This is a genomic window from Desulfoferrobacter suflitae (assembly GCF_022603395.1).
GTDB lineage: Bacteria > Desulfobacterota > Syntrophobacteria > Syntrophobacterales > Syntrophobacteraceae > Desulfoferrobacter > Desulfoferrobacter suflitae.
The window spans coordinates 230,386-345,728 of the sequence record NZ_JAIBKA010000002.1 but is presented as its reverse complement, the minus strand read 5'-3'; the positions used below and the strand labels follow the sequence as shown (position 1 = coordinate 345,728).

At 54.6% G+C, this 115,343-nt stretch carries 98 protein-coding genes and 1 pseudogene (2 of these 99 only partly in view); 61 read left to right on the top strand and 38 right to left on the bottom strand.

Annotated features, from left to right (window positions below):
- The 10 genes and pseudogenes from K1V27_RS04385 to K1V27_RS04335 all read right to left on the bottom strand — a co-directional run.
- Window positions 1–248 carry the beginning of a methylenetetrahydrofolate reductase C-terminal domain-containing protein gene (locus K1V27_RS04385; RefSeq protein ID WP_258928316.1) on the bottom strand. It extends 421 nt beyond the left edge of the window, so only the first 248 of its 669 coding nucleotides appear in the window; it begins with the start codon at window positions 246–248; its stop codon lies off the left edge, out of view.
- A complete protein-coding gene (locus K1V27_RS04380) occupies window positions 245–700 on the bottom strand; it encodes a hydrogenase iron-sulfur subunit (RefSeq protein WP_258928315.1) in 456 nt (151 codons plus the stop codon). The genes K1V27_RS04385 and K1V27_RS04380 overlap by 4 nt, the downstream gene beginning before the upstream one ends.
- On the bottom strand, window positions 700–3,735 hold the full coding sequence (locus K1V27_RS04375; protein ID WP_258928313.1) for a CoB--CoM heterodisulfide reductase iron-sulfur subunit A family protein: 3,036 nt from the start codon (window positions 3,733–3,735) through the stop codon (window positions 700–702). The genes K1V27_RS04380 and K1V27_RS04375 overlap by 1 nt, the downstream gene beginning before the upstream one ends.
- Window positions 3,736–3,841: 106 nt before the next feature.
- Entirely contained in the window at window positions 3,842–4,054 is a 213-nt protein-coding gene (locus K1V27_RS22665; RefSeq protein WP_258928572.1) for a MarR family transcriptional regulator, read from the bottom strand.
- Window positions 4,055–4,204: 150 nt separating this feature from the next.
- A pseudogene (locus K1V27_RS04365) lies at window positions 4,205–4,600 on the bottom strand (hydrogenase iron-sulfur subunit); the annotation flags it as partial.
- Window positions 4,601–4,681: 81 nt separating this feature from the next.
- Window positions 4,682–9,172 (bottom strand): NAD(P)-binding protein, encoded by a 4,491-nt coding sequence (locus tag K1V27_RS04360; protein WP_353740528.1) that lies wholly within the window; start codon window positions 9,170–9,172, stop codon window positions 4,682–4,684.
- Between the two features lie 674 nt (window positions 9,173–9,846).
- The gene (locus K1V27_RS04350; RefSeq protein ID WP_258928311.1) at window positions 9,847–10,776 is read right to left on the bottom strand and encodes a glycine cleavage system protein H; all 930 of its coding nucleotides are present in this window, start codon (window positions 10,774–10,776) and stop codon (window positions 9,847–9,849) included.
- A 381-nt stretch (window positions 10,777–11,157) separates the two neighbouring features.
- Window positions 11,158–11,727, bottom strand: a complete 570-nt coding sequence (locus K1V27_RS04345) for an archaemetzincin family Zn-dependent metalloprotease (RefSeq protein ID WP_258928309.1) — start codon at window positions 11,725–11,727, stop codon at window positions 11,158–11,160.
- Window positions 11,728–11,736: 9 nt separating this feature from the next.
- Window positions 11,737–13,080, bottom strand: a complete 1,344-nt coding sequence (locus tag K1V27_RS04340; protein ID WP_258928308.1) for a sigma-54-dependent transcriptional regulator — start codon at window positions 13,078–13,080, stop codon at window positions 11,737–11,739.
- The gene (locus K1V27_RS04335) at window positions 13,073–15,019 is read right to left on the bottom strand and encodes a PAS domain-containing sensor histidine kinase (protein ID WP_258928307.1); all 1,947 of its coding nucleotides are present in this window, start codon (window positions 15,017–15,019) and stop codon (window positions 13,073–13,075) included. Before K1V27_RS04335 ends, K1V27_RS04340 begins: the two co-directional genes overlap by 8 nt.
- Before the next feature lie 316 nt (window positions 15,020–15,335).
- Here K1V27_RS04335 and K1V27_RS04330 point away from each other — a divergent pair, with 316 nt between their 5' ends.
- Window positions 15,336–15,629: a hypothetical protein gene (locus K1V27_RS04330; protein WP_258928306.1), complete on the top strand. Its 294-nt coding sequence runs from the start codon at window positions 15,336–15,338 to the stop codon at window positions 15,627–15,629.
- Window positions 15,630–15,736: 107 nt separating this feature from the next.
- Here K1V27_RS04330 and pgm read toward each other — a convergent pair whose 3' ends face one another.
- Window positions 15,737–17,383: a phosphoglucomutase (alpha-D-glucose-1,6-bisphosphate-dependent) gene (pgm, locus tag K1V27_RS04325; RefSeq protein ID WP_258928305.1), complete on the bottom strand. Its 1,647-nt coding sequence runs from the start codon at window positions 17,381–17,383 to the stop codon at window positions 15,737–15,739.
- A 363-nt stretch (window positions 17,384–17,746) separates the two neighbouring features.
- Between pgm and K1V27_RS04320 the strand changes: the two genes are divergently transcribed.
- Window positions 17,747–18,265 (top strand): lytic transglycosylase domain-containing protein, encoded by a 519-nt coding sequence (locus K1V27_RS04320; RefSeq protein ID WP_258928304.1) that lies wholly within the window; start codon window positions 17,747–17,749, stop codon window positions 18,263–18,265.
- A 10-nt stretch (window positions 18,266–18,275) separates the two neighbouring features.
- Here K1V27_RS04320 and K1V27_RS04315 read toward each other — a convergent pair whose 3' ends face one another.
- Window positions 18,276–18,635: a hypothetical protein gene (locus K1V27_RS04315; protein WP_258928303.1), complete on the bottom strand. Its 360-nt coding sequence runs from the start codon at window positions 18,633–18,635 to the stop codon at window positions 18,276–18,278.
- Window positions 18,636–18,837: 202 nt separating this feature from the next.
- On the opposite strand from K1V27_RS04315, the gene K1V27_RS04310 reads away from it, so the two are divergent.
- From K1V27_RS04310 to rtpA, 6 genes are all read left to right on the top strand, one after another.
- Window positions 18,838–19,188 (top strand): YajD family HNH nuclease, encoded by a 351-nt coding sequence (locus tag K1V27_RS04310; RefSeq protein WP_258928302.1) that lies wholly within the window; start codon window positions 18,838–18,840, stop codon window positions 19,186–19,188.
- Window positions 19,189–19,367: 179 nt separating this feature from the next.
- Window positions 19,368–19,910, top strand: coding sequence for a bacterioferritin (locus K1V27_RS04305; protein WP_258928301.1), 543 nt, complete (start codon window positions 19,368–19,370; stop codon window positions 19,908–19,910).
- A gap of 400 nt (window positions 19,911–20,310) precedes the next feature.
- Entirely contained in the window at window positions 20,311–21,429 is a 1,119-nt protein-coding gene (ald, locus tag K1V27_RS04300; RefSeq protein ID WP_258928300.1) for an alanine dehydrogenase, read from the top strand.
- Window positions 21,430–21,636: 207 nt separating this feature from the next.
- On the top strand, window positions 21,637–21,975 hold the full coding sequence (locus K1V27_RS04295) for a hypothetical protein (protein WP_258928299.1): 339 nt from the start codon (window positions 21,637–21,639) through the stop codon (window positions 21,973–21,975).
- A gap of 23 nt (window positions 21,976–21,998) precedes the next feature.
- The gene (locus tag K1V27_RS04290; RefSeq protein WP_258928298.1) at window positions 21,999–22,517 is read left to right on the top strand and encodes a hypothetical protein; all 519 of its coding nucleotides are present in this window, start codon (window positions 21,999–22,001) and stop codon (window positions 22,515–22,517) included.
- A gap of 397 nt (window positions 22,518–22,914) precedes the next feature.
- A complete protein-coding gene (gene rtpA, locus K1V27_RS04285; protein WP_258928297.1) occupies window positions 22,915–23,097 on the top strand; it encodes an anti-TRAP protein in 183 nt (60 codons plus the stop codon).
- A gap of 47 nt (window positions 23,098–23,144) precedes the next feature.
- Here the strand turns inward: rtpA and thpR are convergent, their stop codons facing one another.
- Window positions 23,145–23,750 (bottom strand): RNA 2',3'-cyclic phosphodiesterase, encoded by a 606-nt coding sequence (gene thpR, locus K1V27_RS04280; protein WP_258928296.1) that lies wholly within the window; start codon window positions 23,748–23,750, stop codon window positions 23,145–23,147.
- A complete protein-coding gene (locus K1V27_RS04275; RefSeq protein WP_258928295.1) occupies window positions 23,747–25,000 on the bottom strand; it encodes a CinA family nicotinamide mononucleotide deamidase-related protein in 1,254 nt (417 codons plus the stop codon). The genes thpR and K1V27_RS04275 overlap by 4 nt, the downstream gene beginning before the upstream one ends.
- Window positions 25,001–25,279: 279 nt before the next feature.
- Between K1V27_RS04275 and hisI the strand changes: the two genes are divergently transcribed.
- From hisI to K1V27_RS04225, 10 genes are all read left to right on the top strand, one after another.
- On the top strand, window positions 25,280–25,660 hold the full coding sequence (gene hisI, locus K1V27_RS04270; protein ID WP_353740516.1) for a phosphoribosyl-AMP cyclohydrolase: 381 nt from the start codon (window positions 25,280–25,282) through the stop codon (window positions 25,658–25,660).
- On the top strand, window positions 25,657–26,529 hold the full coding sequence (hisG, locus tag K1V27_RS04265) for an ATP phosphoribosyltransferase (protein WP_258928293.1): 873 nt from the start codon (window positions 25,657–25,659) through the stop codon (window positions 26,527–26,529). Before hisI ends, hisG begins: the two co-directional genes overlap by 4 nt.
- Before the next feature lie 20 nt (window positions 26,530–26,549).
- On the top strand, window positions 26,550–27,302 hold the full coding sequence (locus K1V27_RS04260) for a tetratricopeptide repeat protein (protein ID WP_258928292.1): 753 nt from the start codon (window positions 26,550–26,552) through the stop codon (window positions 27,300–27,302).
- Window positions 27,303–27,326: 24 nt separating this feature from the next.
- A complete protein-coding gene (locus tag K1V27_RS04255) occupies window positions 27,327–28,490 on the top strand; it encodes a pyridoxal phosphate-dependent aminotransferase (RefSeq protein WP_258928291.1) in 1,164 nt (387 codons plus the stop codon).
- On the top strand, window positions 28,487–29,089 hold the full coding sequence (gene yihA, locus K1V27_RS04250; protein ID WP_258928289.1) for a ribosome biogenesis GTP-binding protein YihA/YsxC: 603 nt from the start codon (window positions 28,487–28,489) through the stop codon (window positions 29,087–29,089). Before K1V27_RS04255 ends, yihA begins: the two co-directional genes overlap by 4 nt.
- 153 nt (window positions 29,090–29,242) lie before the next feature.
- Window positions 29,243–29,833, top strand: coding sequence for a TetR/AcrR family transcriptional regulator (locus K1V27_RS04245; RefSeq protein ID WP_258928288.1), 591 nt, complete (start codon window positions 29,243–29,245; stop codon window positions 29,831–29,833).
- Between the two features lie 91 nt (window positions 29,834–29,924).
- A complete protein-coding gene (locus tag K1V27_RS04240) occupies window positions 29,925–30,782 on the top strand; it encodes a 3-hydroxybutyryl-CoA dehydrogenase (RefSeq protein WP_258928287.1) in 858 nt (285 codons plus the stop codon).
- Between the two features lie 131 nt (window positions 30,783–30,913).
- On the top strand, window positions 30,914–32,071 hold the full coding sequence (locus K1V27_RS04235) for an acyl-CoA dehydrogenase family protein (RefSeq protein WP_258928286.1): 1,158 nt from the start codon (window positions 30,914–30,916) through the stop codon (window positions 32,069–32,071).
- Window positions 32,072–32,149: 78 nt separating this feature from the next.
- On the top strand, window positions 32,150–33,328 hold the full coding sequence (locus K1V27_RS04230; RefSeq protein WP_353740526.1) for a thiolase family protein: 1,179 nt from the start codon (window positions 32,150–32,152) through the stop codon (window positions 33,326–33,328).
- Between the two features lie 39 nt (window positions 33,329–33,367).
- The gene (locus K1V27_RS04225; RefSeq protein WP_258928284.1) at window positions 33,368–35,026 is read left to right on the top strand and encodes a fatty acid--CoA ligase; all 1,659 of its coding nucleotides are present in this window, start codon (window positions 33,368–33,370) and stop codon (window positions 35,024–35,026) included.
- Between the two features lie 270 nt (window positions 35,027–35,296).
- Here the strand turns inward: K1V27_RS04225 and K1V27_RS04220 are convergent, their stop codons facing one another.
- Together K1V27_RS04220 and K1V27_RS04215 are read right to left on the bottom strand one after the other, a co-directional pair.
- A complete protein-coding gene (locus tag K1V27_RS04220) occupies window positions 35,297–36,292 on the bottom strand; it encodes a hypothetical protein (protein WP_258928283.1) in 996 nt (331 codons plus the stop codon).
- 49 nt (window positions 36,293–36,341) lie between these two features.
- Entirely contained in the window at window positions 36,342–37,562 is a 1,221-nt protein-coding gene (locus tag K1V27_RS04215) for an ISAzo13 family transposase (protein ID WP_258928282.1), read from the bottom strand.
- A 139-nt stretch (window positions 37,563–37,701) separates the two neighbouring features.
- Between K1V27_RS04215 and K1V27_RS22725 the strand changes: the two genes are divergently transcribed.
- On the top strand, window positions 37,702–38,016 hold the full coding sequence (locus K1V27_RS22725; protein WP_353740515.1) for a zinc ribbon domain-containing protein: 315 nt from the start codon (window positions 37,702–37,704) through the stop codon (window positions 38,014–38,016).
- A 43-nt stretch (window positions 38,017–38,059) separates the two neighbouring features.
- Window positions 38,060–38,788: a hypothetical protein gene (locus K1V27_RS04210; RefSeq protein WP_258928281.1), complete on the top strand. Its 729-nt coding sequence runs from the start codon at window positions 38,060–38,062 to the stop codon at window positions 38,786–38,788.
- Between the two features lie 83 nt (window positions 38,789–38,871).
- On the opposite strand, the gene K1V27_RS04205 is transcribed toward K1V27_RS04210, so the two are convergent.
- Window positions 38,872–39,960 carry a 4Fe-4S dicluster-binding protein gene (locus K1V27_RS04205; protein ID WP_258928280.1) on the bottom strand — a complete coding sequence of 363 codons (1,089 nt, stop codon included), beginning with the start codon at window positions 39,958–39,960 and terminating at the stop codon, window positions 38,872–38,874.
- A gap of 234 nt (window positions 39,961–40,194) precedes the next feature.
- Between K1V27_RS04205 and mgtE the strand changes: the two genes are divergently transcribed.
- The 3 genes from mgtE to K1V27_RS04190 all read left to right on the top strand — a co-directional run bounded on the left by mgtE (window position 40,195) and on the right by K1V27_RS04190 (window position 44,975).
- Window positions 40,195–41,547 (top strand): magnesium transporter, encoded by a 1,353-nt coding sequence (gene mgtE / locus K1V27_RS04200; RefSeq protein ID WP_258928279.1) that lies wholly within the window; start codon window positions 40,195–40,197, stop codon window positions 41,545–41,547.
- Window positions 41,548–41,651: 104 nt separating this feature from the next.
- Complete coding sequence (gene ispG / locus K1V27_RS04195) at window positions 41,652–42,734, top strand: flavodoxin-dependent (E)-4-hydroxy-3-methylbut-2-enyl-diphosphate synthase (RefSeq protein ID WP_258928278.1); 1,083 nt, start codon at window positions 41,652–41,654, stop codon at window positions 42,732–42,734.
- 93 nt (window positions 42,735–42,827) lie between these two features.
- Window positions 42,828–44,975 carry a RelA/SpoT family protein gene (locus K1V27_RS04190; RefSeq protein ID WP_258928277.1) on the top strand — a complete coding sequence of 716 codons (2,148 nt, stop codon included), beginning with the start codon at window positions 42,828–42,830 and terminating at the stop codon, window positions 44,973–44,975.
- Window positions 44,976–45,052: 77 nt separating this feature from the next.
- On the opposite strand, the gene K1V27_RS04185 is transcribed toward K1V27_RS04190, so the two are convergent.
- Window positions 45,053–45,340 carry an antibiotic biosynthesis monooxygenase family protein gene (locus tag K1V27_RS04185; RefSeq protein WP_258928276.1) on the bottom strand — a complete coding sequence of 96 codons (288 nt, stop codon included), beginning with the start codon at window positions 45,338–45,340 and terminating at the stop codon, window positions 45,053–45,055.
- A 457-nt stretch (window positions 45,341–45,797) separates the two neighbouring features.
- Between K1V27_RS04185 and K1V27_RS04180 the strand changes: the two genes are divergently transcribed.
- The 9 genes from K1V27_RS04180 (at window position 45,798) to K1V27_RS04140 (ending at window position 57,799) form a co-directional block, all read left to right on the top strand.
- Entirely contained in the window at window positions 45,798–47,729 is a 1,932-nt protein-coding gene (locus tag K1V27_RS04180) for an aconitate hydratase (RefSeq protein WP_258928275.1), read from the top strand.
- A 205-nt stretch (window positions 47,730–47,934) separates the two neighbouring features.
- Complete coding sequence (locus tag K1V27_RS04175; RefSeq protein WP_258928274.1) at window positions 47,935–49,116, top strand: citrate synthase; 1,182 nt, start codon at window positions 47,935–47,937, stop codon at window positions 49,114–49,116.
- A 20-nt stretch (window positions 49,117–49,136) separates the two neighbouring features.
- Complete coding sequence (gene sdhA, locus K1V27_RS04170; RefSeq protein WP_258928273.1) at window positions 49,137–50,858, top strand: succinate dehydrogenase flavoprotein subunit; 1,722 nt, start codon at window positions 49,137–49,139, stop codon at window positions 50,856–50,858.
- Window position 50,859: 1 nt separating this feature from the next.
- Window positions 50,860–51,564, top strand: a complete 705-nt coding sequence (locus K1V27_RS04165) for a succinate dehydrogenase/fumarate reductase iron-sulfur subunit (RefSeq protein ID WP_258928272.1) — start codon at window positions 50,860–50,862, stop codon at window positions 51,562–51,564.
- Between the two features lie 10 nt (window positions 51,565–51,574).
- Window positions 51,575–52,954 carry a class II fumarate hydratase gene (locus K1V27_RS04160; protein ID WP_258928271.1) on the top strand — a complete coding sequence of 460 codons (1,380 nt, stop codon included), beginning with the start codon at window positions 51,575–51,577 and terminating at the stop codon, window positions 52,952–52,954.
- A gap of 245 nt (window positions 52,955–53,199) precedes the next feature.
- The gene (locus tag K1V27_RS04155; protein WP_258928270.1) at window positions 53,200–54,144 is read left to right on the top strand and encodes a UbiA family prenyltransferase; all 945 of its coding nucleotides are present in this window, start codon (window positions 53,200–53,202) and stop codon (window positions 54,142–54,144) included.
- Window positions 54,145–54,282: 138 nt separating this feature from the next.
- A complete protein-coding gene (locus K1V27_RS04150; protein WP_258928269.1) occupies window positions 54,283–55,623 on the top strand; it encodes a YihY/virulence factor BrkB family protein in 1,341 nt (446 codons plus the stop codon).
- Between the two features lie 81 nt (window positions 55,624–55,704).
- A complete protein-coding gene (locus K1V27_RS04145; RefSeq protein ID WP_258928268.1) occupies window positions 55,705–57,198 on the top strand; it encodes a glycosyltransferase in 1,494 nt (497 codons plus the stop codon).
- A gap of 190 nt (window positions 57,199–57,388) precedes the next feature.
- Window positions 57,389–57,799, top strand: coding sequence for a hypothetical protein (locus tag K1V27_RS04140; protein ID WP_258928267.1), 411 nt, complete (start codon window positions 57,389–57,391; stop codon window positions 57,797–57,799).
- 108 nt (window positions 57,800–57,907) lie between these two features.
- On the opposite strand, the gene K1V27_RS04135 is transcribed toward K1V27_RS04140, so the two are convergent.
- Window positions 57,908–58,810 (bottom strand): lysophospholipid acyltransferase family protein, encoded by a 903-nt coding sequence (locus K1V27_RS04135; protein WP_258928266.1) that lies wholly within the window; start codon window positions 58,808–58,810, stop codon window positions 57,908–57,910.
- A gap of 20 nt (window positions 58,811–58,830) precedes the next feature.
- On the bottom strand, window positions 58,831–60,591 hold the full coding sequence (locus K1V27_RS04130; protein WP_258928265.1) for an FG-GAP-like repeat-containing protein: 1,761 nt from the start codon (window positions 60,589–60,591) through the stop codon (window positions 58,831–58,833).
- A 385-nt stretch (window positions 60,592–60,976) separates the two neighbouring features.
- On the opposite strand from K1V27_RS04130, the gene K1V27_RS04125 reads away from it, so the two are divergent.
- Both K1V27_RS04125 and K1V27_RS04120 read left to right on the top strand, forming a co-directional pair.
- Entirely contained in the window at window positions 60,977–62,353 is a 1,377-nt protein-coding gene (locus K1V27_RS04125; protein ID WP_258928264.1) for an alginate export family protein, read from the top strand.
- Between the two features lie 297 nt (window positions 62,354–62,650).
- Window positions 62,651–63,568 (top strand): J domain-containing protein, encoded by a 918-nt coding sequence (locus tag K1V27_RS04120; protein WP_258928263.1) that lies wholly within the window; start codon window positions 62,651–62,653, stop codon window positions 63,566–63,568.
- Window positions 63,569–63,605: 37 nt separating this feature from the next.
- Here K1V27_RS04120 and meaB read toward each other — a convergent pair whose 3' ends face one another.
- The 3 genes from meaB to K1V27_RS04105 form a co-directional block, all read right to left on the bottom strand.
- Window positions 63,606–64,562: a methylmalonyl Co-A mutase-associated GTPase MeaB gene (meaB, locus tag K1V27_RS04115; RefSeq protein WP_258928262.1), complete on the bottom strand. Its 957-nt coding sequence runs from the start codon at window positions 64,560–64,562 to the stop codon at window positions 63,606–63,608.
- A gap of 108 nt (window positions 64,563–64,670) precedes the next feature.
- On the bottom strand, window positions 64,671–65,090 hold the full coding sequence (locus tag K1V27_RS04110; protein WP_258928260.1) for a cobalamin B12-binding domain-containing protein: 420 nt from the start codon (window positions 65,088–65,090) through the stop codon (window positions 64,671–64,673).
- 139 nt (window positions 65,091–65,229) lie between these two features.
- Window positions 65,230–66,930, bottom strand: coding sequence for an acyl-CoA mutase large subunit family protein (locus K1V27_RS04105; RefSeq protein WP_258928258.1), 1,701 nt, complete (start codon window positions 66,928–66,930; stop codon window positions 65,230–65,232).
- A 766-nt stretch (window positions 66,931–67,696) separates the two neighbouring features.
- On the opposite strand from K1V27_RS04105, the gene K1V27_RS04100 reads away from it, so the two are divergent.
- The gene (locus tag K1V27_RS04100; protein ID WP_258928257.1) at window positions 67,697–69,046 is read left to right on the top strand and encodes a hypothetical protein; all 1,350 of its coding nucleotides are present in this window, start codon (window positions 67,697–67,699) and stop codon (window positions 69,044–69,046) included.
- A gap of 156 nt (window positions 69,047–69,202) precedes the next feature.
- Here K1V27_RS04100 and K1V27_RS04095 read toward each other — a convergent pair whose 3' ends face one another.
- The 3 genes from K1V27_RS04095 to K1V27_RS04085 all read right to left on the bottom strand — a co-directional run bounded on the left by K1V27_RS04095 (window position 69,203) and on the right by K1V27_RS04085 (window position 73,980).
- Window positions 69,203–70,624: a CoA transferase gene (locus K1V27_RS04095; RefSeq protein WP_258928256.1), complete on the bottom strand. Its 1,422-nt coding sequence runs from the start codon at window positions 70,622–70,624 to the stop codon at window positions 69,203–69,205.
- Between the two features lie 29 nt (window positions 70,625–70,653).
- Complete coding sequence (locus K1V27_RS04090) at window positions 70,654–71,988, bottom strand: CoA transferase (protein ID WP_258928255.1); 1,335 nt, start codon at window positions 71,986–71,988, stop codon at window positions 70,654–70,656.
- A gap of 231 nt (window positions 71,989–72,219) precedes the next feature.
- The gene (locus K1V27_RS04085) at window positions 72,220–73,980 is read right to left on the bottom strand and encodes an acetate--CoA ligase (RefSeq protein ID WP_258928254.1); all 1,761 of its coding nucleotides are present in this window, start codon (window positions 73,978–73,980) and stop codon (window positions 72,220–72,222) included.
- Between the two features lie 500 nt (window positions 73,981–74,480).
- On the opposite strand from K1V27_RS04085, the gene K1V27_RS04080 reads away from it, so the two are divergent.
- The 3 genes from K1V27_RS04080 (at window position 74,481) to K1V27_RS04070 (ending at window position 76,868) form a co-directional block, all read left to right on the top strand.
- A complete protein-coding gene (locus K1V27_RS04080) occupies window positions 74,481–75,215 on the top strand; it encodes a basic amino acid ABC transporter substrate-binding protein (RefSeq protein ID WP_258928253.1) in 735 nt (244 codons plus the stop codon).
- Window positions 75,216–75,355: 140 nt separating this feature from the next.
- Window positions 75,356–76,141 (top strand): amino acid ABC transporter permease, encoded by a 786-nt coding sequence (locus tag K1V27_RS04075; RefSeq protein WP_258928251.1) that lies wholly within the window; start codon window positions 75,356–75,358, stop codon window positions 76,139–76,141.
- A complete protein-coding gene (locus tag K1V27_RS04070) occupies window positions 76,128–76,868 on the top strand; it encodes an amino acid ABC transporter ATP-binding protein (RefSeq protein ID WP_309573996.1) in 741 nt (246 codons plus the stop codon). The genes K1V27_RS04075 and K1V27_RS04070 overlap by 14 nt, the downstream gene beginning before the upstream one ends.
- Window positions 76,869–76,875: 7 nt before the next feature.
- On the opposite strand, the gene K1V27_RS04065 is transcribed toward K1V27_RS04070, so the two are convergent.
- Window positions 76,876–78,015 (bottom strand): radical SAM protein, encoded by a 1,140-nt coding sequence (locus K1V27_RS04065; protein ID WP_258928250.1) that lies wholly within the window; start codon window positions 78,013–78,015, stop codon window positions 76,876–76,878.
- A gap of 214 nt (window positions 78,016–78,229) precedes the next feature.
- Here K1V27_RS04065 and K1V27_RS04060 point away from each other — a divergent pair, with 214 nt between their 5' ends.
- From K1V27_RS04060 to K1V27_RS04020, 9 genes are all read left to right on the top strand, one after another.
- Window positions 78,230–78,553 carry a recombinase family protein gene (locus K1V27_RS04060; RefSeq protein WP_258928249.1) on the top strand — a complete coding sequence of 108 codons (324 nt, stop codon included), beginning with the start codon at window positions 78,230–78,232 and terminating at the stop codon, window positions 78,551–78,553.
- A 314-nt stretch (window positions 78,554–78,867) separates the two neighbouring features.
- Complete coding sequence (locus K1V27_RS04055; RefSeq protein WP_258928248.1) at window positions 78,868–79,731, top strand: MBL fold metallo-hydrolase; 864 nt, start codon at window positions 78,868–78,870, stop codon at window positions 79,729–79,731.
- 3 nt (window positions 79,732–79,734) lie between these two features.
- Window positions 79,735–81,189: a cobyrinic acid a,c-diamide synthase CobB gene (locus K1V27_RS04050; RefSeq protein WP_258928247.1), complete on the top strand. Its 1,455-nt coding sequence runs from the start codon at window positions 79,735–79,737 to the stop codon at window positions 81,187–81,189.
- Complete coding sequence (locus K1V27_RS04045) at window positions 81,190–82,797, top strand: cobyric acid synthase (protein ID WP_258928246.1); 1,608 nt, start codon at window positions 81,190–81,192, stop codon at window positions 82,795–82,797.
- 167 nt (window positions 82,798–82,964) lie between these two features.
- Window positions 82,965–84,008, top strand: coding sequence for an adenosylcobinamide-phosphate synthase CbiB (gene cbiB / locus K1V27_RS04040; protein WP_258928245.1), 1,044 nt, complete (start codon window positions 82,965–82,967; stop codon window positions 84,006–84,008).
- Window positions 84,009–84,426: 418 nt separating this feature from the next.
- Window positions 84,427–85,518 (top strand): threonine-phosphate decarboxylase CobD, encoded by a 1,092-nt coding sequence (cobD, locus tag K1V27_RS04035; protein ID WP_258928243.1) that lies wholly within the window; start codon window positions 84,427–84,429, stop codon window positions 85,516–85,518.
- A gap of 52 nt (window positions 85,519–85,570) precedes the next feature.
- Window positions 85,571–86,560 carry a DUF6599 family protein gene (locus K1V27_RS04030; protein WP_258928242.1) on the top strand — a complete coding sequence of 330 codons (990 nt, stop codon included), beginning with the start codon at window positions 85,571–85,573 and terminating at the stop codon, window positions 86,558–86,560.
- Window positions 86,557–87,555, top strand: coding sequence for a DUF362 domain-containing protein (locus tag K1V27_RS04025; protein ID WP_258928241.1), 999 nt, complete (start codon window positions 86,557–86,559; stop codon window positions 87,553–87,555). The genes K1V27_RS04030 and K1V27_RS04025 overlap by 4 nt, the downstream gene beginning before the upstream one ends.
- Window positions 87,556–87,677: 122 nt before the next feature.
- Complete coding sequence (locus K1V27_RS04020; RefSeq protein WP_258928240.1) at window positions 87,678–89,615, top strand: 4Fe-4S binding protein; 1,938 nt, start codon at window positions 87,678–87,680, stop codon at window positions 89,613–89,615.
- A gap of 156 nt (window positions 89,616–89,771) precedes the next feature.
- Here K1V27_RS04020 and K1V27_RS04015 read toward each other — a convergent pair whose 3' ends face one another.
- Window positions 89,772–92,120, bottom strand: a complete 2,349-nt coding sequence (locus K1V27_RS04015) for an SLC13 family permease (RefSeq protein WP_258928239.1) — start codon at window positions 92,118–92,120, stop codon at window positions 89,772–89,774.
- Between the two features lie 448 nt (window positions 92,121–92,568).
- Here K1V27_RS04015 and K1V27_RS04010 point away from each other — a divergent pair, with 448 nt between their 5' ends.
- From K1V27_RS04010 to K1V27_RS03995, 4 genes are all read left to right on the top strand, one after another.
- The gene (locus tag K1V27_RS04010) at window positions 92,569–95,343 is read left to right on the top strand and encodes an MMPL family transporter (protein WP_258928238.1); all 2,775 of its coding nucleotides are present in this window, start codon (window positions 92,569–92,571) and stop codon (window positions 95,341–95,343) included.
- An 86-nt stretch (window positions 95,344–95,429) separates the two neighbouring features.
- On the top strand, window positions 95,430–96,653 hold the full coding sequence (locus K1V27_RS04005; RefSeq protein ID WP_258928237.1) for an aldo/keto reductase: 1,224 nt from the start codon (window positions 95,430–95,432) through the stop codon (window positions 96,651–96,653).
- Window positions 96,654–96,659: 6 nt separating this feature from the next.
- Window positions 96,660–97,601: an AAA family ATPase gene (locus K1V27_RS04000; protein ID WP_258928236.1), complete on the top strand. Its 942-nt coding sequence runs from the start codon at window positions 96,660–96,662 to the stop codon at window positions 97,599–97,601.
- A gap of 1 nt (window position 97,602) precedes the next feature.
- Window positions 97,603–98,943: a vWA domain-containing protein gene (locus K1V27_RS03995; protein WP_258928235.1), complete on the top strand. Its 1,341-nt coding sequence runs from the start codon at window positions 97,603–97,605 to the stop codon at window positions 98,941–98,943.
- A gap of 27 nt (window positions 98,944–98,970) precedes the next feature.
- On the opposite strand, the gene K1V27_RS03990 is transcribed toward K1V27_RS03995, so the two are convergent.
- Genes K1V27_RS03990 through K1V27_RS03980 form a run of 3 tightly spaced genes read right to left on the bottom strand, consistent with a single transcriptional unit; the run spans window position 98,971 to window position 102,755 of the window.
- Complete coding sequence (locus tag K1V27_RS03990) at window positions 98,971–99,408, bottom strand: hypothetical protein (protein WP_258928234.1); 438 nt, start codon at window positions 99,406–99,408, stop codon at window positions 98,971–98,973.
- Between the two features lie 32 nt (window positions 99,409–99,440).
- Complete coding sequence (locus K1V27_RS03985) at window positions 99,441–100,232, bottom strand: hypothetical protein (RefSeq protein WP_258928233.1); 792 nt, start codon at window positions 100,230–100,232, stop codon at window positions 99,441–99,443.
- Between the two features lie 33 nt (window positions 100,233–100,265).
- Window positions 100,266–102,755 carry a PAS domain S-box protein gene (locus K1V27_RS03980; RefSeq protein WP_258928232.1) on the bottom strand — a complete coding sequence of 830 codons (2,490 nt, stop codon included), beginning with the start codon at window positions 102,753–102,755 and terminating at the stop codon, window positions 100,266–100,268.
- 239 nt (window positions 102,756–102,994) lie between these two features.
- On the opposite strand from K1V27_RS03980, the gene nth reads away from it, so the two are divergent.
- The gene (nth, locus tag K1V27_RS03975) at window positions 102,995–103,657 is read left to right on the top strand and encodes an endonuclease III (protein WP_258928231.1); all 663 of its coding nucleotides are present in this window, start codon (window positions 102,995–102,997) and stop codon (window positions 103,655–103,657) included.
- Here nth and K1V27_RS03970 read toward each other — a convergent pair.
- On the bottom strand, window positions 103,652–104,914 hold the full coding sequence (locus K1V27_RS03970) for a SpoIIE family protein phosphatase (protein WP_258928230.1): 1,263 nt from the start codon (window positions 104,912–104,914) through the stop codon (window positions 103,652–103,654). The two genes, nth and K1V27_RS03970, sit on opposite strands and share 6 nt — an antisense overlap.
- Before the next feature lie 211 nt (window positions 104,915–105,125).
- Here K1V27_RS03970 and K1V27_RS03965 point away from each other — a divergent pair, with 211 nt between their 5' ends.
- A complete protein-coding gene (locus K1V27_RS03965; protein WP_258928229.1) occupies window positions 105,126–105,692 on the top strand; it encodes a cysteine hydrolase family protein in 567 nt (188 codons plus the stop codon).
- A 55-nt stretch (window positions 105,693–105,747) separates the two neighbouring features.
- On the opposite strand, the gene K1V27_RS03960 is transcribed toward K1V27_RS03965, so the two are convergent.
- From K1V27_RS03960 to K1V27_RS03945, 4 genes are all read right to left on the bottom strand, one after another.
- Window positions 105,748–106,209, bottom strand: a complete 462-nt coding sequence (locus K1V27_RS03960; protein ID WP_258928228.1) for a YbaK/EbsC family protein — start codon at window positions 106,207–106,209, stop codon at window positions 105,748–105,750.
- The gene (locus K1V27_RS03955) at window positions 106,193–107,134 is read right to left on the bottom strand and encodes a DMT family transporter (protein ID WP_258928227.1); all 942 of its coding nucleotides are present in this window, start codon (window positions 107,132–107,134) and stop codon (window positions 106,193–106,195) included. The genes K1V27_RS03960 and K1V27_RS03955 overlap by 17 nt, the downstream gene beginning before the upstream one ends.
- Before the next feature lie 147 nt (window positions 107,135–107,281).
- Complete coding sequence (locus tag K1V27_RS03950; RefSeq protein WP_353740514.1) at window positions 107,282–107,962, bottom strand: ISAs1 family transposase; 681 nt, start codon at window positions 107,960–107,962, stop codon at window positions 107,282–107,284.
- 53 nt (window positions 107,963–108,015) lie between these two features.
- Complete coding sequence (locus K1V27_RS03945) at window positions 108,016–109,068, bottom strand: Druantia anti-phage system protein DruA (RefSeq protein WP_258928225.1); 1,053 nt, start codon at window positions 109,066–109,068, stop codon at window positions 108,016–108,018.
- A gap of 309 nt (window positions 109,069–109,377) precedes the next feature.
- Between K1V27_RS03945 and K1V27_RS03940 the strand changes: the two genes are divergently transcribed.
- Complete coding sequence (locus K1V27_RS03940) at window positions 109,378–109,581, top strand: cold-shock protein (RefSeq protein ID WP_258928224.1); 204 nt, start codon at window positions 109,378–109,380, stop codon at window positions 109,579–109,581.
- A 68-nt stretch (window positions 109,582–109,649) separates the two neighbouring features.
- Here the strand turns inward: K1V27_RS03940 and K1V27_RS03935 are convergent, their stop codons facing one another.
- Window positions 109,650–110,504 carry a proteasome assembly chaperone family protein gene (locus tag K1V27_RS03935; protein ID WP_258928223.1) on the bottom strand — a complete coding sequence of 285 codons (855 nt, stop codon included), beginning with the start codon at window positions 110,502–110,504 and terminating at the stop codon, window positions 109,650–109,652.
- Between the two features lie 46 nt (window positions 110,505–110,550).
- Window positions 110,551–111,231, bottom strand: coding sequence for an HAD family hydrolase (locus K1V27_RS03930; RefSeq protein WP_258928222.1), 681 nt, complete (start codon window positions 111,229–111,231; stop codon window positions 110,551–110,553).
- A 327-nt stretch (window positions 111,232–111,558) separates the two neighbouring features.
- Here K1V27_RS03930 and K1V27_RS03925 point away from each other — a divergent pair, with 327 nt between their 5' ends.
- The 7 genes from K1V27_RS03925 to hemC all read left to right on the top strand — a co-directional run.
- Window positions 111,559–112,542 (top strand): aminotransferase class IV, encoded by a 984-nt coding sequence (locus K1V27_RS03925; protein WP_258928221.1) that lies wholly within the window; start codon window positions 111,559–111,561, stop codon window positions 112,540–112,542.
- Between the two features lie 3 nt (window positions 112,543–112,545).
- Window positions 112,546–113,169: a D-sedoheptulose-7-phosphate isomerase gene (locus tag K1V27_RS03920; protein WP_258928220.1), complete on the top strand. Its 624-nt coding sequence runs from the start codon at window positions 112,546–112,548 to the stop codon at window positions 113,167–113,169.
- Window positions 113,166–114,140 carry a GSU2086 family protein gene (locus K1V27_RS03915; RefSeq protein WP_258928219.1) on the top strand — a complete coding sequence of 325 codons (975 nt, stop codon included), beginning with the start codon at window positions 113,166–113,168 and terminating at the stop codon, window positions 114,138–114,140. Before K1V27_RS03920 ends, K1V27_RS03915 begins: the two co-directional genes overlap by 4 nt.
- 212 nt (window positions 114,141–114,352) lie before the next feature.
- Window positions 114,353–114,478 (top strand): hypothetical protein, encoded by a 126-nt coding sequence (locus K1V27_RS03910; RefSeq protein ID WP_258928218.1) that lies wholly within the window; start codon window positions 114,353–114,355, stop codon window positions 114,476–114,478.
- On the top strand, window positions 114,459–114,728 hold the full coding sequence (locus tag K1V27_RS03905; protein ID WP_258928217.1) for a cyclophilin-like family protein: 270 nt from the start codon (window positions 114,459–114,461) through the stop codon (window positions 114,726–114,728). The genes K1V27_RS03910 and K1V27_RS03905 overlap by 20 nt, the downstream gene beginning before the upstream one ends.
- 169 nt (window positions 114,729–114,897) lie before the next feature.
- Window positions 114,898–115,131, top strand: a complete 234-nt coding sequence (locus K1V27_RS03900; RefSeq protein WP_258928216.1) for an FmdB family zinc ribbon protein — start codon at window positions 114,898–114,900, stop codon at window positions 115,129–115,131.
- Between the two features lie 30 nt (window positions 115,132–115,161).
- Window positions 115,162–115,343: the 5' portion of a hydroxymethylbilane synthase gene (gene hemC / locus K1V27_RS03895; RefSeq protein WP_258928215.1), read on the top strand. It continues 757 nt past the right edge of the window; 182 of the gene's 939 nt are visible here — the first part of the coding sequence; its start codon is at window positions 115,162–115,164; its stop codon lies off the right edge, out of view.

Below are 115,343 nucleotides of genomic sequence, written 5' to 3'. Positions count from 1 at the left end.
ATCTGATCATCGAGCTGAGCGATGTAAGGGCGATCGCACTGACGGGTAAGGCTGGTTTCGTCCACTCTGGCATCTTTGCCCTGTTGTCTGAAGTACATGCGCAACGCCGATGCGAGCACCTGAGCTTCTTTCATGCCGCCGGCTTCACAAACGGTCACACAACCGTCGCAGCCGGCTACGAGTACGCTTTTGAGATCCTTGACCAGTTCGATGATCTCTTCGATGGGTTTCGGTTTGGCGATAATCATGCAGCTTCCTCCGTCGTAGGCCTTCCCGCGGCCTTCCTTTTGGCAATCCTGATAGGGCTGGGCCCCAGGGCTTTTATCTTTTCGGTCATCTCCCGGGCAATTTCAGCGAATCTGGGACCCTGACCTGCGGACAGATTATACATGGCGACACGTTCTCCCCCTACACCAATCTTATCCAGGATTTCCTTAACGTACGCCACCCGCTTTTTGGCTCTCAAATTCCCCGCCTGATAGTGGCAATCACCCTCCAGACAACCGGCAACGAAAACTCCGTCGGCTCCCTCTTCCATGGCTTTCATCAGGTGAAGGATGTCCACCCGCCCGCTGCAAGGGAGCTTTACGATTTTGATATTCGTTGGGTAATTCAATCTCATGGAACCTGCCAGGTCCGCTGCAGAATACGCTCAGTAACTGCAGCAAAAAGCAACAATAACCGGTTCAAACTGTTCCATTACATGACTCCTTCCAATAAAGCATGCACATTTTCGAGGACCTGATCATCCTCATAATGACTTAGCTGAATCGTTTTTGCAGGACACTCGGAAACACAAACCCCGCATCCCTGACACAGGGCTTCGTTGATCTCGGAGACGTTTTCTTCGTTGATCCGCGGAACGCCGTAGGGGCAGCTCATAACGCACACCAGACAGGCTGCACAGTGAGTCTTGTCCACATGCGCTACGGCTCCACCGACACTCAGGGTCTTGCCGGCCAGAAAGGTGCCGGCGCGGGAAGCGGCGGCCAAAGCCTGGGTGATGCTCTCACTGATGAGCTTGGGACTGTGGGCGGTGCCGCACAAATAAATCCCCTCCGAGGAAAAATCCACCGGTCGAAGCTTTGCGTGAGCCTCAATGAAGAAGCCGTAAGCATTGCGGGGAACCTTCAAGTGGGTGGCCAGTCTATCGGTTTCATTGGCAAGGGTGGCCGCACTCAACACCACGGCATCCACCGGAACCTTAACCGGCCGCTGCAGCACGTGGTCATGGAACGTCACCTCTACGCCTTCTCCGTTACGGTTCACCACGGGTGGATTGTCCAGTTCAAACCGGGAAAAGATGATACCTTTCTTGCGCGCTTCAGTATAGTAGTCCTCGAGCAAACCGTACATTCTCATGTCGCGATAGAGAATGTAAATATTCATTTCCGGATTGAGTTCCTTGAGCTGCAGGGCATGTTTCACCGCGCTCTGGCAGCAGATGCGGCTGCAATTGGGGTTTTCTTCGTTGCGCGAGCCAACGCACTGGATCATTACGACATTGCTCCATGTGGCGGGATCACTGCCGTTGGTCCGCTCGTGCAGAAGTTTGTCGAGCTCCAGCTGGGTCATGACCCGGTCGCTTTCACCGTACATGAATTCCTTGGGCTGGTATTCGTGCGCCCCGGTAGCGACAATGGCCACTCCATGTTCGACGGTTTGTTCGGTTTTGTCCGGGCCGTGCTGCACGGTGGTGGTGAAGTTGCCCTTGTATCCCTTGAACCCGACCACCTCGGCTTCGGTGAGGACGGTAACGTTGTCATCGGATTTTACTTGGGTGATGAGACGGTCCAGGTATGTCTGCACATCGAGGTTCTCTATGGTGTGGGAGACTCTGCGGGCGAGGCCGCCAAGCTCTTTGTCCTTTTCCACCAGCACAGCCTGGAATCCCTGTCTGGCCAGGTTGAGAGCCGCGTTCATGCCGGCCACCCCGCCGCCGATCACGAGCCCGCTCTGCTTGATCTCGACCTTTTTCTCGTGCAGTTCTTTGAGCAGGCCGGCTCTGGCCACAGACATCCTGACCAGGTCTTTGGCCTTGTCGGTAGCCTTCTGCTTATCGTTCATGTGCACCCAGGAATCCTGGTTGCGAATGTTGGCCATGTCAAACAGGTACTTGTTGATGCCCGCTTCCAGCAGCGTCTCCCGGAACAGCGCTTCGTGGGTGAGGGGGGTGCAGGCGGCGACCACCATGCGGTTGATGCCCTTTTCCTTGATCACCTCCGCCATTCTCACCTGAGTGTCCTGGGAGCAGGTGAACAGGTTGTCTTCCACGTGAACCACATTGGGGAGTGTACGGGCATATTCACGCACGGCAGGGACATCGACGATGCCGCCGATGTTGATGCCGCAATTGCAGACAAAGACACCAATGCGCGGCGGCTCTTCACTCACGTCTCTTTCCGGGGGAAGTTCCCGGGTGCGTGTCTCGGTCCAGCGCATTTCGCTGAGCATGGCGCTGGTGCCCGCGGCGGCACCGGAAGCCTCCATAACGGACTGAGGGATGTCCTTGGGCGCCTGCAGGGTTCCGCATACATAAATGCCGGGTCTGGAGGTGGCCACCGGCATAAACCCGTCGGTCACCGCAAAGTGATGCTCATTGAGCTCGACCCCCAGCCGCTCGGCCAATTCGATAGTGCCTTGGCCCACTTCAAAGCCCACCGACAGGACCACCATGTCAAAGACTTCTTCTTTTTGCTCGCCCTTTTCATTGGTGTAACTGAGCCTCAGGTCACATTCGCCTGCGGGCTCGATGGAATGGACGCGCGAGCGAATGAAGCGCACGCCATGTTCCTTGGCGCGGTTGTAGTACTGCTCGAATTCTTTGCCGTAGGTGCGCATGTCCATATAAAAGATGGCGGTATCCAGATCGGCGTGAGCGTGTTCCTTGGCGATCACCGCCTCCTTGATGGCATACATGCAGCAGACGGCCGAGCAGTAGGAATTATCGCAGGCGTTGATATTGCGCGAACCGACACACTGCAGCCAGGCAATTTTATGTGGCTCTTCCCGGTCATAGGGGCGCATCAGGTGACCCCGATAGGGTCCTGAGGCGCTCAATATTCTTTCGAATTCGAGGCTTGTGACGACATTTGGAAAGTTCAGGTAGTTGTAGGTGTCAAACCGCGATGGGTCGAATACCTCATTGCCCGGTGCCAGGATGACCGATCCCACTTCGAGCACCTTTTGACGCGCCTGATCGTCGTAGTGGATGGCTTCGGCCAGGCACACCTTTTCGCACAGCCCGCAGCCGATGCACACCTCGCGGTCAATGGTGAAGCCGCGCGGGATCGCCTGCGGATAGCGCATGTAGGTTGCTTCCCTCAGATCGAGGGCCTGGTTGAATTCATTCACTGCGGTGGCCGGACAGACCTGTCGGCACTGGCCGCACGCCGTGCACGCGGCAAGATCGATATAGCGGGGCTGAGTCTGAACGGTCACTGCGAAGTTGCCCGCTTCCCCTTCAATGGAAGCCACTTCCGTATTGGGGTGAATATCGATGTTGAGGTGACGTCCCACTTCCACCAGTTTGGGAGAAATGATGCACATGGCACAGTCGTTGGTCGGAAAGGTCTTGTCCAACTGGGACATGATGCCGCCGATGGTCGGGGACTTGTCGAGCAGGTGCACCAGATAACCCGAACTCGCCAAATCGAGCGATGCCTGCATGCCGGCTACTCCTGCTCCGACAACCAGCACGGCCCCTTTTTTCTGATCATTATTTGTATTAGCCATAATCACCCTCTTCGCGTTCGTATATTGCGAGTTGTCCGGCCCTTGATGCGGGGAGTGCCCGAGGGCTGCCGTCCCGCGGCGGCCCGCAACTCGAACTGCGACGCAGCTACGCCGCCAGTCTTATGAATTTGGGAGTAGATCCTTCGAAACCCTTGAGATCAGCCAACCCGCGTCGTTCCAGGTCGTTCAGCTTAAGCGACACCGTGTATACGGGCAATCCGGTTCTGGCAGCCATCTCTCGCACCGACAGCGGCCCCTCCCGGAGCGCTTCCAACAGCAGGGCTTTCTGGTATTCGTCTTCAGCCACCTCTCGTTCCATTTTCTGAAAGGTTTCCAGATCAATCTTCTCGTTGTAGACGTTGCCGCGTTCTGTCAGATGCCGATCCATGCCGGTCAGCCAGCGGATGCGCGGAGACTTCAGGGCGCCTTCAATGGCTGCCAGCTGCAGCCGGTGCTCCTGCGCGTCGAAAGGTCCCAGTTCTTGAGTGGATTTAGTCAGTTCCTTGACGGTATCAGCAAACAGCTGCCCTTCCGCGGCACTGACCCAGCGCAGGGCCATGCGCCGCCTGCCGATTCCGCAGATATCCAGCAATGTTTCCACCATTTTCATGCGCTTGGATGCGTATACATTACCTTCCAGGTAATGGCAGTCACCAATGTGTCACCCAAACACCGCAACTTGATCGTATCCGCTTTTCAATCCTTCTATGACATAGAGAGGATCGACGCGGCCGGAGCACATAGTGCGGATGACCCGCAGGCTGGACGGGTACTGAAATCGGGAAACGCCCGCCAGGTCGGCTCCGGCATAGGCACACCAATTGCACAGAAAGGCCAGGATTTTGGCTTCAAAGGCATCACTCATTTGTTTTCTCTCCCTCAATGATTACTGTCGGCAGGCTGCGGGAACCGCCAGCGGTTCAGCTCCCGCAGCCTGAATCTTTGGCTAGCCTCGTCCTCCGGCGTAAATCGCAGCCAGAATCTGACGGTCGCGGAAGTGTTTCATGTCGATGGCTTTCTGCGGGCAGGCTGCGGCGCAAATGCCGCATCCCTTGCAGGAGGCCGAGATATTTTCGGCGCGATAGCCCTTGCCGTGTACCTTGACCAGCCGAATGGCGCCAAACGGGCAGGAGGCTTCGCACAATCCGCAACCGATACAGAGTTCCTGGTCCACCGCCGATACGATGGGCTCCACCTCGACGTAAGGCTTGCTCAACACGGTTGCCGCCCTGGCGGCGGCAGCCTGGGCCTGGGCGATGGATTCTTCCAGGGGCTTGGGATAGTGGGCCAGACCCGCGACGAACACGCCGTCTGTGGCAAAGTCCACCGGGCGCAGTTTCATGTGCGCTTCCAGGAAAAAGCCGTCCTCGGTGAGTGGAACCTTGAAGTAGTTGCCAAGAGTCTGCAGGTCCCTGGGGATGATGGCCGTAGCCAAATTCAAGTGATCAACGTACAGGGAAATGGGTCTGCCGAGGATGTGGTCGGTGACGGTGATTTTCAATTTCTCCCTGCCGTCCACGGCAGCCTTCTCGACCACCGGCTTGTTGTTCAAGGTGTAGCGGATAAACAGCACACCGAGCTCACGCGCCTTACGATAGAGCTCCTCGCGCTGACCGTAGGTCCTGAGGTCTCGATAGAGAACATAAACATCCAGGTCCGGTTTGCGGGTTTTCAGCTCAATTGCCTGCTGGACCGACGCGGTGCAGCAGATTTTGGAGCAGTATGGGCGCTGCGGCTCACGCGAGCCGACGCACTGGATGAAGGCAACGGCGTCGGCCTGTTCCAGGCGCTCCGGTTCGCGGGCATAGAGATCCTCAAGATCGTGCCACTTGGTCACGCGTTCCGTCTGGCCGTAGAGGTATTCTTCAGGATTGAATGAATGAGCTCCCGTGGCCAGGATGGCGACTCCGTGATGCAGTTCGCGAGCTGCCCCGCCGGCTTCCACGGTGGTGAAGAAATTGCCCACAAATCCGCCCACTTCCTTGATCTGGGCACCGGTGATGATCTCTATCTTTGGGTGGCTCACCACGCGCTCGCCGAGATCTTTGACGTACCCGGCAATGTCCTCGCCCTTCCAGGTCTGTTTGACCTTGAGGGCATGTCCGCCCAGCTGATCTTTCTGTTCGAGCAGGTATGTGTGGTATCCCTGATCGGCCAGATTGATCGCTGCGCTCATACCGGCGACGCCGCCGCCTATGACCAGTGCATTGTGATTGAGCTCCACCTGCAGCCGGTCGATGGGTTCCAGCAATGCCACCTTGGCCACCGCCATGCGAACCAGGTCCTTTGCCTTTTCCGTGGCCTTTTCGGGCTCCGCCTGATGGACCCAGGAATCCTGATCCCTGATGTTGGCAAATTCAAACAGGTAGCGATTCAGGCCGGCTTCTCGAATGGTTTCCTGGAACAAAGGTTCGTGGGTGCGGGGCGTGCAGGCGGCCACCACAATGCGATTCAGTCGATGCTCGTCGATGGCTTCGCGCATCAACTGCTGGGTGTCCTGACTGCAGGTGAACAGGTTGTTGGCCACGAACACGACGTTGGGCAGCGTTTTGGCGTAATCTCGCACGGCGGGAACATCCACCACGCTGCCAATGTTGATGCCGCAATGGCACACAAAGACCCCGATGCGCGGTTCTTCACCGCCCACCTGCAATTCGTCCGGGTAGGTCTTTGAATGCACCAGGGTATTGCGGGAATCCGCAAGGGAAGCCGCTGAAGCCGCGGAGGCGGCGGAAGCTTCCATCACCGAGTAGGGGATGTCTTTGGGGCCGGCGAAGGCGCCGCAGGCAAAAATGCCGGGGCGTGAAGTGGCAACGGGAGAAAAACTGCTGGTTTGTGCAAAGCCGTCCGGGTCGACGGCGATGCCCAGCCGTGCGGCAAGTTCTTTGCCCTCGTTGGAAATTTCCAGGCCGATGGAAAGAACTACCATATCAAACGTTTCGCTCTGCATGGCGCCGTTTTCATCGGTATAAGCGATGGCCAGATCGTCCGACCCCGGTTCGACGGGCTCGATGCTGTGGACTCTCGAGCGAATGAAGCGCACGCCGTTTTCGTTTTCCGCGCGGTTGTAGTAGCGCTCGAATTCTTTTCCGTAAGTGCGCATGTCCATGAAGAAAATAGCAGTATCAAGGGGGTAGTCGGAATGCTCCTTGGCGATCACCGCTTCCTTGATGGCATACATGCAGCAGACGCCCGAGCAATAGCCATGAGCGGCATGGTGAATGTCACGCGAGCCCACGCATTGCAGCCACGCGATTTTCTTGGGAGGCTGGTGGTCGGACGGCCGCACCAGATGCCCCTCGAAGGGACCGGAGGCACTCAGGATCCTCTCAAATTCAGTGCTGGTGACCACGTTCGGGTACCTGCCGTAGCCGTAGTCATAGACCTGCGGGTCGAAGGGTTTGAAGCCGGGTGCGGCAATGACCGATCCAACCTGCAGGGTGACCACTTCTTCCTGCATGGTGTGATCGACGGCGCCGGCCTTACACGCGGTGACACACTGCATGCACTCGGAACAGGCCATGCAGTTGAGGCATCTGGCGGCTTCCGCCAGTGCCTGTTCTTCGGTCAAGCCCTGTTCCACCTCGGCAAATCCGCTTTTTCTTTGAGCCATTGGCAAAATGGGCATCTCCACCCGAGCCCGCTTTTCGATCTTGTCAGGGATGGGAACAAAATTTTCCTGGGGAAGCTCGAGACGCTTCCGCCCGGTCGCCATGTCTTGGCCTTTGAGGTAGCGCGATATGGAGATGGCCGCCTCTCTGCCGTGGGCCACTGCACCAATAGCCACCCAGGGGCCGGTCTGCAGATCACCGCCGGCAAATACGCCCTCCCTGCCGGTGGCGTAAGTGACCTCATCCACTTCTATGGTTCCCCAGCGGGTCAGGCACACTCCCGGCGTTTTCGCGAGGCATATGGAATCAGGAGTCTGGCCGATAGCCGGGATCAGCAAATCGCTCTCCACGCTGAATTCGCTGCCGGGAACCGGGATGGGTCGACGACGGCCGGAAGAATCAGGTTCGCCCAGTTCCATCCTGACACATTGCACCCCGATGACGCGGTTGTCTTTAGTGAGGATTTGTTGCGGGGCGGTGAGATAGTGAATGTCGATGCCTTCGGCGAGAGCGTCTTCGATTTCGTTTTCGCGTGCCGGCATTTCTTTGGACGAGCGCCGGTAGAGAATACTGACCTGGCTGGCTCCCAGACGTTGGGCGGCGCGCGCGGCATCGATGGCGACATCGCCGCCGCCGACAATGACCACCCGACCGTCCACGCGGGTCAGCCGGCCCTGATTGACCCGGCGCAGAAAGTCAACACCGTGCATGACCCCTTCAGCGTCTTCGCCGGGGATGTTGAGCTTCAGACTGCGGTGGGCTCCAATGGCGACGTAAACCGCCTTGTACCCTTCCGCAAGCAGGCTCTCTACGGTGAAGTCTTTGCCCAGAGCCTGATTGTATTTGATATCGACACCCAACCGGGTGATGGCTCTGATCTCCTTGTCGAGCACTTCCGGAGGCAGGCGATAATCCGGTATGCCGACTCGCAGCATGCCGCCGGCTACCGGCAATGCTTCAAAAATGGTCGGCCGATAGCCTTCCAGCGCCAGAAAATGAGCTGCGCTAAGCCCTGCCGGACCGGAACCGATGATGGCGACCTTCTCATCTCGCTTATCAATTTCGGGGATGGGCAGGTCTTCAATGTCCACCTTGTCGGCAACAAAACGTTTGAGGGCGCAAATGGCCACCGGTGAATCGACCTGGCCGCGCCGACATGCGGTTTCGCAGGGGTGCGGGCAGATGCGGCCGATCACCCCGGGCAGCGGCAGCGTCTTCAGAATGACTTCCATGGCTTCCCGGTATTTGCCCTGCGCGATGAGCGCTACGTAGGCGTGGGCGTTCACCTGGTTGGGGCAGGCATTGGTGCAGGGAGAGCGGTCGCGCTTGTCAATCATGTAACCGCTCGGAATAGCTTGAGCATAAGGTTTGTAGGTGGCCTTGCGGATGGACAGCCCCTGCTCAAATTCGTTGGTCAGGGTGACCGGGCACACCTCGGCGCAGTCGCCGCAGGCGGTGCACTTTTCCAAGTCGATGTAGCGCGGCCTCTTGCGCACAGTGACCTGAAAATTGCCCTGCTCCCCCGCCACCCTCTCGATTTCGCTGGCCGTCAGCAGGTTGATGTTGATGTGACGGCCGATTTCGACCAACTTGGGTGACAGGATACACATCGAACAGTCGTTGGTTGGAAAGGTCTTGTCGAGTTGAGCCATAACGCCGCCGATGGCCGGTGATTTTTCGACCAGATGGACATAATAGCCGGAATTGGCGAGGTCCAAAGCAGACTGTACTCCTGCAATGCCGCCTCCAACCACCATGACCGAACCGACGGTATGACCGTTCCCTCCGGGTTGTGCTTTCAGTTGCTCGTCTTTTCTTTTTTCCATCATTCCCATTCCTGTATGTATCTCATTTTGTTGATTTATTCTCACCTGACCGGGGTGTTCGAATGGCAGGCATGGAGAAAGTGTGTAACTATAACACTGTCTCATATCTCCTTTCAAGGCTGAAACAACTCTTTTGTTTAAACATAAAATCAAGACATCTCAAAATGTTAGAATATTTTTAATAGGCACTATCGAGCTTCATCCCCACTGCCGGAACCGGCATGCACCTGCCTGGCGCCCTCGGAGTGCACTGCATGAAGAGGAATAGGGGAGCGGCGAAAGAGAGTAAGTGACTAAGTTACACTTTTCACATCGGGGGCGCCAACAAACCGCCACGATAAAAACAAAATATTTCCCTTCCGTCAAGAATATATAGTTAAATTAAGACAATCTTTGACAATGGGACTGATACTTAACGGTTTTTTTAGCAGCTTTGGGGTGGAAGGAACTGCGGCATGCGGTATGCACCGCCTGGAAGATTGTTTCAAACCTTCATGAATCGGGCGAGGAGAGGGATTTTAGCAATTTTTGAGGCTTTTTTCCACATACAAAAATGCGTCAACGGGGGGAGAAAATGGTGCGGCTCTGCCACCCGCCCCGGCATTGCATTGCGAGTTTGGCAGAGCCACTTCCTGCAGCGGGTCATTGAGCCCACGCTGTCGTGGGGTGCGCCGTCAGGTGCGCAGAAATGAGCGGGTCAGACGGTTCCAGTCCAGATCCGGCAGACTGCCGACCACATCTTCGATCACACCGCCGTCCGCATAGGTCACGCCCACTTCACTGACCATCTCCACCAGCTTTTGATGCTCTGCGTGGAGCCATTCGGTGCTCTCCTTTCCATAGAGGAGGTCTTGCAGGTTCTTTTTCATGTCCACCGGATCGAGAACCATGAGCCAGCCGTCATTGTAGGGTTCTTGCTTGACGATGGTCGGGTCCTTGACGGTCTCATAATTGACCGCCGTCACTACGCCGGAGATGGGCGCGAGCACGGAAGCCGTTTTGCCGCCTCGCTTAAAAGCCATGCCGACTTCACTGAATTTGATCTGTTCACCGGTCAGCGGCAATTCCAGGTTGTCGGCCGGTCCAAACAGTTTCATGCTGAAATCATCGAGGCCGATGCGGATGCGGCCGCCGGCTTCGACTCTTGCCCAGGAGTGACCCAGGTGGAAAAAATGGCTTTCGGGCAACCGGTACCCGTCGACTTGGGGGATATTGCTGACGTGATAGGGAAGCTGAAGTTCCATGCCGTCTTCCAGCACCTGATCGAACTGGCAACTGTGGCATTCAAAATCGTATGGACAGAGCCTGTCCGGTGCTCGGCCGGTGAGCGTATGACGGCACTTGCGCTCCACCCCCTGGCGCTTTTTCATCTTTTCCTGCCAGGGAACAATGCTTGCCTTCTTGCCGCTCGGCGGCAACCCCTGCAGCCGGGCCAGAGCGTTCTTGTCGGCGGTCTCTTTCATGGCTCTGTCAAAGGAGCAGGTGTGGCAGTTATAGTAATGGTTGCACAGCTTATAATCGATGACTCCGGCTTCCATCCAGATACACTTTTCCTCGCCGTTTGGCACCGCTTTGAATCGATTCACCTTGATTTTTTCTCCCATCTCACATCCTCCCTGGCGTTGACTGGTATGCTTCCAAGTTTCTTGCTTGCGTGGCTCCAATCGGTATCGCCCGTCTCTTGAGCAAGTCCTGTGCCACTCCTGTTGTGACGAGCCAAGTAGCTTAAATGGCTATATAAATTCTTAGTTTTGTCGGAAGTTGATCGGAATAGCCGGGCGTGCATGTGTGGCAATCTGCCACCTTGGCAAACCATCAGTCCCTGCACCTTACATATAACCCATGGCTTTTACTCGATTAAATGTTTCTCGCTGGAAAACGCTACAGGGTGTTGCAATATGCCACATAAGGAGTCTCGTTTTGATGAGCGGGGCAGCAATCGGGGAGGGTATCGGAAGGGTCCAGGGGGGAGGAGGAGAGTTGGCTCAGGCTTTCAGAAACAGGTCGGCGGCCATGTGCCACAGCATCAGTTCACGGCAGGCGCGGCAGAAGAAGGCGAACTTGCGGTCCGCGCACTGTACACCCACCGAATAGTGCATCACGCAGTCGGGGTCGGCGCAGTGGCGCAGACCGAAGGTATGCCCCAATTCGTGAATGGCCTCTTTTTCCACTCTGTCGCACAGCGGCGGACATCCCGGGAGCACTCTGCCGTCGGTGTCCCCGCGCAGTCTGAAGGTTGAAATGACGGCTCCTTTGCCGCCGAACTGCGCTTCCCCAAAGACGTAGGAGAAAATCGGGCTGAACAGGTCGAAGTTAGTGATCCCAAGGATCTTAAGTGCGTCAGCGGGGCATATTTGGAGGAGTTTTTTGAGAATCAGGTTGGAATTGTATTGGTTGCGGGCGTGATCCAGCGTGCAGGGGAGGATCTCCTGGTTTTCCATGACCCTGCTCTCTAGCGCAAAGTGCTCCTGAATGCTCTCCGAAACGGCCACGAGGTGCTCCGCTTCAACTTCGCCAAGGCGCACCACATAAATGATTCTGGGACGGATGATCATGTTGCTCAGCTATTGCCGTTTCAACCCGAACTTCTTGATTTTTTTATGCAGGGTGCTGCGGTCGATGTTCAGTACACGAGCCGTCTGTGCAACATTCCAGTCGTTTTGTTGGAGCATTCTGGCAATGTGCCTTTGCTCCACCTCTGCGAGGCTTTCAGGTTCCCGCGCGACCCTTTGCTCGGGATTGCAGAAAGGCAGATGGCGCACCTGCAATTCCGGACCTTGATCGATTACCGTGGCCCGTTCAATCACGTTTTCCAATTCGCGAACGTTGCCCGGCCACGAGTAGTTGAGCATCCAATCCAGGGCGGCCGGTTCGACGCGGTCGAATTTCTTGTTGAACTCGACGTTGTATTTCTCCATAAAATGGCTGATTAATAGGGGAATATCGTCTTTCCTCTCGCGCACAGGCGGCAGGTGGATGTTGACTACGTTCAGGCGATAAAACAGGTCGCTGCGGAACTGTCCGGCCTGGACCGCTTCGGCCAGGTTGCGATTGGTGGCGGAGATGAGGCGCACGTCCACGTCGATGCGCTCGGTGCCCCCCAGACGCTGAAAATTTTTTTCCTGCAGCACTCGCAGCAGCTTGATCTGAGTTTTCATGCTGATGTCTCCGATCTCGTCCAGAAACAGGGTGCCCGCGTGGGCCAGCTCGAAACGGCCTTTTTTGATGCGATCCGCACCCGTGAAAGCACCCTTTTCGTAGCCAAACAGCTCGCTTTCCAGCAGGGTATCGGGCAGGGCGGCGCAGCTCACCGCGATGAACGGGCTGTAACGGCGTGAACTGTTGGTGTGAATGGCACGGGCGACCAGTTCTTTGCCCGTTCCCGTCTCCCCTGTGATGAGCACCGTGGCGTTGGTATCGGCTACCGTTTCAATGAGCTCGAATACCTTGAGCATTTGCGGACTCTTGCCGATGATGTCGCCGAAGCGGTAACGCTTGGTCAGCCGTTTGCGCAGCAGAATATTCTCCGTGACCAACTGCTGGTGCTCGACGATCTTCTTGAGCATCAGGGTGAGCTCTTCGACGTCCAGAGGTTTGACGATGTAGTCGTAAGCCCCTTCCTTCATGGCCTGGACGGAGCTGGGTACCGAGGCATAGGCGGTCATCATGATGATGACGGTTTGTGGCGCGATCTCTTTGATTCGCCGCAGGACTTCCAGCCCGTCCATGCCCGGCATCTTAAGGTCCAGCAGCACGATGTCCCAATTTTCTTGGCCAATGGCCTCAATGGCGCTCTGACCATCGTGCACGGCTCGTGCCAGGTAATTTTCTTCCTGGAGCCAATTGGTTAAAGAGAGACAGACGATTGGTTCGTCATCAACTACCAGAATTTTTGCATCCTCATGCATGGCTACACCCGTTTGGTTGCAAGTCCTGATTGTGGTCGGTCCAGTTCCCCTTGGACGGTTGGAATGTGATGGTGAAATGCGTGCCTCTGTGCAAAGCGCTTTCCGCCTGAATCTGGCCCTGGTGGCGGCGGATGATTCCGTAAGCCACCGAAAGTCCTAATCCAACGCCTTTGCCTTCGGCCTTGGTGGTGAAAAAGGGTTCGAAAATTTCTTCCAGATGCTCCTCGGGAATGCCCACTCCCGTGTCTTCAATGTCGATTTTGATGACGTCCCGGTCTCGATCATAGGCTGCGGATACGCTCAACCTTCCGCCCTCCGGCATCGCCTCGATGGCATTCCAGAAGATATTCATGAAAGCCTGCTGCAATCGTTTGGAGTCACACAGGATGGGGGGGATCTCGGGTTCGTAGGATGTGACCACTGCAATTTTATTCAACTGCGTCCGATGCTTGATGATATCGAGAGTTCGAGTCAAGATGGTGACAACGTCCGTTTGGCTGAAGACAATTTCTGATTGCCGGGAGAAGTCCAGAAGATTTCTGGCAATCTCGCTGCAGCGACTCGCTTCGGAATTCAGCAGGTTCACGAAATTGCGAAGATCAGCCAAGCGATTCTCGGGGAAAGGCTCCCGCTGCAGGATCCGGTTGACCAGCTTGGCAAAAGTCAACACACTGGTCAGTGGATTGTTGATCTCGTGAGCCACTTCCGCCGCCAATTTGCCGATGGAGGCCAGGCGCTGGGAGATCTCCAGTGATTTTTGCAGGCGTTTGATTTCAGTGATGTCCCGCACGAATCCGATTGTGGCGACTCGGCCTTCGTGGGAGGAAAGGGCCACACTGAAGAGAGCGCTGATGGTTGTCCGATCCTTCTTGACCAACTTGAGCTCGTAGGCATGGGTAATGCTCTCGCCCCGCTGCCGGTCCCGGTAGCGCTTTAAAATTTCCGCTGCATGGTGTTGAGGAACCAGGTCGGCAATGGTCTTGTTCAGCAGTTCTTGTTCCGTGTAGCCGGTCATGCGACACAACGCTTCATTGGCATAGCGGAATTTGGCCTCGGTTTGGCCTTGATTCTGGATAATGAATATTCCCAGGTCGGCCACGTTGGCTGCCTGGACAATGGCTTGATGACGTTCGGTGAATTCCGCCACCTCATATCTTAGTTTTTTCGTTTCCGTGATGTCCTTGAGCTGCCCGAGTTTTCCGATGGATCCGTCCCGAGTCTTGAGGGGAAAGCTCCTGACCTGGTAGGTCCTTCCCAGGTTCGGCAGGTGATATTCCTGGAACCCGCACTTTTCTTTCCTGATGGTGTCCATCACGCTCCATGGGCACACTGAATCCCTACCGAATAGTGCTTTGTAGCATACTTCCCCGGTGTGATCCCCGATCAGGCGGATGAGGGCGTCATTCATGAAGAGGATGCGGTAATTATGCGAGACAATGTAGATTCCATCCTCCAGACAGTTGGCAACCCATATAAAGATCTCGTGCTCTGACTCCAGAGCCATTTCCATGTTTTTCTGAGTGGTGATGTCATTCAGTATACCTTGTATGAACAGGAGTCTGCCGTCATGCTGTGAAAAAATGGGGCCCCGCATCTTGACCCATTTCAATTCTCCCTGTTTGGTTATGATGCGGCACTCGGCAAGGTAATACGATTCATTTTGCAGCCCCTTTTCGCGGGCATCCATGACCATTTGACGGTCATCCGGGTGGACCATGTCCAACCAGCTGATAGCCCGGTTGAGTAAGTCCTCGCGCGCATATCCGGTCAACTCGCATACCCGTTTATGGAACAATTCGAAATGCCAGTCGCCGTCCAACCGAAAGTAAAGCAAGTCCCTGGTTTCAAACTGGATTTCCTGGGGGTAGACTTTCATATTGACGATCTTCTGCAATTCTTTCACTTGACGCTGAAGATCGGTATAGCTTGGCCGTTCCATAAAACTCCCTAGTATGCTTCGCTCTACCGCGTTTCTATTTAAGATTCATGCTAATTGTAACTGCTGCGGGCAACCTCAAATGGTAAAGGCAACGACACATGCAATCCGCCGTGGTTGGCAACTGCATCCTTATCACCCCGGCTGTTCTTGAATTTTGTGCTGATGCCACGAGGTATCATCCAGGCCCTTGCACAGCTTCATTATATGAAATAATTCCATAATGTTGACAGCTCACTCGAGGATGCTCAGAATAAAGAAGAAACCACAAAAAGAGACGGGGTCCAATCTTTCAACTTACAATGCGGGAGGTAAGGCCATGAAAGCCGGAATCGTTTTTACAGGAACCGGTCCCATCTTGATTTTGACGTCCTACGATTCTTTTGGCGACAAAAAATTTGTGGATAAATTGAATGCCAAAGGGATCAAAAAATTCATTGCACATGAAGTACCCATCGATAAAGTGAAAGAAAAGTATGGGATGCACTACACGGTAGTGATGGGTGACCTCGATGAATCCGACGACTTGCGTGTTCTAGACTACGATGGCCACCACATTTTCCTCAGTTTTTCTTTCAACGATATGGGGGAACCAGTTCGCTACGAACCGTAGGCTACCGCTTCGAGTGCGATCTACCACGGGGTGCAAAGGTGCAATTGGAGCACGGTCGGAGGTTTAAACCGCGCTCCAGGCCCCAGAGAAAACGCCAAGGGTTAGGCTCATGCCGAGGCGAGCGCAGCCCGAACGATATTTTCGGCCTCTTCTTGAATCTCCCGCAAATGTTCTTTGCTCCTGAAGCTCTCTGCATAAATTTTGTAGACATCTTCCGTGCCTGACGGACGGACGGCAAACCAGCCATTTTTTGCGACCACCTTCAAACCGCCAATGGATGCACCGTTGCCCGGCGCCGTTGTCAATTTGGCTGTTATGGGCTCCCCGGCGAGAGCATCGGCAGTGATTTGGCGGGGGGAGAGGTGTTTGAGAATGGCTTTTTGCTCACGCGTGGCGGGCTTATCCAGGCGTTCATAGATGGGACGGCCGAATTTTTCAGTAAGCAGTTGATAATGTTCGCCCGGGTCTCGCCCGGTCTTGGCGGTTATCTCAGCGGCTAACAGATCCATGATGATGCCGTCCTTGTCGGTGGTCCACACGCTGCCGTCGTGGCGCAAAAAGGATGCGCCCGCGCTTTCTTCGCCGGCAAAACCGTAGGAACCGTCAATGAGGCCCTCCACGAACCATTTGAAACCGACCGGCACTTCTGAAAGTTTCCTGCCAAGGTGTTCAGCTATCCGGTCGATCATGCTGCTGCTCACAAGCGTCTTGCCGACGGTTGCCCGTTTTCCCCAATCAGGGCGGTGTTGAAAGAGGTACCAGATGGCCACGGAAAGATAGTGGTTCGGGTTCATCAATCCCACACTCGGGGCCACGATGCCGTGCCGGTCACCGTCTGGATCGTTGCCGCAGGCGATGTCGTAATTGTTCCGCATGCCGATGAGATTGGCCATGGCATAGGGCGAGGAGCAATCCATGCGGATTTTGCCATCTTTGTCTACGGTCATGAAAGCGAAGGTGGGGTCCACCACCTCATTGACTATATCAATGTTCAAACCGTACGCGTCTGCGATCGGCTGCCAGAATCCCTCAACAGAACCACCCAGGGGGTCAACCCCGATCTTGATATGCGCGGACCTGACGGCATCCAGGTCAACCACGTTCCGCAGGTCACTGACATAAGGCTGAACGTAGTCGTGATCGTGGGTTGTCCGGGCTTTGACGGCCCTGTGAAAATCCACCCGCTTGACCGACCTGTTGTTTTGCTCGAGATATTCATTGGCTCGATTTTCAATGATTCTGGTCACCTCTGTGTCAGCCGGGCCGCCATTGGGGGGGTTGTACTTGAAGCCGCCATCTTCCGGCGGGTTGTGCGACGGCGTGACCACAATGCCGTCGGCCAGTGCCGATTTGCGGCCGCGGTTGTAGGACAGAATTGCGTGGGAAATGACGGGGGTGGGTGTATACCCGCCATTTGCCTGGATCATGACATCCACTCTGTTGGCCGCAAGGACCTCCAGGGCGGTGGCGAAGCTCGGTTCGGACAAAGCATGTGTGTCCATGCCGAGATACAGGGGGCCGCCAATATCTTGCTGTTGTCTGTAGTCGCAAATTGCTTGAGTGGTCGCCAGGATGTGCGCTTCGTTGAAGCTGCCCTGGAGGGCAGATCCGCGGTGCCCGGACGTGCCAAATGCGACCCTCTGAGCGGGATCAGTGACATCGGGGCGAATGGTGTAATAGGCGGTCACGAGCTTGGCCACGTTGACCAGCATTGACCTGGGTGCGGGCTTACCTGCCAGCGGATGTAACGGCATAGGATGCATCTCCCTCATCAATTGACGGTTTAGCCATTCAGCGATACCTCCACAGGAGCCGTCGCAATCGATGCTCCGCAACCACCGCAACCTGAGATCGGCCCTTCGCCTGACGCGGTTGAACCGCCGCTGAAGCCCTGCAGGTTAACGTGGCGCAGGCATCATGCGGGCTGCCCCTGGAGTCGCCGAACGGCGTTTCGATCACGATAACCACAATCGTAAACATGGTAACTCTTGTTGTCCACGTTTTCCGCTGGGGCAAAGGTCAATTCCTGACTCCCGTCGGTTCGAGCGGTTTCAAGCACAAAAAAAATCTTGAAAAACGGGCCGCAACATGTTTTGCTCGAAATTGGAGAATTCCCTATGAATCGTGAGCGCAGAATAATCATTGCCCTGGCTATTGGACTTCCGCTTTGCTTTGCGGTCTTTGCATATTTGGTGCAACCGCGTTTGATCAGGGACGTAGCGCATTATTTGCGGCTGACGGACACGTCTTATTACGATCCCTATATTCTGGCTGTCAGTAAGCGCCATGGCGTTGACTTTCATCTGGTTAAAGCAGTAATCAGGGCGGAATCGAAATTCAACAGCCGCGCCGTTTCTCCCAAAGGAGCAATGGGGCTCATGCAGATGATGCCGGATACCGCCGACCATATGGGCGTGTCGGACCCTTTTAACCCGCAAGAAAACATCGAAGGCGGCGTGCGTTATCTGAAGCGTCTCCTGAAGATCTTCGACAATGACCTCGAACTTGCGCTCGCCGCCTATAACGCCGGCCCTACAACGGTGAAGCGCTATGGTGGGGTTCCTCCTTACAGGGAAACCCGCGCCTATCTCAAGAAAGTCCTGCGATTCTATTCGGAATACAAAAACAATACCTGATTGCCGTCAATCACCAAAGCCGGATCACTTTCCTGCCTTCCTGGAGGGCCCCTCTGACCTTTTCCATGTGTCGCAGGGAAGCGATCTGTCGTTCGAGCTCCACCGGTTTTACATTCAGTCGTGCGGCCAGAACGGCAGGTTCCATGCCGCCGCTTTCTGCCAGAATTGCGAGAATTTTTGCCTGCAGCTCATTGATTTCGGGCTCCCCCCCGCCCAGTTCTTTCAACGTCTTGGCGCTGTGCACCGCCCATGGATCGCAGGTACGAGCCGGGGAAAGGCTATCCATATAACAGTCTTCACATAAGACCTGCCCTCCGAATTCGCGGTCGTCACCGGGATCGATCGAGGTCCCGCATTTGTCGCATTGCATTGGGTTCTCTCCTTAGCTTTCTCTGATTTCAAATCTTCCCTGAATGTCAGCATTTATTGGTTGCATTATCTTGTTTATATCCCCAGTGCCGGTATATTAATTTAGTACACCATGTCGGAAATTCAACACCCTTGACATCAGGGCAAGCATTGAACGAGCCCTCGGAGGTTTTTTTATGGCACCGCAGGATAAAGGGAAACCAATGGACAAGACGGATCAAATCATTGCCGAAACCCGTCGCAACCGGGAAAAGACATACCGCGAACGAGCCCTAAAGCTGTTTCCCTGGGTATGTGCGCGATGCGGCCGCGAGTTTTCGGGCAAGCGACTGCGTGAGCTCACCGTTCACCATAAAGACCATGATCATGACAATAATCCTCCCGACGGAAGCAACTGGGAGCTGTTGTGCCTGTTCTGCCACGATAATGAGCATTCCCGCTATGCGGATGCTGAATGGAGCGCCGCGACCCCTGCGCGTCGGGATAACGAACCGCCCTCCACAACGCATCAGCCGTTTGCTGCGCTGGGGGATTTGCTGAAAGGTAACAGGTAGGGCGAGCCGTCATGGGCTCCGGGCCTGCACCTTTCAGGTTGAAGCAGGGAACGGTGCGGATGCCTTCAACATTGTTTTTCTCTTGTCACACAGACAGCCGTATTTTAAATAATAATGGATTGTGTCGGTGAGATGTTTACGCTGCAAAGGATCGCCCAACAGAACTGCGGGAGTGAATCATGGCTCAAGAATCGAGACAAGAGATCAAGAGTAAAGTCATTGAAGTGCTCAACCAGGCGCGGGCCATGGAATTGCATGCCATCGGCCAGTACATGAACCAGCATTACAATTTGGATGATCTGGACTACGGTGAATTAGCCGCCAAAGTCAAGCTGATAGCCATTGACGAAATGCGTCATGCCGAAATGTTTGCGGAAAGAATCAAAGAATTGGGGGGAGAACCGACCACGGACATGGCAAGGAAAGTGGAAAGGGGCCAACCGGTGGAGGTGGTTTTTCCTGCCGATGCGGATCAGGAAGATGACACCATTGCCGCATACAACAAATTTCTGCAGGTGTGCCGTGAAAATGGTGACAGCACCAGTGTGAAACTGTTTGAAGCCATCATCGACGAAGAGCAGCTGCATTTCAATTACTTCGACAGCATCGCCGGGCACATCGAAAAACTTGGGGCAGCCTACCTGGCCAAGATTGCCGGAACTCCCTCTGCTACGGGATTGCAGACCCAGGGGTTTGCCGCACGACAAGGTGGTGCAGCATAAATGTTCTTCATGGGCGGGTTGGTTGCTCAACCCGCCTTTCCCCGATCGATCCCCTTCCCTTGCTGTGGTCGTCCGTTTCCCTCAAGATTTGTCCGCAATCTGATGATTCCTGCCGAGTAGACCAGCACGCATCATTCCGAAGGGCCTGGTGGTTTATCGCCCGTTGTCGTTGATTCATGCATTCCAATCACGACTCAATCTCCTGGAAAACAGCTTTGTTTTTTCCTCAAAGTCTTGCATAGTATATCCGGCGTTGAATCCAGACGTATTCTCGCTTGGTGGTGACTGGCCTGGAAGGCATTGCATGTGCTGAGGAGCACCGCCGGCGTAAGGGCTGAGAAGCTTCAGCGGGTCTGGGAGCCTGTGGGAGTGTGCTGCGCAAAGGCAAAAGGGAGAGAAGATGATCGTTGGGGTTTTGAAGGAAATCAAGGCGGAAGAAAACAGAATCGCCATGACTCCTGCGGGAGTCGAAGTGATGAAGCATAACGGGCACACCGTCTTGGTGGAAAAGTGCGCTGGGGTCGGCAGTGGCTTTGGAGACGGAGACTATGCCGCAGTGGGGGCGCAGCTTGTCGCCACCCCGCAGGAAATTTATGACCGTGCTGAAATGATCATGCATGTGAAAGAGCCTTTGCCTTCCGAATACGGTCTCATTCGGGAAGATCAGATCATTTTCACCTATCTGCATTTGGCTGCCGACGAAGAGCTGACCCTGGAGCTGATCAAGAGGAAATCGGTCAGCATAGCCTACGAAACCATCCAGAAGTCCGATCGCTCGTTGCCGCTGCTCACCCCCATGAGTGAGGTGGCCGGCAGGATGGCCATTCAACAGGGGGCGAAATACCTGGAAATGGCGCAGGGGGGGCATGGCATTTTGCTGGGTGGTGTTCCCGGAGTTGACCCTGGCCATGTGGTGATCATTGGTGGCGGTGTGGTCGGAACCAATGCGGCCAAAATGGCCTGTGGCCTCGGTGCCAAAGTGTATGTGCTCGACATGAATCTTGACCGTCTAAGATATCTGAGCGATGTGATGCCGAAAAATTGTTTTCTTCTCTACTCGAGCCCTGCAGCCATCCGGGATCTGATCCCAAGGGCCGATGTCGTGGTCGGTGCGGTTTTGATTCCGGGTGCCAAGGCCCCTCGGCTCATCACACGTGAGATGTTGAAGACCATGAAGAAGGGTGCAGTGTTGGTCGATGTGGCCATCGATCAGGGGGGGTGCTTTGAAACGTCCCGGCCGACCACGCACAAAGATCCGACTTACGTGGTAGAAGGCGTTATCCACTATTGCGTTGCCAACATGCCGGGCGCGGTTCCCAAGACCTCAACCCTGGCCTTGACCAACGCCACTTTGCCCTATGCCGTAGAGATTGCCAATAAGGGTTGGAAACAAGCCATGCTGGAAAATCCCGAAATCAAACTGGGAGCCAATGTGGTGCGAGGCAGCATAACTTTCAAGGCTGTAGCCGAAGCTTTTGGCTTAGACTACCGGCCTATTGATGATCTGCTTGCCGATTGATCCTTGGAATATCCCGGATGCTGCCCCAGTCCCTCGCATCAATAACGGCTTTCGCGGCCGCAGGAGCAGGAGGTTTCGCCTCTGAAACGAAAAGTGCTGGACCTGCCGGGCAGCACCTTGAAAGACGGCGAATAACAGTTTAATTTAGTAAAAATATGCGGAATAAATTATAAACCTTATCATGCGTAGTCAGAGGACATGCACGCTATGGAATTAGTCAATCATGACAGTTTCTTCCAAGGGCAGTTGGGAAAGATGTTTTATGTGGGCTTTCTCAAGTCAGCACAGGCGTGGTTTCCGTTGTGTGTAGTGGGAGATTCAGACGATGGCAAACTGGACACTCTGGTTCTGGCAAGCTCACTGAAACTTATGGACGAAACCGTGAAATCCTTCGCCCAGCGGATCTCGCACATACACGAAACGTTTGTGCAATATCTCACCATGGAAGAGATTCAAAACATCATGGGCAAGTATTCGCTGGAGAAGATCGCGATGGTACAGGAAGATTTCGGATCAGGCTGCGGCTGCGGTTGTGGTTGCAGCTGACGGAAACTTTCCAGGGAGAAGCCATGGCCAGAATCATTTACGCTCACCCGAGTCAAACCAAGTATGCCTACCACATCTACACGGATTTGGATTTTTGGGATGCCAGGCGGTTGCTGAAAGACCTTGCCACGGTTCGCAGAAATTTCGGCAGCAGCCCCAGCGGCGACGAGTTCCCAACGCAGGTGGTCGTCAGCAATTCGATCCCGTCTGTGGTGAGGAAGATTGAATCACGCCTGCGCAGGGCTGTCATTTCACCGCCTCGCCACGTGGTAGTGCGCTCCATGGTATACGATGGAAAATTCACATTCAATCCCCTCGACTACTATCCGCAGCGCTGGTCGAGGAGCCGCATGATGCATTTCACTTACCATCGGTTACCGCTGCAGCAGGGATCGCTGTGCAATCCGTATCAGACCGTCAAACTCTCCTGGCGTGGTGATGAAATACTGGTGCAGCGAGTGCAGCGGCAAGAAAAATATGACCCCATCATCCGCAATCTGAAGGAAGCCAAAGCGCATGCCATAGTACCAAGCTGTTTTTAGGCTACATGCGTGGGGTTGAGGTAGGCTCTGATATATAGACAACCGGAAGGATAACCAGCGTGGAGAGCATTGACCGGCCTATCTTGACATTGTCTGGACATGGGTCTTTGCCGGTTCTGTACGCCGGTATGAAGATGGCTTCGGGCGGCGGAAGGCCGCCCGTATCCCCATAACCGCACACCACCGGCTGCCTGCCTCAAACACCGACTTCTCCTCCTTCATACGCCAAGACAATTGGGCTGCTGACCAGGATCATTGAACTGGGGTTGGTGGAAAGACGGCGCACACTGAGGATATCCATCAAGGCGCATTAGAATATGACATGAGTGACGACGTGCCTGGCAGAGGGTGAGGCAGGTTTAAACGCCGGTTCAAGACAGACAATGACGGGGATGTTATGGGACTGCCGGAACTTGAGGTGAAATGCTGGAGATGCTGGGGCACGGGAGTCGTTTATGGCGAAGACCATGCTGAGACCATCGATTGCCCGGAATGTGGGGGAACCGGCTGGATTGTTACGGAGGATGGTCAACGCCTGCTCGATTTTTTTGAGCGGCACTTTGTCATCGATTCGGATTAGCCGGCAGGCCGTGACACTCGCCCCCCATCAAGGTCTGTGCGATACCGTCAGGGAGGCTCCGTTACAAGACCGTCCCCGAATCCATCTGTCCCAGTGCCTAAGGGCACCCGCAACAATGGTTGATAAATTGGGCCCGTTGGTCTCAAATCGCTTCTATACAGTGTGAGTTCTGTCACTGCAAAGGCTCCCGCCGTAAATTGCCGGTGGGCCAGAAGGGCCTCCTGGAGCAGATTCAGGTGTTTCTTGCCCTTAACTCGACCGAGTGTCAAATGCGCCTTGAAGGGCCTCTCCTCGGCTGCAAATCCAAGCGTGGTTAGAGCCGTTTCAACTCGTTTGTGCAGTGTTTGCAGCAGATCCACATCACCTCGCAATCCCACCCAAACAACCCGCATTTGCTTGAGGGAAGGAAACGCGCCGCATCCGGCAGGCTGCAGGTGTACGGGATGGATACCGGTGGCCGCCTGCTGCAGCGCCTGCCCGATCGGTTCGATTTGTTCGGGGGAAACATCGCCCAGGAACTTTAAGGTAAGATGCATGCGCTCAGGCTTGACCCAGGTGACCAGCGCTCCGCTCATTTTCAGTTCCCCGGCAAATTTTTCCAGTTCACGTTTGACCAAAAACGGCACATCGACGGCAATGAAGGTTCGAATCATTGTAATAAAATCCTCCAAAGAAGAACCAGTGCGGCCTGGGCCGCCTGCTCGCGGACCACTTCGCGCGGCCCTGCAAATAGATGCTTTTGAACTGTGGTGTGGGAGTTCGTGGAGCAGGCGATGAAAACCGTTCCGACGGGCTTGCCCGGCATTCCTCCCGCAGGTCCGGCTATGCCGGTGACAGCCAGAGCCACATCGGCTCTTGCCTGCTGCCGTGCTCCTTCGGCCATTGCCCGGGCGGTGGGTTCACTCACCGCTCCATGCTGATTCAGTAGGTCCGGCGGCACTCCAAGCATCTCCATCTTGGCTTGATTGCCGTAGGTGATGAAAGCCCGTTCAAAGTAGTCGGAGGCTCCGGCAACGCTGGTAATCCTTTGGCAAATAAGGCCTCCGGTGCAGGATTCGGCGACGGCCACCTTCCAGCTCCTTGCTCGCAGTTGCCGGCCCACTACGGTTTCGAGTGTATCATCGTTGAGCCCGCTGATATGCTGCGCACCCAGGCGATCGACAATGTGTGCCTGCACCTGCTGCAGCCGGGCGGTCGCCGACGCCTGGTCTTTGCCTGTTACCAGTATGGTCACCCAGTTTTCATAAAGCTGCGGCAGATAACCCACTTGAACGGCTTCATCGTGCCATGACAGGCTTTTCAAGCGATGGCCAATGACCGATTCCCTGAGCCCCTGTACCCGCATAATCTGTTTGACGTAGACCGGCCGTTCAGGAAACCGCCGCTTGAGGTCGGGGAGAACCTGGTCACTCATCAATTGCTGCATTTCCGCAGGCACTCCCGGCAGGAAGTAGCACACCACGTGGTCATGTTCCAGGATGAATCCCGCCATGTCTCGTCCTATCTTGACAGCACCCTGGGGGAGTTCGGTCAATTTGTCCAATTCCTCGGACCAGCTCAGTCCTCGCCGGGTGCATGCCTCCTTGAGACCTTGACGGTAGCGGTCGTTGACGACTAATGGAAGGTTAAAGGCCTTGGCCGCGGCGGCGCTGGTTCGATCATCCTCGGTGGGACCGAGGCCGCCGGTTATTATGACAAAACTCGAATCTTCCAGGCGGGTATGAAGTGCCTGGATGATTTCGTGTTCCGCGTCGCCGACAGTCACCATGGAGCGCAGACGAAAACCGTTTGAGCGCAGACATGCAGCAATATAGTGGGCGTTGTCGTTGGGTATGTCTCCCAGAAGAATCTCATCGCCAACGGTGATGAGACTGCCCATGATCTGTTTTTGCTCTTGCGTCATGAAACCCTTCCCAGACGTCCACCCGGACGTGCGCGTTTGAAGTGATCCCAATGGACGGCACCTTGCCACAGCACCTTGCGTTCACTGAATATAGGGTGTGGGCGCCCATATTTCAAATCAATTGGTAAACACTCTGCATGCGGCGACACAACGGGATGCGACCGGTTCTCGGGGGAGCCTGGGCGCGCCTGACATGCATTATCAGCATGACAGATAAACAGGATATTGATATAGATTTTAGGCAAATGAGGCTTAACCGACGACAGTGACCTGGGAGAGTTGACAGTGAAACCTGATTTTAGTAAGCAACATGGCCTGCTTCCGGCCATCGTTCAGGATGCCGAAAGCGGCAGCGTTTTGATGCTGGCCTATATGAATGAACTGGCCTGGAGTAAAACCGTTGAAACCGGCAAAGCTCACTATTGGAGTCGATCCCGCCGGAAGCTGTGGCTGAAAGGGGAAGAGTCCGGACATGTACAACTGGTTCGGGAAATCTATTTGGACTGCGATCGGGATACCATCCTCCTGAAGGTGGTTCAGTTGGGCGGTGCGGCCTGCCACACAGGCTACCAAAGCTGCTTTTATCAACGCTTTGTGAACGGAGCAATGGAAATAATAGGGGAGCGAGTATTCGATCCCGAGGAGGTGTACAAGAAGTGAATCAACTTAAATTGGGCATCCCCAAAGGAAGCCTGCAGGAATCTACCATTCGACTATTTCGCCAATCGGGCTGGCGGATATCTCTTTCCGACCGCAATTATTTTCCGGAAATCAATGATGTCGATATTCATTGCGCCATATGCCGGGCTCAGGAAATGTCCCGTTATGTCGAGAACGGAACGTTCGACGTCGGACTGACGGGCAAAGATTGGATCATGGAAAATGATTCCGATGTCATGGTGATAACCGATCTGATCTATTCCAAGGTGAGCCAGCGGCCGGCCAGATGGGTTTTGGCGGTGCCGCTTGATTCCCCGGTCCGGGATGTGAAGGATTTGGCGGGGAAAAAGATTGCCACGGAGTTGGTGAACTTCACCAAGCGCTATTTTGCCGCGGCGGGAGTCGAGGTGAATGTTGAATTTTCCTGGGGCGCCACCGAAGCGAAAGTGATTTCAGGACTGTGTGACGCCATTGTCGAGGTAACCGAGACCGGCACCACCATGCGTGCCAACGGACTGCGCATAGTCACCGAACTGATGCAGTCCAACACCCAGCTGATCGCCAATAAAACGGCCTGGGACGATCCCTGGAAGCGGGAAAAAATCGAACAGATTGCGCTGTTGCTGCAGGGTGCGTTACGCGCTGACGATTTGGTCTGCCTCAAGATGAACGTGTCGGAAGCCAACATTAACGGAGTCATCGAACTCCTTCCCAGCTTGAATGCTCCAACGATTGCCCATCTGTATCAGAGCAACTGGCTCTCGGTGGAGACCGTGGTGGCAAAGCAGGTGGTCAGAGAGCTGATTCCCAAACTGATTAAGCGGGGAGCGGAGGGCATCATTGAATATTCTCTCAACAAGGTGATCTGATGTTAAGGATCCGCACTTTGATGGTGTCGGTTGTGTGCCTGTTGATGCTTGCGGCGTGCAACGGGCTGGCGGGGAAAAACGGAAAAAAGCTGAACGCGGAACAGCTGCAGCAAATCGGTGAAAATTATCTTTCGGCCGGCGACACCGGGCTGGCTCTGCAGTACCTCACCCAGGCTGAGAAATTGAAGCCCAACGATCCGGCTATTCACTATGATCTTGGTCTGGCCTATGGGGCGAGAGGCCTCCCCGATTTGGCCGCCGATCACTTCAATAAGTCCCTTGCTCTGAAGCCGGACTACGCCGAAGCATCGAATGCTCTGGGTGTCCTCTACGCGGAACGGGGCCGGTATGCCGAAGCGGAGGCTGCTTTCCAAAAGGCCCTGGCCAATCCTTTTTATCAGACGCCACACTATGTGCTGTACAATTTGGGGCAACTCTATGAAAAACGTGGAGACCTTGCGGCGGCACTGGAAAAATATCAACAGGCGGTGCGCGTGCAGCCGGCTTACGCTCCAGCATACCTGCAGATAGGGATCATCGAAGAAAAGCAGGGCAACCTGGAGGGGGCCGTGCAAAACTACCAAAAGGCGCTGCAGCACAGTCCCAACATGGCCGAAGCTCTGTTGCGCATCGGTTTGCTGAGTTACCGGGAGGGAAATTTCCCGGAGGCCTACAACTCTCTTGCCAGGGTGGTGCGCATGAGTCCTGATTCCGAATCGGCTGCGGAAGCCAGGAGGTATTTGGAAAAATTACCCGCTGGCAGCGGTTCGTGATGGAGCATCTCAAGGGGAAAAAAATTGATCTGCAGAAGAATCGAAGGGATCAAGCCCTTCATCGTAATGGACGTTCTGGAGCGGGCTCAGAAGATGGAGTGCGCGGGCGAATCGATCATTCATCTGGAGATCGGCGAACCCGATTTCGAGACTCCTGAAGCGATCAAATCTGCCGCCATAGACGCGCTGCACAGGGGGGAAACCCGTTACACCCACAGTCTGGGCAATGCCAAATTGAGGGAAGCGGTGTGCGCATACTATTCCCAGACTTATGGAATCACTCGCCTGGAGCCTGATCAGGTGTTGATCACTTCCGGGACGTCGCCCGCCTTTCTGATTGCCATGAGCACGCTGCTGGAATGCGGGGAGGAGGTGATTCTGTCCAATCCGCACTATGCCTGTTATCCCAACTTCATCACCTTCCTCGAGGGGGTTCCGAGGACGGTTGCGGTGTACGAGGAAGATGGATTTCAGTACCGGCCCGAGGTCATCAAGGCCGCTTTGAGTCCACGCACCAGGGCAATATTGGTCAACTCGCCCGCCAACCCCACCGGCAACCAGTTGGAACCGCAGCGCATGGCGGAGATTGCCGATTTGGGGAAATGGGTATTGAGTGATGAGATCTACCACGGGCTGGTCTATGCAGGGCGCGCACGGTCGATGCTGGAATTCACCGATAAGTGTATTGTTTTCAATGGCTTTTCCAAGCTTTTTGCCATGACCGGATGGAGACTGGGCTATCTGATTGTTCCCAAGAACCTGGTGCGCCCCATGCAGAAAATGCTGCAAAATTTTTTCATTTCAGCCAATTCAGTGGCCCAGGCGGCGGCTTGTGTCGCCCTGACGGATGCCAGTGTCAAGGCAGACGTGGAGCATATGCGATCAACCTTCGATAAACGCCGCCGTTTCATGATTCGACGACTGCGGGAAATGGGCTTCGGCATCACCGTGGAGCCGACCGGGGCGTTCTATGTTTTTGCCAATGCGGCAAAATTCACCAACGATTCCTATGCCTTTGCCTTTGATGTTCTGGAAAAAGCCAAGGTCGGCATCACCCCCGGGATTGATTTCGGCAGCAACGGTGAGGGCTACGTTCGCTTCAGTTATGCCAATTCGCTGGAGAACATAGCCCAAGGGCTGGATCGCATTGAACAATACCTGGCTTCCATCAAACCTGGAAAACCATGAGCCGTGATCTGATCATCAAATCGGCGGATTATGTCGCTTCGGCCGTCACACCTGAGCAGTGCCCCGCCGAAGCCCTGCCGGAGGTGGCCTTTGCCGGGCGCTCCAATGTCGGTAAGTCTTCACTCATCAACTGCCTGGTCAGGCGCAAGAAACTGGTGCGCACCAGCCGCACTCCCGGAAGAACCCAGACCATCAATTTTTTCATCATAAACGCTGCCTTCTACTTTGTGGACCTGCCCGGATATGGATTTGCCCGGGTGCCGGAGAGTGTTCGTGCCCAGTGGGGTCCCATGGTGGAGAGCTACCTGGGAGGGCGCCGCTCCCTGCGCGGGGTTGTGCAAATCATGGATGCCAGGAGAGCACCCACGGCTGACGATCTGCAGTTATGGAACTGGCTGCGTGTTAAAGGTATCGCTGCCCTCGGGGTGTTGACCAAAAGCGACAAACTGCCCCGTGGAAAGCATAAGACGTGTGTCATGCGTGCCGCTCAGAGCCTGACGGTTGCCGGTGACGATCTTATCCTTTTTTCAGCGGTGAACCATCAGGGAAGAAACGAATTGCTCGAGCGCCTGGCTTCCTGGCTCCTCCCTCATGAATAATTGAGCTCGTCATTCTGCCCGAGAGTCTGTTGGCGACCTCCCTTTGCCTTGCGCAAGGGGGGGCAGAGGGTGTGATCGTGCCGTTGGCGGGATGGTTTCGGGGGCGAAAATTTTGTTTTGACATAGCACATAGTATGTAATATGGTTTCCGCCATGGCCACAAGACACAATGCAACCAAAGAGGCGCAAGCCAAACAGACCCGAAGCCGAATCCTCAAAGCGGCGGTCAGACTGTTCGCCCGCCAGGGATATCACAAGACCACCATCGCGGATTTGGCGCAGGCCATCCAGTTGACCTCGGGAGCCATCTTCCATCACTTCGCGTCCAAAGAAATGCTGCTCGAAACCGTGGTCGACTGGTTGGCGCGCGGCATGAAAGTCTATTCGGATTTCGCTGAACAGGTGGAAAGCGGGTCCAGCAAAGCCGTGCAACACATTCTGGTCATCATGTGCGACCATTTTAAACGCAACCCCGAAGCCACCATCTGTCTGGCGGCTCTGGCAACGGAATTCGCCGGCAGCAATCAGCCCATGGAAATGCGCCTGAAGCAGACCTATGAGGTTTTCGTCAATGCATTTGCCCGGCTGCTCGCGAACCATCCCAAAGTGCATAACCCACGAGCAGCCGCCATCGCTTTTGTGGGGGCGGTACAGGGGATTGCCGTTCAGGGTTTGTTGCGCGAGCAGGAAGAATCCATTGATGGGCTCGCTGACGGCCTACTCGAGTTGATGGCGGATTGGTAGAAGGCGTGTTGCATTACAGGAGTGAGTTGTTCCCCGTTGTCTGGTCTAAATTTCGGGGGATTTCATTTCAGCACGAAAACAGGAGGTGCCAATGGAAATCAAAAAGGTGTGTGTACTTGGAGCCGGCATCATGGGGGCGGGTATTGCCCAGGTTGCGGCGGAGGTTGGTTTTTCTGTGACCATGCGGGACATTGAAGAGCGTTTTGTCGAGAAGGGCCTGAACACCATCAGGAAGAATCTGGACCGGGCCGTTTCCAAGGGCAGGATGGAAGGCCCCGCGGTCGATGCCGTAATGGGCCGTATCCAGGGAACCGTCGACATGAAGGAGGCGGTGAGCGGCGCCGACCTGGTTGTCGAAGCCGTCATTGAAATCATGGACCTGAAGAAGGATGTCTTCAAGGAGCTGGATGGTTTGTGCGGATCCGATACCATCCTCGCTTCCAACACATCGGGCCTTTCCATCACGGAGATGGCGTCGGTCACCGGACGGCCGGATAAGGTGATCGGCATGCACTTCTTCAATCCGGTTCCGATCATGCAGCTGGTAGAACTCACCAGGGGCTTTCTGACCTCTGGCGTCACCTTTGCCGCCGCGAAGGTATTTACCGAGAAAATTGGCAAGACTCCCATCGAAGTGCTGGAAGCCCCGGGTTTTGCCGTCAACCGGATCCTTTGCCCGATGATCAATGAAGCCATCTTCGTCTATTCCGAAAAGATCGCTTCTGCGGAGGACATCGACCGGGCCATGGTCCTGGGTGCCAACCACCCGATCGGCCCGCTGGCTCTGGCGGATATGGTCGGCCTCGATACGCTGCTGCACGTGCTGGACGGGTTGCACAAGGAATTGGGTGAAGACAAATACCGTCCGGCGCCGCTTCTGCGAAAGATGGTGCGGGCGGGTTACCTGGGGCGTAAGAGCGGTAAAGGATTTTACGATTATACCCGGTAGATTCAAAGTATCGTCGCTGCAGGGGGAAGGAAGCGCAAAGCGGCAGGGGATAGCTGAGGGACAGGACATGCTGAAATGTGGGCAAAGCATTTTTTTGAAAGAATTGAAATCGTAGGAAAAGGGAGAAGACCATGCAGTACGATCTGACGGAGGAACAAATACTGTTGCAGAATATGGTGCGTCGGTTGGCCAAAGAAAAGGTGGCGCCGGGTGCGGGCAAGCGCGATGAAGACGCCGAATTCGATTGGGAAATGGTTGAATTGATGAGAGAAAACGGCCTCTACGGGATTGACTTCCCTGAGGCATACGGGGGATCCGGTGCAGGGTTGCTGGCGCTTGCCATCACTGTCGAAGAGCTGTCCAAGGTCGATGCCGCCTGTGGTCTTCTGGTGGCCGATCACGAACTGGGTTCCCTGCCCATTTTGCTCGCGGCCAATGAGGAGCAGAGAAAGCGATTCTTGCCGCAACTTGCCAGTGGGGAACATCTGGCCGCCTTTGCCTTGACCGAGCCGGCCGCCGGCTCCGATGTGGCCAGGTTGCGCTGTCGGGCCAAAAAGGACGGCGATTCCTATATCCTCAACGGGACCAAGAATTTTATCACCAATGGAGGGGTGGCGGACATCGTAACGGTCTATGCGGTCACTGACCCGGAAAAACCGACCCACAAGAATGCGGCAGTGTTCGTCGTGGAGAAAGGCACGCCGGGTTTTACCGTGGGCAAGAAAGAAAACAAAATGGGAATTCGCTGGTCGGATACCGTGGAGCTTGTTTTTGAAGACTGCCGGGTTCCGGCTGAAAACATGCTGGGCCAGGAAGGGGACGGCTTCCATGTGATGATGAAAACCCTCGATTTCTCGCGCCCCGGCGTTGCAGCTCAGGCCCTGGGCATCGCTGCCGGAGCCTTGGAATATGCGATCGCCTATGCCAAGGAGCGGGAGAGCTTCGGCAAAGCGATCATCGAACACCAGGGAATCGGCTTCAAGCTGGCGGACATGGCCATGCGCACAGAGGCGGCCCGGCAGCTGCTGTATAAAACCTGCGCCATGATGCAGCAACTTCCCAAGGATCTGAGTCGCATCAGTCCGGAGATCATTCGCATGAGCTCCATGTCCAAGTGTGTGTGTGGAGATGTGGCCATGTGGGTGACTACCGAGGCCGTGCAGGTGCTTGGGGGCTATGGCTATATTAAGGAATACCCGGTTGAGCGGATGATGCGCGATGCCAAGATCACTCAAATTTACGAAGGCACCAATGAAATCCAGCGCATGGTCATTGCCAAAACCTTATAAATGGACAGTTGCAGGGGACTTGCCTGTGCAACCCAGTCTACGGGAGAAACAGACGTGAGTAGAGACAACGATGTCGTCATGGTTGCGGCGGCGCGGACTGCCATTGGCAAATTTGGCGGGGCGCTCAAAGACGTCCGAGCATCGCAGCTGGCCGCCCATGTGATGAAAGAGGCGCTGCGGCGGGCCAACAACCTGGACGCAAATACCATCAGTGACATCATTGCCGGGGATTGTGTGCAGTGCTTCGATGAAGCCAACACGGCACGGACGGCAGCCCTGATGGCGAACATCCCCGACCATGTGCCGGCCTTTACGGTTCAGCGGCAATGTTCATCGTCCATGCAGGCGCTCAATTCAGGGGTTCAACAAATCCGCTGCGGAGATTCCGCCATCGTGCTTGTGGTCGGGGTTGAGTCCATGAGCTCTGCGCCGTATTATCTGGCCAACGCGCGCTGGGGGATGCGTTTGATGAATCACGAAATTACCGATGCGGTATGGGAGATGTTGCATTCGGGGAGCCGCCTGCTGGGGGACCCTATGATCATGGGAGTCACGGCGGAAAACCTCGCCGAAAAATACGGCATCTCCCGTGCCGACCAGGACCAGGTGGCGCTGGAAAGTCACAACAAAGCCGAAGCTGCGATCAACTCGGGGCGGTTCAAGGATGAGACAGTGCCCTTTGAAATCGCTGGAAAAAAGGGACAGAAGACGGTGTTCGAGCAGGATGAGCACCCCCGCTTCGGCTTGACCATGGATGATCTGGCAAAGCTCAAACCGGTCTTCAAGAAAGACGGCACCGTGACTGCGGGAAATTCTTCCGGATTGAATGATGCCGCCGCCGCCGCCGTTCTAATGACGCGCAGCAAAGCTCGGGAGCTCGGTCTGACTCCGCTGGCCCGCATTGTGACGCACGCCGTCGCAGGGGTGGAACCCCACCTCATGGGGTATGGGCCGGTGCCGGCCACGGAGAAAGCCTTGCAGAAGGCTGGGATGAAGCTCAAGGATATTGAGCTGATCGAGGTCAATGAAGCTTTCGCCGCTCAGTATCTTGCCTGTGAACGGGGTCTCGGTCTGGACCGGTCCATCACCAACGTCAACGGCAGTGGCATAGGCCTGGGCCATCCCGTGGGATGCACAGGGCTGCGCATTGTCGTTTCATTGGTTTTTGAAATGGCGCGACGCAATCTCGAGCTCGGTCTTGCAACGCTTTGTGTCGGAGGCGGCATGGGCATGACAACCATAGTGGCAAGAGATTAGTCGCAGAGGGGCAGTACTTCAATCTGGGAGGGAAAGGTTATGCCGGAAGAATTGATCGACAGGACTCCGTCAGCGTACAATTATCAGCTGATCATCAAACAACTCTTGAGGACGCCTCTGATCTACTCGCCACATCAGGAAATCGTCTATCGAGACCTCAAGCGCTACGATTATGTGACCTTGAATAAACGCATCGGGCAGCTGTCCAACGCGTTGCAGGCGCAGGGCGTGCGGCCGGGGGATACCATAGGTGTAATGGACTGGGACAGCCACAGGTATCTCGAGTGTTTTTTCGCCATTCCCATGATGGGCGCCATTCTGCATATGGTGAACATCAGGCTGTCACCCGAGCAGATTGCCTATACCATCAACCATGCAGAAGACGATGTTATTCTGGTCCATTCTGATTTTCTCTCTGTTCTGGAGGGGATCCGGGGTGAACTCAGGACGGTTAAGAAAATCATTGTCATGTCGGACACGCTGCCGGCCCCGGATACCAGCCTTGAAACCGTCGGCGAATATGAGACGCTGCTTGGCAACTCTCCAGCGGAATTTGAGTTTGCGGATTTCGACGAGAACACCAAAGCAACCACCTTCTATACGACAGGCACCACGGGCGCTCCCAAGGGGGTGTACTTCAGTCACCGTCAGCTGGTGCTGCACACGCTTGGAGTGTTGACCGCTCTGGGCAGCTTCAAGTCCCAGGCGTCATTTGATTCCACCGATGTCTACATGCCGCTGACCCCGATGTTTCACGTGCACGCCTGGGGATTGCCCTATGCCGCCACCCTGATAGGTGCCAAGCAGGTTTATCCCGGTCGCTATGAGCCCGAGACCATCCTCAAGCTGGTAGCTACGGAAAAGGTCACCTTTTCGCACTGTGTTCCGACCATTTTGCATATGCTGCTCAACAGTCCCTCGGCTCAAACGGTTGACCTTTCCAAGTGGACCCTTATCATTGGCGGCTCGGCGCTATCCAGGGCCTTGTGCAGGAGGGCTCTGGAAAAGGGCATCAATGTGTTTACCGGCTACGGCATGTCGGAAACCTGCCCAATTTTGACCTTGGGTAAATTGAAGCCGCACATGTTCGACTGGGAGCCGGACGTACAGATCACGGTGCGGTGCCGTACCGGAGCGCCTATTCCTCTGGTGGATCTACAGGTGGCAGATCCCCAGGGAAAGAGTCTGCCGCACGATGGGGTGAGCACCGGGGAAGTGGTGGTGCGATCTCCCTGGCTCACTCAGGGCTATTTCAAAGAACCGGAAAAATCGGAAGACCTTTGGGTGGACGGCTGGCTGCATACTTCCGACATCGGATATATCGACAGCGAAGGATATTTGCAGGTGACCGACCGCATTAAAGACGTGATCAAAACCGGGGGTGAATGGATTTCCTCGTTGGAGCTGGAAGACATCCTCACCCAGCATGAAGCGGTCAGCGAAGCGGCCGTCATTGCAGTGCCCGATGAAAAATGGGGAGAGCGCCCGCTGGCTCTGGTGGTTTTGAAGGAAGACTATCGCGGCAAAGTAACCGACGACGACATCAGGAAGTTTTTTATGGGTTACGTTGCAAAAGGGGTCATTTCCAAGTGGGGAGTTCCCGATAAGACCGTCTTCGTTGACAGCCTGGCCAAGACCAGCGTCGGCAAGCTCAATAAAAGGGCGATGCGCGAGCAGTATGTGGGGCGCAGCCACTAGGCTTTTGGCTCCTGCCCGGCTTCGTTCGCGTCAAAGATTCAGCATGGGGCAGTGGGACGCTGATTGGTGTCAATCCTGCCGGCTTAAACCCATGGGATTCACCGATCATCGATGAGATAGCCGTGTATTCTCACCCCGCAGCGGAGGGAGGAGCCGTCCCCGGCATTTTCAATTTTCAAGGCACTGCCTGAGCCTATCAGTATACCCGGGGAATACTGAAAGACCCTCATATCCGCAGTTGAGGTACGGAAATATTCGCGTCTCCTACTGTCAACCAGAGAGCTTCTCGAGGCACTCGTTGAACAGCTCTGCTGCGTTGTGTTCTGGTCCACGGCACCGGCCGTATTGGCTCATGGTGCGCTTCTCCAGCATGGAGACCGTCTGCTCCAGCAAGCAGAAGGCAAAAACCAGGTGGTGCTCCTGGAAGAATGCCTTGCTGCTGTTTTCCGCCAGATAGCCTCGATAGAAAGGTTTCGCATCCTCCCGCCTGGAATGCGTGAAGCTCCATGCCAGGTAGGTGTAGAACATATAGAAGCGCGGTCGGGGCTGAATGTGCCAGCCGACTATGGCGAAATTGTGGTCGGGGCATAGTACCAGATGTTCCGGGGTGAGTGCCGCATGGGATAGATTATTTCCTGTGATCGGCATATGGATGCAGAACTTGCTGCGCATTTTATTTCGGAAAGCCTCCAGTGCGGCTCCAGACCACAAAGGTCGCGTTCCAAGCTGCCTGACACAGGTTTCCAGCCGTTTTTCAGCCCACTGATAGGATTGCGCCATTTCTTTGTGGCGTGTAGATTTTTGCTGATCGTCCATTCTTTGCACTCTTTCCAGAGCAAAACGATTCAGCCCACCGGCCACATCCATCATTGATACTTTGGATTTTAAGGTTTCCTGGTAAAACGGAACCAGGACAAGTGAGCGAAAAAGCGCCTGGAGTCTCGCGGTTAGTTCGGTGACCCGTTCAATGGTGGCGGCGTCCTCGAATGGCCTATCGGCCAGCCTCTCTCCCTCCAGGTACGGGTACAGGTAGAATTCTTCGCTATCTTCCGATACGGGCTGTGGATAGTGAAAGCAGGGGTGCAGCAGTGCAAAGTTCTTGAGCAGTTGGACGGTTTGATCGCGGGGCGTTTGCTCTTTTGCCACCCATTTTTTCCCCTCCACATCGTGGATGATCCAGGCGCGGGATGGAGATGCAAGCATCCGCGGTTCACCGTCATAGACTACCCGGCAACGTCGGCAAAAGTTTTGCAAATTGCGGTTCACGGGGGTCTCCTCCTGCATTTAGTGCGTGTCACAAAATAACATTTACAGTTTATGCGGATTGTGGGCGTATAGCATAGTTCCACTCGCCATGGAATTCGTCACGGACGATGTTGACCTGGCGCAACTCCTTGTCCGAAACCTTAATTCCTTTGGGATACTTATTGGTATCGAGCTCGCACTTGACTGTCAGGCCTGTGCGGGTCTTCGTTGAAGCAATGAGGTTGACGATCACTTCATGACTCACAAGAGGTTTACCCCGCCAATTCTGACTGATGAAGGAAAAGAGTCGATGCTCGATCTTGTTCCACTTGCTGGTGCCCGGTGGGAAATGGCAAACCGATATGACAAGACCAGTTTCGTTGGCGAACTTCTGCAACTCGATCTTCCAGAGTCGAACTCTCGCCCCGTTGCTGCCGCCACCATCAGCGGTAATCAGAAGGCGAGCCGCCTTCGGATAAGCTTCCCGTCCCATGGTAATCCACCACTTGCGGATGCTTTCCACGGCAAACGTTGCAGTGTCATGGTCGGTTCCGACATTGACCCATCCGGTATTGCGGGTCTGGTCGTAAATCCCGTAGGGGGCCACTTTTCCAAGTTCGGGGATCTCAAAATCGTAGACGCGGACTTTTTCCGGGTTGCCCTTTGGTCGGAGCTCCCGTCCACCGTTCTTGAAGTCACCCACACGTTCCTTCTTCTTTGTGTCCACCGAAATAACAGGCTGGTTACAAGACTGAAACTCCTTGACCTTCCCGTGAATGTGCTCAAACTGGGCATTCCGGTCCGGATGCTTGCCTCCTTCAGCGGTCTTTCGGTTCGCCTGCAGACTATAGTCCATCGCGGGAAGGAGCTCGGCAACCATCCGGTGACTGGTCTTATGTCCCATTTTCTTCAATTCATCGGAAAGATTACGCACACTCTTAGCCGTCCATCGCAATGGCGATTCGGGATCTCCTCTTGTGACGGGTTCAATGAGTCCTTCCAAGTCACTTCGAAGTGTCTCGTCAACTTCGATGGTACGCTTTCGTCCTCCGCCTTTCTTGCGCACACGCACCGCAGAGGACTTCGCAGAAGCCTCCTTTGTCGTTTCATCAAGAAGCTCTTTGCACCCCATAGTGATCGTTGGCCGCGAGATCCCTGTCGCTTGAGACGTCACGGAGATGCCTCCACGGCCAAGAACCAGCGCCTCGGCAGCCACGTAGAGTCGCAGCTGCCTCTCGTTGAGCAGTGGAGCCAGAAATTCAAATCGTTTTTTGATCAGTTCTTTCTCCATGACAGCAGTATATCATGGCAAGAAAGAGTGTAAAGTTTATTTCGTGACAGGCACTTACTGCACTACCGATCGTAGCCAATGTTTCAGGATTATGCTAAGATTTTTTTAATTTCGCAGGACGCCAGGTGAGGATTGAGCGATGTTCTTTTTTATTGGCGGAGTTCAGCCCAAGACCGTTATTCTTGATGAAACTCCCGGACTTTGCCCCGTTTGTGGTTTGGCTCAGGCCCGCTTGAAAAGAACGGACCATTATATCAGCCTATTTTTCATACCCCTGATTCGTGTAAAGAGAGGAGACCCGGTTCTCATGTGCGAGCGCTGTGGCGCGGCTGTTTCCGCGGATCAATCGCGCGAGTCGCCCGGCGTGCTGCCCCACGCTGCTCGGTGTCGTGCATGCGGCGCTTCGCTCGACCCAGCATTTCGCTATTGCCCGCAATGCGGAAGCCGGATATAAGGGGTCTTAAATTTTTTTAGAAGAACCGCGCAGGTGATGAAAGATGAAAAGCAGAAGCAATGTGCTGAATTTCCCGACGATAGCTACGCCCAATCTTGAGGATGTTTTCGCACGATTTCTAAGGGACCAACAGAGGCGGTTGAAGCCCCGGACATATCGCCACTATGAAGAAGTGATCGATCTACTTCGACATTGCTTGAATGGCTATGGGTACCATGAACTGGATAATTCTTCGGACGTGGCCCTATATGAGAAACTGTATTTCCACAAGAACTTGGAATTTTGTGTCATCTTTGGCCCGGACAAGATTTTACCGTCACTTTCCAATTTTTTGAATTACTTTATGATTCGTAAGGTTATGGCGTCCGAAGCGCTGCTGCAGGCGGCCGGCACCGTCACCAAAAAATTTATAAAATGGCTGGAGGAATCTCACCTCATCGACAGAGAACAGGCCGTCAAAGGCACCCGGATCGCCGCCGAAGCCGCGCGGGAACTGCCTGCGGCGGAGCGGCTGGCGCGACTCCTGTATGATTACGCGCAGAACCACGCGCCGCGCTATTGGACCTCGGAACTGGATGATTATTTCACCGTGGAAGAGATCCAGCCGGGAGTATTGATCCTTTCGGGAACTGCCACTACGGAGATGGTCGAAGTAAAAGTCCCCAAGGATATCACCGATCACTGCAGAGTGGGCTGGCAGCTCAATTTTCTGCTGGGTAAAACGCGCAACGGCTGGTGCATCATCGAGACCGGAAACGTTTATCCCAATTAGCTCCTGCCCGCAACCGGCCGACGGGCAGGGAGCGCGTGTTTCCCAAGGCCTTCAACGGTATCGAACAAAAATCGTCACGGTCCTCATTGGGTGCCGGATGTTTCTTGCAGTTTTGCCAGGCGTTCCCTGGCAATGCGCGTGTAGGTCTCCATTACATGTCGCGGGGGTTCGCGGCGCATATCCTCAGGTTTTTCCACGAGCTTTATTGCGGTGTCCGGACAAGTGGGTACACAGAGGCCACACCCGATGCATCTTTCCCGGCTGATTACGGCGCTGCCCTGCTGCATCGAAATGGCATCCATTTGGCAACGTTCCAGGCAGGTTTCACAGCCCGCACAGCGTTCCGCATTGACCACGGCGAAGAAGTTGCTTGCAACGAATTCGGCCGGTCTGGGCAATCTCTTGAGATTCTTCAGTATCTGACAGCAGCAGCCGCAACAGGTGCAGATATTCACGGCTTTCTGGGCATTGGATGGTTGCAGCACCAAGCCCGCCTGCTCAGCGCGCTGCAGAATGCGCAGGGCTTCGTCGTGATCGATGGGGCGGCCCAATTGGTTTTCTTCATAGTAAGCGGCACCCGCCCCAAACACCAGACAGCTCTCCAGGGGCTTGTCGCAGCCGTTTCCGGCCATCTGATGCTCTTTGCGGCAGATACAGGGGGCGACCACGATTTTGTCCTGGTCCCTGATGATTTGCCGCGCCGCTTCATAGGGCATGACTGTCTGCTCGACGGCTATGGCGGCGGGAATAGGAATGGTGCGCAGTTGCGGAGTGCGCACATGATAGGCTTGATCAAAGAAATGGGGGATGTATTCATTCATATCCCTGATCAGTTCTGCATCGAGGTCATTCACATGGTATTCCCAGATGCCGATCACGAACTGAGCGGCCATATACCTGGTTTCAGAGCCCTTGCGAAGCCTGAAAATGAGTCCCTTGCGGGCCATTTCCTCGAGTAGCCCGGCGACGTGCTCGGCCGTTTTGGCCGTCCGGGATGCGATGTCCTCAGGGGCTTCCGGCTTCATGGACAGGAAAACGGCCAGAGCGGCTTCCTGCGGTGTGAACAGACGACGCAAAATGCGCATTTCCACTCCCGAAGCAGTGCGCGGAAAACCGGCCGGTAGACGATTCAAATGATCTGCAAGCTTCTCATAGACATCCTTGTATTCCATATGGTGACCTCTTTCCTTTGATGGTTGCAGCCGAGTAACGACCCATTCTGCCTGTTTTCCAGTTTTTTTTCGATTTCCTGAGGCAGTTCTGCCTGTGCCTTTGCATCTCGCAGGTTAGCAACATCCCGGGAAAACATAAAGTCCATTGCATTGAAATGGTTGAGGCGATCTGATAGAAGAAGGACATTTGCTGGATCGACAGGGTTGGGAGCGTATTGCTTTGGGAGCATATCGATGGCTGAAAGGTACGAGATTAATCGACTGCGTGAGTGGATTACGCTGGGAGATCGGGATGCTCTATTGCAGATTTTTACTGACCTTCATCCGGCTGATTCGGCGGAGCTCCTGGCGGGTCTCAGCCCCCAAGAGGTAGCCAAATTTATAGAACTGGTCGGAGTTGCTGACGCGTTGACCGTGTTCGAATTTGTGCCCTTCGAAATCCAAAAGGAGACCCTGCTGCAGCTGCCTCGATCGACCGTGGCGGAGCTCATCAGTTTGATGAGCCCGGACGATCGTGCTGATCTGGTCGAAGAGCTTGATGAGAAGACCCAGGAAAAGCTCCTGGCGCTCATTATCAAAGCCGAGAGGCAGAATATCCTCAAGCTCATTACCTATCCGGAGGACAGTGCCGGCGCGTACATGACGACCGACTATGCATTGCTCCGGCCGGATGCCACCATACGGGCCGCGTTGGATCAGCTCCGTTTTCAGGCGACGACGAAGGAGACCATCTACTATGTTTATGTAGTGGATCAGGCCCGTCGGTTGATCGGTTTTGTGTCACTGCGGGATCTGATCATGGCCCGCCCCGACATCCAGGTGAGAGACATCATGAATCGCAACGTGATTTCCGTACGTTTCGATGAGGATATCGAGGATGTGGCCAAAGAGATGTCTCACTACGATTTTCTCGCCATGCCCGTGGTGGACGCCGATGACCGCCTGATCGGTATCATCACCTACGATGATGTCTTTGACATCATGAACGAGGAAGCGACCGAAGACATGTATCTGCTGGCAAACCTGGACACCGATGAAAAGGTTTTTTCCCCTTTGCCCCGTTCGGTTAAACTGCGTGTTCCCTGGTTACTGGTCAACTTATGCACCGCTCTGGTGGCTTCCTACACGGTCAGCCTTTTTTCCGAAACCATCAGCAGCTTCGTAGTATTGGCGTCCTTGATGCCCATTGTGGCGGGTATCGGCGGTAACGCGGGGACGCAGTCATTGACGGTGGTGGTGAGGGCCTTGGCACTGGGAGAGATCAAAGTTGAGGGGAACTGGCCGGTGTTGTTGAAACAGGTTGGAGTAGGGTTGTTCAGTGGGCTTATTTGTGGACTGGTGCTGGCGGCTATCGCCTATTACTGGCATAAAAATCTGTGGCTTTCGGTGATCTTGTGGATGGCCATGACGTCAAATCTCATCATTGCCGGACTGGTTGGGTCCATGGTGCCGATAGCTCTGCGCAAACTCAAGTTGGATCCGGCGCTGGGATCGAGCATTTTTGTCACCATGGCCACGGATACCGGTGGATTTTTCATATTCTTGGGTCTCTCAACCCTGCTTCTGCATCATCTTGTGGGAGGTTAAGCAACCCGTTTGTTGTGCTTCGTCCGAAATATTTCTGCGCAGTTCGTCAACGGAAGGCGCGACATCATGCATGATCTTTTCTACAGGAATTTCAAGGAGACCATTTGATCGCCGTTAATCAAACACGTGTAACGAAACAGATTCACCTGGGCAATGTCCCCATCGGCGGAGGAGCGCCGGTGGTGGTGCAGTCCATGACCAACACCGATACCCGGGATTGGCAGGCCACAGTAGCGCAGATCATTCGCCTGCAGGAGGTGGGGTGTGAAATGGTGCGGGTTGCAGTGTTGGACCAGCAGGCCGTCCAGCAGCTCTCCAGAATCAAACAGGCCATTGACATTCCGCTCATTGCCGACATCCATTTCGATCATCGTCTGGCACTGGGAGCTCTAGCAGCCGGGGTGGATGGCCTGCGGTTAAACCCGGGCAATATCGGCGGTGGACAAAGTGTGGCCAAGGTGGTTAAGAGCGCCCTGGAAAGGCAGGTACCCATTCGCATCGGCGTCAACAGCGGTTCGGTGGAAAAAGAATTACTGTCCAGATACGGTCGCCCGAGTCCTGAGGCTATGGTGGAAAGTGCACTGCGACACATCAGGATGTTGGAGGATGAAGGATTTGACCTGATCAAGGTTTCGCTCAAGTCATCCGACGTGTTGGACACTATTCGGGCCTATCAATTGCTGGCCGATCGAGTCGACTATCCGCTGCACCTGGGCGTTACGGAAGCCGGAACTCTGGTTGACGGTGCCATCAAGTCGTCCCTCGGCATCGGCGTGCTGCTCTATCAAGGCATCGGGGACACCATTCGAGTCTCCTTAACGCGCCCTCCGGAAGATGAAATTCCTGTAGCTTACAGTATCCTCAGAGCTTTGAAGTTGCGCCGGAGAGGAGTAGAATTGATCAGCTGTCCCACCTGCGGAAGGACTGAATTGGATTTGATTCCGCTGGTCGAGAAGGCGGAGCGGTTACTCAGAAAGGTGCGCAGCCCGTTGAAAGTGGCCATTATGGGATGTGTGGTGAACGGACCGGGTGAGGCGCGCGAGGCCGATGTCGGTATTGCTGGAGGGCGCGGCAAAGGGATTTTGTTTAAAAAAGGGGTACGCACGCAAACCGTAGCGGAGGAAGAGCTGCTTCAAAGGCTGCTGATGGAAGTCCAGGAGATCACTGGAGAGGTGATTATAGATTAAGCCGGAAGAAGTTGATTCGGGCATCCGCACGAAGATTTGCGGCAGCATCCTATGCCATCAAGAAGTTGATTCCTTATTGCGGAAATAGATTCAGTGCGATTCTTCGAGATCATCGATCAAATACTCAGCTATTATCCCAAAGCCGATATATCCTTTATCGAAAAGGCATATGTTTTTGCCGCCAAATTTCACAAAGGGCAAGTCCGGCTCAAGGGTGAACCCTATTTAAACCACCCGCTGGAGGTAGCGAGCATTCTCGCAGGGATGCGCCTGGATGAGGCCAGCATTGCGGCTGGACTGTTGCACGATTGCCTGGAAGAAAAGCTCCTCACTGCGCGTGATTTGGAGGAAGGCTTCGGCCCATCAACGGCTCGAATCGTTGAGGGAGTGACCAAGCTGGGTCAGCTCGACTTCAGCCAGCGGGAAGAGCGGCAAGCGGAATACATGCGCAAAATGGTCCTCACCATGTCGGAGGACATCCGCGTTGTGCTGGTCAAGTTGGCCGATCGACTTCAGGAAATGCGCGGCTTCAGGCGACACCCCTCGATGATGCAGGAGGTGCTGGCTGAAGAGACCCTGCACATCTATGCCCCGCTCGCCGCGCGACTGGGCATCGACTGGATGAAGCAGGAACTGGAAGACCTGAGCTTCCAATGCCTTTATCCGGACGCCTACCGGGAGATCTTTCAGGGCCTTGCCAAGACCGAAGAGGACCGTAAGCGCTATGTGGAAGAAGTCAAGCAGATCATCCTGGCGAAGCTTCGCGAAAATAACTTGACGGGACGTATCAGTGGTCGATCCAAGCACTTATACAGCATTTACCAAAAAATGATGCGGCAAAATCTGGATCTGCAGAAAGTCTATGATGTCATCGCTTTCCGCATCATCGTTGACTCGATTAAGTCCTGCTATGAGACTCTCGGTATCGTGCATTCGGTTTGGGAGCCGGTCGAGGGGCGTTACAAGGACTACATTGTTAAGCCTAAAGCCAACATGTATCAATCGCTGCACACAACGGTCATCGGTCCCTATGGAGAGCGGATGGAGGTCCAGATTCGAACCGAGGAAATGGACATGGTGGCCAACGAAGGCATTGCCGCTCACTGGCTTTACAAGGAGGGGAAACCGACTGCAGGTCAGACGGAGGAAGAGACCCGCCGATTTTCATGGCTGCGTGAGCTGCTCGAATGGAACCGGGAATGGCGCGACCCTAAAGGGATCTTTGAAGCCGTCAAGGTCAACCTGTATCCGGACGAGGTCTATGTATTCACTCCGCAGGGGGAAGTGAAGGCCCTCCCCAAAGGGTCAACGCCCGTCGACTTCGCCTATGAAGTGCACAGCGAAGTGGGCCATCGCTGTGTCGGGGCAAGAGTCAACGGCAAACTGGTGCCTTTGCGCTATGAGCTGCAAAATGGCGACACCATTGAAATTTTGACTGCGGCCAATCATCATCCCAGTAAAGATTGGTTGAAGTTCATCAAGTCGACCAAGGCGCGCAACCGTATTCGCCATTGGATTAAAGCCCAGGAACGGGAGAACAGCATCGCCGTTGGAAGGGAGCTTTGTGAGAAGGAATTCCGTAAGAGGGGACTGAGCTTTAACAATTACATCAATTCCCTGGAACTGCAGGAAGTGGCCAAGAGTTTTTCCCTGCGTAGCATAGACGATCTACTGGCGAGCGTCGGGTACTACAAAGTTTCCGCGGCTCAGGTTTTCGGCAAAATGCCCGTTGCCCTCGTCGAAGAACAGCCAGCCAAAGAAGAGACGATCCCCATCGAAAAACGCAAGCCGAGCAGAAGCGATGAGGGGGTCCGCGTTCGCGGAGTGGATGACGTGCTCATGCGCATGGCTAAATGCTGCAATCCAATTCCCGGGGAGCCCATTGTGGGATTCATCACGCGCGGAAGGGGAATTACCGTTCACAGAGAATCGTGCAAGAACATTGAAGACATCGAACCGGAACGAAAAATAGAGGTGCAGTGGGATTCCGGGGAGGACAATGTGTATCCGGTGGATATCAAGGTGGCATATTTAAATAATAAAGGCATGCTGGCGGCTTTGAGCGGAGTCCTGGGGCAGCTTGACGCCAGTGTTGTGGATGTCCATGTGGAATCCGAGAGCGCCGGATCCAGTGTATGCCGCATGAAAATCGAAGTGCGAGATACCGGGCACCTGCACAGGGTACTGTCAGCCCTGCGGGCGGAAAAAGGGGTGTATTCCGTACAGCGCGGTGCCGATTGAGCACGGCTCCCACTCTCAACCTTCCAGAGGGACGCAGCGCCGACGGGCGGCCTTCAATGAGAATCGCCATAGTCAGGTTAAATATAGCTGTAGATGGCTGTTTTCTCCGGGGCACGCAAGAGTCTGCTGATTTGCTCCTCAATGCGCTTTCGGTCTGAATTGCTTTCCCAGTTTTTCCATTCATCCAAACTGCTCCACGTGCTGATGACCAGGAACTTGTTGGGATCTTCCAGAGCCCGAAGGGTCTCCCCCGATATGTAGCCTTTCACCTGCATTGCCTTGGCTCGCAATTGCAGAAGCAATTGATGGAGCTGCAACTCATGACCCGGTTCAATCTCTCTTTCTATCAGTACGCGAACAGCCATGATCCACCTCCGTGTCTGTTGTCTGGGTCAAATGTCAGAAAGTGCTGTTATTTTAGAAAAATGTAGCACGCCGCTGGCTCTGCGTCAACGAAAATACCCTGTACCCAGGGGCCGGCGTGGTACGACGCGCACCGCCCGGCATTTCAATCACGCCACGGCAAGTGCCAGTGCCGGTCGAATGGGTGCTTCAGGTTACCGCCAAACCCGCCCAAAAGCCCACAACCTGATTGACAGTTTCCCGCAAAGATCTTACGTTCAAACCAGCTCAAAATTAAATAGCCGTTAAGGGTTGCATACAAGCGAGCGTCCTGCAAAACTCAAACAATCGGTTGCCCGGTCGAAATGCAGCCGGCCACGGCGGCAAGAGTTCAGAAAGGCCCGAGAAGCTTGGATTCCGGCAATGGCCGGCAGGACGCGGAAGGACTTTGACAAAGGACCAGATGAGAAGGGGGTTTATTTGGCTAAGAATCTCACGTGCAAGATCCTGCAAGCCCATTTGGTGGAAGGTGAACTGGTGGCTGGTCAGGAGATCGGTATAAAGATAGATCATACACTGTTGCAGGATGCGACGGGAACCATGGCGATGCTCGAATTTGAAACGCTTGGCCTGGATTCAGTTAAGGTTGAGCTTGCAGCACAGTATGTTGACCACAATATCCTCCAGACCGATTTCAAGAATGCGGATGATCACAAGTACCTGCAAACGGCGGCTGCGCGTTACGGCATTTATTTCAGCCCGGCAGGCAATGGTGTGTCTCACCAGGTACATATGGAGCGCTTCGGAGTGCCCGGCAAAATCATTCTTGGCGCCGACAGCCACACGCCGGGTGCGGCAGGTATTTCGATGTTGGGTATCGGGGCGGGAGGCCTCGATATTGCCATGGCCATGGCAGGGCATCCCTATTACATGCCATGCCCCAAAGTGCTGGGTGTTCGGCTCACGGGCGAGCTTCCCGACTGGGTCAGCGCGAAGGACGTCATCCTGGAAATGCTGCGTCGCTACGATGTCAAAGGATGCGTTGGGAAAGTGGTGGAATATTACGGGCCGGGTGTCAGGAGCCTCTCCGCTACGGATCGTGAGACCATCGGCAATATGGGCACCGAGTTGGGGGCCACCAGCTCTATTTTCCCTTCCGACGACAACACCAGGGCCTACTTGAAAGCTCAAGGGCGCGCCGCTTCGTGGATCCCTCTGGCGGCCGACGAGGGTGCGCAATACGACGAGTACACTGAAATTGACCTGTCGACCCTGCAGCCTCTCATTGCGTGCCCTTCATCGCCGGGAAATGTGGTTCCGGTGAGAGAAGTTGCCGGCATTAAGGCGCACCAGGTGATCGTCGGCAGCAGTGTGAATTCTTCTTTCCGAGATCTCATGGTGGTGGCCAAGATTGTTGAAGGGCGTCACCGTCATCCGGAAACCAGTCTGCACGTCAATCCCGGCAGTCGCCAGGTACTGGAAAACGTTGCCGCGCAGGGAGGCCTTATGGCACTGCTGATGGCCGGAGCGCGCATCCACGAGCCGGGGTGCCTGGGGTGCATTGGTATGGGGCAGGCCCCCGGTACGGGTGAAGTCAGCTTACGCACCATGCCGCGTAATTTTCCCGGCCGTTCGGGAACCAAGGGCGACCAGGTCTATCTGTGTTCTCCCGAGACCGTAGCTGCGGCCGCTCTGAAAGGGGTTATCACGGATCCTCGGGATCTGGGCAAGGAAATGCCCTACCCCCGCATCAAAGATCCGGAACAATACCTGATCGATGAGGGTTCCTTCATTGCGCCCTCGCCGCAATCGCGGACAACCGAGGTGATTCGTGGTCCCAATATAAAACCTCTCCCGGATATGGACGAACTTCCCGCTACTCTGGAAGCCGAGGTGGTTCTGAAGGTCAAAGACAACATTTCAACGGATGAGATCATGCCCGCGGGCAACAAGATCCTTCCGTTACGTTCCAATATAGAGGCCATCAGTGAATTTGTTTTCTCCCCTATCGACCCCAATTTTCACAGAGAATGTAAGGAAAGGGGGACGGTTGCCGTTATCGGGGGAGAAAACTATGGCCAGGGATCGAGTCGGGAACATGCTTCCCTGGCTCCTCGGTACCTGGGTGTGAGGGTCAAGATTGCTAAGAGTTTTGCCCGGATACACAAGGCAAACCTGTGCAATTTCGGAATTCTTCCGTTGGTTTTTGAAAATCAGGGAGACTACGACGCCATCCAGAAAGGCTCGAAGCTCGTTCTGCGGGATGTGAAGAAGCGCATCGCGGAGGGTGCCGTCGAAATTCCAGTGGAAGTGGACGGACGGGCAATCACAACACGACTGGAAGTGTCCGATCGCCAGCGCCAGCACCTGCTGGCCGGCGGAGCCTTGAATTATGTGAGGCGTACCTGTTGATGGCTTTGTGTCGAATGGTCCGCATTTCCCAGAGAAGCGCGGGATGATTCACCCGAACGGCCCCGGACCTCTTGCCCAAAGGTGTTCGAGAAAGCGCTCCGTTTGTTCGAGTATCGGCTGTCTTGTTGTTGTTTGGTGGTGATCGTGATGCCGTGGTTATGTGACAATTCAGGGTATATCACGAGAATAGACTGGAGGACGGAAAATGGCGGAAGAGGTGCGCATTAAGAATACCGGACTGCGCGGAGTGGCTGTCGCGGACACCAAGATCAGCTTCATTGACGGTGAAAAGGGCATTCTATTATACCGCGGATTTCGCATTGAGGATTTGGCTCAAAAGTCATCTTTTGTCGAAACGGCGTATTTGCTGCTCAATGGTTCGCTGCCCGATGAGAAGCAGCTTGCGGAGTTCAGCGCAGAGCTCGTGAAAGCGAGGCGGTTGCCTGATTTTATTAACGAGAGCTACAAGCGTTGGCCCGCGCAAGCGGATCCCATGGATGTGCTGCAGGCTTCCGTTCCCCTGTTGGCTATGGCGGATGAAGAGCTCGAGGATGAATCCAGGGAGGCTAACGTTCGCAAAGCGATTCGCCTCATCGCGCGCATACCCGCTCTGGTGGCTGCCTGGCACCGTATCAGAAACGGCCTGGAGCCTGTGGCGCCCGATGACAAACTTTCGCATGCAGAAAATTTCCTCTGGCAGTTGCTCGGTCACAAGCCCGCTCCGGAATTCGCTCGGGAGCTGGATATATGCCTGCTGCTGCATGCCGACCATACCTTCAACGCTTCCACCTTTGCCTGTCGTGAAGTGGTTTCCACCAGGGCGCATATGTATGCCGGTGTTGCTGCGGGCGTGGGTGCCCTGTCGGGAAGTTTGCACGGCGGCGCCAATGCGCGAGTGGTGAAGATGATCCAGGACATTGCCGGAGAGCGGGATTTGGCGGGCTGGATCAGGAATCGTATCGACCAGGGTGAACGAATCATGGGTATGGGGCATGCTGTTTACAAGACCACTGATCCGAGAGCCGTCATATTGAAGCAAACCTCTGAGAAGCTTGGGAAGAAAGCCGGCAACGAAAGTTGGTTCAAACTTTTGACCCAAATCGAGGCATTGGCCGTAAAGGAGTTCGAAGCCAGAGGCAAGCCCACCATTAAGCCGAACGTGGACTTCTACAGCGGTTCAGTGTATCACATGCTGAACATCCCCAACGATTTGATGACGCCCATGTTTGCCATAGCGAGAATCACCGGCTGGTGCTCCCATATTATCGAAGAAAAATTCGCCGAAGCTCAGGGCAAGCCAGCCTTGTACCGCCCCAAGGCGGAGTATGTGGGCGACTATTGCGGTCCCGTTGGCTGCGAGTATCGACCACCGGAAGCCAGAAAATAACGACGGAAGGATACGCGCCGATGGCTTTCAAATTTGACGTTGTCATTGTGGGGTCCGGTTTGGCCGGGCTGAGAGCGGCTATTGAAATGGCCGACCAGGGGAAAGTGGCCCTGATCAGCAAGGTATACCCGACCAGGTCGCATTCCGGCGCTGCTCAGGGGGGCGTTGCTGCAGCCTTGGGAAATGAAGAGGAAGATTCCTGGGAATGGCATATGTACGACACCGTTAAGGGTGGTGACTACCTGACCGATCAAGACGTTGCAGAAATCCTTGCCCAGGATGCTCCACGCGCCGTTTACGAATTGGAGCACATGGGGGTGCCTTTCAATCGAACGGCCCGGGGCAAGATAGCTCAGCGTGCCTTCGGCGGCCATACCAGCCACTTTGGAAAACATTCGGTCAAGCGGGCCTGTTATGCTTCCGACCATACGGGCCGCGTGATTCTCGACACTTTGTATGCACAGGCGGTGCAGCAGGGGGTGAAGGTTTTCCCCGAGTTTCAAATGTTGGACCTGGTACTCGAGAACAAGAAACTGGCAGGGCTCGTCGCTTATGAACTGGCAACCGGTGCGGTCCACTTTTTCCAAAGCCGGGTGGTGCTGCTGGCCACCGGCGGATTTGGCAAAATCTTCAAGACCACCTCCAACTGTTTTGCCAATACCGGCGACGGGGTTTATTTCGCGTACCGTCGGGGAGTGCCCCTCGAGGACATGGAATTTGTTCAGTTTCATCCCACCGGCATCTATGGTTTGGGAGTGCTGATCAGCGAAGCGGCTCGAGGAGAAGGAGGGATACTAAAAAATTCCACGGGGGAGCGGTTCATGGCAAAGTACGCTCCCACCATCAAGGATTTGGCCCCAAGAGATATGGTCGCCCGGGCGATCCTCGAGGAAATCAAACAGGGTCGTGGAATAAACGGCAAAGATTATGTGCATCTGGACCTGACCCATCTCGGGGCGGACGTCTTGGCGGATAAACTCAATGAGATCACCTCATTTGCCAAAATTTATCTGGGGGTTGATGCGGCAAAGCAGCCCATCCCGGTGCACCCAACCTGCCATTATATGATGGGAGGCATTCCGGTCAATGTCGATGGTCAGGTGCTGGATAAAAACCACCAAGTGATCCCGGGCTTGTTTGCCGCCGGCGAATGTTCCTGTTTGTCGGTGCACGGGGCCAATCGGCTGGGGTGCAATTCACTGCTCGATCTGGTCATTTTTGGGCGTCGTTCGGGAATGCAGATTAAGCGGGATATGGCAGAGTTGCCCTGGAATGATCCCGGCGCCGGACCGGGCAAGGCAATGGAAGCAAAGATTCAGGAGCTGAAAGACAGGAGGAAGGGTGAAAAAGCGGGAGAGCTCAGGCAGGAGTTGCAGACGACCATGATGAGGCACTGTGCCTCCTTCCGGAATGCGGAGGAGCTTTCGCAGGCTCTGAGCACCATTGAATCGTTGCAGGAACGCTACCGGCAAGTGACCATCGACAACAAGAGTCCCAGGTTCAATTCGGATCTGTTGGAGGCACTCGAACTGGAATGCCTGTTGAGCTTGTCCGAAGCCGTCGTGGTTTCGGCGAAGGCCAGAGAGGAGAGTCGCGGAGCGCATTACCGGGAGGATTTTCCCGACCGTGACGATGACAACTTCCTGCAGCACACGCTTGTCCAGATGACGCAACAAGGACCTCGCGTGTTCTACAAACCGGTGACCATCACGCGATTCGAACCTAAACCGAGGACTTATTGATATGGAGCTGCATTTTAAGATTTATCGATATGATCCACAGGTCGATAAGGGCCCGTATTGGAAACATTATAAAGTGGCGGCGGAACCGGAAGAGCGCATCCTGGACTGCTTGAATCGGATCAAATGGGAACAGGACGGAACTCTCGCTTACAGGCTGTCGTGCGGTCACGGAGTGTGTGGTTCGGATGGCATGAGGATCAATGGAACTTGCGGGCTGGCCTGCCAGAAACTGGTGCAGGACTATCAATGCCCGGAGATCGTGTTGGAGCCCCTGCCGGTATTCAAAGTGCGCAAGGATTTGATTGTGGATATGGATTCCTTTCTGGAAGGTATCCATGCGGTCAAGCCGTACTTGATCTCTTCACACCGTGGGGATAAAGAGATTCCTCAGACTGTGGAAGAGAGGAAAAAGGTCGATGCTGTCATTCGGTGTATCATGTGCGCCTGCTGTACCGCTTCCTGTCCAGTGATGCACTACAACAACAAATATATTGGACCTGCCGCCCTGGTTTGGGCATATCGCTACATTTTCGATTCACGTGACGAACACGTTGCGGAACGGTTGCGGCAGGTGGATGACCCCAACGGGGCGCACGCCTGTGTCAATCATTTTGAGTGCACCCGGGTCTGCCCAAAAGGGATTCCCGTCACCAAATCCATCAACCTCACGAAAAAGCTCATCCGGGACACCTTCCACAAAGACTAGGCTTCGACCCATGAAAATGCGACAGGAGCAGGATTCCTTTGGACTCGTGTCGGTGCCTGAAAGCGCCTACTATGGGGCGCAGACCCAGCGGGCGGCGGAAAATTTTCCGGTCAGCGGACTCCGGTTTCCTTCTCCCTTTATCATGGCTCTGGGCCTGATCAAAAAGTGTGCGGCGAAGGCCAACCTGCAGCTTGAGCTGCTTGACCGCATGCGGGCTGAGGCCATCTGCCAGGCTGCTCAGGAGGTTGTGGAGGGGAAATTGGACGATCAATTTATAGTGGATGTCTTCCAAACCGGATCGGGCACTTCCACCAACATGAATGCCAATGAAGTCATTGCAGGCCGCGCCAATGAAATTGTGACGGGCAGGAGAGGCGGCCGCTCGCCGGTTCACCCCAACGATCATGTCAATCTGGGACAGTCGAGCAATGATGTCATTCCCTCGGCCATTCACATCGCTGCACTGTTGGAAACGCAGGATCGGCTGATCCCGGCGCTGAACAGGCTGAGACAGGATCTACATGAAAAATCCTTGGAATTCTCGGATATTATCAAAATCGGGAGAACCCATCTGCAGGATGCCGTACCGATTACCCTGGGTCAGGAGTTCAGCGGCTATTGCCGCCAGGTGACCTTGGCGACGGACCGCTTGCAGTCAACCAAACAAAGGCTTGCCGAATTGGCTCTGGGCGGCACCGCGGTCGGCACCGGTCTGAATGCCCATCCGCAATTTGCTGCCACGACCATTGATCTCATCAATGCGGAAACTCGCTGTTCTTTTCGTGAGGCGGTAAACCACTTTGAAGCGCAGGCGGCCCAGGACGCATCGGTTGAAATCAGTGGCGCCCTAAAAACTGCCGCTGTGAGCCTGAGCAAGATTGCCAACGATATTCGTTGGCTGGCATCGGGTCCTCGATGCGGGCTTGGTGAGATCAATCTGCCATCGCTGCAGCCCGGTTCCTCCATCATGCCGGGCAAAGTCAATCCCGTGATCCCTGAGGCCGCCATGCAGGTAGCTGCACAGATCATCGGCAATGATGCGGTCATTACCCTGGCGGGGCAGGGGGGTTACTTCGAACTGAATCTAATGCTCCCGGTGATTGCTCACAATCTCTTGCAATCCATCCGTTTGCTGACCTCGGCTGCCGCGCTCCTGTCGGGAAAATGCATAACGGGCATTACCGCCAACCGGGAGAAGTGTGCCGCCAATGTGGAACAGAGCTTGGCCCTGGCTACTTTTCTTGTGCCCATAATAGGATACGACAAGGCGGCCGAGGTCGCCAAGGAAGCTCACGCCAAAAATAAGACGATCAGACAGGTTGTCCTGGAACAACACTTTATGTCTGAACAGGAATTTGATAAGTTAATCACCGAACTTCATTCCTCCTGATTGAGCAGGTGCTGAGTCTTGGTGCATTCCGCACGGGCGCTGAGCCGGCTTCAGCAACCTGGATCCAGGTTGCTGCTCAGGAGGCGGCCCGAGCATGTCTGCTCAACGTCATGCCGGTCAACGTCGGAACCGCTAAGCCGGCTCATTCCCGGATTCCCGGCGCCGGGGCGGTACTGCCCCGAAAGGACGTAACGACCACATCTGCAGATAAACTCCCGGAGCTTTAATTCGGAGGGAATAGACTGTTGAACACCTCATCGGTTTTGAATCGCTCTACCCTGTCCAGGCTGAAGCTCTTCTGGGCTCTTTCCCGCATGACTCACGGTTTTCTCGATATGGCGACCCCGGCGGCGGCGGCATTGCTGTGCCTGGGCGGCATACCCTCTGCCCGGGTGATTTTTCTGGGTTTTGTCACGGCTTTCGCCGGCTACACTGCGGTCTATGCACTCAATGATGTGGTGGATTACCGGGTTGACAAGGAAAAAATCAAGTCGGGCAAACTGCGTCATGCCGCCGGTGATCTGGACGCAGTCTACGTGCGCCATCCCATGGCGCAGGGACTGCTCAGTTACAGGGAAGGCATTGCGTGGTCGCTGAGTTGGGCGCTTATCGCCTTGGCGGGAGCTTATGCACTCAATCCGCTATGCGCACTCATCTTTGTCCTGGGGTCCTTATTGGAAATCATCTATTGCCTGCTGCTTAAGATCACTCACCTGCGCACTTATGTCAGTGGCGCGGTGAAAACCTCAGGGGCCATGGCTGCTGTCTTTGCTGTGGACCCCGATCCGTCCTGGGTTTTTTTGCTGTTTCTGTTTCTATGGCTGTTCTCCTGGGAAATCGGTGGGCAAAACATACCCAACGATTGGACCGACCTGGAAGAAGATATGGAGTTGCGGGCCAAAACCATTCCTGTGCGCTTCGGCAGCGACAAATCGTTGCAGATCATCCTGATCAGTTTGACCGTTGCTGTGGTGCTGAGCCTGGCCCTCTATTGGGCGACGCCGGCGCAACTGCATCCCGTTTACCTCTTTGGGGCTCTGCTTGCAGGCCTGGTACTGCTGCTGATTCCGGCTTACAGCCTCTATACCGGGAGAACATCACTGCTTGCTTCAGCCCTTTTCAATCGATCCAGCTATTACCCTGTCACCATGCTGCTCGTTGTTCTGCTGAGCTCACTGGCGGGCAGATAGGCGAATTGCGGTCAAATGCTTGGACCACAAGAGTGAGGAGATCATCATGACAGTCAGCCAGGAGCGCGCGTCTTCGGTCGTCAATGCCCGCTTCGAGAGTGTGTCTGAAGCTTCCGATAATCCAATCAGGTATCTGCAATGATTTCGAAATTACTTCGGTTCGTCAAGCAGGACGTCTGGAGGATGCGCCTCGGTGAGCTGAAAGGAAAACAATTCTATTTCGTCAAGGCAGCGCGGATAGTGGTCTTATCCTTTCGTGAATTCAGCAATGACATCGCTTCATTGAGAGCTTCTGCCCTGACCTTCTACACCCTCCTTTCAATTATCCCTTTTTTTGCCCTGGCGTTTGGTATTGCCAAAGGTTTCGGCCTGGAAAATCTCATTGAACATCAGATCATGATCCAGCTCGAGGGCCAGGAAGAAGTGGCCAAATGGATCATCAGCTTTGCCTATTCTTTTCTCGAAAATACTCAGGGAGGGGTCATAGCCGGGATCGGCGTCGTGGTGCTCTTTTGGACGGTCATAAAGGTATTGAACAACATAGAAAACTCCTTCAACGCCATATGGAAAACCGACAACCAAAGGAGCATTATCAGAAAAATAACCGACTATCTCTCCATCATGTTGATCGCACCCATACTTTTTGTGGTGGCCAGCAGCATGACCGTTTTTATTGCCAGGGAAGTCAACACGGTGATAGGTAGGGTTTCCATACTGAGTCAATTTGGCTTTGTCATTCAATTCAGCCTCAGGCTGCTCCCCTATGTCATGACCTGGCTGCTGTTTTGCTTTATCTACATGGTCATGCCCAATACCAGGGTGAGCCTTGCGGCAGGAATGCTGGCCGGAATCATCGCAGGCACTTTCTACCAGGCGTTTCAGTACGTCTATATTAATTTCCAGATTGGAGTTTCCAAGTACAATGCCATTTATGGAAGCTTCGCGGCGTTGCCGTTATTCCTGGTCTGGCTTCAGACAAGCTGGCTCATTCTGCTCTATGGCGCGGAAGTTTCCTACGCCTATCAAAATGTGGAAGCATACGAGTTCGAACCGGATTGTGCCAACCTGAGCTATGCACAGAGAAAGCTGATGCTTTTGAGCTTAGCGACGCTCATAGCAAAAAGATTTGATTGTGGAGGCAGCAGTTGCTCGGCCGCGAAAATGTCTGAGGAACTGGATATTCCAATAATTCTGGTACACCGGTTGGTGCAGGAACTGCTCGATTCGGGTGTCGTCTCCGAGACCACAATGCACAGCAATGGTCAATCATCCAGGAATGATTCGGCCGGCTGCTATCAGCCCGCCTTTGATATCGCCAAGATGACCATAAGCCGGGTTGTGCGTATGTGGGAAGAACACGGCAGACACGAAGTGGAATTCGGCAATTCAGAGCAGGTACAGAAAATTTCAGAAAAAATGCAGGATCTTTTTGCTCTGATCGAAAAATCTCCAGAGAACAGTCTGCTGAAAAACATCTGAGGCCGGCTCATCGGGGGTATCCGGACTGGATCACATAAGCCGGGTGCATGCTATGGGTGCCGGAGGGGAAACGCGTCATACATGATGACAGGCAACCATGACCTGGCAGGATTTGTGACTCCCTGCAATCGATCGATCAACATCCTGGAGGAATTCTTTGAGCACGTTGATAGCGGGGCTCTTTTTGCCTGCAGGCAGGAGGAATTCCATCGCAAGCTTCGCCACGACCTGCGTTCGGCACTGGTCAGGCTACTGATTTGGGAGCGACCGGGGCTGGAGGCATCCAGGGGCCTGAGCTGGCCTTATCAGGGGTTCGCAGAGCGGTATCGTGTATTCTGCGATCGGGCTGTGCAATCGGCCGACCCTTTCGGGGGAAAACAGGCACTGTTGTTCCTGGCGCTGCTTCCCTTTCCGCAACAGTGGAAGTGGCTGCTGAAAGCCGAACGGCTGCTTCGTGACGATCCCGAGATGAGTGCATTTTTGGCCGAGGAACGGCATCAAGTGGTGCGCAAAATAGCGGGGAAGCCTCAGCGAACCTACAAATTGCGTCATTTCTGCCAGGTATTAAAAAAGCCGGAAGCGGGTGCAAAGGGAGTGCTGAGGATATTTTCTCTGCCGTATTTATTCGTCTTTGAGATGCAGCTGCTGAAGACGCTGAGCAGGAGGTACGTGTTGTATGTGGAGCCGCCCATGGGAGTTGTCTTCCGCCATGCCTGGTGGCGCTATTTTTCTAATCTGGAAGATCCCTGCATCCTGGGAGTCGGTTCACGCGAAGACCGCAAGTTTTGTCGAACGCAGGCGGGCGTGGAGGTTGTACCGCTGGCTCACGGGGATTACATGGAGGATTTGGATGGGCGGGAATGGCCACTGGACGGAGTGCCGAAGGAGTATGATGTTGTTTTCAATGCAACCTTTGATGATATGCCGCGCAAGCGTCATCAAAAGATGCTCGAGCTGCTGCGCCATCCGCTGTTGCAAGACACTCGAGCGCTGTTTCTTGGGAGAGGCGAAAAAATGCATGTGAGGCAGTTTGCCCGGAGTGTGTCCGAGCTGGGGCTGGCTTCCCGAGTGACTCTCAAGGCCAATCTAATGCGCTCCGAAATCCCGGCACAATTGGCTCTTTGCAGGATTGGCGTCCATCTGTCCCTGTATGAAAACGCCTGCCGCAGTATCTATGAGTTTTTTCGCTCTGGTCTGCCTTGCGTTATTCCCTCTTCCATGGGGGGAATGAATCTGTCTCTGTTCCAGGGGGATACAGGATTGGCGGTGCTGGAAGAGGATCTGCCGCATGCAATTGCCTTCACACTAAACAATCGGCGACAATTCAAGCCGCGTCAATGGTTTTTGAATAATTCCGGAAGTCGGCATTCCAGTGCCAGGTTGAACCTGCTCCTGAAGAAAATTTTCAGTACATGGGGCTACGCGTGGCGGCAGGATATCGTTCCTTTGGGCAGCAGCGGAGCGAGCCGCTATGTCCACACGTCTGATTATGAGAAATTTCGCTCTGAATTCGAGTGGATTTTGCAGGCTTTCAAGGTAGTGAGCCACAGGGAACTGGTATTTTCTTTAGAATGATGCCCTCCTCCCAATAGGACGTGGAAATCCAGCCTCCCCATTGCTGACGGTTGTTTTTTGATCAGGCGAAAATTCGTTTGCTGCAAAACTTCAGCGCTTCGTATAATCTTGTAGCGATCAGTGGGCTGGCTGTGCTATACCATGACAACACCAGCAGAGTCGAAATCAATTCTAGCAAAAGGAGGCAATGATGAAGCGCAAAGCAAGTTATCGTTTGATGGTTACCCGTCGGGAAATGCTCTACGTCCACGATGAATTCGATCATTCTCTCATGTTGGTTGAAATGGAAGGAGAGCCCATTGAATATCAGGCTGGGGTCGCCGGTGATTTTGTGGCCCGGCGCAGCGTGACCTATCATGATCGCACCAAGGGTTCCGGCAAGATGGAAGGCTACGCCACCACCATCTTTCAGGATGGCGCGATTTGCAGCAAGTTTGAAGGTCATCGGGACGGAGCAACCAAGCTCACCAAGGGCACCTGGAAGGTCTATAAAGGCATGGGTAAATTGAGCTCCATCACGGGAAGCGGCGAATTTACGGTGAAATCAGGTGAGAAGGACAGAGAATACATTCTTGATATCACCGGTGACTATGAGCTTTAATCGTTTCTTGCTATAGGCAGCAGTCGCGATCACAATCGGTGGTGTGGGTGCAAGCTCATCCGCCCCACCGACAGACCAGCCTATCTCCCTCCTCAGCTCCAAATTCCCTCAGACCTCTGTGAAATGGTGTACATGGCGTTTGAAGCGCCGATGAATCCAGTACCATTGAGCAGGGTCCCTGCGTATTTGCTGTTCAATGGAGCGGTTGAACAAGGTAGTGGCTTGATAAACTCGATCTTTCACAGGACCTTTTGTGGGAATTTCGATAGCCGGCCCGATTTCAACCGCATATTTGCCATCGGTGCGGCGCTGAATGAACACGGGGTGAACGGGTGAACCGCTTTTGACGGCCAGAGACGCGAGGCCTCGGTGGGTCAGCACATAGACTCCGAAAAAAGGCGCGTAGATGCCCTCGCCGCGACTCGCCGCCTGGTCAAGCAGAATGCCGACCATTTCATTGTTCTGCAGGGCCTTGAAAACGGTTTTGGTGACTCTTTTCTTGTCGATGATTCGATTGCCGGATCTTTCCCGCAGGTATACCAGCACCTTGTTCAACCAGGGTGAGCTCAGCGGGCGCACGATCACGTTGAGTCGATTGCTGATGTAGAAGGGTGTAAGATAGGCCAGCCACTCCCAGTTGCCAAGGTGACCGGTGAGGAGAAAAAGGCCGTTGCCTTTACCGAGGGACTCCTCAAGCAACTCCAGTCCGCTGACCGACACAAAGCGATGGGCGTTCTCGTTATTGAGTCGCCCGACGTACAGAGTTTCCAAAAAGACTGTGGCAAGGTGGATAAAATTCGCTCTGGCGAGTGCTCTGATCTCCTGTTCCGATGCATGTCCAAGAGCGAGGCGTATGTTGGATTCGGCCACTCTGCGGTGCCTGCCATCCAGCTTGTACCACAACGATCCGCCCCACCTTGCCGCCCGGTGAAAAAAATGGGGAGGCAGGCCTCCCCAGAGCTTTAAAAATGTTTCTATGACTGGGTTAATGGAATTGTTGCGGGATGCCACGGCGCTGATCACTGCGCTGATCACTGCGCTTTGGCGGTTTTTGGTCTGGCAACATTCAGGTCATAACTGAAAATGGTGCTCTTGGATTCCCAGAGCTTCAGAAAGTCCTTCGCCATGATCAATGAGGCGATCAGCTCAGGGGTTCCGTCGCCGTTTAGATCGCCTTCCCGAATCGAGGTCACCATGCCGCCGAGCTCACGCGTTTTCCAGTTTTCCACCATGCCCATTTGATCCCAGGAAAAAGAGACGATTTCTCCACTCTCATAGAATTTCAACTGGGAAGGTAGGAATCTTCCGTAATCGGGACTGCGGTTGACAACGATTTCTGGAATGTTGTCGCTGTTGAGATCCATAACCACGATGGGAGATGGAAGGAAGAAATAGTCTATCTGGTTGAAGCTGATATCAGTGACTTTTCCCGAAAAGCCATTGCTGGTGGCGGCGAATCGCTGCCTGCTCTTCCACATTTGGTTGCCGGCGGAGTCTAACACATAGAAGCGGTTATCCTGGTCGACGACCATATATTCGACGGAGTTATCATTGTTGATATCGGCCACGGCAAAATTGAAGACATTGCAGCGGCTGGGAATCGAAGCACGTCCTGCGGTAGCCAGCTTTCCGCCTTTCAGCTGCATCTCATAGACATCGGGATCGAGGGTCTTGGAGGTCTGGACCGTTAAGGCGTTGGGTACGTTGTGACCCATGCGTTGGCCGAGTAATACTTTGCCTCGCTTAGGGAAGGTCACTGCATTCAACAAATAAGGCTCGTCGCTGAAAAGCACCTGCAATTTGCCGCCGGTCATTGTCAGACCCAGGGAGACCGGTATCCAAACGACATCTCGGCCGTAGGATACGCGGCTGCTGGTGTTCCCCTTGGGATCGTTGCGCCGCAACAGTTTGGTGACATAAATCTCGTCTATTCCGTCTCTGTTGGTATCGGCCAAAGCCACCCATATGAATTGATCCATGTTGGTTCCGTTGAAGGAGGCAATGGTTCTTAAGGCCTGCCCTTCTCGCCGGTGCACGGTCACGCGGTTGTAGCTGGCCGTCACGATTTCCTGATGACCGTCTCCATCCAGGTCGCCGACATCCATCCCGACAATCCCCTCGCGAAAAGTCTGACTCCTCCACAATCCGCTGTTGTGGAGGGAATCCTCAGGAGTCACCTCGATGAAGTTGGGATTGAGATAGGAAATGCGGTCGTTCTTTATCATGCTGTCGGGCACCAGCAATTCCGGATTGCTGGTCGGAGAAACCTCACCGGCGGCAGGGGCCTGAGCATATTCCCCCGAGCGCCCGAATACCTTCTGGTTGATTTGCTGGGCAAACATGTTGATCTGCGGGATAACGCCATCGAGATTGGTCTGAGTAGCGAGTGTCATGGGCTCGGTTTTTTCAGCGAGCGGTGTCATTTTGGCATCGATACTGACATTCTGACCAATGGCCGTCAAGCTTCCAAACAGAACGTAATCGGCTCCCAGGGATCGGCCAATGCTTGCAGCTTCGGCGGAAGACAGATCGTCCTTAGTTCCCTTGAGAGCCTGCTGTGCGGCGGCCTTATCGATGATCTGGACCTTGCCTTGCTGAGCCAGCCGGGACGCGAGCATGTCGCGGATACCGTCCTGCAGGTAGTTCAGGTCGGCCGGGGCATGCATGCTGAAGGGAAGGATGGCGATTTTAACCGGCGTTTGTGCGCTGCTCTGAACAGGGGAAAATGCGCCGAAGAACGTCACAACCAGGGCCAAAATGAAAAACTTTTTAACAAAGGGTAATTTCCTCATCGAGATTGTCTCCCTCAATCCTCACGGACTCGTGAGGTTTTTGTTGCATGTAAAAATCAATTTCATTATGCTGATCAAGCATACTAAATTTACCGTTGCTTGCAAATGGCAAAATAATGTGATCGAGGCACGCCACTGCACGTAGAACCAGGCCGGATTATTGCGGACGGATAAAAAGATGAACAATCATTGAGTTTTGACTTGACACTTTATTTCATCTTATTGTATGTGCAATCTGTAAGCTATGTATGCAGGGGCAAGACGTCCATTTTGGTTATCATATTTGCCGAAAGGAGGTGAGGGAAGCGTTCATTGGGTGAGGTAGTTTGGGGCTAAAACATATGGCAACGCTAAGCAAATTGGTTAGCTTTTGAGGAGGAAAGAGATGAAAAAAGTTCTCGTGACTATGGTGGTTGTGCTGGCAGCCCTAGCAATTGCACTGCCGGCTTCTGCATTCGAAGTAAAATATGGCGGATTGTTCCGGGTTCGCTATCAAGGCAACAACAACATCACCGGTACCCCTGCCAATGACAATCAAAACTACATCGATCAACGTTTAAGAATTTTCTTCCAATTCATCGCCAGTGAGAACCTGAAAGTGGTCACCGGCCTGGAGTTTGATACTCTGTGGGGTGGTCAGGGCGATAAGGTTCGATACGGTCATCGGGATACCATCAACGCTGAATTGAAGCATGCCTACGCCGATTTCATGATCCCCTGCACACCGGTGCGCGCCAAAGTCGGTTTGCAGCCCATCGCTTTCATGCAGGGCTGGATCGTGGACGAAGATTTCACCGGTGTAGATGTCTCGGCGAGTTTCGATCCGATTACCGTAACCGTTGGTTACCTCTCCGAAGTGAACGGTATCCGGACTTCCAGTGTTGAGGACAGAGTGCCGGTAACCGAGTGGGGCCAGAGAGTGGATGACTGGTATGTGGCGGTTCAGTATGCCCAGGGTCCTTTCACGGCAGGCATTATGGGCTTCTACCAGGATGGTCATAACGCAGGCGATTTCCACCAGGGCCTGAGCTACACCGAAATTGCCGATGCGCCCCTTGGCACCGCGGACAACCTGTTCGATCTGGGTGTTAACCTGGGCTACAAGATGGATTGGATGAACCTGTTCTTGAATTATGTACAGAACCTGGGAAGCTACGATTCAGTAGTTAGCGGCGAAAACATTGACTACAACGGCTTCATGATTGAAGGTGGCGCCAACTTCTTCTACGGTCCCTTCACCTTCAACCTGGGCGGTTTTGTAGCTTCGGGCGATGACGAAGAATCCAAAATCAACGGCCAATACTCGGGCTTTGTTTATCCCCAGGGAAGATCCCATTACTGGTCTGAAATCATGGGTCTGGGTACTCTGGACGACAGCACCGGCTTTCCTGGAACCCGTGACCGGGTAAGCGGAGCGCACACGGGTGCCTATCAGGCGGGTGACGGTCCGAGCAACCTGTGGACTGTAACTGCCGGCGCAGCCTGGCAGGCTCTTGAAACCACCAAGCTGACCTTCAACTACTACTATATCGGGACCGAGAAGTCGGTTACCTCCAATATCTTTTTTGTAGATGGTCAACTCGTCACCGATACCTCCAACAGCATCGGTCACGAATTTGACTTCTACCTGGATCAGAAGGTGGTTGACGGTCTGATGCTTCGCCTGGTCGGCGCATACATGATTGCCAACGACGGATACACCATTTATGATGATGATCCCAATCCTTGGGAGCTGGGTGCCCGTCTGCAATGGTCCTTCTAAATCCAGGAGTGCCGCTAAGCTAGCCTGGAATAGCGAGTTCCGAGCCCGGATGATTTTCATCCGGGCTTTTTTTATGGAGTCATTCCGCTTGGCCCCACCTTTTCAGGTTCTTGGCTTTTGGTGATCCAGTGTTATGCTTTAAGATGTCGCTGTTTTCGAGAGGCTCTTCGGGCGGATGTTCGCAGAATACAGGGGAGGTGCTGGTTGTATCTGAGACGCATAAGAACTGGAGACGGGCTGCATTATGTGTTGCGGGAGTCGAGGTGGACTGATGGCTGTTGGAGGCATCATGATGTGATGGACCTGGGCAGTGATCCTGGTCGTTTTGTTCATTATCCCGGGGGCAGTGGCTTTTACTTCAGCCCTGAACTGGAAGAGACCCTGCAAAAGGAGGCCATGCAGTATTCACCCGATGATTTGGAGGATGTTTTCTTCCCCTTCCTGAAACCGGAAGCCCGCAGGCTGGTGAAGAATTTCAGACGTCGGGGGCGGAGTAGCCGGTGGCGGGATTATCCACCTGAAAAGCTGTTGGAGCTGCAAAATGGATTGCATTCTTTTGATAAACGGCGGCTGCATTTTTTACGATGCGGGCGCGTGGATATAGGCGTATTACATGGACGTCCATGGAAATTCTTGAACGTCCTGCTGGATAAGAGCCGTGATGAAATTGAGCACACCCTGGAATCGATGGAGTTACAGCTTCGACCGCACGAGTATCGGTCATATGTTTACACAGCTTTGCATCTGCAAAGGCATTTTGCCGGGCAATTCACCAAGAACACCCCGGCCGCCTTGGACGCTGAGAAGGTCGACGAAGCCTTCGTGTTCGAGCTTTGCCGCCTAAACCGTGACGGAGAATTTTTTAAGGGCGTGGAACCGGGAAATGATGTGGGTCTCAGTCCCTACCTGATGAAGTACGCCATTCTCTATTTTGATCATGAATTTGAGAGGCCGAGCGTTTGGGCGGAATTTGCCGGAGAATTCGAGCGGCGCCGCCATTTTCCACCCGCCGGGGGGAAGACACCCGGAATGGCAACGGATGAAGCGTGCAAATGTCTTGGGATTTGCCCGAGTGAATTTAGCAAGATGAATCGGGAAGAGCTAATCCGATGCTATCGCCGCCGGGCCAAAAGGATGCATCCGGACGGCGGCGGAGAGCACGAGGAATTCATCCGCATGACGCAGGCCTATGAAAGTCTGCTGGCGAAGAAATGAGGGAGCGGGCAGATTACCCGACGTTTACGGGACCGGTTCAGGGCAATTCATTATTGAGCAGATCTTGCACAACAGAGTAGGGATCTGTGGATTTTTCGACGATCTGATCGACAAGCGTGTCAAGAGCGATCCCGCGGGTTTCGATGCGCTTCATAAGGGTGCGCAGCGCCTCTTCTTTCAAGACCTCGAGGAGTTGTGTCCTGGCCCGCTTGACCAGGACATCGCGCAGATTGGACTTGTCATTGGCGAGAAGAAAATCACGGTGTTTCTGGATGGCTTCGCCCAGCTCTTCAATGCCGCGCGACTTGATGGCTTCGGTTTGAATAATAGGCGGCTCCCAGCCATTCTGCCCCTGGTGGCGAAGACCCAGTTCGATAAGGTTCATCAGTTCGCGGATGGTTTTGCGAGAACCTTCGCGGTCGGCCTTGTTGACGACAAAAATATTGCCAATTTCCATGATGCCGGCTTTGATGGCCTGGACCTCGTCCCCCATGCCGGGGATAGTGACGAGAACCGTTGTATGTGCGCTGTTGGCAATTTCCACTTCATCCTGGCCAACCCCGACGGTCTCAACCAGAATGATGTCCTTGCCCATGGCATCCAGCACATTGATCATGTCGTTGGTGGATTTGGTCAACCCGCCAAAATGTCCGCGGGTGGCGAGGCTGCGGATAAACACGCCGTCGTCCAGAAAGTGCCTCTGCATGCGGATGCGGTCCCCAAGGATGGCGCCGCCGGTAAAAGGACTGGTGGGATCTACGGCCAGTATGCCGACGGTTAGTCCTTGCTTTCGATAGTGGATGGTCAATTGATCCACCAGGGTGCTCTTACCCACACCGGGTGATCCTGTGAATCCAATGATGAAGGCTTTTCCCGTATGTGGGTAAAGTTGTTTGAGGATTGGATGAATGGTGGGGACTTGATCGTCGATATCGCGCAAAACCCGAGCCGTAGCTCTCACATCGCCGGCAAGAATTTGATCCACAATGCCCATAACTTAAACCTTTTCACTGAGAACGAGTCAGCTGTGTTGTCTTCCACTTGGTGCGCCCGCGGCATCCCGCGGGGGCAGGGCTCGGTTCCCCGCCCCGGGCTTTATTTCTCAGGCCACCATGGCTTGCCGCGGTTTGACGTTTTGATCCACCCAGGCGCAAATTTCGTGAAGTTTGGTTCCGGGTTCAAAAATCTCCTTTATTCCGGCTTCCTTCAGAACTGGAATATCCTCCAGCGGAAAGATGCCCCCACCTATAACGGTTATATCCTCCGCGTTGTTTTCCTTGAGAAGCTCAATGACCCGCGGAAAGGAATACGCATGCGCTCCGGAGAGGATGCTCAATCCAATCAGATCGACATCCTCCTGGATGGCGGTGCTCACAATCTGCTCCGGAGTCTGGTGGCAACCGGTGTAAACAACTTCGAACCCGGCGTCACGAAACGCCCTTGCAATCACACGCGCGCCGCGATCGTGGCCGTCTAGGCCGGGCTTGGCAATCAATATGCGCAGTTTCCTGCTCTTGTTCATGGAAACTTACCTCCTCATATCCTGGTTAGACTTTATCCGGCCGATGGCATGCGCCATAGAGGGCGGCAACATCGGCACAGCGCTCGTGGGGGCGGCTCACGAACCGCCCGTCATGTATCCCTCTAGTGCACCCACCCCATCAAAAGGTTCCGGGATCGGTATACACACCAAATACGTCCCGATAAAGATCGCAGCACTCTTGTTCGGTAGCGCCGGCTCGAACCGCGTCAATCAGTGCGGGCATGACATTGTTTTCCCAGCACGGGGGCCCCTCACAGCGTCTACGCAGTTCATCCATGGCCCGTTGAAACTTCACTTGGTCTCGCTTTTGCTTGAACTGCTGGGTGCGCTCGACTTGCCGCCGCTCCAATTCGGGATCGATTCTCAGGATAAACTCCAGTTCAGGCCTGGTTGAAGGGTATTTGTTGACCCCTATGATCACTTTCTCACCCTTTTCCACCTGCTGCTGGAAGTGATACGCGGCATCCGCGATCTCCATCTGCGGGTAGTCTTTCTCGATGGCGGCTACCATACCGCCCATTTCATCCAGCTTCCGGATATAAGCGGTGGCCTCTTCTTCCATCTTGTCGGTGAGTGCCTCCACAAAGTAAGACCCGGCCAGTGGGTCGATCACATTGGTCACTCCCACCTCTTCGGCCAGAATCTGTTGCGTTCTCAGGGCGATCAATACGGCGTGTTCGCTTGGGATCATGTACACTTCATCGAGCGAATTGGTGTGCAGGGATTGCGTCCCTCCAAAGATGGCCGCCAGAGCCTCCGTGGTAGTTCGCACAACATTATTGTAAGGTTCCTGGGCAGTGAGGGAGCAACCGGCCGTTTGTGTGTGGAAACGCATCAACATGGAGCGGGGATTCTTAGCCTTGAAACGCTCTTTCATGATGCGCGCCCACATTCTCCGCCCGGCCCTCATCTTGGCTATCTCCTCAAAGAAGTCAATGTGGGAATTCCAGAAATATGACAACCTGCCGGCAAAGTCATCCACATTGAGGCCGCGTTTGAGGCATTCCTCAACATAGGTTATCCCGTCGTAGACGGTGAAGGCCAGTTCCTGAACCGCGGTGGCGCCGGCTTCACGAATGTGATAGCCGCTGATGCTGATGGTGTTCCAGCGTGGAACTTCACGCGTTCCAAATTCGACGGTGTCGGTCACAAGGCGAAGGCTTGGGTCAGGCGGAAGCATGAGCGTCTTCTGCGCAATGAATTCTTTCAGACAGTCGTTCTGAATGGTTCCGCCCAGTCTTTTACGGTCATATCCCTCGTTCTCGGCGTTGGCGATGTACATTGCCCAGATCACAGAAGCAGGCGGATTGATCGTCATGGAGGTTGTTACGTCCTCCAGATTGATATTGGCAAACAGGCGCTGCATATCGTCAATCGTGTCAATGGCCACTCCACACTTGCCGCACTCCCCGCGGGCCAGGGGCGATTCCGTATCGTAGCCCATCAGGGTTGGAAAATCAAAAGCGGTGCTCAGCCCGGTCTCGCCATGATTGATCAAATAGTGAAAGCGCTCATTGGTGTCTTCCGCCCCGCCGAGCCCGGCAAACATTCTCATGGTCCAGTGGCGTGCTCGGTACATGGTGCTCTGGACGCCGCGGGTAAATGGGTACATGCCGGGAAAACCGATATCTTCCGAATAGTTTTTGTCCTTGATGTCAAGAGGGGTATACAGCGGTTTCACTTCAAGATCCGAAACCGTGGAGAATCTTTCAAGCCGTTCGGGAACTTTCTGCAGGGCCTTGCGATATTCCGCCTGCCACTCCTGATATTCCTTTTCCATTCTTTCCAGTGCAGATTCAGAGAACTGCCTTTTTCCCATCTTTGGTACCTCCTGAACTTTCAGCCAAGCGCGTGAGTGAATTTGAATTCAAGCAGAACTCATCTTCAATGATCAATTGTCGTCGCCTGTCTTCGCGTGTGCCGCTCATGAATCGAGCAGGCAGCCACACTCCAAAGAGCGAGTGATTATTTTACCTCAATATATGGTGAAATGTCCGCTAAAATCGACCTAAATATCACCTGTTTCGATTGCACCACACTTAAATCACGGAGTTGTCTATTGTCAAACAAATTTTTCTTGACCGAACCAGGATACATGCGGTAGTACATGACGGGCTTATTATCAGTGGACCTGCAACTGATGCTGAAAAGTCGATATCCTGTAACTCCCGTTGATCAGTTTGATGCTCTCGAGCTAGCTGTTTGGCCCGCGATGCCATGGAATGCGTTATAGTCAGGAGGGGGATCGGGCTGGTTGCCGCATTTGCCAGGACTACCAACCCGGCGGGGCAATTTTCACGCTGGATGGCTAGCATCTTTGCCGCCCATGGTTCCCTCTTCCATGTTAACCCTCCGCCCGTGTATGGTTTTATTTTCGAACAGTAGAGTTGGTTTATGGGTCATCTCTGTGATGATTGAAGCGGAGCTTCAAGTTCCGGCAGCCCTTGTTGAAAGGAGGTGAAAGTTTCTGGTATTCGGAGAGTTGCCCAGTTGAAGAGGCAAATTGCGGAAGCTGAAGAGAATTAGAGATGGACGGAGTAGCTCACACAGAACACTAGCTCGCAACAAAGAGAGAGGAGTAGAGCATGGCAGGACAACTTCGACCTCGATGGGGACAACCCGTCACAGGTATTGTTTCCTTTGTCGTATTTTTTGTGATTGCATGGATTACTTGGTATATTTTCAGCGACCCCCGCGGACCCGTGGGTTCGTTTCCTTATCCTTTTGTGATGTACCTTGCCATGATGATCCTGGTGGGACTCTGGCAGCACATGTTCCTGGGAGACTGGCCTTTTCAGGATATGCCTCAACCGGCGCGAGGCATTATTGAGACTATTGTCAATCTTATCGTCGTCTGGTTTGTTATCCATGTGGTCTTCTACAGGGTTTTGGGCGCCGGCTTCAACTTCTTGAGCCAAAGCAATCTAAATGAACTGGCTGCGGCCGGCAAGGCGATTCTGCCCATCTCGGCGGAGGCCATCCAGCAGGCCATCAACGATTCGCTGGCGGCGGGGCAGGCCATTTTGCCGGAAGCCAAATCGCTCACCCTGGAAGCCATGAAGGAGAAGCACTTCGCCGAAAGTGCCGTGGTCACCTATGTTTTGATCGGCTTTTTCAGCTATCCCTTCGTCACCATCCTGTTTGGAAAATGGCCCATCCGTCCCAGCGATCTGAAGCAACCCCAGGCAGGCGTCGCTGAGATCGGCTACTGCAGCATGCTGACTTTGTTTTTCTATACGGTTTTAATCGTGCCTTTCTGGGGCCTGGTTTTCGGCAAGCTGCTGGGAAGTTCGTTCGGTCTGAATTTTCCCTGGTGGGACGGAATTTCCGGCATCAGTCACGTGCACTGGGTGTTCGGCTGGTGGGAATGGATGATCATTGTACTGTTCATGACTCCCAACGTCTGGCGCATGAAGCCCTGGTCCTTGATCCCCGCACCGCAGCCGTGGAAGGGGCTGATCTCCTTTATCATCAATGTGATCCTTGGCTACATCCTCGCCTGGCTGTGTGTGAAGATCGCCCCCGCCTGGATGAATTGGGAACAAATCTTGCATCATTTGCCTGCAGGCGACAAGGGGGATGCTACCCGGTTCCTGTGGTATCATGCGGCGGAAATTGCCGGCTTCACCCTTATTCCCTTCCTCATTTGGCACCATTATTTTGACGACATGGCGCCCATGTCCGACCTCGATTCTTGGGGAGCCTTCTGGTTCAGGACCGTTGGCGTTCTGGTCTTTTGCGCCATCAATTATATTTTCTTCTATGTGATTAATTTCGGTCACTGGGGACTGGGCAACCACCATATGGAGCACGGCCTTGCCGAGCGATTGATCCATGGGGAGTCACTCATTTGGAACTTCTGGTGGATCATACCTCTGCTTTGGAACGAATGGTTCTTCCACAAGTGGCCCTTCTATGTACATGACCATCACTGAACACAACGGAATTTTTGATTAGCCAGGTGATATGGTTTTCAAGAAAAGAATTGTGATTCCATCTAGACCGGGTTTCATTACACGGTCCGTGTGATGAAACCCGGCAAAATGAGCGCTGGGTTGCGTTACGCCAAATGCGTGATGCAACCCAAGCTGTCAAACCACTCCACTGTCTTTCATGGCGGCCAGTTTCGTGCCCCCCAGGCCGAGATACTTCTGATAGATATACTCGTTGTCCGCACCCACGGGGCGGCAGACCCACTTAATTCGGCCGGGTGTCTTGGTCATGGCCTTGAAGGTTGAATTTTGTATTAACAGCTCACCGTAGTGAGGGTCTCTTACCGTAACAAAGGTCCGTCGCTCTTTCCAGTGCTCCCGCTGGAGCACCTCGGAGGGGGTTTCGAGCCGTCCCGTCGCAACGGTTCCCTTCTTGTCAGCCCTTTTGCTGTAGTCGGTAATGAATTGCAGGATCTCCTCGGAACTATACTGGGTCGTGAACTTCTCGATTTCGTGCTGAATCTTGGGTTGGTTCTCGGGAGTGAGCCGCTCTTTGATGGTCGGAAACATTTCCTTGAGGTCCGGACGATTCAGGATCTCGCACAAGGCCGACCAGTTGGGGTCGGTGAAACCGGAAATGAAGGTGTAGCCGTCCTTGCACTTGACGTAGGTGTATGGGAAGACGGCATAGTCGTAGTTCCCCGCTCGCGGCATCTGATTTCCTGACATGTGGAAGTACTGCATGGCATAGTTGGAGATGGCAAGGAGCCCCTCGGGAGGCGAGCAGTCGATGAACTGGCCCTTGCCTGTCTTGCGCTTGTGCAGCATGGCGTTGAGCACACCAAAAGCTGCCCAGGCGCCTCCGACGTACCATCCCATCCAATTGCCCTGGCGCAGAGGCTTTTTATACTCGTCGGGAACCTGCGGATCGAGCTCGGGCTCGCCGGTTATGGACATGATGACGCCTCTTGCCTGGTTCACAATGTCGTAGTCCGGCTGATTGGCGTACTTTTCAGAATCCGGGCCGAACTGCCCGTAGGTATGGACAGCGCAGTAGAGGAGACCCGGGTTAACCTCTCGCAGCTCCCGGTATCCTATGCCGAGGCTGTCGAGAAAGCCCGGCTTGAAGGTTTCGATCAGCACATCGGCATGCTTCGCCAGCCTTTTGAAGAGCCGGCTTCCCTCCTTCTTGGAGACATCCAGGGTAATATGGTTTTTGTTGCGCCCCTCCACCAGGTAGCCGAGTCCTGTGCCGTTAATCATCATTCCGTACGGGCTCATCTTCCTGGCAATGTCACCCCCGGGGGGCTCGATTCGGATCACCTCGGCACCCATTTCAGAAAGAATCGAGGAAGCGAACAACCCCGCAAAACTGCCGTAGCTGGCGTCGAGCACGAGCATGTCGTCGAGGGCTTCGGGTTTTCCCCCGATCGCTTCGGGGTTTGTCGCCCGGTGAGCCCAGCGGGCATACTCTCTGTTTATAGCCATGCCAATAATATTCTGGTCAGTGGAGAAATCTTGTTCGAGATCGGGCGCATCGAGATCGTAGCCCGAAGATTCTGCATTCTTCTTGTCTGTCATGGTCCTGCCTCCTTATTTTGCAGTTCAATCTAGGGATACTTGACGCCTCGTTTCCCGTCCCATTCGGGGGGCGGACAGTGGGAAGGCACCTGAGGATTCCACTTGAAGATCACGCCGTTCTGGGCAAGTTCGGCTACGCGCTCGGCTGCGAGCCCCAAGATCTTGGTTAGCACGTACTCGTTGTCCATCCCGATGGGGCGTGAAGCCCAGCGGAGTCTTCCGGGAGTTTCGCTGAGGCGCGGTGGATAACAGGGTTCTGTCATTTCGCCGTAAAGCGCGTCCTCATAGGTCTGAACACTTGCGCGTGTTCTGAAATGTTCTCCATGGTAGACATCCTTGACCTGGAGCACACGGGAGGCGGCAAATCCGTGTTGGCAGGCGAGATCTTCGATCTCGGAAACTTTCTTGGTTGTGGTCCACCGGCCCACCGCCTGCAAAACCTGGCGGGCAGGTTCATCCTCGAGGCGATCGGCCGGCTCGGGATATTTGGCAAAAAGTTCCGGGGCGTTCATGGCCTTGCACAAACCTTCGAATTCATCGCGGCTGAAGGCTGCCAGGGCCACCCAGCCATCCGCGCAGTCGAACAGATCCGAGGGACACACGGCAAGATCGCGGTTGCCGCTTCGCGGCCGGTCTTCACCTGTTTTGGAAGTGTACAGCCAGGTCCAGTCGAGAAAACGGATCACGTTTTCAACCTGCGAGTAGTCTATGAATTGCCCTTCTCCGGTGCGTTCACGATAGTTCAATGCCGCCACAATGGCATTGGCGCACATGAGGGCGGTAATCCAATCGGCAATCCAAACCCCTGATTTGATGGGACCTCGACCGTCAAAGCCGGTGATCGGGGAGAGCGCCCCCATGCTCTGAGCCACGGCATCGTAGGAGGTTCTTCCGGTCCACGGTCCCCAACTGCCATAACCCGAAACGTGGAGCTGGATTATGCGCGGATTGATTATGCTGAGTTCCTCGTAACTCAGGCCCCATTCTTTCATGCGGCCCGGGGTGAGGTTGTCGACCACCACATCAGAGCGCTTCACCAGGTCCAGGAACAGCTCTTTCGCCTGCGGGTGTCCCAGATGCATCCCCACCCAATACTTGTTATGGTTTTGCTCCAAAAGCCCCGGCGAAAGATTTTTCCAGAAATAGGCAAAAGGTGTCACAAACCGCATCTGCTCGCCCCTCTGACCCTCAAATTTGATCACTTCAGCACCGAATTCAGCCAAGTAATCACAGGCGGCAGGGCCGAGCACAACATAGCAGACCTCAAGGATTCTCACGCCCTTGAGCGGTTCCGGCTTGTCAAACAGATCGCCTGAGTTGAATAGCTCTTGCAGATAGTCTTGATAGGATTTTTCTTCGCCCATCCGATTCACTCCTTTTGTCATAAAGAGACATCAGCCGGCTTCATGGAGGAACAGCGGGGCAATCATGTTGTCTTAAGGCCAGGGCCAGGGCTTGCGGGGCCTCAATCCAATGAAAACCGCCCTTTCACTTCCCTCCCTGAAATGAAAAAGGGCCTCCCCACGAGGCCCTTCCCAATGTCCAAAGCCGATTTCATGTACGCATATCACTGACTCCGCTGAATTCCTGCTCGGTTAGGAGGACTTGAGCTCAGGGAATTCGTGATAGAAATATTCGTGTTGGCCTTTCCGGCCCCCCTCTTTCTTCTCGATTTCAATTTCCCGCAATTCAATTCTTCTGATCTTGCCGCTCAGAGTCTTGGGTACCTCGGGAACAAACTCGATGATTCGAGGGATCTTGAACTTGGCAAGCAGTTTGATGGAATGCTGGAACAACTCGAGAGCAAGCTCTCGCGAGGGTTCATAACCCGGTGCCAGAATAACGTAGCCCTTTACCAACTGCCAGCGCTTCGGATCGGGGCTGCCCACAACGGCTGCTTCTGCTACGGCAGGGTGTTCGATCAAAGCGCTTTCCACCTCGAAGGGGCCGACGCGATAGTCGGAAGACTTGATGACGTCATCGGCGCGGCCGACAAACCACCAGTACCCCTTCTCGTCAAAGGAAGCTCTGTCACCCGTATAATAATAGTTGCCCACAAACACTTCGTTCATCTTTTCCGGATTGCCGATGTACTGGCTGAACAGGCCGATGGCTCGCCAGCGATCCAGGCGGATGGCAATGTGTCCCACATCATCAGGCTTGTTGATCTCTTTGCCGTCATCGTCCAGGATCACGACGTCATAAAGAAAGGTCGGTCGGCCGAACGATCCGGCCACGATCTTGCCCTTAAACCAGGGCGGATTGCCGATCATGGCCGTGGATTCCGTCTGTCCATAAAAATCGCGGATCTCGGTATCGGTGAACTTTTTCCATTTCTGAATGATTTCCGGATTGAGAGGCTCTCCGGCACTCACCGATTCGCGCAGGGCGTCAAACTTATATTTACCCAGGTCCAACTGCATGAAAGCCCGCCATGCCGTCGGGGGAGCGCAGAACACGTTCACTTTGAAATCGGCTACCGTCGCAAGATATTTCCCTATATCCAGCTTGCTGGCATAGTAGAAGCCAGTGGTTGTGGCGCCAACGTTGAAAGGAGCGAAAAAGCAACTCCAGGCCCACTTGGCCCAACCGGGCTGACTCAGATTGTTGTGCACATCACCCGGTCGAATACCGATCACATTGGCTGTGGAGAGGTGCCCCAGCGGATACGATGTGGCCGTGTGGGCGACCCTTTTGGCCATGCCGGTGGTACCGGAGGTGAAGAAGCAGAGGATGATGTCGTCTTTCTTGGTCTTGGCGGCCTCGGCCGTGGTGCTCTCTTGGGCCACTTCGCTGTAGCTGTTCCAGCCGCTCTTTTTCCCCAGGACGATCTTGATTTTTGGTTTTGCGCCGACGTTGGCAAGAGCTTCGTCGATCACATCGGTGGAAACCTCATCAGCCAGAATGGCGTCAGGGGCATAGGTCTCGAAACGGTATTCCAGCTCGCGTACGGTCATGGTGGTTGCCGTCGGCACCGATACCATTCCGCCCTTGATGGTTGCCAGGCTGGCAAACCAGGTTTCCGGCACCGAAGGGGACATCATGTAAACGATGCCATCTTTCTTGACGCCCTTGCTGCGCACATAATTGAGGAACTTGTTTCCTTCGGCGGCCATTTCCGCATAGGTGCACTCGCGTTTCTCATCAGTATCCAGGTTAATCCATTTCAATGCTGGCTGACTGCCGCGTTCTTTTACGTGTATGCCCTCGAAAATCTCTTCCGCCCAGTTGAAATATTCGGGCAATTCCAGGTGATTCAGCTTTTCAAACAGTGCCTTGGACGCCTCAGCTTTTTGCTCAGTGTCATCCATCGAGTTGACCTTCATCAGATCTCTGTAAAAAGTCTCAAGTCCCATCCATGTGCTCCTTTCATGTTTTGACATTTTGCCAGCCATGCCGCGCGCTTCCAATCCTATTACCACTTTTGCCCAATGCCCGGAGGTGGACCAATGGAACTATCCCGCCCGCCGTTTATGTTCAACCGGTCAGCAGCGTGGAGGCCGCCAAAAGTGGCAATGTTCATACGATGAACTCAGGTGTTTAAAGGCAAGGAAAAGTGCCCATTTACCAAGTGAGGGTATTGGCATATCAAACATTGTTTGTCAAGAACTTTCCCGTGCGCGCCCTGCCCACGCCGACCGCCGATCTCAGGGGACCATGAGCAGCTCCGGCCGGGTGCATTTTGGGCAGTGACGCACGACCTCGCCGCCGGTCATCTTCATCACTTCATTCATTCTTGACAGATGTTCATCGCTCTGACACTATCCTTGCCTGGTAGCCGGAATTTGTCAGGTTTTTTGCCGGCATAAGCGGCTTTAAACTCACCTCGAGAAGTAATTCAAAAGGAGATGAAGGTATGATTAGAAAAATTGTTTCAGGTTTGCTGGGTGTGTTGCTCATTACCGGGTTCGCCTGGGCCAGAACCGTTGTCATCGCGACCGATGCCACTTGGCCTCCCATGGAATTCGTCAATGCAGACAAAGAGATCGTGGGCTTTGACATAGATTACATGAAAGCCGCAGCCAAGGAAGGCGGCTACCAGGTGGAATTCAAGAGTGTGGCCTGGGACGGTATTTTTGGGGGCTTGGAAGCAGGCAAGTATGACGCCGTTTGTTCGTCGGTTACCATTACCGAGGAACGTAAGAAAACCATGGACTTTTCCATGCCTTATTTCAAGGTGCGGCAGGCTCTGGTGGTACCCAAAGAGTCGAACGCAACAACGCTGGAGGAAATGACAGGCAAGACAGTCGGAGCCCAGATCGGTACGACCGGATACTTTGCCATCAAAGAGATGGAGGGCATTGTTGCCAAATCCTACGATGAAATTGGATTGGCCATGGAAGATCTTTTCAATGGTCGTATTGACGGCGTTGTCTGTGATGATCCGGTGGCCGCTCAGTATGCACTGCAAAGAGAGGACTATAAAGCCAAGCTGAAGATTGCCGCAGTGCTGGATACCGGTGATGAGTACTATGGCGTGGCAGTGAAGAAAGGCAACACCGAAGTCCTGGATCTGATCAACAAGGGGATCCAGGCTGTCGAGGAAAAGGGACTGGCCAATGAATTCAGGGCCAAATGGATCGGCCAGTAGTTCCGGCACAATTGTGAGCATTTCACCTACAGGAGGCCGACCGGCCACATTTGGCCTCCTGCTCGTCAAATCCTTTCCTACGATGGCCTGGACTTGCCGACCAGAGCTCCTTCGACGGCACTGCTAAAGGTCCACAATTCATGACCCAGGAAAAAATAATCATCGACGTCGGCGACGGCGCCGCCATCCCAAGCAAAAAGGACATGGGGCTTTTTTCAGCCTGGAGGATTTCCTTTTGCGGCGCCATTGTGCTCCTCATCTATCTGGTCATATCCAGGCCCGATCCCTACCTGAAAATCGTTAAGTTCCTACCAGACGGCATTATCGTGACATTTCAGGTGACCTTTTTCTCGATCGGCCTGGCCTTGATCATCGGGCTCATCACCGGACTGGGCCGAATTTCCCGCAACAGGATAGCCAATGCGATAGCGTCAACCTATATCGAGGTGATCCGCGGGATACCCCTCCTGGTGCAGCTTTTCTATATCTATTATGCGCTGGGGCGGTTTGTCAGAGTTCCGGACATGGTTGCGGCGGTCATCGCCATGTCGGTCTGCTATGGGGCTTACATGGGAGAGGTGTTTCGCGCCGGTATTGAATCCATTGACAAGGGGCAGACGGAAGCGGCCCGATCGCTCGGCTTCAATCGAACCCAGACCATGTTCTATGTCATTTTGCCCCAGGCCTGGCGTACCATACTGCCCCCGGTGGGCAATGAATTCATTGCACTCTTGAAAGATACGTCGCTGGTCTCGATTCTGGCTGTCGCCGACCTGCTGCGACGGGGCAGAGAATTCGCCGCAGAGAGTTTTGCTTACTTTGAGACCTACACCATCATCGCACTGATTTACCTTCTCATCACGTTGCTGCTTTCCAAGCTTGTCAGCATCATGGAAGATAGACTGAACTATTATGGAAAATTCTGAGCCGATCATTCGCATTGAAAACGTCACCAAGCGCTTCGGCCATCTAAAAGCCGTTGATAATGTTTCCTTGACGATCAAGACCGGCGAAAAGGTGGTGATCATTGGGCCCAGCGGCTCCGGTAAGAGTACTCTGCTACGCACCATAAACCGCCTGGAGGAGATCACCAGCGGCCGCATCCTGGTTGACGGCATGGACATCATGGATCGGGCCACGGATATCAACAGAGTGCGCATGGAAGTGGGAATGGTTTTTCAGAATTTCAATCTCTTTCCGCACAAAACCGCCCTGCAAAACCTGACCATGGCGCCCGTCAAGCTCAAAAAAATCCCGCGCCAAGAGGCCGAGAAAAACGCCCTGCGATTGCTGAAAAAAGTCAATATCGCAGAAAAGGCTGATGTGTATCCCACACAGCTTTCCGGCGGGCAGCAGCAGCGCGTTGCCATTGCCCGAGCGCTGGCCATGAATCCAAAGATCATGCTGTTTGACGAGCCGACCTCGGCACTCGATCCCGAGATGATTGGAGAAGTCCTTGATGTCATGAAAACCCTGGCCCTGGAAGGCATGACCATGATTGTCGTTACCCACGAAATGGGGTTTGCCCGGGAAGTGGCCGATCGGGTGATCTTCATGGACCACGGTGCGGTTGTGGAAGAAGGGACTCCCGAGCACTTCTTCAAGAATCCCACCCATGACCGGACCAAGCTGTTTCTAAGCCAGATTCTTTAACACGGCGTCAAATGTACTGATCTCCCAGTTCCGTGATTATTCCCTCCAGATCTCCCTGAGTCTGCCGCATCAAATCCCGGCCGGCCTGCACCAGGCGTTTTTTCAGCGAAGGATCTTGCAGGTCGTCCAGGGACCGAACCGCTCCGCCTCTCCGTCCCAGCCTGAAAAGCAGCTTTTCTTCCTCCGGCAGGGCCAGGTAGCGATCGATGACCTCCAGCATGGCTTGCTTGTCGGCCGGCAGTTTGCCCCCTATTTCCTCCAGCAGGTTCATGATGTGGTCCGATGTGAGCGTGCTGTGAATGCCCGCAAGGTTTTCAATGAGCAGCCTGATTTCTGCAACCACTTCATCGTCGTGCAAAGGCACAAACGTTCCTTTCAGTTTGTCCTGGTGGAGAGGCGCATTGGGCGGGATGCGCAGACTGCGGAGCCTGATGAAGTGTGGATCGATGGCGTTCAGCACGGCGGCGGTTTCGATGGCGTGTTCCCTGGACCAGGCTTTCCCCCCCAGTCCGGGCATAACATACTCCGAGAGAGTCATGCCTGCCTGAACGACCTTTTGTCCCGCCTCGATATGCTGTTTGGCCGTCACCCCTTTTTTGATGAATTGGAGGACCCGGTCTGAACCGCTTTCCAGACCGATGTGAATGCGGTCGAGTCCCGCGATGCGAATTTGTCGCAGTTCCTCGAGGCTCTTGCGGGCCAGTGTATTGCTGCGGGCATAGGATGTGATTCTGCGAGCAGCGGGGATGGAGCTTTTGAGGTAATGCAGCGCATCGACCAGGATATCCGTCGAAAGGACCAGGCTGTTCGCATCCTGGATAAATACCGTTCCCTTGCCATAGCAGGCCCACAAGGCCACATGGCGCAAACAGGCGTGCGCATCCGGGCTTGTCATGACCGCCTGCAACACCTGCCGGTTGACTTTTCCCCCGAATCCCAAGCTTTCGGACACAGCCTGCAGCTTTTCCATCATCTCAGCCACGGTGTCGATGTCTTGCTTGATCTCGGCCAAGGTTCTCCTGCTGAACGGTGCACCCTTGTAAATCGGGCAGAACGTGCATTGGTTCCATGGGCAGTTGCGCGTGAAGCGCAAAAGGAGACTGCCGGCTTCACTGGGAGGGCGAATGGGACCTTGTTCGAACAGCATCTTCGCTTTCCAATCCGGGTTAGAAATTTGTCTCGTTCAATTGATCCGGCTTACCTTTTCTTTATAACACGGGCAGTGCCATTTCCGTAGCCTGGGTGGTCGGTATTTCAGGTTGTTGCCGGTGTTTATTGTCTTGGTCGAGAAAAATCGCTATATTGCGCAGCGTCATGTAACCGAAGATTGCCGATGTTGATGCGCAAGGAGCCGAGTCAGTATGGAAGATAAGTTTACAGCGTTGTATGTGATGGTCCGGCGGGAAGAACTGAAGCCCGAAGACGGTGGGTCCTTCGAGGTTCCGGTGGCCCGTCAGCAGGAAGAATGTATGCGGTATCTCAGAGATACAGGCGGTATTCAGCCCGACGAAGAGGTCGAAGTCTACAAGAACATCAACCAGATGCTGATGGACGTCGAGCGCAGGCGGATCAAGCGGGTAGTGGTTTACCACCTCGACCGTCTGGGCAGCAGTCAGGAAGAACGGGATGGAATTCTCTTCGAACTGGACGCGGCCGGAGTTGAACTGCTGACAGTGACCCCGTAGCAGGCTGCGCGTAACCCCTGCCTGTGCATCATTGGCACACACTATCGTTTCGGCGTCAGGGCTCCAGAAAGGCGTAAGATCGCTGGATCCCGAGTTCTGCTGGAATGACCGCTGAGCACGCAGCCTCAAATGGGGGGCACGCTTCCCGCTGGGTAAATATTGCGGTTAAAAAAAATTTTCTATCATGCTGCCGCGTTTGCGCGCTAATGCGCATTTGCCGCAATTTTACAGGGGCGGCTGAGGTTCTGCACGGTGGGGACGGGCAACCAGGCGTTTGGCTGCTCATTGCTGCAATGCCCCATGAAAGGTGATGAATGAAAGCTCTCTTTGAAGAAGACCGAGCCCTCAAGGGAATGTACTGGGTGCAGGATGCGGGGGCATGCTCCGGAGTCTATGCGCTGGAGGATGGCAGAACTTTGATTGATGCCGGCAATATGTACGGACTCATCGATGAACTCCGGGACCTGGGTCCGCTGGATCGCATCGAGCGCATCTTGCTGACTCACAGCCATTTTGACCATGTGGGCGGAGTGCAGGAGATTTATCAGGCGGCCAGCCCGGACATTTACCTGCACCCGCTGGCGCGGGAGCACCTGCGCCTGCACCGTGAACCGTTTCCCAGTTTTTTTGACGCCCTGGCCCAGGACAATAAGATCAAGCTCCTGTATGACGGCGATGTGGTCGAGGGGGCACCCGCCCTGAGAGTCATTCATACTCCAGGGCACACCGCGGGCGATCTCTGTTTCTACGATGCCTCGTCCGCTGCCCTGTTTTCGGGCGATGCTGTATTGCCGCAGAAGGAAAGTCTCTCCACGGTGCTTTCGAAGCCCGACGAAGTATGCGGCGGCCGCCTGGAAGACAAAATCAAGGGGCTGCAGAAGCTGCTCAAAATTCCCGTACGCCATCTCTTGCCGGGGCATGGCGCCCCGGTTTTTCATAAGGGCGGCGATCAGATCAAGATTTCTCTGTTTACGCTTTATAAAAGCCTGTATGGGGATGATGCCGAGAAGGCCTGGATTACCATGGGGCAGGACTTGCTGGCGAGCGGACTATTGGAAGAGGCTCGCCAGTGCGTGGCCAAAGCCGCTGAGGCCGGCTCGCAATCCGAGGAGGCCAGGGATCTCTATGAGCGAATAGCTGCAGCGGAGGTCGAGCGGAACACGCGGGGTGGAGGTTGAACGATGAACGGTGGTGCATGTGACCTCCATCCCAGTGCGAGTCGAGGGGCGCGGGTGAGTAGTGCAGCAAGCCAATGCGCTTTTGTGATTGCCGGGACTCACAGTGGGTGCGGTAAAACCACTCTCTCCCTGGCCCTCGTGGCTGCCCTCAGGGCTCGAAATCTGGTGGTGCAGCCTTTCAAAATAGGCCCGGACTTTATCGATCCGGGTCTGCACACGCAGGTCGCCGGCCGGGAATCGCGCAACCTCGACGGCTGGATGCTCTCCCGGAGTTACAACGTGAACCTCTTCCAACGCCTGCTGCCTCGTGCCGACGCCGCCGTTGTCGAGGGGGTGATGGGACTCTACGACGGCTACGACGGGCAGGGAGAAGCAGGGAGCAGTGCCGAAATGGCCAAATGGCTGGATCTTCCCGTGATTCTTGTTGTGGACGCACGCAGCATGGCCCGCAGCGCGGCGGCCGTCGTCCATGGATTCAAGAATTTTGACCCGAATCTCAAATTCGCCGGAGTCATTTTCAACCGGATCGGCGGCGAAGGCCATTTGGCCTTTCTAAAACAGGCGATGTCGGCAAGTTTGCCTGATGTCCCCGTATTTGGAGGGATTCCCCGGGAAGAAGCGATTGTCATTCCCGAGCGCCACCTGGGTCTGGTAACGGCAGACGAATTCACCCTAACGCCGGCGTGGCGAGAGCGACTCGCGGAGCTGGTGGAAAGACATCTGGACATGGATCTTCTGCTGCACAGAACTCAGGCTGAGCCGCCATGGCTCACCGCGCAACCGGACATGCCCGAATCCTCTCCAGCAGCCGCCATTGCGGTGGCACGGGATGCGGCCTTCTGTTTTTATTACCCTGACAACTTCGAAATGCTGCGCCGGGCGGGAGCCAAAATCCATTTCTTTTCACCCCTTGCCGGCGAAACATTGCCGGCCAAGGCCTGCGGCCTTTACCTGGGCGGAGGGTACCCTGAGCTCTTTGCGGAGCAACTTGGCGGTCAAACCAGGCTGTTCCATGATATCCGGTCGGCCGTGGCCAAAGGAATGCCCGTCTATGCAGAGTGCGGCGGGCTGATGACTCTCAGCCGCTTCATTCGAACGCGCGCCGGCGACACTTACGATATGGTCGGAATCCTTCCCTTTGGAACGCGCATGCTCAGCCGGCGCAAGGCATTGGGCTACACGGAAGTGGAATTGCGCCGTTCATGTTTGCTGGGCGAGCCGGGGCTGCGCATACGAGGTCATGAATTTCATTATTCGGAAATCGCACAGACTGAGGAGATTGAAGGGTTAAACCTTGCCTATCAACTGCATAAGCGCAGACCGGCAGGGGTGACCCGTCTGGAAGGATATACTCATGGTTCGGTACTTGCCAGCTACATTCATCTGCACTGGGGGAGCGCCCCGCAGGTCGCGTCTAATTTTGTGAGGCGCTGTACGGAATACGGAGAAAGGTGGTAGATGAAACAGCAAGCCAGGTCCCTCATGTTTCTGGGAACCGGTTCCGATGTCGGTAAGAGCATTCTGGCGGCGGCCTACTGCAGAATTCTCAGGCAGGACGGCTACCGGGTCGCTCCTTTCAAGGCTCAAAACATGGCGCTCAATTCGTTTATCACACGCCAGGGAGGTGAAATGGGCCGGGCCCAGGTGGTCCAGGCCGAGGCCGCCGGCATCGAGCCGCACGTGGATATGAACCCTGTTTTGCTGAAGCCCACTTCGCAAATGGGGTCGCAGGTGATTGTCCTGGGCAAGGCCGTCGGGAATTTTTCCGCCCTCGAGTACTACCAGTACAAGCACAAACTGCTGCCCGTCGTGCGCGATTCGTACCGGCGACTGGCGCGAGACCATGACGTGATAGTTCTGGAAGGAGCCGGGAGTGCCGTCGAGTTGAACCTGAAAGAGCACGACCTGGTGAACATGGCGATGGCTGAAATGGCCGACGCCCATTGCATTCTGGTCGGCGACATTGACAGGGGAGGAATATTCGCGGCGCTGCTGGGCAGCTTCATGCTGCTGAATGCCCGTGAACAGGCCAGGATTTTGGGGTTCATGGTCAACAAGCTGAGAGGTGACCCACGGCTCTTTGCAAACGGCACTGAGATCCTCGAAGCGAGGTCCGGCAAGCCCGTTTTGGGAGTGATTCCCTATTTTGATCACATCGCGTTGCCGGAAGAAGACAGTGTGGCATTGGGTCGCCGGATGCGGCAAAATCCGTCCGCCAAGTCGCGTGACAGGCTGGCGATAGGGATAGTCCGCCTGCCGTTTATCTCCAACTACACGGACTTCGACTGCTTCGAGCAGGACCCGCAGGTTGAATTGAGCTACTTTGATGCCCCACCCCGGGTCTTTGCCTATGACGCAGTCATGCTTCCCGGCAGCAAGAATACTTTGGAGGATCTGGATTTCTTGCGGCGCAGCGGCCTGGCCGATGCCATTGCGGCTTTCTACAAATGCGGAGGAACCGTTGTCGGAATCTGTGGCGGCTACCAGATGCTCGGTCATTCTGTGAAGGATCCCGGCGGCGTGGAGAGCAAGCTGGGGGTGGTGCCGGGTCTGGGACTTCTGGAAATGGAAACGGAAATGTTCCCCCATAAGGTGACCTCTCAGGTGGAGGCTTCCCTCCTGAAGGAAGCCCGGGCTTACTTCAGCGCTCCAGAAGGAAAACCGTCCGAGGTTGATGCCCGCTCCCATGACAATGACAGGGATGTGCCGCGTCGCCTTCGCGGTTATGAAATCCATATGGGGCAGAGCGTTCCGCGAGGGGCTTGCCGGGAGTTGTTTCGTATTCATCGGCGGGACGGCTGCACGGTACACGTAACAGACGGCTTGATTGGCATGGATGGGAGAGTGTGGGGCACGTATATCCATGGTATTTTTGACAACGATCGATTCCGCAGGGATTTTTTGCAGGTACTGAGCATTCGATCGGGCAAGGATGGAGCGTTATTATCGGGAGGATTTGCCTACGAGCACTGGAAGGAGCAGCAGTATGATCTGCTGGCGGAGCATGTTCGCAGGCATACGGATGTTGCCCGTATTTATAGAGCAATGGGATTGTATACCGGTTAAGCATTCGATGTTTCATTGTTTGCAGGCCTTGTCGAAGGGTTTCGTCACGCCCAAGCGTGACGAAACCCTTCAGTGACTGCCGCCATAGAAATGCATGTTTCTTGCCTTAACAAGGATAGCATGGGTAGAGGGAATGAAGGTCATCGCCAACCGTCGGCACAAAGGCAATGGTTGTGCTCAACCAGTACGAGGATGATCGCTCGGTCCCGGTGATTTTGAATCGTTTTGATGCGGGGGTTTGTCAACCATTGTTCTTGCTTCCCTGGCATTTGACTACAGCTTACTTTCTGGATCTCTTGCTCGGCGATCCGCCGAAACTGCCGCATCCCGTCAGGTGGATAGGCAGGCTGGTGTCCTGGGCCGAGAGTATCTTTTTGGACAATGGCGCTTCTAGCAACCAACAGCGCGTGGCGGGATTTGCTTGCTGGATCTGTGTCATTGTGGGCGTCACCAGTGCGACTCTGTTCGTCACCGGGCTTGCCTTCCAGGTGTCCGAACTGCTGGCGGACTTGGTCGTCATCTGGTTGGCCTATTCCTGCCTGGCGACGCGCAGTCTGCATCGTGAATCGCAGCACGTGATGCAGGCCCTGGATCAGGGCATGCCGGATGAAGCGCGCCGTCGCCTGGCGCTCATCGTAAGCCGCGATACCGAGCAATTGGATGACCGGGAAATAATTCGTGCGGTCATTGAAACAGTGGCGGAAAACATTTCCGATGGCATAGTGGCCCCGCTCGTCTACCTGTCGTTGGGCGGGCTATTGGGTGGGATGCTGTACAAAGCGGTCAACACCATGGATTCCATGCTGGGATATATGAACGATCGCTACCGGCATTTCGGATGGTTTGCCGCCCGAGCGGACGATCTGGCCAACTGGGTGCCGGCCAGGTTGACCGGAGCTCTCATTCTGCTTGCCGCGATTCCCCTGAAGCTGGACTGGAGGAGTTCCTGGCATGTGATGCGATGCGATGCCCGCAAGATGAAAAGCCCTAATGCGGGATACCCGGAATGTGCGGCAGCGGGTGCTTTGGGTGTGCAACTGGGGGGAGCCAACCGGTATTTCGGACGTATGGTGAGCAAACCGACCCTCGGAGATCCGCGCAGAGAATTATCGGCCGCTGTCTACAGATCGATGATTCGACTCTTGTACGTGACATCATTTTTAGCTTTGTTGCTCTCCCTGGCAATCAGGTATCTCCTTTGCCTGAGCTGAATCCTTTGCCGGGCAGGATCTCGTGTGAGCCGCCTCTCCCCCCTGATCTCGACAGCACGCATCAGGATCATGAGGAGCCCAAAGAAGACGGTCGATGTTGTCAATCCACCCATCTCCGAGTCAGGCCCGGAATGATTTTGTTGACCACACCTTTATCTGGCTGAGTCTCCATGTTACACATTGGCTGTACCTGTTAAGGATGGAACCATGCATTTCTATGCGGGCCTTGTTGATGGGTTTCGCTTCGCTCTACCCATCAACAAGGCCTGCAAATGATGCATCATCTAATGCTAAGCCGGTATGATCACCCGGAGGATAGGGCTCTGCCGACGATGTGAAGCCGGCGGAACAATGGGTCTCAGAAGTGTGCATCGACCATGGTCTCAGATACCGAGTGCGGATTGGAGGGAGATTCTAAATGTCTATGGTTCATGGCGGCAACGTCTATGAGGTTGCCGAGCACATGGGAGTATCGCCCGATGCGATCCTCGATTTCAGCGCCAGCATTAACCCGCAGGGTCCGCCGTCCGGTCTCTTGAAGACATTAACCGGACACTATCATCGTCTGCAGCATTATCCGGATATCCACAACCGTTCTCTGGTGGATGCACTGGCCCGTTTTCATGCGGTGCCGGCAAGTCGGATCGTGGTGGGCAATGGTTCTACTGAGCTGATCTATGTCTTGCCGAGAGCCCTTGGAATTCAAAGGGCGCTCATCGTACTGCCCACCTTCAGCGAGTATGCCCGGGCCTTTGCCTTTCAGCAAGTCGACCTGACAAGACTCATCACGACCGGGGAAACTCTTTTCCAACCCACTGTCGAGCAGCTCGAGGCCGCTTTTGAACAAGTGCGGCCGCAGGCAATCCTGGTGACCCACCCGGGTAGTCCGGCCGGATCCGTTCTGCCCCCCGAGGTGCGCGAGTGGCTGGTGGACAAGAGTGCCCAAAGGGAGATTTACTGCCTGGTCGATGAGGTTTTTGTCGATTATTGCGAAGCCCGGTCGTTCAAAACATTGATTAATGACTCAAACAACCTGGTTCTTATTCGATCCATGACCAAGTTTTACGGGATACCCGGCCTCAGACTCGGCTACCTGCTGACTTCGGAAAACCTTGCCGGGCGAATTGGCGCACACCTGCCGCCGTGGTCGGTCAATACCTTTGCCCAGATTGCCGGTGCGTACTGCCTGGAGCAAGAACAATACCGCACGGCATCACTGGCTTTCATGGCACAGGAACGCAGCCGGATGCTGGCCCGTTTCAATGAGCTCAAAGGCTGCCGGGCCTTCCCAAGCGAGGCCAACTACATCTTGGTCCAGCTGGATGCGAGTGCTGCGGATGCAGCCAGGCTGCAGCAGGACCTTTTGGCGTCGGAGCGGATTTTGGTGCGAGACTGCAGCTCTTTCGAGGGACTGGACAATCGCCATGTACGTTTTGCCATCCGTCTGCCCGAACAAAACGACCGGCTGCTCGATGCTTTTTCGCACTGGCTTGCACGGCATGCCGATTGAACAATTGCGTCCTGGATTGAGGACTCATTGACGAAGGATAAGGGCAGAGGCTATGGCAGTTCAGCCTGAGAAGACGGAAACGCTGGTGGGAATGGCGATTCTGGCACTGCTGGTGGTGATCGCGGCGGGAATTCTCATGAGACAGTCCCGCTACGACCCGCAGTGGTTCACCATGTCCCGGTCCGAACATGAAATACCCCAGGCTGCCGGCGAGTTGTCCCATCTCCAGGAGCTGCTTCCGGATGGCTGGGTCCCGCTCACTCCCCTTGAAACATTCAGTCCGGAAAACCTTTCCGACAAGATCAACGGCAAAGCGGAGCTGTATCTCGCGGCAGGATTCCAGAAACTCGAGAGTCAGCGATTCAAAAGGTCGGATCAGGATGATTCCTGGCTGGAGCTGTTCGTCTTTGACATGGGCAGCACACGCAACGCCTTTGCTGTGTTCAGCACACAACGGCGTACCGGTTCAACACCTGTCGATTTGACTCGGCATGCCTACCAGACCGAAAATGCGCTGTTTTTTGTCCATGGTCGAGACTATGTCGAGGTGATCGCGGCAGAGGAAGGCCTGGCTGATGAAATGCTTGCAATTGGCAGAAATTTTGTGGAACGAAAGCCCGTTCAATCGGACGAACTGAGTGAACAGTCGTTGTTTCCCCGGAAAAATTTGAACGCCGAGAGCATTGCGCTTCTTGCCTCGGATGCTTTCGGATTCAGCCGGTTGAACAATATCTTTACGGCAAAGTACAACATCGCCGGGCAGGAAATGAGAGCCTTTCTGTCTGTGCGGCCGTCAGGCGCGGATGCGCAGCAACTGGCTGAGGCCTATCATGCCTTCTTGCTCGAAAATGGGGGCTCGGATGTTGATTCCGGGACCAACCTGCCGGAAATCAAACTGATCGAAATTTTCGATCTCTATGAGTTGATATTCGTTCATGGGCGAGTGTTGGCCGGTGTTCACGAGGCCGAAAGCAAGGATGCAGCTCTTGAGCTGGGCCTCACGCTCTACCGGGAACTGCAGGAGGTTGATGAGAGCCAATGAATGAATCACCCCGGGATAGCTCCATGAACCGCAGGGAATTCCTCTCCCGTACCCTCAGAGCCGGGGTACTCGCGGCCGCCGCCGGGTCGTTGAGCTATTGGCTGTATGACGGACGGGGACCGGGTCCGGACTCGACCGCGCAGGGAAACCTTGTCGTGCTGCCGGATTTTTCCGTCCCCGAGCTGAGCGGCAGGATGAGCGTCATCACTGGAGCAGATCGGATAAGAACCGTCGACATGGGGCTTAAAGCCGTCGGCGGCATCGAAGCGTTCATCCGCAAAGGCGACGGAGTGCTCATCAAGGTCAATGCGGCTTTTGCCAGTCCACCGATCCTTGGCGCCACCACAAACCCCCAGTTGGTTTCTCACGTGGCGACCCTCTGTCGCAAAGCAGGCGCCTCCTCCGTGGTTGTGACCGACAACCCCATAAACGATCCGCAGAGTTGTTTTACTCTGAGCGGAATCGGGGATGCGGCCCGTTCGGCCGGCGCCAGGCTCATGCTGCCAACAGGCAGCTCCTTTGCGCCCACTACAGTTCCCCATGGCAAGCTCATCCGTGATTGGCCTCTTTTGCACGCCCCATTCCAGGGGGTCAACAAAGTCATCGGCATTGCCCCGGTCAAGGATCATCACCGCAGCGGCGCATCCATGATCATGAAAAACTGGTATGGGCTGCTCGGGGGGCAGCGCAACATCTTTCACCAGAACATCAATGACATCATTCTGGAATTGGCCATGATGGTCAAACCGACTCTGGTGATCCTGGACGGAACAACCAGCATGATGACCAACGGTCCGACCGGTGGTTCACTCTCCGATCTCAAGCAGACCCGTTGTATGATTGTGAGCACCGATCAGGTGGCCGCCGATGCCTGCGGTGCAAGTCTTCTGGGGAAAAGAGCGGCCGATCTGCCCTTCATTTTAAAGGCGCAGAATGCGGGTTTGGGAACCGCCGACTACGAGTCGCTCAATCCTGCCCGGGAAGCAGTGGGATAAAAGCTGTCCGGCCGGGGCCCGGCCTCCGGCGTTTGCTGGTTGGCGGCAGAGGGGACCTTTAAGATTGCTTCCAGCCATTTCTTGTACCCGATCTGTTAGATAACAGTAGAATAATCGATCCCATGAAAATTGTTACCGTCAGGCGAATCAGTCAGGTGTTTTTTTTGCTCCTGTTCTTCTGGTTCTGTATTGTGAGCACCTTTGGAGAGCACTGGTGGCAGCTGCGTGGATGGCCGGTGAACTGGTTCCTGCAACTGGATCCTCTGGTGCATGTCGGCGTCATGCTCACCACGCAGACGGTCTATGCCGGGTTGTCGTGGGCGCTGGTGACCACAGTGCTGACCATTGTGCTGGGGCGATTCTTCTGCGGCTGGGTTTGTCCGTTTGGAACGCTGCACCACCTGTTCGGTTATCTGGGCAAGCGGGGTCGGACCTTATCGCGCAAGGCCGCAGTCAATGCGTATCAGCGCGGGCAGTCCATAAAATACTACATCCTGATATTCCTGCTGTCGGCTGCTGCGGGTGCTCTGATGGCGCGCGCGGTGCGGACGGCTGTTGCCCTTGCGGCGAGCCTGTGGCTTCTAACGGCGGTGACGATTGCCATTGTGGCGCTCACGATTTTCGGCTTGACCAACCAGCTGCGCAAAACAGGCACTATCCTGCTGGCTCTCGTGGGAGGCTGGACTCTTGTGGGTCTGCTCTATTCGATGGAGCCCATGATCGGTGCCTCACTGCAGACCGGCCTGCTGGACCCCATCCCACTGGTGTACCGTTCCGTCAACCTGGTTTTATTGCCCCTTGTCGATTCGGCCAGCCCAACCCTATCGGTCACTCAAAGGCATTATGAAGGGGCCTGGCTGATTGGCACGGTTTTTCTTGGCGCTCTTTTGATGAACCTGCGCACGCCTCGATTTTACTGCCGGTATGTCTGTCCTCTGGGAGCTTTTTATGGCGTATTGAGTCGTTTTTCCCTGTGGCGCATTGGCAAGAGACAGGACCAGTGCGCCCAGTGTCAATGGTGCGAAGCCGACTGTGAAGGGGGCTGCGAGCCGACCGGCACAATACGCCTGCCGGAATGCGTGCTGTGCATGAACTGCCTGGACCAATGCGGGCATGGTTTGATCAGCTATCAAACCGCACCATCGGCATCAGGTGCAATCGTTTCTCCCGACATGTCCCGCAGGGGATTTGTCGTGGCTTTGGCATCGGGCATTGCGGCAGTGCCCATGGTCAGACTCGGCGGCTATACGGATCAGAATTGGAACCCTGCCGTGATTCGTCCTCCAGGGGCCCTGAGGGAAGCTGATTTTCTGTCTCGATGCATCAAATGCGGACAGTGCATGCGCATCTGTCCTACTAACATCATTCAACCGGCGGGCCTGGAGGCTGGATTGGAGGGATTGTGGACACCGCTCCTCAATTTTCGAGTCGGGACCAGCGGCTGCCAGCTGAACTGTATTGCCTGCAGCCATGTATGCCCGACGGCCGCCATAAGGCCCATCAGCCTGGAGGAAAAGCTCGGCCGGGGAGTCTTTGCCGAGCCCGGTCCGATCAGGCTCGGATGCGCCTTTGTGGATCATGGCCGTTGTCTGCCGTGGGCCATGGACAAACCATGCATTGTGTGCCAGGAAACGTGCCCCGTCAGTCCCAAAGCGATTTTCGTCCGGGAATACTATAGTCCCCTGCGCAATGGCGTCGCCGAAGTTGTCAGATCCAACGGCAGTGTATTGGAAATTGCCGGCACATCGTTTCAGGCGGCACAGCTTTCGACCGGGGACTATTTCATCAGGCTGACGACCGACCCTACGAATACGCGCCGGCCGATCGTCGACAACGCAGACCGGGTGTTGGCGGTAGATCCGCGCACGCCGTTTGGGCCGGAGCTCGCCATTGGATCACGGATTGAAATTCAAGTTCGGCTGCAGCGACCGCAAGTTGACCCGAAGCTGTGCATCGGGTGTGGAGTGTGCGAACACGAATGCCCGGTGAGTGGTAAAAGGGCGATTCGCGTCTCGGGGGAAAATGAATCCAGGAACAAAAGGCGCTCGCTGCTCCTTTAGTGCAGCGCCACGCAATCAAGTGGCCGAATGCCGAATGCCGCAGGTTGGGTAGAGCGCAGCGAAACCCAACGGCTACATTAGTCCGCCCAGCCCAACCTGCACTGTTTGGACCATTGCCCGTTTTCCGAACCGTAGCAGCAGCCGAGACGCACCCTGTTATGGCGGAAAGAGGATGGGGAGTAATCCTACCGACACGAGCAGGGCAATGATCGTCACCGGCACTCCCACTTTCACGTAGTCCAGGAAACGATAGCCGCCCGGGCTCATGACGAGCAGGTGAGCGGGATGCGAGAGGGGGCTGGCGAAACTCGAGGAAGCCGCAATAGCAACGGTCATCATCAACAAATGGGGCGAAATTTCCAGACTGCTTGCGGCACTGAGCGCTACAGGCGCCATCAATACCACCAGGGCGGCGGTGGGGATAACCTGGGTGCCGGCTACGGTGACGATAAAGAGTGCGGCTACGATCCAGCGAGGTCCCAAATCGCCCACCGCGTCGATCAAAGCATTGGCCGCCATCTGTGCTGCTCCCGTTTTTTCGATGGCGGCTCCCAAAGGCAGCATCCCGGCGATCAGAAACACTACTTTCCATTCAATGGCACGATAAGCTTCTTCCATGCTCAGGCACCCGACCAGCACCATCACCGCTGCACCGGTGAGGGCGGCGATTGCGATGGGAACAAGTCCCGCGATGGCGCTGACCAGCACCACCAGCATGACGGCTGCGGCAAAGGCTGCCTTTTCCAGACGTGGTGCGCGGGCAGCGGTCTCATCGAGTACAATGAAGTCGCGGTCTCGCGCCACCGCCTCGAGATTGCGTCGCTGCCCGTACACCAGCAGTGCGTCTCCAAACTGCAGAGGCATGTCCTGCAGCCTGCTGCGATAAGCTCTCCCCTTGCGCCAGATGGCGAGAACACTCAGGCCGTAACGTTCGCGGAAAAAGAGTTCCGACAGTGTTCGGCCTGCAAGAGTGGTACGCGGCGACAGGAGAATTTCGGTGGCGCCGATGTGCTGCGATTCCAATTCGGTCTCGAGGGCGGAGGTCTGTTCGGTGAACTCCAGTTCCTGAAGGCTTTCGAGAATATCGAGATCGTGCCGTGATCCCTGCAGCAACAACAGATCTCCCGCCTGCACCTTTTCATGGGGGGAGGGCATGCACTGCAGTTCCCCGTCACGCACCAGACCTACCACGGTCAGACCGAAGGCATTTCCCAGGCGACTTTCGACCAGATCACGATCAACCAAAACCGAACCGGGGGGAACGCGCACCGGCAGGATTTCCATGAAACCGCCCGCAAGCTCGTCCACTCTATCCGCGGCGACCACGTGGAGGTCCGCGACAAGGCCGAGGCGAACCAGTGCTTCGAGCGATTTTTGCTCTGCCTGCAGCAACAGCCGATCACCCGCGGTGAGTTGGTGACGGCGCAGATCTTTGATTTTGCCGTGCACTGGGCTATGCAGCGCCACCACATGAACGCGGTGCTGCAGTCGCAACCCGTTTTCTGCCAGCGTAGTACCGCGCAGTGGAGACCCTTCGGCAACAACTGCCTCGACTGTCTGAAGGCGCTGAGAAAGCAACGTCGAGTATCGGTCCGAGGACTCGACCTGGAGGTGCTGGGTGCCGCGAAACCGCTCCAGATGGTCGGGGCTGCCATGCACTATCAGCAAATCTCCAGCCCTCAAAACTTCGCCCGGCCGAGGGGCGAGCGTCAGTGCGCCATTGCGCTGAATTGCCAGTACTGTCAAGTAAAGGGCCGATCCTATCCGGCTGTCGGCGAGGGAGCGGCCATGGAAAGCGGATCCCGGTGGAATACGAATAGTGAAAATATAGCTGTCGAGCTGGTAGAAAATATCCACCGAGGACGAGCGGGTATCCGCTTCCGCAGTGGCTGTGCGGCTCGGGAGCAAACGCCGGCCGATGGATATCATAAAAAGAATGCCCGCCGCGACGATGGCTGCGGTAATAGGCGTGAACTCGAACAGGCCGAAAGGGCGGAGGCCCGCGGTTTGAAGTGCGTCCGTCACCAGAATGTTGGGCGGCGTGGATATGCCGGTGAACGGACCGCCCAGCAGGCAGCCAAGTGCCAGCGGCATGAGCAGCCGCGAAGGCGGCCGCTTGCTGCGTCGTGCCAGTTCCATGGTGGCCGGCAATAGAATGGCGGCCACCGTTACGGTGTTGATAAGCGCTGAAAGAAGGCTTGCGGCAACCATCAGAACCGCCGTCAGCAGTGCTTCGCTGCCCTTTGCAAAGCGTTGCAGAGGCAGGCCGAGCCAGTGGGCGATACCGGTGCGGGTAAGGCCCGCGGACAGGATAAACATTGCCCAGACGGTAACCACTGCCGGACTGCTGAAGCCGGCCAGTGCCTCCTGCGCCGTGACCAGCCCGGCCAATGCCAGGGCCGACAATACCAGCAGTCCCACCACATCAACGCGCACCCAGCCGCCGATAAACAGCACCAGGGCTACACCAACGATCACCAGCAGTACCATCATCTGGGGTGTCACAAGGGTTCTCCTCGCCGCGTCGACAACTGGGCAAACCCATGCCGGCAGCCCTGTGGAAACGCTCGCGCGGCTTTCCTCGGGCACGGTAATTAGGGTATTGACAAGCAGCCTGTAACCGGGGGCGGACAGGGGGTGATAAGAATTGCTTGTGGTCCGATTTTGTGTAGCAGGTGAGGTGGGCTGAGTCAAGGGCATTATCGCCAGAGCCTCTGCGGTGCGGCTTTAGCCGTGGTCGACGAGATTTTTTTGCCGCACCCGGCCGGTTATGCTATGTTTCTGGATTGTCCGAGCATAAACCATAAGGAGATTGAGGTGCCTGTAGAAGGGTGGCTCACCATTGGCATCCTGGAGGTGCGCAAGCAAAGACCGATAGTGAACATCGAGTGGATGAGCTGTAATTAATCCCATCGATCGTTCAGTAACGAAGAGAGTCAATAGGATACCCAGAATGAACCCGGTACAATTCGTATTGAAGAAAATCCTCGCCATTGTCACGTGGCGGCCTGCGTTGACCGTTGTCCTGGCCTTTGCGCTGGCTGGTCTGTCCGCTTTATACACCTCCGCTCAGCTTGGCTTCGAGACCAGCCAGAGAGATCTCATTTCACCCAAGCACCGTCTGGTTCAACTGGCTGAAACCGTCGATCAGTTCGATGATATGGATAATTTCATTGTTGCCATCGAAAATTCGGATCCTTCCCGCTCCCTGGATTTTCTTCACGCCTTGGTTGCCAGACTGGAAAAGGATAAGGAGCATGTGGCCGAGGTCTTTTATCGAATTGATCCCGATACGGTGCGCAAATGGGCGCTGCTCTATCCCGAGCGCAAGGATCTGCTGGCATTGCGCGACAAGCTTCGGGAGCATCAGGACTTTATCCGGGACCTGGCCGATTCTCCCCAACTGACGAATTTCTTCCAACTCATCAACAGCGAGATTGCCGCAGCCATGGTGGGCGAATTGTTCACCGGCTTTCTGGACGATGACCAGGAGAAGGATGGGGAAGAACCCTTTGATTTGACTTTCCTCATCAGCAGCCTGAAGAGCCTGGATTTTTTCCTGGAGGGCCGGCCGTTCAAGTCGCCGTGGGGCTCTCTTTTTGCCGACAGTTCCTGGGATGAGGAGAAAGAGGGGTATTTCTGGACGGAAAATGAGCGTTACCTGCTGGTTTTTGTAACTCCGGTCGAGCAGGGAGAAGGATTTAACAACGCGCAACAGTCACTGGACGCACTGAGGGCCACTGTCGCTGCAGTGCGCCAGGATTTCCCGGAGATACAGGCGGGGGTCACCGGACGCGAAGCCATGAACGTCGACGAGATGACTTCGGCTTTTGCGGACATGAGCGTTGCCACCATCATTTCGCTGATCGGGTTGACCCTGCTGTTGACTCTGTTTTGGCGCGGCGTTCGCCGGCCGTTGTTTCAAGTGACCAACTCGGTGATCGCCCTCGCCCTCACCTTCGGATTGACAACCCTGGTGGTGGGCCATTTGAATATTCTATCCATTGTGTTTGCACCCATGATGGTTGGCCTGGGTGATGACTACGGGGTCCACTGGTTGTCACGCTATAAAGAGGAAGTGAAAGGTGGCCGGTCTGCCCGGAGGGAAGCTATTCGGGCGACCATGGTGAAACTGGGCCCGGGCATTATCCTGGCCGGGCTCACGGCGGCATTTTCATTCTTCCCACTGGTTCTGACCGGTTTTAAGGGATTGGCGGAGCTGGGAGTCATCAGTTCCATGGGCATGCTGGTGACCACGCTCACTACTCTCTTTCTGGTTCCTCCCCTGGTGTTGATGTTCGACAAACCCAAGCCGGAACGGCAGGTCAACCGGGTCGATGGTCGACCGCTTTTTCGCATTACCAATCGGCGGGCGGCAGCAATTGTCGCTTTGTCGTGTGCTGGTTTGATTGTCTCAGTGCTTGCTGCGACCGGCGTGACCTTCGATCTCAATATGCTCAATCTGCAATCGAAGGATGCGGAATCAATCATTTGGGAAAAGAAGATGCTGGATGACAGTAAGCGATCCAGTATGTATGGTGCCGTGTTGGCTCGCTCGCTGGCTGAAGTGGAGGCAAAAAGCAAACTGCTGGAAGCGCTTCCGACCGTTTCCGAGGTTGAAAATGTTCTGACACTTCTTCCTCAGGAGCAGCGCGAAAAAATACAAATACTCCGGCAAATCAAGCCCTATATCCCCAATCCCGCTGCATTCCAGGCCACCGGGAAGCCGGTGAACGTCAGTGAACTGGACAAAACGCTTTCCCGGATTCGCTTCAAGATGCTCGATTCCAGCAAGTCTGAGTGGGGTGACAGAACACCACTGGAGGATCAGATGGTGCAGGTGCGCCAACTGATCGGCCGTATCAGGCAGACCATTGACACCGCGGATCAGACTAAGTTGCAGGCGGCGCTGGAAGACTATGACAGGCACTTGATGAACGATCTCAACGACAAGCTTGATCTCATGCAGGCCAATGCCAACGCATCGCCAATGCAGGTAAGCGACCTTCCCAACGATATCCTGATTCGATTTGTCGGGCAAAATGGACTGTATCTCATCCGCGTTTTTCCTGAAGAGGACATTTGGGAACCGGATTTGCTCGGAAAGTTCGTAGCCGACCTCACCTCGGTTGACCCGGACGCAGTGGGCGATCCGGTAACCCTTTATGTCTTCACTCAGGCTTTCCGCGACGCATGCATCAAAGCTTCCATTTATGCGGTCATCTTCATATCTGTCTTGCTTTTTTTTACATTTCGCAGCTTTCCCAGCATGCTCATGGCGATGCTGCCACTGTTGGTGGGAACGGCGTGGACCATGGGCCTGATGCGCCTTTTTGGGGTGGATCTGAATCTCGCCAACAGCCTTTTTCTGCCGCTGATTGTGGGGGCCGGAGTCGAGTACGGCATCATCATCATGCAGCGCTGGCTGCAGCAGAACAACTCCGGAGTTGAATTGCCCTTCAGTACCGGCAAAGGCGTCATCCTTGCCGCTCTGACGACCACCGTAGGCTTTGGCAGCCTGATGGTCGCATCACATCGCGGGATTTTCAGTCTCGGTCTGTTGGCCACCATTGGCAGCCTGAGTGTGGTTGCGGCGGCGGTGATCCTCCTGCCGGCCATCTTGCGGCTGGAAACGCTGGTGCGGGAAAAATCGGCGTGCCGCAAATTGAGTGACCACGAGGCAAAAGTGCAGCATAAATGTGTTGCCCTGGAAGAGAAGCAGATTTGAGGAAAGACCTGCAGCTTCCGCTGTGAGAGCGGCTACGTTGACTTCCAGCCGCCCGCTGGAACATTGGGACGAAGCAAGGAGGAGCCATGTCGGACAGGAAGGGGCTGTCGCGCCGTGATTTTTTGAAGACTGCCGGGGTTGCCGGAACCGGTTCACTATTGGCCGCTGCGGGGCCTTTCATGCCAAATGATTCGTTCGCGGCGGAAAACAATCCGCAAAACGACAGGGTCCCCACCCGACCCTTTGGAAAAACCGGGGTCAATGTTTCCATTCTGGGGCTCGGCGGGATGTTTGATATCCCATCCAACCAGCTTGTTTTGCGCCAGGCCCTCAAATGGGGGGTGACCTACTGGGACACCGCCGACTGCTATGAGGGAGGAAACAGCGAAATCGGCATAGGAGACTTTTTTAAGAGATATCCTGAACAGCGCAAGGAGATTTTTCTGGTCACCAAATCCGACGCTCGTGATCCCGCGGGCATGACCAGACTCCTCGACCGATCCCTGGACAGGATGAAAACCGACTATATCGACCTCTATTTGATTCATGGCATGAAAGCCATTGATGAAGTCAATGCGGCTACCAGGGCTTGGATGGAAAAGGCCAAGTCCTCGGGAAAGATAAAATTTTTCGGATTCAGCACGCACAGCAACATGGAAGAATTGATGCTGGCCGCGGCAAAACTTGGCTGGATCGATGGAATCATGATGACCTACAACTATCGAGTCATGGCCAAAAGCAGGATGCAATCGGCAGTGACGGCTTGCACCGAAGCCGGCATCGGACTTACCGCCATGAAAACCCAGGGGAGCGGCTGGTTCAGCGGGCTTGCCGAATCCGGTGGGGAAATGACCGACCGCTTCATCAAGCTCGGGTTTTCCGATAAGCAGGCGAATCTCAAGGCCGTTTGGGAAAACCCCAACATTGCCTGTGTCTGCTCCCAAATGCCGAATATGTCGATACTCACTTCCAACATAGCCGCAGCACTGAACCAGACCAGACTTTCCGCCGCCGATCTTTTGACCATGCAGCGCTATGCCCATGCCACCTCCTCCACCTACTGCGCAGGCTGCACCCGCTTATGTGAGCCGACCGTCGCCGGTCAGGCGCCCATAGGGGATATCATGCGCTATCTCATGTATCACAACAGCTATGGCGAGAGAGACCGAGCCCGGTCGTTGTTTGCCGGTCTTCCTGCAGTGACCCGGGATTGCCTTCTCGGGCACGATTATTCCGAAGCGGAAAAGGTTTGTCCCCAGGGGTTGAAGATCGGGCAACTCATGCGGGAGGCCACAAGGCTTTTAGGGTAGATCCCAGTGCAAAATTCCACGGCAGAGCAGTTCGTTTCCATAGAGGCGTTGCAGCGGGGCTTCCATGCCACCGGCTACGTATGCACTCGAGAAATCGCCACCACCCTCTATCTGGCACATCATCTCGGTAAACCGATTCTGGTCGAGGGGCCTGCAGGGGTCGGAAAAACCGAGCTGGCCAAGTCGATGGCCACCTTTACCGGACTGCCTCTTATCCGTCTTCAGTGCTACGAAGGTCTGGATGAGTCCAAAGCGCTTTATGAATGGAAGTATGGCAAACAACTGCTCTACACACAAATATTGCGGGACCGCGTCAAGGATGTGCTGGAGGATTCAGACAGCCTGGCGGATTCCATGCTCAAGCTGCACCAGTACGATGATATCTTCTTTTCACGGCAGTTCCTCGAACCAAGGCCTCTGCTTAAAGCGCTCCAGCAGGAGGAGGGCGCTGTGCTGCTGGTCGACGAAGTGGACAAAGCCGATGAAGAGTTCGAAGCGTTTCTCTTGGAAGTCCTCTCCGATTTTCAGGTTTCCATACCGGAAATCGGCACCGTTTCAGCCGTAACCCGGCCCATTGTCTTTTTGACCAGCAATAATGCCAGAGAAATGAGCGAAGCGCTCAAACGGCGCTGTCTCTACTTGTACATCCCTTTCCCCTGCCCCGATTTCGAGCGCAAGGTCATCCATACCCGGGTGCCTGGCATATCCGATCGGCTGGCCGATCAACTGGTCAGATACATTCATCAGGTCAGGCAGTTGGATTTAAGAAAAATTCCTTCAGTGAGTGAAGCCATCGATTGGGCCAGGGTGCTGATCGTTCTTCATGCCGATGGGCTGGAGCCGAATATGGTGACGGAAACACTCAATGTGTTTTTGAAATTCGAGGAAGATATCCAGTTGGTGCGAACCCAGGTCGGTCAAATGCTGGAGCGTGCGAAGCGGACCTGAGATGGATCGAGCGATTGAAGACTTTGTGCTGGTGCTGCGCCGTTCGGGAGTAGCTGTATCAACTTCAGAAACCCTGGATGCCGTGCGTGCGGTTGAAAATATAGGGTATTCCGACCGGGAAGTCTTGCGCGGCGCGCTGGCGGCCACACTGGCCAAATCGCCACAAAATAGAGTGGTCTTTGACCGGTGTTTCGAGCGGTTCTTTTCAACGGGACTGCCCCCGGGTGAGCCCAATCACGGCCACCGGCAGTCTGGTGAAGAGCTCTACGGGGAGCTTTCACAACTCAGCCAGATGGTTCTCAACGGAGATCGGGGCGGACTCGCGATAGCCATGCAACGGGCTTCCCGTGAGGTCAACGTGAGCAACATCCGGTTTGTTACCCAAAAAAGTGCCTACACTCAAAAAATTCTTCGCCGGATGGGCTTCCAAGAGCTCAATCGAGACATTCTGGCAGCAGGTGCCACAGAAGAGTCCGTTGCTCTGTACAATCGCTTATCTCACGCCAAAAATGAATTGTTCCGTATGGTAAGAAATCATGTGGAAGAACAGCTTGACCTGTATGCCCTTTCTGCGTCCCATGGCATGCTCGAACACGATCTCGCGGACACCAGGCTTTCCCATGTGGAGGAACGCGACTTTGCAAGGATGCATGCAATTGTTCGCAAGCTGGCTGCCAAGCTGAATACCGTTTATTCCAGGAAGTGCAAAGCCGCCAAACGCGGCCGGCTTGATTTTAAGAAAACTCTGCGGGGAAACATCGCTCATCAGGGTTGTTTGTTTGCAACCCGCTGGAAAATGAAAAAAATCGATCGTCCCAACGTGGTGGCCATATGCGACATCAGTCGATCGGTGCAGACCGTCTCCAGGTTTTTTTTGCTGTTTCTGTATGCACTCACGGAAATGCTGGCGCAAATCCGAACCTTTGTCTTTTGTTCCAATTTGGTGGAAGTGAGCGACATTTTTGATAAACATTCTTTGACCAGGGCGATTTCCATGATCGAGTCCGGTGACGATCTGGGGATCGGTTTTGGTTTGACGGACTACGGAAGAGCTCTCGCCGATTTCAAACGCAAACATCTGGCAGCGGTTTCTCAGAAAACCACCGTGATCCTCATTGGCGATGCCAGAAACAATTATGACGACCCAAACGTGGAAAGCCTGAAGTTGATTCGTCAAAAGAGCAGGAAGCTCTTCTGGCTGAATGTGGAAAATCGCCGCAAGTGGGGATCCGGCGATTCGGAAATGCTGAAGTATTTGCCCTGTTGCGACCTGGCCATGGAATGCAACACCCTCAGGCATTTGGAAAAATTTGCCCACAAGTTACTCAAGGTCAGGCCCTGACCCTTTCTAACGTTGCCTGGTGCATCGTTACGCTTCACTCTCGCGCTGCTCGGCGGTGTCCCATAATTCCAATTCGCGCAAAACCATCAGGATCAACTCATGGGCCTCACTCAATGACTGCAGGATGGAAATACGCCCCTGTTTGGTGAGGCCCAATTCCTTTGCCGCCAGGTGCTCGATCATGCATTGCGCATCGTTGACCAAGCCCATGGCCGGCTGCAGATGCTCCTCAAATTCCAGGACCTGTTCCGTATACAATCTGCATTTGTTTACTTCCAGCCAGCACTCGGAAAGCTTGGAGGCCGTAAGGAGAGAATCATAGGCTCCCTGCCTCACGAGTTCGAATTGCTCCCGGATAATCTCCAGAGCTTTATAAAGGTGGCTCTTTGCCTGGAAAAGCTCTTCGGCCTTAAGTGAAGGGTATTCCCCCATGCATTCGGAATCCGGCGACGGCGTTTCAAACATCGTGTTATTCCCCCCCTCCTTTTCTGGTGCTCTCACTCCCCTTGTCTCGACAGCGCCAGTTGGACAAGATATTCGAAAACGCCCTCACCCTCAATGGTCGTTTGCGCCGCCCCCCTCACGTGGAGCAGAAAACGCGCCAAATCCCGATCACTTGCGGGGGAAAATTCACCGCTCAGAAGTTGCACCTCTGCGTTCTTTTCGTCGAAGATGATCAGGTCTTCAAACAGGACGGATTCTCCCTCCGTTTCCTTGACTCTGGCGAAGAGTAATACATGGGGATCCTGAACCTCGGTGCTGATCGATCGAAAATCCACAAGCTGAAAGAATAGCTCGAGAGATTCCCGGACGCCGCTCGATAACTTTTTATGAAGACTGATGCGCGCACCTCTTAAGAGTGTCTCCAGATCCTCCCGAGCATAGGAGAGATCGAGCAGTGCGAGGGCGCAATCCGTTATGCGCGCCAGAGATTCTCTGCCCTTGCTGACAATGACGTCGTTGTCATTGAGCACCTTTCTTATGTTGCTCACACTGAACATCTCTTTCCAGTGGGGAGTTTTCCTCATGGCCACGTCGGCTACGGTTGAATGGTAGATGGGCAGTTCATTGTCCAGGACTACCACTTCCTTCATTTCTCCGTGGAGGGGGCGCAGGTAAAGTGTGAGGTCCCGTGCCCTGGTCTTTTCAAAGTCGGTCATTGCCAGCAGGTCCCGCACGGCATCCTTGTTGAGATGCCTGCTGCCCGGAGTCTCTCTCATGGTCGAGCTGATCTTGCCGGCCAGTCGTTCGATCTTGAGCTTCTTTTGCAGGTTTTCTTTGAGAGACATGACGGCGATCCTTAAGGTATTCAAGAGGTTGGGTCAAACGGGCCACGACGCCCGGAGCAGGGTTCCCGCCCCCAATGAGGATTCCACCGCGAAGGATCCTTGAGAAAGTTCGGTGAGTTCTTTCATGCTGGCAAGACCCAGCCCGCCTCCGGCAGCCCTTGAGGAGAGTATCCGCTGCGCATCAAAACCGCATCCATTGTCCCTGATGTACAGGCTCAGTCTATTGCCCTCCCTGGCTAAGCAAACATGTGCGACACCGGCCTTACTGTGTCCGCGAATGTTGTGCAGCGCTTCCTGCACAAACCTGAAAATAATAATCTTAAGAGCATGCGGTACCTCGACTTCCTCGGCTTCGAGTTGAACCTCGATGTGGATGTCGGCACAATTCTTCCGAAATTCTCGGCACAGCCACTCCAGCGCAGCGATCAGACCGAAATCGTCCAGGATGCTGGGTCTGAGATCCGTGTACATATTCCTGACATCGTCAATGGATTTTTGCACCAACGGCAACAGAGCTTCAATTGAATTGAGCAGTGTCTGGTTGGCATTGTCCCTGTTGATTTTCAAGATGTTTTCGAGTGCGTATTTTATGGCGGCAAAGGCTTGGCCAACCTTATCGTGCAATTCCCCGGCCAGGTATTTTTTTTCTTCCTCGCGCACCCTGAGCAATCTGGAGGAGAGAGTGCGCAGCTGTTGCTGGGATTCTACAAGGGATTGTTGGGATTGTCTGCGCTGAATGAGTTTACACATGCCGTCGAGGAGCAACGTGAGGGGTCGAACATCGGATAATTCATAGTCTCGTTTCTTGTTGGCTGTGGCTGCTACCGCCTGCATCCTTTGGCCCATCGAAAAGGGTACAATGAGCAGGCGGTGCAGTCGCCGAAAAGTATCCAGGCGGCGTTCTTCCCTCTGCTCGTATTTGGAATAATCGTTCACGATTATCGGTCTGCCGCTGTGCAGGGCATTTTCCCAGAGGCTGGGTTCACCGAAGGGAAATGCTCTGCGTTGGTTTTCCAAGGCACAGGGTTCGGGAACTCCTGCGTTTGATGTATAAAAGGCCAACTGGTCTCCATCGTGATCCTTCAGCCCAATGGCCCCACATTGGCTGCCGGTAAGTTTTATCGCCTGGTCGAGCACAAACCGGGTAATCTCGTGCAACGTTGCCTCGCTCATCTGGGCCAGCTCAAGCAAGGCCGCAAGCCTCATTTCACTGAGCCGCAGTGCTTCCTGGATGCGCTTGTGTTCCGTGACGTCATGCAGGATTTCCAACCTGGAAAGCGTTCCGTCGGGATTCTGAAACGGGGTGTCAAAGACATCATAGGTTTTGTGATTGCCGGGAGACGTCCAAACCCACCGCGCAGCCTGGCTGTCTGGAGAGTCATGTTGCTTGCACCAGGGGCATGCGGCAGAGTCCCCATGGAAGTACTCGTAGCATTTACGATTCCCCACCGGCCCAAATTCCCGCACGGCGACAGGATTCAGGTAAGTGATCTGGAATTCTGGATTGATGATGAAAACGGCGTTCTCCGTAGAGTTTGCAATGCTCAGAAACTTGTTGTGCTCCATTCTTAGAAGCTCTTCTGTCAGCCGCCGCTCGGTGATGTCATGAACAATGGAAAACAGGAGGTTTTCATCGTGGATGCGCACGGGATTGGAGTAGACTTCCACATCGCGTATTTCTCCCGACGCCAGCTTGTGCTTGAAGAGAAAATGATTGCGGTCTTCCGCCAGAGCGGAGGAGAGCTCCTTGCTTATTTGCGCAGGGGACAATGTGTTGATGGAGCTGATATTCATCGATTTCATACGTTCCATGGGGTAGCCGTAGAAATCACAGGCAGCCTGGTTGGCATCGACAATGTTTCCCGACTTCGGGTCGATCAGCAGCTTGATCGCTTTGCTCTTTTCGAATATCAAACGGAAACGCTCTTCACTCTCCCGCAGGGCACGTTCTGTTTTCCTGCGCTCGACGATTTCCCGCCATAATTGGTCATTGACGCTTTGTAATGCCGTGGTGCGCTCCTGGACAATGCCTTCCAGCCGTTCGCGGTATTGCCTTAACTCGTTTTCCGTTTGTTTTTGAGTGGTTACATCGATGGCGTAGTGCAGATACATGTCGGAATATAAAGGGACCCACCAGGTATCCCATAAACGGTCGAAGGCTTTGATTTCCGGAATGTGCACGGATTTTTTCGCGTCAAGCGCTTCGTCCGCCCTGCAGAAGGTGCACTTGATTGGAACCGGCAAGGTTTGCCACGAGAGATCCTTGACAAGACCCCGGTGGTATTCGCTGAGGAATTTGCATGAGCCGAAATCCCGCCAGCAGTAGCCGCCCACTTTCGCGCCCAATCGTTTGGCTGCAGTGTTCGCCGCCAGGATTGTGCGGTCGCGCCTGATCAGCATTGCGGGATGCGGAAGACTGTCCAGCAGTGCCTGGCTGTATGGGGAGCTGTCCTGCTGTTGAATATCGGGGTCTGCAGCCCGATCGACAAGCGGAAGCCCATTGGATGTGCCGTCAGGATTCATATGGCCTACAACTTATTGTGCAGTCAACGAAGGTTCCTTGCCCACATCCCTTAAAATAGTCATCTAAAAAACAAAGCCAAGGGGTAACAAGCACATAATGATTAGGCGGCGACGTGGTTTGTGATAGTATTTTCACCTCGGGGTTCGCGGCGCGGATCGACACGGTTTCTTGCGGTCTCTGGCCGCCGCTGAGTGAGTCCTGGCGAAACAGAACATGAGAATGCGTTGGAGGTGATACGATGAGTCGGTTAAGAAAAGCGCCTGAAGACATCCGAGAGCGCCTGCAGAAGATCCTGGAAGTCCTCCAGCACAGGTATCCGCAAGCGTCGCTTGCCCTCAGTTATGACAATGGCTTCGAGTTGCTTGTCGCAGTCATGCTCTCCGCCCAGTGCACTGATGAGCGGGTCAATCAAGTGACCGGGACGCTTTTCAAGAAATACAAGTCGCCTGAGGATTATCTGCAGATAGCCCGGGAACAGCTGGAGGAGGAAATAAGACCCACCGGGTTTTATCGAAACAAGGCAAAGTCTCTCCAGGATTGCTGCCGTGTGCTGGTTGAGCAATTTGGCGGGGAAGTGCCGCAGGACATCGAGCAACTGGTCCAACTCCCGGGAGTGGGCCGCAAGACCGCAGCCATGGTGCTCGGCAACGCCTACGGACTGCACCAGGGCATCGCCGTGGACACTCACGTCAGCCGAGTGGCACAGCGGGTTCAATTGTCTTCGGCCAAAACGGTTGAAAAAATAGAACGGGATCTGATGCAGCTGGTGCCGAGAGAACGGTGGACCTGGTTTAGCAATGCCGTCATTCTACATGGCCGCGAGACCTGTACCGCGCGCAAACCCAGGTGCACCGTTTGTGTCATTGAGCCCTGGTGTCTGTTTCCAGAAAAGAATCTATGATGAGTTGACAGGCTCGCTGTGTTCACGCGAGTCCCGCGTGGTTTTTTGGCCAGTGAACTCGATTGCCAGGATGCTGATGTCATCGTCGAGCTCGCGCGCTTGTGAAAAGTTTTTGACATCACTATGGATGGTGTCGACAATTTCTTTGACTGAGCCCTTCCGGCATTTTTTCAGGGCTTTGTACAAGCGCTTCTTGCCGTAAAGTTCGCCGGTTGGACCGTAGGCTTCCAGGATTCCATCGGTATACAATACAATTTTGTCCCCCTGAGCCACTTTCACTTCCCGCTCTTCAAAGGCATTCCCCGCTCCAAAACCGATGACGGGCCCATGCAGATCAAGAACCTCGAGGTCCCCCTCGGAGCGCAGCAAAACCGGAGGAGGGTGGCCGGCGGAACCGTATTTGAGGGTTCCCGCCAGCAGATCGATGGTCATGTAAATCATGGTGAAGTAGGTGTCGAAACGCTCGAACGGGTAGGCTTTTTCTATGCTGTCAAGAATGGTCCTGGGAGAGTGTAGGCCGGACTCCTTGCCCGCCGTGCTGCGCGCAGTTTGCAGGAACTGAGACACGGAGACTGCGATGAGTGCCGCCGAAACGCCATGACCGCAAACGTCGAGCATATAGAGATCGATCAGATTCTTCTCGGGAAAGTGAATGTTGAAAATGTCACCGCCGATCTGCCGGCACGGTTCAAAATGCCAGGCGATTTGAGCCGCTCCATCGCTCGGCAAATATTGCGGCAGCAGACTGCGTTGAATCCCTGCCGCGGCATTGAGATCATTATCGAGCTGAATTTGCTTTGCCTGTAGCTCCAGTTTCTTGGTTTCTATTTCAGTGACGTCGTACAAGATGACCAGGATCATCTTACGTCCTTGAAAAGAAATGTGCCGGGTACTGATGTCGAGATATTTTGTGGTCGGCTTGCCATCGATGTAAAAGGTACGTTCCATGCGCATTTTATCTACCGGCACCTTTTCCACCATGGTTTGCAGCGCGGCGCGGCGGATCACACATCGCTCGCAGTGGGAAGTCTCTCCACAGGCCTTATTCTCCCGCACCGAGAAAACGCAGCCGCTGGCACCGCCAAATTTTTTTACCAGAACATTTTCTTTTGATTTGGAGAATAACGTCAGGAACGTGTCGTTGAAATGATGAATACGTAGATTTTCGTCCGCGATGAGCACGGCGGAATTCATATGGTTGAAGAGCAGATTCAAAAATTCGTTTGATTCCCGCAGGTCGTTGAAGTGAGTCTCCATTTCACAGAGTTCCTCTGATCGAATGGTCACGGTCTGAACGCAGCCAGTCAATGTCTTTGCACTCTTCCGGTATCTTTTCTCCTTGACTTACGGGTATATATAAACCACTTGCCGGAACATGACCATTCATTTATGGGTAGGCCCACATGCCCACTGCAGCCGATTTTCGACGGCGTATGAAGGGCATGAAAAATCAGCCTGGAGGTGTTGGATGAATCCTGCTCTGATCGTTGTTGACCTGCTGCTCGATACCTTCGAGAAGCATCCTGAATCTGCCATTGTTGAGCATGCAAGGGAGTTTTTGCCGCGGCTCAACCAGCTCCTGGCTCTGTTCCACCGCAAAGATATGCCGGTGATCTTCGCTTGCGACAGTTTCCTGCCGCAGGACTTCATTTTTCAGGGAAAGATGAAGCCTCACAGCTTACGCGGCACTCCCGGTGAGTCGGTCATACCCGACCTGCATAGAAGTCCCCGGGATTACGTCCTCCCTAAACGGCGTTTCAGTGCTTTCTTCAAAACGGATCTGGATCAGACCCTCAGAACATTGACGGTTGACACGGTTCTGATCTGCGGCATCGCCACTCCCATATGTGTGTTGACCACCGCGCTGGACGCCGTCAGTAACGATTTCGCGGCAATCATGGTGGAAGACTGTTGTGCGGCGCATCACCCCGAGTACCATGAAGCAGTACTCAACACCTATCGAAAAACGCCGTTGTTTCCCCTGCTGCAGCTGCTAACCTGCCGTGAATGCATGGAAATATTCGGCGAGGGGTGACACGGCGGTAGCCCTCGGGGGTACACCGGGAGTGAGTCGGCCATGTCGCGGCATGCTATTCACATACTTCGACTTCTAATCCCCCGGTCATGTCCAGGAGTTGGTCCACGGTAATCGGCACAGCCGAATTTGCGTTGCCGGCTGCCGCAAAAACTCTTGGAAAACGGCGCATGGACCTGTCGATCAACACAGTCAGATGGGGGGGAAGGAGGAACGGGCATACCCCGCCCGGCTCATAGCCGGTGTAGTGAACGACTTCGTCCGCCTGGGGCAGGCGCACCTTGCCCGTCAGTTGAGCTGCTTGTTTCAACCTGGAGCCCTTTATTTTCAGGTCCCCGCAGGTGACCACAACGACCGGTTGGGTGCCAACGATGAACAGGATGGTCTTGGCAATTTCGCCGACCGAACACCCCACCGCTTGCGCAGCTGTTTCCGAGGTCGGCGTCGGTTGCTGGAATTCCATCACCTGGATGTTTTGAGTGGCGAGAAACGATTTCACTTCAGCGATTGTTGGCATGTTTGATCCTTTCGGCAAAAACAGGTTCCGGCTTGAACAGGTAGGCGGAGAGTTCGGAGGACAGCATACCGGCGAGCATCAATGCACAGCCGAAAAGTCCTCTGCCCGAGAGGGTTTCGCCCAACACCAGATAGCCTCCGACAGCGGCAAAAACGGTTTCCATGCTGAGCAGGATGCTGGCGTGGGCCGGATCGGCGTTGCGTTGGGCCACCACCTGCAGAGTGTAGGCGACCCCAACAGAAATCACTCCTCCATAGACAATGGGCAGTGCCGCAGGAATCAAACCCTGCAGTGTGATGACCTCAATGCTGAGCGCTGTAACCAGGCTCAACAGCGAACAGACCGAAAACTGCACGAGGGCCAGCTTGAGAGAATTCATTCGAGGAGCCAGCCAGCCGAGCACCAGAACATGGCCGGCCCAGAAGAACGCCCCGATCAGCACCAGCAAATCCCCCAACTCCAGGGTGAGTTTTTCCGTCACACTCAGGAAAAATAGGCCAAACGCGGCAAGGAGGGCGCCCAACCAAGTTCCGGTCGGCACGCGTTGCCCCCACAAAAGCCCGAGAATGGGAACCAGCACCACATATAATCCAGTAATAAAACCGGCTTTTCCCGCGGTGGTATAAACCAGTCCGATCTGCTGCAGGGATGCCCCCAAAAACAAAAGGATTCCGGCCAGAAAGCTTCCCGTCAGCTTGGTTTTGAAAGGGGCTTCCGGCAAGATGCGCTGGGCAGCAGAACGTGCCTGTTTACGGGTAAGAATCAACAACGGCAGCAGCGAAAGGCTCCCGAGGGCGAAGCGAATGCCGTTGAAAGTGAACGGGCCGAGGTATTCCATGCCCACCCGTTGAGCCACAAAGGCAAACCCCCAGAGTGTCGCCGTGAGAAGCAGCAGGGCATCGGATCGGAAGGTGTTCGGGTGCAACGATTTTCTCCAACATCATCATCTGACCTGGCCGACGGGAACCCATACGGGTCCCCAGGATCACCGGAAAGTAACGGACTGCAAGCGCCGAGTCAAGAATCTTTACAGCACGCTCGGCTGTCTATTCCCTGCACGGTAAATTTGTTCTCATTCTAATTGCCGGTGAGCAGGGGTACATGAGTTTGTTGTCATACACAGATAGTCGAGAACTGAGCGGACATTGCGATTGAGTTGACGCATTTTCTGTGCGACGCTGTATACACCCTTGGACTTGATGAGCCCGACGGCAAATCGCCTAAGCCGGGTGATATTTTCGGGACCGTAGCCCTTGGATATCCTGCTGCGGTCCTCGTCATAGTTCCAATCGATGATATAATGGCAGGAATTTTCGATGCTCCAGTGGCCTCGATTAGTGTTGAGAACGTTTTGTGCGTCGGCTTCTTCCGGGGATTTGCTGGTGATGCCATAGACGGTCTCACAAGATTCTTTGCCTGATTTTTTGTCTATTGAGTGACGTTCGATTGCGAACGCTTGCCCAACATGAGGAAAGTTGAGGTAGTCGTTGAGCTCGGTGGTGGTCCAGATTTTACGGGTTTCAATCCGTCCATGATCACAAGAGTCGTTGTCGATATAATCCGGCTCTTTTGGGTTTTGGAAGAAGAATTCGATGTCTGTACGAAGTGTGGGTTGGTTATCCTTAACGGTGAAATGATAGTGAGCTTTGCGCTCCAGAACCAGATAATCGGCGAAGGCGCGTTGCGTTAGAAGGGCATCCGCCGTGATGACTTTGTCTTGAATATTGATAGGATCAAGGAGTGGGGCGGCCATTTTTATCTCGTTTGTTCGCTTGGCCTCCTCATCCCCTTCCTTGGGAAGGGTACCTACTTTTTTTGGGTGTAGCAATTCTTGGTCTGATGACCAATGGCGCTCATGATGTGGGTCTGATAGCCCTGCTCATCGATAGCATTGCGCATGACCTTGCCGTCGATTGCCAGGCTTTCATCCTTTTCGCCGTGGGTTTTATTCCAATTTTGCAGGGCGTGGTCCAGGTCCAGTGGATCGACACGGATAAGGACATTCCGGAAGACGTATTCGCTTGGAACCACACATCGGCCGTTTTCCACACGACACCTGAAACGTTCACGCGCCTTTTGGCCAAGGCTGTTTGCCCAGTCGGTGATAGCCTTATAGCCTCGCATTCCGCACAAGATTGCACCGGCCGCGATGGCGAGTACGGTTGAAAGCCTGTGGCGACGTCCTTGTGCACGACGGGGATCTGGTATATCGGTGAAGAATTGCGGCAAAGACTGCATATGCTCGGCAGTAATCATGATTTTGGCTCCTCCTGTATTAAAGGCCGATTCGAGAAGTGGGCGCGAGAGCAACTCTCGTGCATTGGGTCGCAGTGGTCTTACGAAGATCATTTTGGGCGGGTGGGTTCTAGCACTGTAGCCATTGCCGGTGCGGCGGAAGCCCCTGGTCTGACCGACACAGTGCCAGTTAGCTGCTCTATAGACGGTGCCCTGAAAGCGTCGAGGGTCCACAAAGGTTTCAAGCAACAACAAAGGATGGCCAAAGATATCTTGCCAATCGCGAGGGATTCTCTTCTGGCACAATGATAAGACGCGAGAGCCCAAATTCGGAAAGTGCCAGTCGGGAAGAATAAGAAAACGACTGTTGTTGGCTACCAGTTTCAACCGATCATACTGATGGCGTGGGCTCCAACCGATCCATTGGTCCCGCGCCGCGCACTTCCATGCGGCGGCGGAAAAGCTCAGAAGCGCCACCCACTGGTTGCGCCATAGGCCAATGTACCAAAGCGTTTCGCTGATCTTAGGCATGCGTCCCAGATAATGATGCTCATCCATCACTTCCTGATAGCGACCTTCCTCTGATCGCTCAACGGGCCTGACATGGACCTCCCATAGGTTCAACGTGGATCACCTCCAAAGTGAAGTAAGTAGCGTACTTTCTATACACCAATGGGAGGCAGTTGACCAGAAATAAGTGTAAGTCATGGAGTTTACTGGAAAATATATAGAGCACCTATTCACCGTGCTATTCCCTGCTTGACACGCCACCTTTTGTAGTATACAGATGAACGTATTATATTGGGGCTAGGTTCGGTATTTTGTAGCTTTTGCCAAATCGATCCTGCAGCAGAACAGAACGATTTCAAGAGTGCTCACAAAGTAGCGCACCGGCAGCATTACCGTAAAGCAAGAGAAAGAAAGGAATTAAAAATGCCGGAGGGCCGAGTTAAGTGGTTCAATGACAAGAAAGGGTACGGTTTCATCGAAACCTCTGATCAAGGGGATGTGTTTGTGCACCATACTGCCATCGTTTCCGAGGGCTTCCGTTCTCTGACCGAAGGAGAACGGGTGAGCTTTGAAGTGGAGCGGGGCCCCAAGGGACCACAGGCAGTCAAGGTAGTAAAGCTATCCTGAGCACTCCTGAAGCCGCTGATTTTGCATCATTCCAGCCAGGGGCATCACCTCCCCTGGTTTTTTTTGTGCTACTCTTCGTCTTGTTCCGATTCATTGCGCCGTTTAATGAAGTCTTCGAAACGGACCACCTTCGAGCTCAAACCGGATCGCTTCATGACTTTATGTCTCCTGATGGATTCAAGGGATTCGCGCAGGTTCTGGTCTTGCTGTACCATCTGATCAATCTGTTGCTTTTTCCGGTACCAGGATTTCAGCAGGTCATCTGTGGCGAGCTCGATGCCCATGCAGCTTGCCAGGATCCGTAACAGCCGTGCAGCGATCATTTTATGGGGGCCGCTCAGGTAAAAGGGCAGATGGGCCCAGAAGCTGATGCAGGGAATGTTCGCTTCCTGCGCCTGTGCCATAATGGCGGAATGGATCGCGCCGGGTCCACTATATTCGATGAGCTCGCAGTCCAATTCGCGGACTTTGTTGTAGCTTTCCGGGTCCTGCACGACGGCCGATATGACGATCTCGTCGTGAAAGACCTGATCCAGAAGGCTGCCCAGCAGCAGGATCTCCTGGCAGCCCCATTGCTTCAAGAGTTCCACGAGCTCCCTGGCGAAAGGTCGCCATGATACGGTGGGTTCGGGTCCGCCGCCGAACACGACCGGTTCCTGCAATTGCTTGTCATCGCTGACAAAGAAGTGCAATGCGGGCCACTCCATCTGCTGGATCTGCCCATGACGAATGGTGATCTGAGGTCTGGTCGACTCGGTTTGCCAATAGCCGTCGAGATCCCAAATCGCCCGCAGTTCATGGGATATCTGAAGTTTTAGCTGGTCGACGGTGAATTCTGCCAGTTTCCCCGCGTCGCACCATCCTGAGAACGCAAGAATTGCGCGACGGGCGTCAACAGATTGTGTCAGGGTGCGTATATTCATTATATTTATTATCCTTTTGCGTATTTCACTATGGGCACTGCCCCAATCAAATCAACCCCTGATTTTTCAACCGTTGAACCAGTTCTCGGCAATTCCCTGCGACCCAATCAGCGCCGCTCTCCAAGAGATCCTTGGGTGACGCATTGCCGCTATGGACCCCTGCACTTCTTACCCCGGCCCGTCTTCCCGTAGCGATGTCGATGGGATGGTCTCCCACCATGAGTGCAGATCCGGGTTCGATCGACAATAGTTGCAACGCTCTCAGCAGATGATCGGGATCAGGTTTGACCTGAGGCACATGGTCCCGGCTGAGGAAACAATCACAATAGCTTTCCAAATCAGGAAATACAATCCGCACGGCGGGATCGCAATTGCGCGTAATGATGGCGGTGCGCACGTCATCCTCGCGCAACGCCTCCAGCAGCGGACGGGAAAATTCGAACAGGCGACCTTTGCGGGCGGCTTCCAGCTCCATAGTCAGTATTATTGAATGCGCTCTTTTCCGGAAGGCGTGCCCGGCAGCCGCCTCGACCTGCTGCACTTGCGCTGTCAGGATTTCCACCCACTCGAGAGCGGGCAGGGATGCAGGAGGCGAGCATCCGATGTATTCTTCAACCAGTGCGGCCAGCTTCTGCTTCATGAGGAAAAAATCCAGGTGCAGTTCAGCCAATGTTCCGTCGAAGTCGAAAACGATGGCCCGTATGCTGTGCTGACCCTTATTATGCAAGATATTTGCTCTCCTTCCGCTGCTTTTTCCTTGCACAAGCCGAATTCTCTGATTATGTTCAATTCCTTCTGATGTCCGGAAAAATAGTCTAGTTTGGTGTTTTTTACAAATCAATGCGGCAAGGGACTTTTTATAGGCCGGTTTCTCTTTGCACGGGAAATCTGAAATTCAATTTGACCGGTTGACGCGTTGTTCCGCCGGCTCCAAGCGGGTGAGCACGATTCGGCTTGGTCCAGACCCCCGGTGCGAAGCAACCGCGGGAAGAGCTATGCTGATTGTCCGGCGATCCCGAGGATTGCGGCAGCAAATCACCTGATTGGAGTCAGCATGTCACAGCCTGTTCAAACGCTCAGTTTTGACACCGTTATAGATCGTCTCCTGGTACTCAAACAGGATTACCAGCAACATTATCTGGCGATGTACTCCAGCTGGTACGGCGGCATCATCAAGGAGCCCGCCCTGATGATGGTTCCTGTGGACGATCACCTGGTGCATCGGGGTGACGGAATTTTTGAAGCGTTCAAGTGTGTTCGGTGGAATCTCTATGGGCTCGAAAGACACCTGGATCGGCTGGAGCGTTCCGCTCGGGGAGCGAGTCTGAACCTGCCGATGAGTCGTGCGGAGCTGACTGAAATAATTCTTGCCACGGTGCGCTCGGCCGATGTCCCCGATTGCCTCGTGCGACTGTTCATATCGCGCGGTCCCGGAGGGTTTTCCACCAATCCGTACGAGTGCCCTGCAAGCCAGGTTTATATCGTCGTTACCACACTCAAAAGGCCTCCCAGGGCAAAATACCAGAGCGGCGTAACGCTCAAAAGCAGCCACATTCCCATCAAGCAGTCCTATTTTGCCAACATGAAAAGCTGCAATTACCTGCCCAATGTACTCATGAAAAAAGAAGCCGAGGATGCGGGGGTTGACTACACTGTTTCCATTGACGAAAAGAATTTTCTGGGGGAGGGCCCCACGGAAAACATTGGCATCATCACCAGCAACGAGGAATTTTTGGTGCCTCGCTTCGATCGTATTTTGCAGGGAATTACCCTGACGCGGCTGCTTGAATTGGCGCAGGAACTGGTACCGTCAGGGATCCTGGCGCAGGTTGCGGAGGCTGATATCACCCGGGAGCAAGCCTATGAAGCCAGGGAAATCATGGTGTTTGGGACGACGTTCGATATTCTGCCCGTGGTCGCCTATGACGGCAAAAGCATTGGGGAAGGTCGTCCCGGCCCTTTTTACAGGCGATTTCTGGATTTGATCGAACAGGACATGCGCACCTGCCGGCAAATGCTGACCCCGGTCAAGGAATGAAGAATGGAGGAGATTCAGCGCAAGCGTTTGCAACAACTGATCGAAGCGAGCTTTCGTGAGAGCGTTAGAGTGAAGGAGGCGTTTCTTAAAAGCAATGCCGGGATCATCCTTGAAATGGCCCAACTGGTCAGTCGGGCTTTCCGGGAAAAGCGTCGCCTTTTCCTCTTTGGCAATGGCGGAAGTGCCGCAGATGCGCAACATCTGGCTGCTGAGTTCGTCAATCGCTTTGAACGGGAACGGCCTCCTCTGCCTGCCATGGCTCTCAGTGTGGACACCTCGATCATCACCAGCATCAGCAACGATTATCATTTTGAAGATATCTTTCTCAAGCAGCTACAGGCTCTTGCAGGTGCAGGAGATGTGGCCCTCGGCATCAGCACCAGCGGCCGTTCACGGAATGTGGTGAAAGCTCTCCAGTGGGCTCACCGGCAGGGCCTGCGCACGCTCGGTTGGGCCGGGGCGGAGCGGGGTGACATGGACGGGTGCTGCGGGCAAATGCTGCATGTCCCCTCGAAAGTGACGGCACGTATTCAGGAATGCCATATTACGGCGGGACACATCCTGTGCGCACTGGTCGATGAAATTCTATTCGGTGCCGACCGAATGGTGGATGGGATGAGCCGATGACGCGATCGTATTTTGATTGGGAGCCGATCAGTTTTGATGACCTGCACACCACAAGCCTGAATGATCGACCCAGCAAAGTGAGTTTGAAAGATTTTGCAAAACCTTGGGAACCCGGGCAGACGCTCGCGCGATTTGTACAAAACCTGCCCGACATTTTGGCCGGCGACCTTTTTAGGAGAGCCGTCGAGGCGTTGACCACTGCAGTGCGCAAGGAACGGACGATTCTCATGGGGATGGGGGCGCACCCCATTAAAGTGGGATTGAATCCGCTGCTGGTGGACGCTATGGAACGCGGCATCCTAACCGGCCTGGCAGTGAACGGAGCCGGTGTAATCCATGACGTGGAACTGGCATTGGCGGGCAAAACCTCTGAAGATGTGGCTGCACATTTGGAAATGGGACAATTTGGCATGGCCCGTGAGACCGCGGAGTTCATTCATGCGGCCATCAACTCAGCCCATGACGGCCGCCGCGGGCAGGTGGGTTTGGGGCGCGCTGTCGGTGAGAGTCTGCTGGCCGAGAAGGCGCCTCATACACACATGAGCTTGCTCGCCAGTGCGGCGCGACTTGGGGTACCGGTGACGGTTCATGTGGCACTGGGAACCGACATCATCCATATGCATTCAGCCATGGACGGGGCCGCCGTGGGGGCTTTGAGCCATTTTGACTTCAAGTTGTTTTGCCGGCTTGTGACGCAGTTACAGCAGGGGGTTTACATTAATTTGGGATCGGCGGTGATACTCCCCGAAGTTTTCTTGAAGGCGGTGAGCGTGGCCTTGAACCTGGGTTTTTCCCTGCACGGGATAACGACCGTCAATATGGATTTTCAGCGCCACTATAGAACCCAGAATAATGTGTTGGATCGCCCCACGGCCGGCAGAGGCAGCGGCATCAACCTGATCGGGCATCACGAAATCATGTTCCCATTGCTCCTGGCTGCGGTCCTGGACCGGTTGTCCCAGTTGGACTAGGTACAGCCCGACACAATTGAGCGGCCGCATTCCGTAGGTTGGGTAGAGTCACGCGGCACGCGTGACGAAACCCAATCCGTGCAAGTCCGCTGCATTGCGTACACTCTATTGTGTGGAGCTGTACTCAGAGTGCCCTCGCCGCGATTCAGCCCTGAGCGCCCCCCAAGAGAAGCATAACCAAACGAAGCAGCACTGAAAATGAGGAGTGACCGATGAGCAGACGGATTCGCATCACAGCAGGCTCGGTTTGTATACAGGGTGAACTCAACGATTCACCCACGGCAAGCGCCATTGAATCGGCATTACCCATAGGCGACCGTGAGGACCTGGGGGGATGAAATCTACTTTCCCATCCCCGTGGAACAACCGCTCGATGATGCCGCAGCGGAGATTGTTGACATGGGGGATTTGGGCTATTGGCCGAGGGGCAAGGCCTTTTGCATCTTCTTTGGTCCTACGCCCGCGAGCCGGGGCGAAGAAATTCGACCGGCCAGTGCGGTCAATCTGGTCGGGAAAGTGTCAGGCGATGCGCGGGAGTTTAAAGTTGTGCGGGATGGTGAACTTGTCCGAATCGAGAATGTCCTTTAAAATTGCTGGCACGCCTGATCAGTGCAGCCATTTGGTCCGGCCTGATGCTTGTTGAGAAGGCCTGGAAATCTGCGCTGTGGTAGGCTCAAATAATGAAATACGATGCTTTTAGACGCTGCCCGAGGTGACCAATTGGGAGTGAAGCTAACTCAAATGGAGGAATGATTCCATGCCCATATATGAATACGAATGTTGCGATTGCTGCGAAAAGTTCGAGACGCTGGTGTTCCGCAGCGATGAGGCGGTGCGTTGCCCCAAGTGCAATTCTGATAAGGCTCAGCGAGTGATGTCCGTGTGCGGCTTCAAGAGCGGTGGAGACAAGGGAGCCGCCAGCAGCCGTATGGGCTCGGGGGGCGCATCCTGCGCCGGGTGCACGTCCGGCAGCTGTGCCTCATGTCACTAGCACGGCCGGCAAGGATGAATCGAGGATAAATTGACTGATAAAGTTTTGCGTATTGGCACGCGCGGCAGTCTCCTTGCGCTGAAACAAAGCGAGAACGTCAAAACCGCTCTCCAGGCTCAATGGCCTGAACTGCAGGTTGAACTGCAGATCATCAAGACAATGGGCGATAAGATTCTGGATGTGCCCCTTGCCAAGGTGGGAGGCAAGGGATT

Excerpts from the sequence above, each read along its gene's own strand:
- K1V27_RS04165 (WP_258928272.1), top strand. The coding sequence starts at position 50,860 with ATGGAGCTGCATTTTAAGATTTATCGATATGATCCACAGGTCGATAAG.
- K1V27_RS04310 (WP_258928302.1), top strand. The coding sequence starts at position 18,838 with ATGGACAAGACGGATCAAATCATTGCCGAAACCCGTCGCAACCGGGAA.
- K1V27_RS04205 (WP_258928280.1), bottom strand. The coding sequence starts at position 39,960 with ATGGAATACAAGGATGTCTATGAGAAGCTTGCAGATCATTTGAATCGT.
- K1V27_RS04010 (WP_258928238.1), top strand. The coding sequence starts at position 92,569 with ATGAACCCGGTACAATTCGTATTGAAGAAAATCCTCGCCATTGTCACG.
- K1V27_RS22665 (WP_258928572.1), bottom strand. The coding sequence starts at position 4,054 with ATGGAACGAGAGGTGGCTGAAGACGAATACCAGAAAGCCCTGCTGTTG.
- K1V27_RS04230 (WP_353740526.1), top strand. The coding sequence starts at position 32,150 with ATGGTTGCGGCGGCGCGGACTGCCATTGGCAAATTTGGCGGGGCGCTC.
- K1V27_RS03935 (WP_258928223.1), bottom strand. The coding sequence starts at position 110,504 with ATGAATATACGCACCCTGACACAATCTGTTGACGCCCGTCGCGCAATT.
- K1V27_RS04185 (WP_258928276.1), bottom strand. The coding sequence starts at position 45,340 with ATGGCTGTTCGCGTACTGATAGAAAGAGAGATTGAACCGGGTCATGAG.
- yihA (WP_258928289.1), top strand. The coding sequence starts at position 28,487 with ATGAGCCGTGATCTGATCATCAAATCGGCGGATTATGTCGCTTCGGCC.
- K1V27_RS04145 (WP_258928268.1), top strand. The coding sequence starts at position 55,705 with ATGATGACAGGCAACCATGACCTGGCAGGATTTGTGACTCCCTGCAAT.
- K1V27_RS04095 (WP_258928256.1), bottom strand. The coding sequence starts at position 70,624 with ATGACAGACAAGAAGAATGCAGAATCTTCGGGCTACGATCTCGATGCG.
- K1V27_RS04305 (WP_258928301.1), top strand. The coding sequence starts at position 19,368 with ATGGCTCAAGAATCGAGACAAGAGATCAAGAGTAAAGTCATTGAAGTG.
- K1V27_RS04330 (WP_258928306.1), top strand. The coding sequence starts at position 15,336 with ATGAAAGCCGGAATCGTTTTTACAGGAACCGGTCCCATCTTGATTTTG.
- K1V27_RS04025 (WP_258928241.1), top strand. The coding sequence starts at position 86,557 with ATGAATGAATCACCCCGGGATAGCTCCATGAACCGCAGGGAATTCCTC.
- K1V27_RS03995 (WP_258928235.1), top strand. The coding sequence starts at position 97,603 with ATGGATCGAGCGATTGAAGACTTTGTGCTGGTGCTGCGCCGTTCGGGA.
- nth (WP_258928231.1), top strand. The coding sequence starts at position 102,995 with ATGAGTCGGTTAAGAAAAGCGCCTGAAGACATCCGAGAGCGCCTGCAG.
- K1V27_RS04075 (WP_258928251.1), top strand. The coding sequence starts at position 75,356 with ATGACCCAGGAAAAAATAATCATCGACGTCGGCGACGGCGCCGCCATC.
- K1V27_RS04295 (WP_258928299.1), top strand. The coding sequence starts at position 21,637 with ATGGAATTAGTCAATCATGACAGTTTCTTCCAAGGGCAGTTGGGAAAG.
- rtpA (WP_258928297.1), top strand. The coding sequence starts at position 22,915 with ATGGGACTGCCGGAACTTGAGGTGAAATGCTGGAGATGCTGGGGCACG.
- K1V27_RS04080 (WP_258928253.1), top strand. The coding sequence starts at position 74,481 with ATGATTAGAAAAATTGTTTCAGGTTTGCTGGGTGTGTTGCTCATTACC.
- K1V27_RS04275 (WP_258928295.1), bottom strand. The coding sequence starts at position 25,000 with ATGACGCAAGAGCAAAAACAGATCATGGGCAGTCTCATCACCGTTGGC.
- K1V27_RS03980 (WP_258928232.1), bottom strand. The coding sequence starts at position 102,755 with ATGAATCCTGACGGCACATCCAATGGGCTTCCGCTTGTCGATCGGGCT.
- K1V27_RS04130 (WP_258928265.1), bottom strand. The coding sequence starts at position 60,591 with ATGAGGAAATTACCCTTTGTTAAAAAGTTTTTCATTTTGGCCCTGGTT.
- K1V27_RS03970 (WP_258928230.1), bottom strand. The coding sequence starts at position 104,914 with ATGGAGACTCACTTCAACGACCTGCGGGAATCAAACGAATTTTTGAAT.
- K1V27_RS04245 (WP_258928288.1), top strand. The coding sequence starts at position 29,243 with ATGGCCACAAGACACAATGCAACCAAAGAGGCGCAAGCCAAACAGACC.
- K1V27_RS03910 (WP_258928218.1), top strand. The coding sequence starts at position 114,353 with ATGAGCAGACGGATTCGCATCACAGCAGGCTCGGTTTGTATACAGGGT.
- K1V27_RS03915 (WP_258928219.1), top strand. The coding sequence starts at position 113,166 with ATGACGCGATCGTATTTTGATTGGGAGCCGATCAGTTTTGATGACCTG.
- meaB (WP_258928262.1), bottom strand. The coding sequence starts at position 64,562 with ATGGGCATTGTGGATCAAATTCTTGCCGGCGATGTGAGAGCTACGGCT.
- K1V27_RS04350 (WP_258928311.1), bottom strand. The coding sequence starts at position 10,776 with ATGGGAGAAAAAATCAAGGTGAATCGATTCAAAGCGGTGCCAAACGGC.
- K1V27_RS03925 (WP_258928221.1), top strand. The coding sequence starts at position 111,559 with ATGTCACAGCCTGTTCAAACGCTCAGTTTTGACACCGTTATAGATCGT.
- ald (WP_258928300.1), top strand. The coding sequence starts at position 20,311 with ATGATCGTTGGGGTTTTGAAGGAAATCAAGGCGGAAGAAAACAGAATC.
- K1V27_RS04060 (WP_258928249.1), top strand. The coding sequence starts at position 78,230 with ATGGAAGATAAGTTTACAGCGTTGTATGTGATGGTCCGGCGGGAAGAA.
- K1V27_RS03900 (WP_258928216.1), top strand. The coding sequence starts at position 114,898 with ATGCCCATATATGAATACGAATGTTGCGATTGCTGCGAAAAGTTCGAG.
- K1V27_RS04215 (WP_258928282.1), bottom strand. The coding sequence starts at position 37,562 with ATGGAGAAAGAACTGATCAAAAAACGATTTGAATTTCTGGCTCCACTG.
- K1V27_RS03990 (WP_258928234.1), bottom strand. The coding sequence starts at position 99,408 with ATGTTTGAAACGCCGTCGCCGGATTCCGAATGCATGGGGGAATACCCT.
- K1V27_RS04345 (WP_258928309.1), bottom strand. The coding sequence starts at position 11,727 with ATGATCATCCGTCCCAGAATCATTTATGTGGTGCGCCTTGGCGAAGTT.
- K1V27_RS04375 (WP_258928313.1), bottom strand. The coding sequence starts at position 3,735 with ATGGCTAATACAAATAATGATCAGAAAAAAGGGGCCGTGCTGGTTGTC.
- K1V27_RS22725 (WP_353740515.1), top strand. The coding sequence starts at position 37,702 with ATGTTCTTTTTTATTGGCGGAGTTCAGCCCAAGACCGTTATTCTTGAT.
- K1V27_RS03960 (WP_258928228.1), bottom strand. The coding sequence starts at position 106,209 with ATGCCAACAATCGCTGAAGTGAAATCGTTTCTCGCCACTCAAAACATC.
- K1V27_RS04140 (WP_258928267.1), top strand. The coding sequence starts at position 57,389 with ATGAAGCGCAAAGCAAGTTATCGTTTGATGGTTACCCGTCGGGAAATG.
- K1V27_RS04065 (WP_258928250.1), bottom strand. The coding sequence starts at position 78,015 with ATGCTGTTCGAACAAGGTCCCATTCGCCCTCCCAGTGAAGCCGGCAGT.
- K1V27_RS04150 (WP_258928269.1), top strand. The coding sequence starts at position 54,283 with ATGATTTCGAAATTACTTCGGTTCGTCAAGCAGGACGTCTGGAGGATG.
- K1V27_RS04315 (WP_258928303.1), bottom strand. The coding sequence starts at position 18,635 with ATGCAATGCGACAAATGCGGGACCTCGATCGATCCCGGTGACGACCGC.
- K1V27_RS04160 (WP_258928271.1), top strand. The coding sequence starts at position 51,575 with ATGAAAATGCGACAGGAGCAGGATTCCTTTGGACTCGTGTCGGTGCCT.
- K1V27_RS04225 (WP_258928284.1), top strand. The coding sequence starts at position 33,368 with ATGCCGGAAGAATTGATCGACAGGACTCCGTCAGCGTACAATTATCAG.
- pgm (WP_258928305.1), bottom strand. The coding sequence starts at position 17,383 with ATGCCGTTACATCCGCTGGCAGGTAAGCCCGCACCCAGGTCAATGCTG.
- K1V27_RS04055 (WP_258928248.1), top strand. The coding sequence starts at position 78,868 with ATGAAAGCTCTCTTTGAAGAAGACCGAGCCCTCAAGGGAATGTACTGG.
- K1V27_RS04125 (WP_258928264.1), top strand. The coding sequence starts at position 60,977 with ATGAAAAAAGTTCTCGTGACTATGGTGGTTGTGCTGGCAGCCCTAGCA.
- cbiB (WP_258928245.1), top strand. The coding sequence starts at position 82,965 with ATGGTTGTGCTCAACCAGTACGAGGATGATCGCTCGGTCCCGGTGATT.
- K1V27_RS03985 (WP_258928233.1), bottom strand. The coding sequence starts at position 100,232 with ATGTCTCTCAAAGAAAACCTGCAAAAGAAGCTCAAGATCGAACGACTG.
- K1V27_RS04175 (WP_258928274.1), top strand. The coding sequence starts at position 47,935 with ATGGCGGAAGAGGTGCGCATTAAGAATACCGGACTGCGCGGAGTGGCT.
- K1V27_RS04110 (WP_258928260.1), bottom strand. The coding sequence starts at position 65,090 with ATGAACAAGAGCAGGAAACTGCGCATATTGATTGCCAAGCCCGGCCTA.
- K1V27_RS04120 (WP_258928263.1), top strand. The coding sequence starts at position 62,651 with ATGGACCTGGGCAGTGATCCTGGTCGTTTTGTTCATTATCCCGGGGGC.
- K1V27_RS04335 (WP_258928307.1), bottom strand. The coding sequence starts at position 15,019 with ATGGAACGGCCAAGCTATACCGATCTTCAGCGTCAAGTGAAAGAATTG.
- K1V27_RS04050 (WP_258928247.1), top strand. The coding sequence starts at position 79,735 with ATGAACGGTGGTGCATGTGACCTCCATCCCAGTGCGAGTCGAGGGGCG.
- K1V27_RS04070 (WP_309573996.1), top strand. The coding sequence starts at position 76,128 with ATGGAAAATTCTGAGCCGATCATTCGCATTGAAAACGTCACCAAGCGC.
- K1V27_RS04340 (WP_258928308.1), bottom strand. The coding sequence starts at position 13,080 with ATGCATGAGGATGCAAAAATTCTGGTAGTTGATGACGAACCAATCGTC.
- K1V27_RS04045 (WP_258928246.1), top strand. The coding sequence starts at position 81,190 with ATGAAACAGCAAGCCAGGTCCCTCATGTTTCTGGGAACCGGTTCCGAT.
- K1V27_RS04260 (WP_258928292.1), top strand. The coding sequence starts at position 26,550 with ATGGTGTCGGTTGTGTGCCTGTTGATGCTTGCGGCGTGCAACGGGCTG.
- K1V27_RS04030 (WP_258928242.1), top strand. The coding sequence starts at position 85,571 with ATGGCAGTTCAGCCTGAGAAGACGGAAACGCTGGTGGGAATGGCGATT.
- K1V27_RS04020 (WP_258928240.1), top strand. The coding sequence starts at position 87,678 with ATGAAAATTGTTACCGTCAGGCGAATCAGTCAGGTGTTTTTTTTGCTC.
- K1V27_RS04235 (WP_258928286.1), top strand. The coding sequence starts at position 30,914 with ATGCAGTACGATCTGACGGAGGAACAAATACTGTTGCAGAATATGGTG.
- K1V27_RS04090 (WP_258928255.1), bottom strand. The coding sequence starts at position 71,988 with ATGGGCGAAGAAAAATCCTATCAAGACTATCTGCAAGAGCTATTCAAC.
- mgtE (WP_258928279.1), top strand. The coding sequence starts at position 40,195 with ATGGCTGAAAGGTACGAGATTAATCGACTGCGTGAGTGGATTACGCTG.
- K1V27_RS03940 (WP_258928224.1), top strand. The coding sequence starts at position 109,378 with ATGCCGGAGGGCCGAGTTAAGTGGTTCAATGACAAGAAAGGGTACGGT.
- K1V27_RS04360 (WP_353740528.1), bottom strand. The coding sequence starts at position 9,172 with ATGGAAAAAAGAAAAGACGAGCAACTGAAAGCACAACCCGGAGGGAAC.
- thpR (WP_258928296.1), bottom strand. The coding sequence starts at position 23,750 with ATGATTCGAACCTTCATTGCCGTCGATGTGCCGTTTTTGGTCAAACGT.
- cobD (WP_258928243.1), top strand. The coding sequence starts at position 84,427 with ATGTCTATGGTTCATGGCGGCAACGTCTATGAGGTTGCCGAGCACATG.
- K1V27_RS03950 (WP_353740514.1), bottom strand. The coding sequence starts at position 107,962 with ATGGCCGCCCCACTCCTTGATCCTATCAATATTCAAGACAAAGTCATC.
- sdhA (WP_258928273.1), top strand. The coding sequence starts at position 49,137 with ATGGCTTTCAAATTTGACGTTGTCATTGTGGGGTCCGGTTTGGCCGGG.
- K1V27_RS03965 (WP_258928229.1), top strand. The coding sequence starts at position 105,126 with ATGAATCCTGCTCTGATCGTTGTTGACCTGCTGCTCGATACCTTCGAG.
- K1V27_RS04100 (WP_258928257.1), top strand. The coding sequence starts at position 67,697 with ATGGCAGGACAACTTCGACCTCGATGGGGACAACCCGTCACAGGTATT.
- K1V27_RS03920 (WP_258928220.1), top strand. The coding sequence starts at position 112,546 with ATGGAGGAGATTCAGCGCAAGCGTTTGCAACAACTGATCGAAGCGAGC.
- K1V27_RS04290 (WP_258928298.1), top strand. The coding sequence starts at position 21,999 with ATGGCCAGAATCATTTACGCTCACCCGAGTCAAACCAAGTATGCCTAC.
- K1V27_RS04320 (WP_258928304.1), top strand. The coding sequence starts at position 17,747 with ATGAATCGTGAGCGCAGAATAATCATTGCCCTGGCTATTGGACTTCCG.
- K1V27_RS04240 (WP_258928287.1), top strand. The coding sequence starts at position 29,925 with ATGGAAATCAAAAAGGTGTGTGTACTTGGAGCCGGCATCATGGGGGCG.
- K1V27_RS04105 (WP_258928258.1), bottom strand. The coding sequence starts at position 66,930 with ATGGGAAAAAGGCAGTTCTCTGAATCTGCACTGGAAAGAATGGAAAAG.
- K1V27_RS04210 (WP_258928281.1), top strand. The coding sequence starts at position 38,060 with ATGAAAAGCAGAAGCAATGTGCTGAATTTCCCGACGATAGCTACGCCC.
- K1V27_RS04005 (WP_258928237.1), top strand. The coding sequence starts at position 95,430 with ATGTCGGACAGGAAGGGGCTGTCGCGCCGTGATTTTTTGAAGACTGCC.
- K1V27_RS04085 (WP_258928254.1), bottom strand. The coding sequence starts at position 73,980 with ATGGGACTTGAGACTTTTTACAGAGATCTGATGAAGGTCAACTCGATG.